Annotated in this window: 119 protein-coding genes, 4 tRNA genes and 1 other RNA gene (2 of these 124 cut by a window edge); 64 read left to right on the top strand and 60 right to left on the bottom strand. The window is 64.7% G+C overall.

Translation table 11 applies throughout. The features are described 5' to 3' along the window. The 3 genes from ahpF to ACX0GZ_RS10270 form a co-directional block, all read left to right on the top strand. Window positions 1-1,171 carry the 3' portion of an alkyl hydroperoxide reductase subunit F gene (gene ahpF, locus ACX0GZ_RS10280; protein WP_458816039.1) on the top strand. It extends 410 nt beyond the left edge of the window, so the window shows 1,171 of its 1,581 coding nt (coding positions 411-1,581); its start codon lies beyond the left edge, outside the window; its stop codon occupies window positions 1,169-1,171. Between the two features lie 172 nt (window positions 1,172-1,343). Next, complete coding sequence (locus tag ACX0GZ_RS10275) at window positions 1,344-2,255, top strand: hydrogen peroxide-inducible genes activator (protein WP_458816037.1); 912 nt, start codon at window positions 1,344-1,346, stop codon at window positions 2,253-2,255. 109 nt (window positions 2,256-2,364) lie between these two features. Then, window positions 2,365-3,078, top strand: coding sequence for a fasciclin domain-containing protein (locus tag ACX0GZ_RS10270; protein WP_458816035.1), 714 nt, complete (start codon window positions 2,365-2,367; stop codon window positions 3,076-3,078). Window positions 3,079-3,087: 9 nt separating this feature from the next. Here the strand turns inward: ACX0GZ_RS10270 and ACX0GZ_RS10265 are convergent, their stop codons facing one another. Genes ACX0GZ_RS10265 through pgsA form a run of 3 tightly spaced genes read right to left on the bottom strand, consistent with a single transcriptional unit; the run spans window position 3,088 to window position 4,368 of the window. Continuing rightward, window positions 3,088-3,543: a molybdenum cofactor biosynthesis protein MoaE gene (locus ACX0GZ_RS10265; protein WP_458816033.1), complete on the bottom strand. Its 456-nt coding sequence runs from the start codon at window positions 3,541-3,543 to the stop codon at window positions 3,088-3,090. Then, entirely contained in the window at window positions 3,540-3,794 is a 255-nt protein-coding gene (moaD, locus tag ACX0GZ_RS10260) for a molybdopterin converting factor subunit 1 (RefSeq protein ID WP_458816031.1), read from the bottom strand. The genes ACX0GZ_RS10265 and moaD overlap by 4 nt, the downstream gene beginning before the upstream one ends. A 7-nt stretch (window positions 3,795-3,801) precedes the next feature. Beyond that, on the bottom strand, window positions 3,802-4,368 hold the full coding sequence (pgsA, locus tag ACX0GZ_RS10255) for a CDP-diacylglycerol--glycerol-3-phosphate 3-phosphatidyltransferase (protein WP_458816029.1): 567 nt from the start codon (window positions 4,366-4,368) through the stop codon (window positions 3,802-3,804). Window positions 4,369-4,673: 305 nt separating this feature from the next. Between pgsA and ACX0GZ_RS10250 the strand changes: the two genes are divergently transcribed. Further along, window positions 4,674-5,963, top strand: coding sequence for an MFS transporter (locus ACX0GZ_RS10250; protein WP_458816027.1), 1,290 nt, complete (start codon window positions 4,674-4,676; stop codon window positions 5,961-5,963). Between the two features lie 103 nt (window positions 5,964-6,066). Here ACX0GZ_RS10250 and ACX0GZ_RS10245 read toward each other — a convergent pair whose 3' ends face one another. The 3 genes from ACX0GZ_RS10245 to ACX0GZ_RS10235 form a co-directional block, all read right to left on the bottom strand. Next, entirely contained in the window at window positions 6,067-6,246 is a 180-nt protein-coding gene (locus ACX0GZ_RS10245) for a hypothetical protein (RefSeq protein WP_458816025.1), read from the bottom strand. Window positions 6,247-6,542: 296 nt separating this feature from the next. Then, window positions 6,543-6,618 (bottom strand) — tRNA-Ala (locus tag ACX0GZ_RS10240). A gap of 86 nt (window positions 6,619-6,704) precedes the next feature. Continuing rightward, complete coding sequence (locus ACX0GZ_RS10235) at window positions 6,705-7,025, bottom strand: TIGR02300 family protein (protein WP_458816023.1); 321 nt, start codon at window positions 7,023-7,025, stop codon at window positions 6,705-6,707. A gap of 124 nt (window positions 7,026-7,149) precedes the next feature. On the opposite strand from ACX0GZ_RS10235, the gene aroA reads away from it, so the two are divergent. The 4 genes from aroA (at window position 7,150) to ACX0GZ_RS10215 (ending at window position 11,471) form a co-directional block, all read left to right on the top strand. Continuing rightward, window positions 7,150-8,475, top strand: coding sequence for a 3-phosphoshikimate 1-carboxyvinyltransferase (gene aroA, locus ACX0GZ_RS10230; RefSeq protein ID WP_458816021.1), 1,326 nt, complete (start codon window positions 7,150-7,152; stop codon window positions 8,473-8,475). 18 nt (window positions 8,476-8,493) lie between these two features. Beyond that, entirely contained in the window at window positions 8,494-9,132 is a 639-nt protein-coding gene (cmk, locus tag ACX0GZ_RS10225) for a (d)CMP kinase (RefSeq protein ID WP_458816019.1), read from the top strand. Window positions 9,133-9,325: 193 nt separating this feature from the next. Then, window positions 9,326-11,029 carry a 30S ribosomal protein S1 gene (gene rpsA / locus ACX0GZ_RS10220; protein ID WP_458816017.1) on the top strand — a complete coding sequence of 568 codons (1,704 nt, stop codon included), beginning with the start codon at window positions 9,326-9,328 and terminating at the stop codon, window positions 11,027-11,029. 163 nt (window positions 11,030-11,192) lie between these two features. After that, the gene (locus ACX0GZ_RS10215) at window positions 11,193-11,471 is read left to right on the top strand and encodes an integration host factor subunit beta (protein ID WP_458816015.1); all 279 of its coding nucleotides are present in this window, start codon (window positions 11,193-11,195) and stop codon (window positions 11,469-11,471) included. 33 nt (window positions 11,472-11,504) lie between these two features. Here ACX0GZ_RS10215 and ACX0GZ_RS10210 read toward each other — a convergent pair whose 3' ends face one another. Beyond that, window positions 11,505-11,831, bottom strand: a complete 327-nt coding sequence (locus ACX0GZ_RS10210) for a hypothetical protein (RefSeq protein WP_458816013.1) — start codon at window positions 11,829-11,831, stop codon at window positions 11,505-11,507. A gap of 339 nt (window positions 11,832-12,170) precedes the next feature. Here ACX0GZ_RS10210 and ACX0GZ_RS10205 point away from each other — a divergent pair. From ACX0GZ_RS10205 to ACX0GZ_RS10180, 6 genes are all read left to right on the top strand, one after another. Then, window positions 12,171-12,256: transfer RNA gene (locus ACX0GZ_RS10205), tRNA-Leu, on the top strand. A 73-nt stretch (window positions 12,257-12,329) separates the two neighbouring features. Beyond that, window positions 12,330-12,860, top strand: a complete 531-nt coding sequence (locus ACX0GZ_RS10200; RefSeq protein WP_458816199.1) for an RNA polymerase sigma factor — start codon at window positions 12,330-12,332, stop codon at window positions 12,858-12,860. A gap of 27 nt (window positions 12,861-12,887) precedes the next feature. Further along, complete coding sequence (locus ACX0GZ_RS10195) at window positions 12,888-13,844, top strand: FecR family protein (RefSeq protein WP_458816011.1); 957 nt, start codon at window positions 12,888-12,890, stop codon at window positions 13,842-13,844. Next, entirely contained in the window at window positions 13,831-16,203 is a 2,373-nt protein-coding gene (locus ACX0GZ_RS10190) for a TonB-dependent receptor domain-containing protein (RefSeq protein WP_458816010.1), read from the top strand. The genes ACX0GZ_RS10195 and ACX0GZ_RS10190 overlap by 14 nt, the downstream gene beginning before the upstream one ends. Window positions 16,204-16,267: 64 nt before the next feature. After that, complete coding sequence (locus tag ACX0GZ_RS10185) at window positions 16,268-19,471, top strand: autotransporter outer membrane beta-barrel domain-containing protein (protein WP_458816008.1); 3,204 nt, start codon at window positions 16,268-16,270, stop codon at window positions 19,469-19,471. A gap of 104 nt (window positions 19,472-19,575) precedes the next feature. Further along, the gene (locus tag ACX0GZ_RS10180; protein ID WP_458816006.1) at window positions 19,576-19,701 is read left to right on the top strand and encodes a hypothetical protein; all 126 of its coding nucleotides are present in this window, start codon (window positions 19,576-19,578) and stop codon (window positions 19,699-19,701) included. 21 nt (window positions 19,702-19,722) lie between these two features. On the opposite strand, the gene ACX0GZ_RS10175 is transcribed toward ACX0GZ_RS10180, so the two are convergent. Continuing rightward, window positions 19,723-20,298, bottom strand: a complete 576-nt coding sequence (locus tag ACX0GZ_RS10175) for a CvpA family protein (protein WP_458816004.1) — start codon at window positions 20,296-20,298, stop codon at window positions 19,723-19,725. Window positions 20,299-20,308: 10 nt separating this feature from the next. After that, window positions 20,309-21,682: a DNA repair protein RadA gene (radA, locus tag ACX0GZ_RS10170; protein ID WP_458816002.1), complete on the bottom strand. Its 1,374-nt coding sequence runs from the start codon at window positions 21,680-21,682 to the stop codon at window positions 20,309-20,311. A gap of 107 nt (window positions 21,683-21,789) precedes the next feature. Here radA and mtgA point away from each other — a divergent pair, with 107 nt between their 5' ends. Then, window positions 21,790-22,509, top strand: a complete 720-nt coding sequence (mtgA, locus tag ACX0GZ_RS10165) for a monofunctional biosynthetic peptidoglycan transglycosylase (protein ID WP_458816000.1) — start codon at window positions 21,790-21,792, stop codon at window positions 22,507-22,509. Between the two features lie 122 nt (window positions 22,510-22,631). Here the strand turns inward: mtgA and ACX0GZ_RS10160 are convergent, their stop codons facing one another. The 9 genes from ACX0GZ_RS10160 to ACX0GZ_RS10120 all read right to left on the bottom strand — a co-directional run bounded on the left by ACX0GZ_RS10160 (window position 22,632) and on the right by ACX0GZ_RS10120 (window position 29,201). Next, on the bottom strand, window positions 22,632-23,225 hold the full coding sequence (locus ACX0GZ_RS10160) for an energy transducer TonB (RefSeq protein WP_458815998.1): 594 nt from the start codon (window positions 23,223-23,225) through the stop codon (window positions 22,632-22,634). Between the two features lie 122 nt (window positions 23,226-23,347). After that, window positions 23,348-23,611, bottom strand: coding sequence for a hypothetical protein (locus ACX0GZ_RS10155; protein ID WP_458815996.1), 264 nt, complete (start codon window positions 23,609-23,611; stop codon window positions 23,348-23,350). Window positions 23,612-23,694: 83 nt separating this feature from the next. Next, the gene (locus ACX0GZ_RS10150; RefSeq protein ID WP_458815994.1) at window positions 23,695-24,018 is read right to left on the bottom strand and encodes a YbaB/EbfC family nucleoid-associated protein; all 324 of its coding nucleotides are present in this window, start codon (window positions 24,016-24,018) and stop codon (window positions 23,695-23,697) included. Continuing rightward, on the bottom strand, window positions 24,015-25,646 hold the full coding sequence (locus ACX0GZ_RS10145) for a DNA polymerase III subunit gamma/tau (RefSeq protein ID WP_458815992.1): 1,632 nt from the start codon (window positions 25,644-25,646) through the stop codon (window positions 24,015-24,017). The genes ACX0GZ_RS10150 and ACX0GZ_RS10145 overlap by 4 nt, the downstream gene beginning before the upstream one ends. Before the next feature lie 61 nt (window positions 25,647-25,707). Continuing rightward, window positions 25,708-25,805: signal recognition particle sRNA small type (ffs, locus tag ACX0GZ_RS10140), an RNA gene on the bottom strand. A 34-nt stretch (window positions 25,806-25,839) separates the two neighbouring features. Then, entirely contained in the window at window positions 25,840-26,703 is an 864-nt protein-coding gene (bla, locus tag ACX0GZ_RS10135; protein WP_458815990.1) for a class A beta-lactamase, read from the bottom strand. Window position 26,704: 1 nt separating this feature from the next. Continuing rightward, window positions 26,705-27,040, bottom strand: coding sequence for a 2Fe-2S iron-sulfur cluster-binding protein (locus tag ACX0GZ_RS10130; RefSeq protein WP_458815988.1), 336 nt, complete (start codon window positions 27,038-27,040; stop codon window positions 26,705-26,707). Beyond that, the gene (locus ACX0GZ_RS10125; RefSeq protein ID WP_458815986.1) at window positions 27,037-28,119 is read right to left on the bottom strand and encodes a cysteine desulfurase family protein; all 1,083 of its coding nucleotides are present in this window, start codon (window positions 28,117-28,119) and stop codon (window positions 27,037-27,039) included. Before ACX0GZ_RS10125 ends, ACX0GZ_RS10130 begins: the two co-directional genes overlap by 4 nt. Then, window positions 28,116-29,201, bottom strand: a complete 1,086-nt coding sequence (locus tag ACX0GZ_RS10120; RefSeq protein WP_458816197.1) for a cysteine desulfurase family protein — start codon at window positions 29,199-29,201, stop codon at window positions 28,116-28,118. The genes ACX0GZ_RS10125 and ACX0GZ_RS10120 overlap by 4 nt, the downstream gene beginning before the upstream one ends. 117 nt (window positions 29,202-29,318) lie before the next feature. Here ACX0GZ_RS10120 and ACX0GZ_RS10115 point away from each other — a divergent pair, with 117 nt between their 5' ends. Then, a complete protein-coding gene (locus ACX0GZ_RS10115) occupies window positions 29,319-29,975 on the top strand; it encodes an alpha/beta hydrolase (RefSeq protein ID WP_458815984.1) in 657 nt (218 codons plus the stop codon). A gap of 112 nt (window positions 29,976-30,087) precedes the next feature. Here ACX0GZ_RS10115 and ACX0GZ_RS10110 read toward each other — a convergent pair whose 3' ends face one another. Next, window positions 30,088-30,267 carry a hypothetical protein gene (locus tag ACX0GZ_RS10110; RefSeq protein WP_458815982.1) on the bottom strand — a complete coding sequence of 60 codons (180 nt, stop codon included), beginning with the start codon at window positions 30,265-30,267 and terminating at the stop codon, window positions 30,088-30,090. A gap of 116 nt (window positions 30,268-30,383) precedes the next feature. After that, window positions 30,384-31,352 carry a threonine ammonia-lyase gene (locus ACX0GZ_RS10105; RefSeq protein WP_458815980.1) on the bottom strand — a complete coding sequence of 323 codons (969 nt, stop codon included), beginning with the start codon at window positions 31,350-31,352 and terminating at the stop codon, window positions 30,384-30,386. A 159-nt stretch (window positions 31,353-31,511) separates the two neighbouring features. Between ACX0GZ_RS10105 and ACX0GZ_RS10100 the strand changes: the two genes are divergently transcribed. From ACX0GZ_RS10100 to purQ, 6 genes are all read left to right on the top strand, one after another. Then, window positions 31,512-32,738, top strand: a complete 1,227-nt coding sequence (locus tag ACX0GZ_RS10100) for a type III PLP-dependent enzyme (protein ID WP_458815978.1) — start codon at window positions 31,512-31,514, stop codon at window positions 32,736-32,738. A gap of 175 nt (window positions 32,739-32,913) precedes the next feature. Next, window positions 32,914-33,963, top strand: coding sequence for a 1,9-bis(guanidino)-5-aza-nonane synthase (locus ACX0GZ_RS10095; RefSeq protein WP_458815976.1), 1,050 nt, complete (start codon window positions 32,914-32,916; stop codon window positions 33,961-33,963). A gap of 177 nt (window positions 33,964-34,140) precedes the next feature. Next, entirely contained in the window at window positions 34,141-34,572 is a 432-nt protein-coding gene (locus tag ACX0GZ_RS10090; RefSeq protein WP_458815974.1) for an MAPEG family protein, read from the top strand. A gap of 129 nt (window positions 34,573-34,701) precedes the next feature. After that, window positions 34,702-35,634, top strand: coding sequence for an alpha/beta hydrolase (locus ACX0GZ_RS10085; RefSeq protein WP_458815973.1), 933 nt, complete (start codon window positions 34,702-34,704; stop codon window positions 35,632-35,634). Window positions 35,635-35,771: 137 nt separating this feature from the next. Further along, on the top strand, window positions 35,772-36,002 hold the full coding sequence (gene purS / locus ACX0GZ_RS10080) for a phosphoribosylformylglycinamidine synthase subunit PurS (protein WP_458815971.1): 231 nt from the start codon (window positions 35,772-35,774) through the stop codon (window positions 36,000-36,002). Beyond that, window positions 35,999-36,664, top strand: a complete 666-nt coding sequence (purQ, locus tag ACX0GZ_RS10075; RefSeq protein WP_458815969.1) for a phosphoribosylformylglycinamidine synthase subunit PurQ — start codon at window positions 35,999-36,001, stop codon at window positions 36,662-36,664. Before purS ends, purQ begins: the two co-directional genes overlap by 4 nt. 101 nt (window positions 36,665-36,765) lie before the next feature. On the opposite strand, the gene ACX0GZ_RS10070 is transcribed toward purQ, so the two are convergent. Then, window positions 36,766-37,500 (bottom strand): queuosine precursor transporter, encoded by a 735-nt coding sequence (locus ACX0GZ_RS10070; RefSeq protein WP_458815967.1) that lies wholly within the window; start codon window positions 37,498-37,500, stop codon window positions 36,766-36,768. Between the two features lie 84 nt (window positions 37,501-37,584). On the opposite strand from ACX0GZ_RS10070, the gene ACX0GZ_RS10065 reads away from it, so the two are divergent. After that, window positions 37,585-37,661 (top strand) — tRNA-Arg (locus ACX0GZ_RS10065). Window positions 37,662-37,751: 90 nt separating this feature from the next. Continuing rightward, entirely contained in the window at window positions 37,752-38,255 is a 504-nt protein-coding gene (locus ACX0GZ_RS10060; protein WP_458815965.1) for a hypothetical protein, read from the top strand. Here the strand turns inward: ACX0GZ_RS10060 and ACX0GZ_RS10055 are convergent. Continuing rightward, complete coding sequence (locus tag ACX0GZ_RS10055) at window positions 38,252-39,274, bottom strand: IS1595 family transposase (RefSeq protein ID WP_458815963.1); 1,023 nt, start codon at window positions 39,272-39,274, stop codon at window positions 38,252-38,254. The two genes, ACX0GZ_RS10060 and ACX0GZ_RS10055, sit on opposite strands and share 4 nt — an antisense overlap. 140 nt (window positions 39,275-39,414) lie before the next feature. Here ACX0GZ_RS10055 and ACX0GZ_RS10050 point away from each other — a divergent pair, with 140 nt between their 5' ends. Together ACX0GZ_RS10050 and ACX0GZ_RS10045 are read left to right on the top strand one after the other, a co-directional pair. Continuing rightward, a complete protein-coding gene (locus tag ACX0GZ_RS10050) occupies window positions 39,415-39,744 on the top strand; it encodes a DUF6471 domain-containing protein (protein WP_458815961.1) in 330 nt (109 codons plus the stop codon). A 60-nt stretch (window positions 39,745-39,804) separates the two neighbouring features. Next, on the top strand, window positions 39,805-40,254 hold the full coding sequence (locus ACX0GZ_RS10045; protein ID WP_458815959.1) for a hypothetical protein: 450 nt from the start codon (window positions 39,805-39,807) through the stop codon (window positions 40,252-40,254). Window positions 40,255-40,287: 33 nt separating this feature from the next. On the opposite strand, the gene ACX0GZ_RS10040 is transcribed toward ACX0GZ_RS10045, so the two are convergent. Then, window positions 40,288-41,115, bottom strand: coding sequence for a response regulator transcription factor (locus tag ACX0GZ_RS10040; protein WP_458815957.1), 828 nt, complete (start codon window positions 41,113-41,115; stop codon window positions 40,288-40,290). A gap of 326 nt (window positions 41,116-41,441) precedes the next feature. Between ACX0GZ_RS10040 and ACX0GZ_RS10035 the strand changes: the two genes are divergently transcribed. Continuing rightward, window positions 41,442-42,068 carry a helix-turn-helix domain-containing protein gene (locus ACX0GZ_RS10035; RefSeq protein ID WP_458815955.1) on the top strand — a complete coding sequence of 209 codons (627 nt, stop codon included), beginning with the start codon at window positions 41,442-41,444 and terminating at the stop codon, window positions 42,066-42,068. A gap of 19 nt (window positions 42,069-42,087) precedes the next feature. Beyond that, on the top strand, window positions 42,088-43,356 hold the full coding sequence (locus ACX0GZ_RS10030; protein ID WP_458815953.1) for a transporter: 1,269 nt from the start codon (window positions 42,088-42,090) through the stop codon (window positions 43,354-43,356). Between the two features lie 73 nt (window positions 43,357-43,429). Here the strand turns inward: ACX0GZ_RS10030 and ACX0GZ_RS10025 are convergent, their stop codons facing one another. The 6 genes from ACX0GZ_RS10025 to ACX0GZ_RS10000 form a co-directional block, all read right to left on the bottom strand. Next, complete coding sequence (locus ACX0GZ_RS10025; protein WP_458815951.1) at window positions 43,430-44,017, bottom strand: hypothetical protein; 588 nt, start codon at window positions 44,015-44,017, stop codon at window positions 43,430-43,432. Between the two features lie 11 nt (window positions 44,018-44,028). Beyond that, a complete protein-coding gene (locus tag ACX0GZ_RS10020) occupies window positions 44,029-44,781 on the bottom strand; it encodes a C39 family peptidase (RefSeq protein WP_458815949.1) in 753 nt (250 codons plus the stop codon). Window positions 44,782-44,796: 15 nt separating this feature from the next. Continuing rightward, the gene (locus ACX0GZ_RS10015; RefSeq protein ID WP_458815947.1) at window positions 44,797-45,153 is read right to left on the bottom strand and encodes a hypothetical protein; all 357 of its coding nucleotides are present in this window, start codon (window positions 45,151-45,153) and stop codon (window positions 44,797-44,799) included. Between the two features lie 73 nt (window positions 45,154-45,226). Beyond that, window positions 45,227-45,775 carry a hypothetical protein gene (locus ACX0GZ_RS10010; protein WP_458815945.1) on the bottom strand — a complete coding sequence of 183 codons (549 nt, stop codon included), beginning with the start codon at window positions 45,773-45,775 and terminating at the stop codon, window positions 45,227-45,229. 173 nt (window positions 45,776-45,948) lie between these two features. Next, entirely contained in the window at window positions 45,949-46,578 is a 630-nt protein-coding gene (locus ACX0GZ_RS10005) for a L,D-transpeptidase family protein (RefSeq protein WP_458815943.1), read from the bottom strand. Continuing rightward, on the bottom strand, window positions 46,578-46,730 hold the full coding sequence (locus ACX0GZ_RS10000; protein ID WP_458815941.1) for a hypothetical protein: 153 nt from the start codon (window positions 46,728-46,730) through the stop codon (window positions 46,578-46,580). Before ACX0GZ_RS10000 ends, ACX0GZ_RS10005 begins: the two co-directional genes overlap by 1 nt. A 141-nt stretch (window positions 46,731-46,871) precedes the next feature. On the opposite strand from ACX0GZ_RS10000, the gene ACX0GZ_RS09995 reads away from it, so the two are divergent. Both ACX0GZ_RS09995 and ACX0GZ_RS09990 read left to right on the top strand, forming a co-directional pair. Continuing rightward, entirely contained in the window at window positions 46,872-47,567 is a 696-nt protein-coding gene (locus ACX0GZ_RS09995; protein WP_458815939.1) for a murein L,D-transpeptidase catalytic domain family protein, read from the top strand. Window positions 47,568-47,766: 199 nt separating this feature from the next. After that, window positions 47,767-49,842: an NAD(+) synthase gene (locus ACX0GZ_RS09990; protein WP_458815937.1), complete on the top strand. Its 2,076-nt coding sequence runs from the start codon at window positions 47,767-47,769 to the stop codon at window positions 49,840-49,842. 107 nt (window positions 49,843-49,949) lie between these two features. On the opposite strand, the gene ACX0GZ_RS09985 is transcribed toward ACX0GZ_RS09990, so the two are convergent. After that, complete coding sequence (locus tag ACX0GZ_RS09985; RefSeq protein WP_458815935.1) at window positions 49,950-50,264, bottom strand: HPF/RaiA family ribosome-associated protein; 315 nt, start codon at window positions 50,262-50,264, stop codon at window positions 49,950-49,952. Window positions 50,265-50,306: 42 nt separating this feature from the next. After that, entirely contained in the window at window positions 50,307-50,726 is a 420-nt protein-coding gene (locus ACX0GZ_RS09980; protein WP_458815933.1) for a DoxX family protein, read from the bottom strand. 293 nt (window positions 50,727-51,019) lie between these two features. On the opposite strand from ACX0GZ_RS09980, the gene ACX0GZ_RS09975 reads away from it, so the two are divergent. After that, window positions 51,020-52,081: a CaiB/BaiF CoA transferase family protein gene (locus ACX0GZ_RS09975; protein WP_458815931.1), complete on the top strand. Its 1,062-nt coding sequence runs from the start codon at window positions 51,020-51,022 to the stop codon at window positions 52,079-52,081. Between the two features lie 3 nt (window positions 52,082-52,084). On the opposite strand, the gene ACX0GZ_RS09970 is transcribed toward ACX0GZ_RS09975, so the two are convergent. The 3 genes from ACX0GZ_RS09970 to ACX0GZ_RS09960 all read right to left on the bottom strand — a co-directional run bounded on the left by ACX0GZ_RS09970 (window position 52,085) and on the right by ACX0GZ_RS09960 (window position 54,164). Further along, window positions 52,085-52,169 (bottom strand) — tRNA-Leu (locus tag ACX0GZ_RS09970). A 66-nt stretch (window positions 52,170-52,235) separates the two neighbouring features. Continuing rightward, window positions 52,236-52,628, bottom strand: a complete 393-nt coding sequence (locus ACX0GZ_RS09965) for a DUF805 domain-containing protein (protein ID WP_458815929.1) — start codon at window positions 52,626-52,628, stop codon at window positions 52,236-52,238. A 30-nt stretch (window positions 52,629-52,658) separates the two neighbouring features. Further along, window positions 52,659-54,164, bottom strand: coding sequence for a YifB family Mg chelatase-like AAA ATPase (locus ACX0GZ_RS09960; protein ID WP_458815927.1), 1,506 nt, complete (start codon window positions 54,162-54,164; stop codon window positions 52,659-52,661). A 115-nt stretch (window positions 54,165-54,279) separates the two neighbouring features. Here ACX0GZ_RS09960 and ACX0GZ_RS09955 point away from each other — a divergent pair, with 115 nt between their 5' ends. The 6 genes from ACX0GZ_RS09955 (at window position 54,280) to yihA (ending at window position 57,875) form a co-directional block, all read left to right on the top strand. Further along, entirely contained in the window at window positions 54,280-54,585 is a 306-nt protein-coding gene (locus ACX0GZ_RS09955; protein WP_458815925.1) for a hypothetical protein, read from the top strand. A 91-nt stretch (window positions 54,586-54,676) separates the two neighbouring features. Further along, complete coding sequence (rpmH, locus tag ACX0GZ_RS09950; protein ID WP_055760664.1) at window positions 54,677-54,811, top strand: 50S ribosomal protein L34; 135 nt, start codon at window positions 54,677-54,679, stop codon at window positions 54,809-54,811. Window positions 54,812-54,816: 5 nt separating this feature from the next. Next, window positions 54,817-55,134, top strand: coding sequence for a ribonuclease P protein component (gene rnpA, locus ACX0GZ_RS09945; protein WP_458815923.1), 318 nt, complete (start codon window positions 54,817-54,819; stop codon window positions 55,132-55,134). A gap of 160 nt (window positions 55,135-55,294) precedes the next feature. After that, window positions 55,295-55,507 carry a membrane protein insertion efficiency factor YidD gene (gene yidD / locus ACX0GZ_RS09940; protein ID WP_458815921.1) on the top strand — a complete coding sequence of 71 codons (213 nt, stop codon included), beginning with the start codon at window positions 55,295-55,297 and terminating at the stop codon, window positions 55,505-55,507. A gap of 29 nt (window positions 55,508-55,536) precedes the next feature. After that, window positions 55,537-57,240: a membrane protein insertase YidC gene (gene yidC / locus ACX0GZ_RS09935; RefSeq protein WP_458815919.1), complete on the top strand. Its 1,704-nt coding sequence runs from the start codon at window positions 55,537-55,539 to the stop codon at window positions 57,238-57,240. After that, complete coding sequence (gene yihA / locus ACX0GZ_RS09930; RefSeq protein WP_458815917.1) at window positions 57,237-57,875, top strand: ribosome biogenesis GTP-binding protein YihA/YsxC; 639 nt, start codon at window positions 57,237-57,239, stop codon at window positions 57,873-57,875. The genes yidC and yihA overlap by 4 nt, the downstream gene beginning before the upstream one ends. A gap of 20 nt (window positions 57,876-57,895) precedes the next feature. Here the strand turns inward: yihA and ACX0GZ_RS09925 are convergent, their stop codons facing one another. Together ACX0GZ_RS09925 and ACX0GZ_RS09920 are read right to left on the bottom strand one after the other, a co-directional pair. After that, on the bottom strand, window positions 57,896-59,497 hold the full coding sequence (locus ACX0GZ_RS09925) for a tetratricopeptide repeat protein (protein WP_458815915.1): 1,602 nt from the start codon (window positions 59,495-59,497) through the stop codon (window positions 57,896-57,898). A 74-nt stretch (window positions 59,498-59,571) separates the two neighbouring features. Beyond that, window positions 59,572-60,168, bottom strand: a complete 597-nt coding sequence (locus ACX0GZ_RS09920) for an exopolysaccharide biosynthesis protein (RefSeq protein ID WP_458815913.1) — start codon at window positions 60,166-60,168, stop codon at window positions 59,572-59,574. A 77-nt stretch (window positions 60,169-60,245) separates the two neighbouring features. On the opposite strand from ACX0GZ_RS09920, the gene ACX0GZ_RS09915 reads away from it, so the two are divergent. Both ACX0GZ_RS09915 and ACX0GZ_RS09910 read left to right on the top strand, forming a co-directional pair. Then, window positions 60,246-60,911 (top strand): glutathione S-transferase family protein, encoded by a 666-nt coding sequence (locus tag ACX0GZ_RS09915; RefSeq protein ID WP_458815911.1) that lies wholly within the window; start codon window positions 60,246-60,248, stop codon window positions 60,909-60,911. 153 nt (window positions 60,912-61,064) lie between these two features. Further along, window positions 61,065-61,289: a hypothetical protein gene (locus ACX0GZ_RS09910; RefSeq protein ID WP_458815909.1), complete on the top strand. Its 225-nt coding sequence runs from the start codon at window positions 61,065-61,067 to the stop codon at window positions 61,287-61,289. A 3-nt stretch (window positions 61,290-61,292) separates the two neighbouring features. Here the strand turns inward: ACX0GZ_RS09910 and ACX0GZ_RS09905 are convergent, their stop codons facing one another. Continuing rightward, a complete protein-coding gene (locus ACX0GZ_RS09905) occupies window positions 61,293-61,739 on the bottom strand; it encodes a cupin domain-containing protein (protein WP_458815907.1) in 447 nt (148 codons plus the stop codon). Between the two features lie 11 nt (window positions 61,740-61,750). Between ACX0GZ_RS09905 and dapE the strand changes: the two genes are divergently transcribed. Continuing rightward, complete coding sequence (gene dapE / locus ACX0GZ_RS09900; RefSeq protein ID WP_458815905.1) at window positions 61,751-62,896, top strand: succinyl-diaminopimelate desuccinylase; 1,146 nt, start codon at window positions 61,751-61,753, stop codon at window positions 62,894-62,896. Between the two features lie 105 nt (window positions 62,897-63,001). On the opposite strand, the gene ACX0GZ_RS09895 is transcribed toward dapE, so the two are convergent. The 4 genes from ACX0GZ_RS09895 to ACX0GZ_RS09880 form a co-directional block, all read right to left on the bottom strand. After that, window positions 63,002-64,675, bottom strand: a complete 1,674-nt coding sequence (locus ACX0GZ_RS09895) for a putative bifunctional diguanylate cyclase/phosphodiesterase (RefSeq protein ID WP_458815903.1) — start codon at window positions 64,673-64,675, stop codon at window positions 63,002-63,004. A gap of 103 nt (window positions 64,676-64,778) precedes the next feature. Beyond that, a complete protein-coding gene (locus ACX0GZ_RS09890; RefSeq protein WP_458815901.1) occupies window positions 64,779-65,375 on the bottom strand; it encodes a Smr/MutS family protein in 597 nt (198 codons plus the stop codon). After that, window positions 65,344-66,621: a murein transglycosylase A gene (mltA, locus tag ACX0GZ_RS09885; protein ID WP_458816195.1), complete on the bottom strand. Its 1,278-nt coding sequence runs from the start codon at window positions 66,619-66,621 to the stop codon at window positions 65,344-65,346. Before mltA ends, ACX0GZ_RS09890 begins: the two co-directional genes overlap by 32 nt. Continuing rightward, window positions 66,618-67,259, bottom strand: a complete 642-nt coding sequence (locus ACX0GZ_RS09880; protein ID WP_458815899.1) for a Tim44/TimA family putative adaptor protein — start codon at window positions 67,257-67,259, stop codon at window positions 66,618-66,620. The genes mltA and ACX0GZ_RS09880 overlap by 4 nt, the downstream gene beginning before the upstream one ends. Before the next feature lie 163 nt (window positions 67,260-67,422). On the opposite strand from ACX0GZ_RS09880, the gene secB reads away from it, so the two are divergent. From secB to trpS, 3 genes are all read left to right on the top strand, one after another. Beyond that, a complete protein-coding gene (secB, locus tag ACX0GZ_RS09875; protein WP_458815897.1) occupies window positions 67,423-67,950 on the top strand; it encodes a protein-export chaperone SecB in 528 nt (175 codons plus the stop codon). Between the two features lie 186 nt (window positions 67,951-68,136). Then, window positions 68,137-69,720 carry a murein biosynthesis integral membrane protein MurJ gene (gene murJ / locus ACX0GZ_RS09870; protein ID WP_458815895.1) on the top strand — a complete coding sequence of 528 codons (1,584 nt, stop codon included), beginning with the start codon at window positions 68,137-68,139 and terminating at the stop codon, window positions 69,718-69,720. Beyond that, window positions 69,720-70,724 carry a tryptophan--tRNA ligase gene (gene trpS, locus ACX0GZ_RS09865; RefSeq protein WP_458815893.1) on the top strand — a complete coding sequence of 335 codons (1,005 nt, stop codon included), beginning with the start codon at window positions 69,720-69,722 and terminating at the stop codon, window positions 70,722-70,724. Before murJ ends, trpS begins: the two co-directional genes overlap by 1 nt. Window positions 70,725-70,863: 139 nt before the next feature. Here the strand turns inward: trpS and dnaA are convergent, their stop codons facing one another. From dnaA to mutM, 3 genes are all read right to left on the bottom strand, one after another. Next, a complete protein-coding gene (dnaA, locus tag ACX0GZ_RS09860) occupies window positions 70,864-72,279 on the bottom strand; it encodes a chromosomal replication initiator protein DnaA (protein WP_458815891.1) in 1,416 nt (471 codons plus the stop codon). A gap of 440 nt (window positions 72,280-72,719) precedes the next feature. Next, window positions 72,720-72,983: a 30S ribosomal protein S20 gene (rpsT, locus tag ACX0GZ_RS09855; protein WP_458815889.1), complete on the bottom strand. Its 264-nt coding sequence runs from the start codon at window positions 72,981-72,983 to the stop codon at window positions 72,720-72,722. Between the two features lie 204 nt (window positions 72,984-73,187). Continuing rightward, a complete protein-coding gene (gene mutM, locus ACX0GZ_RS09850) occupies window positions 73,188-74,000 on the bottom strand; it encodes a bifunctional DNA-formamidopyrimidine glycosylase/DNA-(apurinic or apyrimidinic site) lyase (RefSeq protein WP_458815887.1) in 813 nt (270 codons plus the stop codon). An 80-nt stretch (window positions 74,001-74,080) separates the two neighbouring features. On the opposite strand from mutM, the gene ACX0GZ_RS09845 reads away from it, so the two are divergent. The 10 genes from ACX0GZ_RS09845 to ACX0GZ_RS09800 all read left to right on the top strand — a co-directional run bounded on the left by ACX0GZ_RS09845 (window position 74,081) and on the right by ACX0GZ_RS09800 (window position 82,602). Continuing rightward, a complete protein-coding gene (locus ACX0GZ_RS09845) occupies window positions 74,081-74,812 on the top strand; it encodes a class I SAM-dependent methyltransferase (protein ID WP_458815885.1) in 732 nt (243 codons plus the stop codon). A 13-nt stretch (window positions 74,813-74,825) separates the two neighbouring features. Beyond that, window positions 74,826-76,358 (top strand): 2-polyprenylphenol 6-hydroxylase, encoded by a 1,533-nt coding sequence (gene ubiB, locus ACX0GZ_RS09840; RefSeq protein WP_458815883.1) that lies wholly within the window; start codon window positions 74,826-74,828, stop codon window positions 76,356-76,358. Between the two features lies 1 nt (window position 76,359). Next, window positions 76,360-77,454: a hypothetical protein gene (locus tag ACX0GZ_RS09835; RefSeq protein WP_458815881.1), complete on the top strand. Its 1,095-nt coding sequence runs from the start codon at window positions 76,360-76,362 to the stop codon at window positions 77,452-77,454. Continuing rightward, window positions 77,451-78,701, top strand: a complete 1,251-nt coding sequence (locus ACX0GZ_RS09830) for a bifunctional phosphopantothenoylcysteine decarboxylase/phosphopantothenate synthase (RefSeq protein ID WP_458816193.1) — start codon at window positions 77,451-77,453, stop codon at window positions 78,699-78,701. Before ACX0GZ_RS09835 ends, ACX0GZ_RS09830 begins: the two co-directional genes overlap by 4 nt. Further along, window positions 78,691-79,521, top strand: a complete 831-nt coding sequence (locus tag ACX0GZ_RS09825; RefSeq protein ID WP_458815879.1) for an alpha/beta hydrolase family protein — start codon at window positions 78,691-78,693, stop codon at window positions 79,519-79,521. The genes ACX0GZ_RS09830 and ACX0GZ_RS09825 overlap by 11 nt, the downstream gene beginning before the upstream one ends. Beyond that, on the top strand, window positions 79,518-79,967 hold the full coding sequence (dut, locus tag ACX0GZ_RS09820; RefSeq protein ID WP_458815877.1) for a dUTP diphosphatase: 450 nt from the start codon (window positions 79,518-79,520) through the stop codon (window positions 79,965-79,967). The genes ACX0GZ_RS09825 and dut overlap by 4 nt, the downstream gene beginning before the upstream one ends. A 2-nt stretch (window positions 79,968-79,969) precedes the next feature. Next, window positions 79,970-80,386, top strand: a complete 417-nt coding sequence (locus ACX0GZ_RS09815; RefSeq protein ID WP_458815875.1) for a hypothetical protein — start codon at window positions 79,970-79,972, stop codon at window positions 80,384-80,386. Then, the gene (locus ACX0GZ_RS09810) at window positions 80,383-81,135 is read left to right on the top strand and encodes a HesA/MoeB/ThiF family protein (protein WP_458815873.1); all 753 of its coding nucleotides are present in this window, start codon (window positions 80,383-80,385) and stop codon (window positions 81,133-81,135) included. Before ACX0GZ_RS09815 ends, ACX0GZ_RS09810 begins: the two co-directional genes overlap by 4 nt. Then, window positions 81,123-81,482 (top strand): peroxiredoxin, encoded by a 360-nt coding sequence (locus ACX0GZ_RS09805; RefSeq protein WP_458815871.1) that lies wholly within the window; start codon window positions 81,123-81,125, stop codon window positions 81,480-81,482. Before ACX0GZ_RS09810 ends, ACX0GZ_RS09805 begins: the two co-directional genes overlap by 13 nt. Window positions 81,483-81,588: 106 nt before the next feature. Then, a complete protein-coding gene (locus tag ACX0GZ_RS09800; protein WP_458815869.1) occupies window positions 81,589-82,602 on the top strand; it encodes an NAD-dependent epimerase/dehydratase family protein in 1,014 nt (337 codons plus the stop codon). 41 nt (window positions 82,603-82,643) lie between these two features. On the opposite strand, the gene galU is transcribed toward ACX0GZ_RS09800, so the two are convergent. Together galU and ACX0GZ_RS09790 are read right to left on the bottom strand one after the other, a co-directional pair. After that, window positions 82,644-83,513 carry a UTP--glucose-1-phosphate uridylyltransferase GalU gene (gene galU, locus ACX0GZ_RS09795; RefSeq protein ID WP_458815867.1) on the bottom strand — a complete coding sequence of 290 codons (870 nt, stop codon included), beginning with the start codon at window positions 83,511-83,513 and terminating at the stop codon, window positions 82,644-82,646. Window positions 83,514-83,582: 69 nt separating this feature from the next. Further along, window positions 83,583-84,599, bottom strand: coding sequence for a peptidase M48 family protein (locus ACX0GZ_RS09790; protein WP_458815865.1), 1,017 nt, complete (start codon window positions 84,597-84,599; stop codon window positions 83,583-83,585). A 109-nt stretch (window positions 84,600-84,708) separates the two neighbouring features. On the opposite strand from ACX0GZ_RS09790, the gene ACX0GZ_RS09785 reads away from it, so the two are divergent. Beyond that, window positions 84,709-85,470, top strand: a complete 762-nt coding sequence (locus ACX0GZ_RS09785) for a metallophosphoesterase family protein (protein WP_458815863.1) — start codon at window positions 84,709-84,711, stop codon at window positions 85,468-85,470. 263 nt (window positions 85,471-85,733) lie between these two features. Beyond that, on the top strand, window positions 85,734-85,979 hold the full coding sequence (locus ACX0GZ_RS09780) for a hypothetical protein (RefSeq protein ID WP_458815861.1): 246 nt from the start codon (window positions 85,734-85,736) through the stop codon (window positions 85,977-85,979). A gap of 255 nt (window positions 85,980-86,234) precedes the next feature. Here the strand turns inward: ACX0GZ_RS09780 and ACX0GZ_RS09775 are convergent, their stop codons facing one another. The 8 genes from ACX0GZ_RS09775 to ACX0GZ_RS09740 form a co-directional block, all read right to left on the bottom strand. Beyond that, complete coding sequence (locus ACX0GZ_RS09775) at window positions 86,235-86,360, bottom strand: DUF2474 domain-containing protein (protein ID WP_458815859.1); 126 nt, start codon at window positions 86,358-86,360, stop codon at window positions 86,235-86,237. Continuing rightward, on the bottom strand, window positions 86,360-87,370 hold the full coding sequence (gene cydB / locus ACX0GZ_RS09770; RefSeq protein ID WP_458815857.1) for a cytochrome d ubiquinol oxidase subunit II: 1,011 nt from the start codon (window positions 87,368-87,370) through the stop codon (window positions 86,360-86,362). Before cydB ends, ACX0GZ_RS09775 begins: the two co-directional genes overlap by 1 nt. Then, window positions 87,370-88,776, bottom strand: coding sequence for a cytochrome ubiquinol oxidase subunit I (locus ACX0GZ_RS09765; RefSeq protein WP_458815855.1), 1,407 nt, complete (start codon window positions 88,774-88,776; stop codon window positions 87,370-87,372). Before ACX0GZ_RS09765 ends, cydB begins: the two co-directional genes overlap by 1 nt. Before the next feature lie 211 nt (window positions 88,777-88,987). Continuing rightward, window positions 88,988-89,608, bottom strand: coding sequence for an FKBP-type peptidyl-prolyl cis-trans isomerase (locus ACX0GZ_RS09760; RefSeq protein ID WP_458815853.1), 621 nt, complete (start codon window positions 89,606-89,608; stop codon window positions 88,988-88,990). Window positions 89,609-89,702: 94 nt separating this feature from the next. Beyond that, complete coding sequence (gene rpsU, locus ACX0GZ_RS09755) at window positions 89,703-89,909, bottom strand: 30S ribosomal protein S21 (protein ID WP_458815851.1); 207 nt, start codon at window positions 89,907-89,909, stop codon at window positions 89,703-89,705. A 136-nt stretch (window positions 89,910-90,045) separates the two neighbouring features. Further along, complete coding sequence (locus tag ACX0GZ_RS09750) at window positions 90,046-90,438, bottom strand: response regulator (protein ID WP_458815849.1); 393 nt, start codon at window positions 90,436-90,438, stop codon at window positions 90,046-90,048. A gap of 66 nt (window positions 90,439-90,504) precedes the next feature. Then, complete coding sequence (locus ACX0GZ_RS09745) at window positions 90,505-92,706, bottom strand: ATP-binding protein (RefSeq protein ID WP_458815847.1); 2,202 nt, start codon at window positions 92,704-92,706, stop codon at window positions 90,505-90,507. Between the two features lie 290 nt (window positions 92,707-92,996). Next, window positions 92,997-94,370: an EAL domain-containing protein gene (locus ACX0GZ_RS09740; RefSeq protein ID WP_458815845.1), complete on the bottom strand. Its 1,374-nt coding sequence runs from the start codon at window positions 94,368-94,370 to the stop codon at window positions 92,997-92,999. A 457-nt stretch (window positions 94,371-94,827) separates the two neighbouring features. Between ACX0GZ_RS09740 and ACX0GZ_RS09735 the strand changes: the two genes are divergently transcribed. The 4 genes from ACX0GZ_RS09735 (at window position 94,828) to ACX0GZ_RS09720 (ending at window position 99,961) form a co-directional block, all read left to right on the top strand. Then, the gene (locus ACX0GZ_RS09735) at window positions 94,828-96,165 is read left to right on the top strand and encodes a UDP-glucose dehydrogenase family protein (RefSeq protein WP_458815843.1); all 1,338 of its coding nucleotides are present in this window, start codon (window positions 94,828-94,830) and stop codon (window positions 96,163-96,165) included. A 100-nt stretch (window positions 96,166-96,265) separates the two neighbouring features. Continuing rightward, window positions 96,266-97,171 carry a sulfate adenylyltransferase subunit CysD gene (cysD, locus tag ACX0GZ_RS09730; protein ID WP_458815841.1) on the top strand — a complete coding sequence of 302 codons (906 nt, stop codon included), beginning with the start codon at window positions 96,266-96,268 and terminating at the stop codon, window positions 97,169-97,171. A 148-nt stretch (window positions 97,172-97,319) separates the two neighbouring features. Continuing rightward, entirely contained in the window at window positions 97,320-99,239 is a 1,920-nt protein-coding gene (gene cysN / locus ACX0GZ_RS09725) for a sulfate adenylyltransferase subunit CysN (protein WP_458815839.1), read from the top strand. After that, window positions 99,236-99,961 carry a 3'(2'),5'-bisphosphate nucleotidase CysQ gene (locus ACX0GZ_RS09720; RefSeq protein WP_458815837.1) on the top strand — a complete coding sequence of 242 codons (726 nt, stop codon included), beginning with the start codon at window positions 99,236-99,238 and terminating at the stop codon, window positions 99,959-99,961. Before cysN ends, ACX0GZ_RS09720 begins: the two co-directional genes overlap by 4 nt. An 82-nt stretch (window positions 99,962-100,043) precedes the next feature. Here the strand turns inward: ACX0GZ_RS09720 and ACX0GZ_RS09715 are convergent, their stop codons facing one another. Then, window positions 100,044-101,984 carry a S9 family peptidase gene (locus tag ACX0GZ_RS09715; protein WP_458815835.1) on the bottom strand — a complete coding sequence of 647 codons (1,941 nt, stop codon included), beginning with the start codon at window positions 101,982-101,984 and terminating at the stop codon, window positions 100,044-100,046. Window positions 101,985-102,123: 139 nt separating this feature from the next. On the opposite strand from ACX0GZ_RS09715, the gene ACX0GZ_RS09710 reads away from it, so the two are divergent. Next, entirely contained in the window at window positions 102,124-102,810 is a 687-nt protein-coding gene (locus tag ACX0GZ_RS09710) for a DUF4197 family protein (protein ID WP_458815832.1), read from the top strand. 52 nt (window positions 102,811-102,862) lie between these two features. Here ACX0GZ_RS09710 and ACX0GZ_RS09705 read toward each other — a convergent pair whose 3' ends face one another. From ACX0GZ_RS09705 to ACX0GZ_RS09695, 3 genes are all read right to left on the bottom strand, one after another. Next, window positions 102,863-104,335, bottom strand: a complete 1,473-nt coding sequence (locus ACX0GZ_RS09705; RefSeq protein ID WP_458815830.1) for a M48 family metalloprotease — start codon at window positions 104,333-104,335, stop codon at window positions 102,863-102,865. Window positions 104,336-104,499: 164 nt separating this feature from the next. Continuing rightward, window positions 104,500-106,242, bottom strand: coding sequence for a TnsD family Tn7-like transposition protein (locus tag ACX0GZ_RS09700; protein WP_458815828.1), 1,743 nt, complete (start codon window positions 106,240-106,242; stop codon window positions 104,500-104,502). Window positions 106,243-106,250: 8 nt separating this feature from the next. Beyond that, window positions 106,251-106,523 (bottom strand): ArsR/SmtB family transcription factor, encoded by a 273-nt coding sequence (locus ACX0GZ_RS09695; RefSeq protein WP_458815826.1) that lies wholly within the window; start codon window positions 106,521-106,523, stop codon window positions 106,251-106,253. A 120-nt stretch (window positions 106,524-106,643) separates the two neighbouring features. On the opposite strand from ACX0GZ_RS09695, the gene ACX0GZ_RS09690 reads away from it, so the two are divergent. Beyond that, on the top strand, window positions 106,644-107,324 hold the full coding sequence (locus tag ACX0GZ_RS09690; RefSeq protein WP_458815824.1) for a hypothetical protein: 681 nt from the start codon (window positions 106,644-106,646) through the stop codon (window positions 107,322-107,324). A gap of 322 nt (window positions 107,325-107,646) precedes the next feature. Here the strand turns inward: ACX0GZ_RS09690 and ACX0GZ_RS09685 are convergent, their stop codons facing one another. Both ACX0GZ_RS09685 and ACX0GZ_RS09680 read right to left on the bottom strand, forming a co-directional pair. Then, window positions 107,647-107,985 (bottom strand): hypothetical protein, encoded by a 339-nt coding sequence (locus ACX0GZ_RS09685; protein ID WP_458815822.1) that lies wholly within the window; start codon window positions 107,983-107,985, stop codon window positions 107,647-107,649. 96 nt (window positions 107,986-108,081) lie between these two features. Beyond that, window positions 108,082-108,390 carry a helix-turn-helix domain-containing protein gene (locus ACX0GZ_RS09680; RefSeq protein WP_458815820.1) on the bottom strand — a complete coding sequence of 103 codons (309 nt, stop codon included), beginning with the start codon at window positions 108,388-108,390 and terminating at the stop codon, window positions 108,082-108,084. Window positions 108,391-108,466: 76 nt separating this feature from the next. Here ACX0GZ_RS09680 and ACX0GZ_RS09675 point away from each other — a divergent pair, with 76 nt between their 5' ends. The 3 genes from ACX0GZ_RS09675 to ACX0GZ_RS09665 all read left to right on the top strand — a co-directional run. Beyond that, window positions 108,467-109,267 (top strand): 8-oxoguanine DNA glycosylase, encoded by an 801-nt coding sequence (locus ACX0GZ_RS09675; protein WP_458815818.1) that lies wholly within the window; start codon window positions 108,467-108,469, stop codon window positions 109,265-109,267. A 149-nt stretch (window positions 109,268-109,416) separates the two neighbouring features. Beyond that, a complete protein-coding gene (locus ACX0GZ_RS09670; protein WP_458815816.1) occupies window positions 109,417-109,623 on the top strand; it encodes a hypothetical protein in 207 nt (68 codons plus the stop codon). Further along, window positions 109,620-109,797, top strand: the start of a protein-coding gene (locus ACX0GZ_RS09665; RefSeq protein ID WP_458815815.1) for a PfkB family carbohydrate kinase. Its footprint extends 1,013 nt past the window's final position; only the first 178 of its 1,191 coding nucleotides appear in the window; it begins with the start codon at window positions 109,620-109,622; its stop codon lies off the right edge, out of view. Before ACX0GZ_RS09670 ends, ACX0GZ_RS09665 begins: the two co-directional genes overlap by 4 nt.

Here is a 109,797-nt window from a genome sequence, read left to right as displayed (position 1 = left end):
GCTGAACCTGATGGCGGTGCTCAACCCGCGCGTCACCCACGTCGCGATCGACGGCGGCCTGTTCAAGGACGAGGTTGAGGGCCGCAAGATCATGGCGGTCCCCACCGTGTTCCTGAACGGCGAGAATTTCGGTCAGGGCCGCATGGAACTCGAACAGATCGTCGCCCGGATCGACACCGGCGCGGAGGCCAAGGCCGCAAAGGCGATCGCCGACAAGGACGCGTTCGACGTGCTGGTGATCGGCGGCGGCCCTGCCGGCGCGTCGGCCGCAATCTATGCGGCGCGCAAGGGCATCCGCACCGGAATCGCCGCCGAACGCTTCGGCGGGCAGGTGCTCGACACGTTGGCGATCGAGAATTTCATCTCGGTCAACCATACCGAAGGACCGAAGCTCGTCGCCGCGCTGGAGGGCCATGTCCGCGACTATGACGTGGACATCATGAACCTCCAGACCGCCGAGGCGCTGATCCCCGCGCGCGGCGAAGGCGGGCTGCACGAGGTCCGGCTGAAGAACGGCGCGTCGCTCAGGGCGCGCACCGTCATCCTGTCCACCGGCGCGCGCTGGCGTCAGATGAACGTGCCGGGCGAAGACGAGTATCGCAACAAGGGTGTCGCCTATTGCCCACATTGCGACGGGCCGCTGTTCAGGGGCAAGCGCGTCGCGGTCATCGGCGGCGGCAATTCCGGCGTCGAGGCCGCGATCGATCTGGCGGGCCTCGTCGCGCACGTCACGCTGATCGAATATGCCGCCGATCTGCGCGCCGACGCCGTGCTTCAGCGCAAGCTCGCCAGCCTGCCGAACGTCTCCGTCATCACCTCGGCGATGACGACCGAAGTGCGGGGCAATGGCGAGCGGGTCGTCGGGCTGACGTACAAGGATCGCAATTCGGGCGATGTTCACGAAGTCGCGCTCGAAGGCATCTTCGTCCAGATCGGGCTGGTGCCCAACACCGAATGGTTGAAGGGCGCGGTCGCGCTGACCCCGCATGGCGAGATCGAGATCGACCATCGCGGCGAAACCTCGCAGCCCGGCATCTTTGCAGCAGGCGATGCGACGACGGTGCCGTACAAACAGATCGTGATCGCGATGGGCGCGGGTTCGACCGCGGCCTTGTCGGCGTTCGATTATCTGATCCGCCTGCCCGCCGAGCAACTGAGCGAAGCGGCGTAAGCGCATCGCGGTAATACGCCGTCATTGCGAGCGCAGCGAAGCAATCCAGCAGCGGCGCGCGTACCGCTGGATTGCTTCGCTGCGCTCGCAATGACGAGATTTTGACCGTCCCCCTAGCCTGATCGCCAAAAGTGATTATCTCCCGTTTCTCAATCGACGGAGACGATCACCGGTGACCACCTATCTGCCCACGCTCAAGCAGTTGCAGTATCTGGTGGCGCTGCGCGATGCGGGCCATTTCGGGCGCGCGGCGGAGAGTTGCTATGTCACCCAGTCGACGCTTTCTGCCGGCATCCGCGAACTCGAAACGCTGATCGGCGTCACTTTGGTCGAACGCACCCGCCGCGTCGTGCGCTTCACGCCGCTCGGCGAATCGATCGTCGGCAAGGCGCGCAAGGTGCTGCGCGAAGCCGACGAACTGGGCGACATGGCACGCGCCGCCGGACGTCCGCTGTCGGGCGAAATGCGGATGAGCGTCATCCCGACGATCGCCCCGTTCATGCTTCCGCGCATCCTGCCGCGCCTGCGCAAGGACTATCCCGAACTCAAGCTGTTCCTGCGCGAAGAACCCAGTGCCGCCGCCTGCGAAGCGCTCCATCATGGCCGTGCCGACTGCGTGCTGCTCGCGCTTCCCTATGCGTGCGGCGATGTCGAGATCGAGACGCTGTTCGAGGACCGGCTGTTCGTCGCCTTTCCCGAGGACGAAGCGAAACGCGGCTCCGGTCCGGTCGTCGCCGACGATATCGACGAGGCACGGCTGCTGCTGCTCGAGGATGGCCATTGCCTGAAGGATCATGCGCTGTCGGCGTGCAACCATCCGGAATTGCGCGGCCAGGCGACGATGCTGGGCACCTCGCTTCACACCATCGTTCAGATGGTCGATAACGGGCTGGGCGTGACGATGCTGCCCGAAATGGCGATCGACGCCGGTATTCTCGACAATACGACCATCGATGCGCGCGCTCTCGACGCCGAAAACGCCAAGCGCCGCATCGCGCTGGTGTGGCGAAAGGCGAGCCCCAGGGAGCGCGATTTCCGGCTGCTCGCAAACGTCTTGGCCGGGACTCAGCGCATAAGCGATTGATCCTAATCGTGTCGCCGATGAAACCATCTCGCGATTGAGTCGTAACTAAGGCACGCGCGCCTCCCAGCCGCGCGACTCCGTTTCGACAATCATCGTGGAGAAAGAATCGATGTCTCGTATTTCCAAATTGCCGCTTGCCCTGTCGCTGATGGCGGGCGCCGCCGCGCTCGCAGCCTGCTCCGAAACGATGGCGGATGGCGACATGTCGTCGGCATCGACGGCATCGACCAGCGCCCAGACCATGACGCCCGCTCCGTCGCCTGCCCCTGCTCCCGCCCCCGCTCCCGCCGCTTCGGCAGGTGCATCGGCATCGACCAGCGTGATGGTCGGCGGCGCACCCATGGTGGCGACCCAGACGATCGTCCAGAACGCGGCCAAGGCCAACAACCTGACCACGCTGGTCAAAGCGGTTCAGGCTGCGGGCCTTGCCGATACGCTGTCGGGCGCGGGCCCCTTCACCGTGTTCGCACCCACCGACCAGGCGTTCTCCACGCTGCCGGCCGGCACCATCGACACCCTGCTCCAGCCTGCGGCCAAGCAGCAATTGACTACCCTGCTCACCCACCACGTCGTCTCCGGTCGCCTCGACGCCGCAGCGATCCAGAGCCAGATCGAAGCGGGTGGTGGCACGGCACAGCTGTCGACCGTCAGCGGTCAGCCGCTGACGGCGACGATCGTCAATGGCAATGTCCAGCTCCGCTCGTCGGGCGGCAGCGTCGGTTTCGTGGATCAGGCGGACGTGCCCGCGTCGAACGGCGTGGTGCACATCGTCAACGGCGTGCTGATCCCCAATCTGAATCAGGGCGCCGCCCCGGCGCAATAAGCGTTCGGGTCAATGTTCGGCCGGGTGTTCGCGCCACCGCGCGAGCGCCCGGTCGTCGCTTTGGCGCGGTTCCACCCACGTCCCCGCGTCGCCCCGCCATTCGCGTTTCCAGAACGGCGTTTCGCTTTTCAGAAGGTCGATCAGAAACGCACACGCCTCCAGCGCGGCATGGCGATGCGTCGCGACGGTGACGACCAGCACGACCGTCTCGCCCGGCACCATCCGGCCGACGCGGTGGACGACCCGCACCGACCGCAGCGACCAGCGCGCGGCGGCCTCCTCCGCCAGCGCCTGCATCACGGCTTCGGTCATCGCCGGATAATGTTCGAGTTCGAGTGCGGTCACCCCGTCATCGCCGCGCACGATTCCGCTGAAGGTCGCGACTGCGCCGGCGCCGTCAGCTTGCGCCTCGGCGACGACCGCGCCGGCATCGACCGGTTCGGCCTGCAGGGTCGCGCGGATCATCCGCCGGTGACCGGAGGAAAAACCGCAATTTCGCGGGCCATCGCAACCGGGTGGTCCAGGCCCACGAAGCGCTGGTCGACCGCGAATCGCAGCCGGTCGCGATCGCGAAGTGCGGCTGCGTGACGCGCGCTTTTCTCGCTCAACCAGTCGATCAGTTGGGACAGGGTGGCAATCGTCGCCGGGATGTCGACCCGCTCCTCCCCGGTGCCGGTCGCTTCGCGCACCCATGCGAAATAGAGAATCGTCGTCACGCGCGGATCACGTATCCATGTGCTTCAGACCGACGCGCAGATAATCCCAGCCGGTAATCAGCGTCAGGATGGCCGCACCCCAGAGCGAGGCGAGACCGACCGACTTCACCCACCAGATATCGGGCAACGCCCCCGCCAGGATCAGCGCGCCCAGCGCCACCAGTTGCAGCGTTGTCTTCCACTTGGCGAGCTTGGATACCGGCAGCGACACCCGCAGCCCGGCGAGAAATTCGCGCAACCCCGACACCGCGATCTCGCGCAACAGGATGATGAGCGCCGCGATGATGTGGATGCCGGTGATGATCGCGACATCGTGCCGCGTGCCGACCAGCATCAATATGACTGCCGCGACCATGATCTTGTCGGCGATGGGATCGAGGAACACGCCCAGTTTGGACACCGTCGCCTGCGCCCGCGCCAGATAGCCGTCGAAATAATCGGTAATGCCCATCAGGCAGTAGAGGACGAACGCCACCCCGTATCCGAACCGCCATTCGGGCCACCACAGAAAGCCGACGAGGAGGGGAAGCGCCAGGATGCGCGACATGGACAGAATGTTCGGCAGCGACCGCATGGCCCACGCTCTATCGCGGTGCGGGCGCGGCTGCCAGTGTTTTGGCATCCCATCGTCACGACGCCGACACCTGCGTTTGTTTCGGGCCCTTCGACTGCCTGCCAAGGCAGGCGCTCAGGATAAACTTCGAGCTTCGGGCTCGAAGTCGAGAAACGCTCGCAGGCGGCACTTGACCCATGTTTTTCGATTTCGCTCGAAACGAACGGAAACGATGGCTTGTCTCGCTCCCCGACAAAGCGGCTGGCACCCCTCCCCCCGCTCGGCTATTGCACGCGCAATCGCCACGGACGGGGCAGTCGAGTTTCATGAAGAATGCGTTCGGGCTATTGCGGCAGCGCCGCTTCGCGCCCCTGTTCGTCACCCAGTTTCTGGGGGCCTTCAACGACAATCTGTACAAACAGGCGGTGGTGCTGTTCGCCACCTATCAGATTTTCAACGACGCCCAGGCCGAACAGAATTTCAACGCGATCGCCACGGGCCTGGCGATGCTTCCCTTCTTCGTGCTGTCGGCGCTGTCGGGACAATTGGCGGACACGTTCGACAAGGCGCGGATCATCCGGCTGGTGAAGACCGCCGAACTCTTCATCATGTCGCTCGGCGCCGCCGGCATCTTCATCGCGCGCGCCGGATACATCAATATCGGCCTGGCGATCATGCTCGGCTCGGTGCTGCTGCTCGGCGTCCATTCGACCTTTTTCGGGCCGATCAAATACGCGATCCTTCCCCAGCATCTGGAGGATGACGAGGTGCTGGGCGGCACCGGCATGGTCGAGGCTGCGACCTATCTGTCGATCCTGACCGGCACCGTCGTCGCCGGGTGGATTCCGGTCGAGGCCGCCGCGATCCTGACGCTGGTCGTCGCCGCCATCGGCTGGGTCACTGGACGCATGGTCCCCCCGGCACCGCGGATGGGGCCGAAGCTGAAAGTCAATTTCAATCCCGTCACCTCGTCCTGGCGGCTCGTGTCGGCGACGATGCACATTCCGCGGCTGTTCCTGGCGATCTGCGCAATCAGCTTCTTCTGGACGATCGGATCGGTGCTGATCGTGATCTTCCCGCCGCTGGTAAAGAATGTGCTGACCGCCGACGAACGGGTCGCAAGCCTGACCATCGCCGTCTTCTCGGTCGGGGTGGCGATCGGATCGATGATCATCAACCAGATGCTCAAGGGAAAAGTGTCGGCGAAATATTCGCCCGCGTCGGTGATCGCGATGGGCGCGGTGGTGGTGGCGCTCGCCGCCCAGGCCTGGTTCTGGGTGCCGGCCGCGCCGGGCACGCTTTATGGTTTCGGCGATTTTGTCGCCCAGCCCCAGGCATGGCTGTTGCTTGTGACCCTTCTCGCGATCGCGGTAACCGGGGGGATGTTCGTCGTTCCGCTCTACGCGTTCCTGACGACGACGGTGACCAAGGATCAGACCGCGCGGACGGTCGCGGCCAACAACATCGTCAATGCAGGCGCGATGACGATCGGCGCGGTGACTGTGACGATCATCAGCACGATGGGCGTCGGCCCGACCGCGCTGCTGCTGCTGGTGGCGGGCATGTGCCTGATCTCGGCCTGGATCGCGCAGAAGCTGCATCTGGCCTGCGACTAGATCGAGGCGGCGATTCGTCATTGCGAGCGAAGCAAAGCAATCCAGAGCCTCGCTCTCGGCTTTGATTTGCTTCGCTGCGCTCGCAATGACGGAGGTGGGTTCGTCAGATCAGAAACGTATAGAAGCAAACGAAGAACGCCGTGTAGCTGAGCACGAACAGCTTGATGTCGTTATCCTCGTGGCTGTCACGCGCGCGTTTGCGGATGTCGGCGCGGCGCTCGCGCAGATGGAGCGCGGTGCGAAGCGGATGGCCGCGAGACTCGGAAAAGGTCGTTTTCATCATGACGCAGTAAACGCGCCATTAACGAATTGGGCCACCGTCAATATTGGTTAACCGCCGTTCGATTGCGGGACGCTTCGCGGCGACGCGATGGGCACGAAAAAGGGCGCGTCGGCCATTGCCGATGCGCACTTCCCAATGCCAGTGTGGCAGGATGGATCGGCATTCAGGTCAGGCCGAGGCGAGAAAGGGGATTTTGGAGCACCGGAGCGCAGCGTACTTCCAGTACGTGGCACCGGAGCGCAGGAAATCGCCTTTCGCAGCCCGGCATGGGCTGGATGACGATCCGTCCTGGAGGATGGTGGAGCCGAGGGGGATCGAACCCCTGACCTCTGCAATGCCATTGCAGCGCTCTCCCAGCTGAGCTACGGCCCCATCCGCTGGCAAGGCGTTGCCCACTAAGCGGGCGTCGCCGGTTTGGCAAGCGGGCTTTCGCGCCGCTTGCCATATTTCGGAAAAAATCAGTTGTTGTCGTCGTCGTCGTCGGACGTATCGACGCCCAGATCGTCGTCGCCGCCCAGATCGACATCGTCGTCGGCCGAAGGCTCTTCGTCCTCGTTGATGTCCAGATCGTCGTCACCGAGATCCGAATCCTTCTTGACCGCTTCCTTTTCGGGCTTCGCCGCTTCGAACGGCAGCGGCTGCTTCGATTTCAGTATGGGCTCGGGCGTCCACTGGTTGCCGCATTCGATGCAGACGACGGGATCGTCCTTGCCCAGATCGTAGAATCGCGTTCCGCATTTCGGGCAGCCGCGCTTCGTGCCCCATTCCGGCTTCACCATGTGTCGCCTCTGACCTTTCGAAGAGAATGTAAAATCGGTGGATACGCGCCAAAGCGAGCCTTGGCAGCGCGAAAGTCGGCGCGCCTTGCCATAGCCGGGGGCCGCTGTCAAAGACGCGCCACCCATGCACAGCCCCCTCCCCCAGCCCCGCACCATCGCCCGCGCCACGCGTCTGAGCGGCACCGTGCGCGTGCCCGGCGACAAGTCGATCAGCCACCGCTCGCTGATGCTGGGTAGCCTGGCGGTCGGCACGACGCGGATCGCCGGATTGCTGGAGGGCGAGGACGTGCTCGCCACCGCCGCCGCGATGCGGGCGATGGGCGCGTCGATCGAGCGACTGGACGACGGCAGCTGGGTAGTGGACGGCGTCGGCGTCGGCGGGCTGCTCCAGCCACGGTCCGCGCTCGACATGGGCAACTCGGGCACCTCGACGCGGCTGCTCATGGGACTGATCGCAAGCCACGGGATCACCGCCACCTTAATCGGCGATGCATCGCTCTCGTCGCGTCCGATGGGCCGGGTGATCGAGCCGCTGTCGCGGATGGGCGCCGACATTACCGCGTCGCCCGGCGGACGCTTGCCGCTGATGGTGCGCGGGCTGACTCCTGCGGTGCCGATCGCCTACACGCTGCCCGTCGCCTCCGCTCAGGTGAAGTCCGCGATCCTGCTCGCCGGACTGAACACGCCGGGTATCACCCGCGTCATCGAACCGGTGCCGACCCGCGATCACAGCGAACGGATGCTCGCGGGGTTCGGCGCGGAAATCACCAGCGAAAGCGGTCCCGATGGCCGCATCATATCAGTGCGCGGAGAGGCCGAACTTCGTCCGCAGGACATCACCGTTCCCGGCGACCCTTCGTCGGCGGGGTTCTGGATGGTCGCCGGGTCGATCGTGCCGGGTGCGGATATTCGCATCGAGAATGTCGGCATGAACCCGACGCGCACCGGCCTGATGACGGCGCTCAAGGCAATGGGTGCGGACATCGAGTCGCTCGACGAGCGTGTCGTCGGCGGCGAGCCCGTCGCCGACCTGCGCGTGCGTCATGCAACCCTGACCGCGATCGACGTGCCCCACAACCTCGCGCCGTCGATGATCGACGAATATCCGGTGCTGTTCGTCGCTGCCGCCTTTGCAAAGGGCCGCACGGTCGCGCGCGGCGCGCACGAGCTGCGGGTCAAGGAATCGGACCGGATCGCGACGATGCGCGCCGCGCTGGGGGCGTGCGGGGTGGCGTGCGAGGAATTCGAGGATGGCCTGGCGATCACCGGCACCGGTGGTGATCCGATTCCCGGCGGCGCACAGGTCGCCTCGAAACTGGATCACCGTATCGCAATGTCGATGGTGGTGGCTGGACTCCACGCGAACGCCGCGATTGGCATCGACGACATCTCGCCGGTCGCGACCAGCTACCCCGATTTCTTCTCCACCCTTGACGCCCTCGTCTCCTGAGTAGTTGTATCCAGAGCCATGATTATCGCCGTCGACGGACCCGCCGCATCGGGCAAGGGCACCATCGCCCGCGCGCTCGCCCGCCATTACGGGCTGCCGCATCTGGATACCGGATTGCTCTATCGCGCGGTCGCGGCCAGCGTGCTGCGGAACGAATTGACGCCTGAGCGGGAGGCGGATGCCGTCGCCTGTTGCGATTTCGACGATGCGCTGTTCGACGATCCCTGGCTGCGTTCGGACGAGGTCGGGCGGGTCGCCTCGATCGTCTCTGCCCACCCGCTGGTCCGCTCTTCGCTGTTCCAGCGCCAGCGTCGCTTTGCCCAGCAACCCGGCGGCGCGGTGCTCGACGGGCGCGACATCGGCACGGTCATCGCGCCCGATGCCGACGCGAAACTGTTCGTGAAAGCGACGCCAGCCATCCGCGCCCGCCGCCGCCATGCCGATCTGCGCGCGCAAGGCAGCCTTGCCAGCTACGACAAGGTGCTGGCCGACATTCGCGCCCGCGACGATCGCGATTCGCGGCGCGGCGTCGCACCGCTGAGCCAGGCGCCCGATGCCGCCTTGCTCGACACCAGCTTTCTCTCTATAGACGCCGCCGTCCAGCGGGCGATCGCGCTCGTGGAGGCTCGGACGGCGGCAAAGGCGATTACGGCCTAGCCACTGACAGGCGCGCGGCGGATCGGCGAAGGGCCGGCCCTGCCGACGCGCCCGTTTGCATTGTCACGTTCCTCGCGCGGGGCCTTGGCCCGATGGATGCTGCGTTCGTATTCGGCGGGCGCGGCACATCGGCCAAAAGACCGCCGGAGACAACCGGCTGGCCGGAAATGACGTGACAGGAACCACCACCAACATGGCCACCACGGCAACCCCCTCGCGCGACGATTTCGCCGCGCTTCTCGATCAGACCTTTGGCGATGCAGACGGCTTTGAAGGCCGCGTCGTCATCGGCACCGTCACCGGCATCGAAAACGACCTCGCCATCATCGACGTCGGCCTGAAGAGCGAAGGCCGCGTGCCGCTTCGCGAATTCGCGAGCCCCGGCCAGCCCGCTGACCTCAAGGTCGGCGACGAAGTCGAAGTCTATGTCGACCGCGTCGAAAACGCGAACGGCGAAGCGATGCTCAGCCGCGACCGCGCCCGCCGCGAAGCCGCCTGGGACAAGCTGGAAACCGAATTTGCCAAGACCGCTCGCGTCGAAGGCGTGATCTTCGGCCGCGTGAAGGGCGGCTTCACCGTCGACCTGAACGGCGCCGTGGCCTTCCTGCCCGGTTCGCAGGTCGATATCCGTCCGGTGCGCGACGTGCAGCCGCTGATGGACATCCCGCAGCCGTTCCAGATCCTGAAGATGGACCGCAAGCGCGGCAACATCGTCGTGTCGCGTCGCGCGATCCTGGAAGAAACCCGCGCCGAACAGCGTTCGGGCCTGATCCTCAGCCTGGCGGAAGGCCAGATCATCGACGGCGTCGTCAAGAACATCACCGATTACGGTGCGTTCGTCGACCTGGGCGGCATCGACGGCCTGCTCCACGTCACCGATCTCAGCTACAAGCGGGTCAACCACCCGTCGGAAATGCTGAACATCGGCGACACCGTGAAGGTGCAGATCATCCGCATCAACAAGGACACGCAGCGCATCTCGCTCGGCATGAAGCAGCTTGAGAGCGATCCGTGGGATGGCGCGACCGCCAAATATCCGGTCGGCGCGAAGCTCAACGGTCGCGTGACCAATATCACCGAATATGGTGCATTCGTCGAACTGGAAGCCGGCATCGAAGGCCTGGTCCATGTTTCGGAAATGAGCTGGACCAAGAAGAACGTCCATCCCGGCAAGATCGTGTCGACCAGCCAGGAAGTCGAGGTCGTCGTCCTCGAAGTCGATCAGGAAAAGCGTCGCATCTCGCTGGGCCTCAAGCAGGCGCAGGACAATCCGTGGGATGCGTTCGCCGCCGCTCATCCGGTCGGCACCGAAGTCGAAGGCGAAGTCAAGAACGCGACCGAATTCGGCCTGTTCATCGGTCTGGACGGCGATGTGGACGGCATGGTCCACATGTCGGACATCGCCTGGGGCATTTCGGGCGAAGACGCGCTCAACCTGCACCGCAAGGGCGAGATGGTGAAGGCCGTCGTCCTCGCGATCGAACCCGACAAGGAGCGTATCTCGCTCGGCATGAAGCAGCTTGAGCGTGGTGGCCCGGTGGCACCGGGTGCGGGCGACAAGCTGAACAAGAACCAGGTCGTCACCGTCACCGTCCTCGAAGTCCGCGATGCAGGCCTCGAAGTGCAGGCGGGCGACGATGGCGCGACCGGCTTCATCAAGCGTACCGATCTGGGACGCGACCGCGACGAGCAGCGCCCCGAGCGCTTCCAGGTCGGTCAGAAGTTCGACGCGCTGGTATCGGGCTTCGACCGTTCGAAAAAGCCGACCTTCTCGATCAAGGCGATGCAGATCGCCGAAGAGAAGCAGGCCGTCGCACAATATGGCTCGTCGGATTCGGGCGCGTCGCTCGGCGACATTCTCGGCGAAGCGCTAAAGGCGCGCGAAGAAAAGAAATAACTGCTATAAACGGGGCGCGGCGCGGATTTTTCCGCCCGCGCCCTTTCTTTATCCGGATCAGTCGTTATTGATCCAGATCAAGTGGGTCGGCGTGAGTGACCGTGGGCTTCGAACCGGGTTGTCGCCAAGGGCCGGGCGGCATCCTTTGAATGAGGAGAGCCGTATGATTCGTTCCGAACTCGTGCAGCTCCTGATGCGCGACAATCCCGATCTCTCGGCACGCGATGTCGAACGGATCGTCACCGTCTTTTTCGACGAGATCACCCAGCGATTGTCGGCGAACGGTCGTGTCGAACTTCGCGGTTTCGGCGCGTTTTCGACGCGCGCCCGCGACGCTCGCACCGGCCGCAACCCGCGCACCGGCGAAGCGGTCGAGGTGGAGGCGAAACGCGTCCCCTATTTCAAACCCGGCAAGGAAATGCGCATCCGCCTCAACGTGTGAAGCTGATCCGACCGCGCGGCTACGCGTCGATTTTCACGCGCTGTCGCTACACCTGATCCGCGTTCCGATGATTTCTACGAGAGCCCGGTCTTGGGCATCCGCAATGATCGTGGCTTCGCCTTTCTGGGTTTTGACGCGGAATTCGAGCGGACCCTGAATATTGCAGAGTGCGCCCTTCGCGGTCGAATCGCAGCTTTCGTCGAGCCGGTCGAGTTCGGCTTGCGTGATTCCGCCGACAGGACGCACCGAAAATGCCATTGTGCTAGTGCCGCCGAACAGCGCAGGCCCGATCCCCCCGAGCGTCTGCAACTGCCAGACACCCGCATCCTTGGTCGGTTTCATCTCCATCGCTTCGGCCATGCGCGCGCAAAAGCTGTCGGCAGGAGCCGGTTGCATAGCCGATAGGGCCACACCAAGAAATACGACTAATCCTGCCATTATCAGCCCTTTCACCCATCCACACCTCGATCCAGCATAACTGCGGATCGCGTGGCATCAAGCACCGTCCCACGCTTGACGCCGGGAACACAATCCGCTTCGTGGATCGGAACGGATCGGCCGGATTTCGGCCTGGGGCGAGGCGAAAACGTCGTCTTTCGAGAACCGGAGCGCAGGTTGCTTATGGCACCTGAGCACCGGAAGCGTAGAAAGATGGCGTTTGCAGTCCGTCCCAGACCGAAAGCCGACCGATCCGCGAAAGCGGACGTGGCGGAATGGTAGACGCTGGGGACTTAAAATCCTCTTCCCACAAAGGAGTGCGGGTTCGAGTCCCGCCGTCCGCACCACTGGATTGACGGCGCCGGGTTGCGTCGCGCGGCCCCCCTCCGCTATCGCCCGCAGGCGCCTTCGCCGCCCGTCATGGTCGGCGGTCGTCCAGCAACGAGTGGATCAGGCTTGGAAAGCATCTTCCTCGAACATCGCGATCGGCTGCTGCGTTTTCTGCGCGCGCGCGGTGCGGGCGACGATGCGGAGGACGTGCTGCATGACGTGTGGCAGCGCATCGCGAATGCGCCCGACGGGCCGATCGCCGAACCGCTCTCCTATCTGTTTCGCGCCTGCGAAAATGCGATGCGCGACCGCCACCGCGCGGCGCATGCGCGCGTCAATCGCGAGACCAACTGGGCCGATTCGGGCCATGCGCCCGAGCCGCCCCCCGGCGGTGAGCGCGTGCTGATCGCGCGCGAGCGGCTGGCGCAGGTCAATGCGACCCTGGCGGCATTGCCCCCTGCCCCGCGCGTCGAGACGATCTTTCGCCGGTTCCGGTTGGAAGGGATGGGCCAGGCCGAAATCGCCCGCGATCTGGGCGTCAGCCTGAGCACGGTCGAGAAGGATCTGCAAAAGGCCTATCGCGCGCTCGCCGAACTTCAGGAGCGGTTCGATGCGGAATAGGACCACTGCCTTCGTCTTCGGGTCAGTATGCCCATGACCAGCGCCTTTACCCCCGAAATGATGGACGCAGCGCGCGGTTGGGCAATCCGCGTGCGCGACCCTGCGTTCGCCGACTGGGACGGCTTTACCGGCTGGCTCGAAGCCGACACGCGCCATGCCGCGGCCTATGATGCCGCGTGCGACGCCGACGCGGCAGTGGTCGAATTGTTCGCCAAGTCCGCGCCGATCGCGATGCCGGACGGGCACGCGCGCCCCGCCCCCCGTCGCGTTTCCCGGCGCTGGGTCGCGGGCGGCGGCGCGGTCGCAGCGGCGCTGGCACTGGCGTTCGTCTATACCGATCGCCAGCCCGCCAGCGCGCCCTACAGCATCGCCACGCGCGCCGGGGTCAGCCAGACGATCGACCTGGAACCGGGCACTCAGATCGTGCTGAACGGCGACAGCCGCGTGACGCTCGACCGCGAACGCCCGCGCTATGCCTCGCTCGATCGCGGCGAGGCGCTGTTCGTGGTGCGACACGACGATGCCCGCCCCTTCACCGTCAATGTCGGCGCGGCAAAGCTGGTCGATCTGGGCACCATATTCAACGTCGCGCGCACCGACGATGCGACACGCATCGCCGTGTCCGAAGGCGTGGTGATGTACAATCCCGACAGCGATGCGGTCCGGCTCGACGCCGGCAAGTCGCTGGAGGTTGCCGAGGGTCGCCTGACCATGCGTTCGGTGTCGCTGGACGCGGTGGGCAGTTGGCGCGACGGGACACTGGTCTATGACAACGCGCCGCTGCCGCAGGTGGTTGGCGATCTGTCACGCAGCCTGGGCGTGGCGGTCACGCTGTCGCCCGATCTCCGCGCGCGGCGTTTCACCGGAACGCTGGCCGTCAGGGGATCGCCCGCCGATGTCCTTCCCCGCGTCGCGCCGCTCCTGGGCGGGGTCGCATCTTCCAACGATGGCGGCTGGACAGTAAGCAGCCGTGCCCAACCCTAATCTGTTCCTGGCCCCATTTCTGATCGTCGCGCCGGTCGCTGCGCAAGCGCAGGTGACGGAGTTGAGGATCGACGAACGTCGCCTGGATCGCGCGGTCGAGGCGCTGGCGCGTCAGGTGGGCGTCAGCATCGCGATCAGCGATCCGAAACTGGCCGGGATCGGCGTGCGGCGCGTGCGCGGGCGGATGACCGCGGATGCCGCGCTGGCGCGGATGCTCGGGGGCAAGCCGCTGCGCGCGCGGCGGATCAACGACCGCGCCTATATCATCGAACAGGTCGCCCCGCCTGCCCTCGCTGCCCGACCGTCGCCGCCGCCCCCGACAGTCGATCCCGCCCCCGAACCGGTGCCCGAAGAAGCGATCGTCGTCACCGCATCGAAACGCGATACGCTGCTCACCGACTATCCGGGCGCGGCAACCATCGTTTCGGGCGGCGATGTCGCGCTGTCGCAAGCCGCGCGCGGCACCGACGCCATCGCCGAGCGCGCCGCCGCGCTGACATCGACGCATCTGGGGCCCGGCCGCAACAAGCTGTTCATTCGCGGCATCGCCGATTCCAGCTTTACGGGTCCGACCCAGGCCACGGTCGGCCAATATTGGGGCAACACCCGCGTCACCTATTCCGCGCCCGATCCGGGGCTGAAACTCTATGACGTGGCGTCGGTCGAACTGCTCGAAGGACCGCAGGGCACGCTTTACGGCGCGGGCGCGCTGGGCGGGATCATTCGCATCGTGCCGCAGGCGCCGGTGTTGGGCGCGATCGGATCGGCGGCCTGGGGCGGCGTTCAACTGACCGAACATGGCGACCCCGGCGGTGATGCGGGGGCGGTGCTGAACCTGCCGATCGCGACCGACCGGCTGGCGTTTCGCGGGGTGATCTATGGCGGGATCGACGGCGGTTATATCGACGACCGGCTGCGCGGACTGCGCGACGTCAACCGCGTCGAAAGCTGGGGCGCGCGCGGCGGCCTGCGTTTCGCCCCCGATGCGGTGTGGACCATCGACCTGACGGGCACCTATCAGTCGATCGCGGGGCGCGACGCGCAATATGCCGACGGTGCGAAAGACGGCCTGTCGCGCGAGAGTGCGCTTGCCCAACCCTATGCCAACTCCATCGCGCTCGGCGAATTGTCGATCACCGGCGATTTCGGCGCGACGCGGCTGGTCACCACGCTCGGCATCGTCGACCAGCATGTCGACGAGCGGTTCGACGCGACCACCGGCACCCAGCCGCGCTATTTCGACCAGACCAGCCGCGTGCGGCTCATCACCAGCGAGACCCGGCTTGCGGGACACATGCCCGGCGGCGGCTGGCTGGTCGGGCTGAACCTGCTCCGCAACGATACCCGCATCAATCGCGAAGTCGGCTTTCGCGCGCTTGCCCGCCCCGAAACCGGCGTCACCAACCGGGTCGAGGAAGCGACGCTCTATGGCGAGGCGACGGTGTCGCCGATCGACGCGCTGGCGCTGACCGCAGGCGCGCGGCTGACCCATTCGCGCCTGTCGGGGCGTGCGGAGGACGCGGCGGTGACGATCGCATTCCGCAACGACCCCGGCGCGCGCGCCAGCCGCGAGGAAACCCGGCTGCTGCCTGCAATCGCCGCACGCTATCGATTGAGCGACCGGTTCAGCGTGTTCGCCCGCTATCAGGAGGGGTATCGCCCTGGCGGCCTCGCGGTGCGCAGCGATTTCATCCAGCGCTTCGAACCCGATCGCGTGGCAACCACCGAAGCGGGCCTGCGATACCGCGACCCCGGCGGACAGGTCGCGCTGCAGGTAACGCTGGCGACCACCGACTGGCGCGACATTCAGGCGGACATCATCGACGGAATCGGCTTCCCGACCACCGCCAATATCGGCAACGGCCGCGTGCATTCGGCAGGTGCCAGCGCACGCTGGTCGCCGGTCCCCGAACTGACGTTCGACGCCGCGCTCTACTGGAACGACAGCAAGGTGACGACGCCCGCCCCCGCGCTGCTGTCGGCGCTGGCGGGGGCACGACAGACGCCGAGCGACGCGCTGCCCAATGTCGCCGACCTGTCGGCACGCGCGGGCGTCGATTATCGCGCCGATCTGGCGAGCGGAGAACGGCTGCACATCCGCGGTCACGCCCGCTATATGGGCCAATCGACGCTGGGCATCGGGCCATTGCTGGGCAAGCCGCAGGGCGATTACGTCGATACCGCCATCGATGCGCGGCTGGGCGATGCGCGGCGGGGCATATCGTTGTCGCTCGCCAACCTGTTCGACGCGCAGGGAAACCGCTTCGCCCTCGGCAGCCCGTTCCAGCTCCGCGACGAAAGCCATGTGACCCCGCTGCGTCCGCGCACGATTCGCCTGGGTTTCGACCTTTCCTTCTGACGCGCGGTTACGGGACCGGGCCTGCGGCTTCGTCCCCTCCCCAAAACCTAGTTCGGGGAGCACCATGCGTAGCCTGCTTTGTACCACCAGCCTGTCGTCCATCCTGATCCTGTCGTCACCCGCCGCCGCCCAGACCGTCGTCACCGTCAGCGACGCGCGGACCACCCCGATCGCCACCTCCAGCGCCAGCAACGGTGCCCCCGCCGACATCACCATCGCCGCCTCCGGATCGATCAAGCCCGCCAGCGGACCGGTCGCCGTCACGCTCGACAGCTACAATGATGTGAAGAACGACGGCACGATCCAGATCACCGACCGCAACGACGTGGTCGGGATCGACGTGACCGCAGGCGGCACGGGGACGATCACCAACAACGGCAAGATCATCCTCGACGAGACCTATGAAGCAAAGGACGACGACAATGACGGCGACCTGGACGGGCCGTTCGCGCAAGGGTCGAACAAGGTCGGCATCCGCACCAGCGGACCCTTCACCGGATCGATCGTCAATGCGGGCGAGATTACCGTCGAGGGGAATGATTCGGCAGGCATCCAACTGGGGGGCGCACTCAACGGATCATTGACCAGCAGCGGCGCGATCAGCGTGACCGGCAACAACGGCGTCGGTATTCAGGCGGGCGACGTTACCGGCAATGTCGCGGTTCGCGGCACGGTCAGCGCGGTCGGCGCGAACGCGGTCGGCGTCGCGATCGACGGCGATGTCGGCGGCGCGCTGACGATCCAGGGCACGGTGGGCGCAACCGGATACCGCTATGTTCAGCGCCCCGCCGACCCGAGCAAGCTCGACGCCGACGATCTGCTCCAGGGCGGCCCGGCCGTGCGGGTTTTGGGCAATGTCGCAGGCGGCATCCTGCTCGATCGCCCGCCGGCCAATGCCGATGAAGACGAGGATGATGAAGACGGCGACGGCATTCCTGATGCACAGGAGGGGACCGCGAACCTGATCAGCTATGGGGCGGCGCCCGCGCTCCAGATCGGATCGGCGACGGAAGACCTGACGATCGGCGCGGTCGGCACCACCGGCCACGGGCTGGTGGTGCGTGGCAGCGTGCAGGGTGCAGGCGTCTATGACGGCGTCAATGCGGTCGGCATCGCCATTGGCGGACAAGGCGGCAGCGTCGATATGGCGGGCGGCATCACGCTCGATGGCGCGGTGTCGGCCGCCGGGCGTGCCGATGCGACCGCGCTGCTGCTCGGCAACGGCACGTCCGCCCCGACGATCATCAATTCGGGCAATGTCTCTGCGACCGGCGGCGCGGCAGCGGACCATCTGGCGCGCGCGATCGTCGTCGATGGCGGCGCATCGGTCGATCGCATCACCAATAGCGGCACGATCAGCGCGACGACCAATTCGGACGGCACCGCGATCGCAATCCACGATGTCGCGGGCACCGTCGGCGTGGTCGAGAATACAGGCCTGATCCGCGCGACCGGCGCCTCAGCCGATTCGAACCGCGCCATCGCCATCGACGTGTCGGCGAACAACAGCGGCACCGAAATCCGGCAGCTGGTCGCGGCGGAAGGCAAGGCAGCCCCTTCGATCGAAGGCAATGTCGTCTTCGGCGGCGGCAACGACCTGTTCGACGTGGCCGACGGGCGCGTCGTGGGCAATGTCGCATTCGGCGGCGGCGACAATCGCTACGCGCTGTCGGGCGACGCGATCCAGGCGGGCGATATCGCGTTCGGTGCGGGAAGCGATCGGCTTGAATTGACCGGCACGTCGCGCGTGCAGGGCAATGTCGATTTCGGCGGCGGCGCGGATGTGCTGAGCCTTACGGCCGGAACCGGTTTCGTCGGCAACCTGACCAACAGCGCAGGCGTCGCGGCAAGCGTGGCGGGCACGCTCGACATATCGAGCGCAACGACGGTGTCGCTCGCCTCGCTCGACATCGCATCGACCGGCGTGATCGGCGTGACCATCGACGGCGAAACCAATATGGCGACGCGCTACGACATTGCGGGCGCGGCGAACTTCGCCGACGGCGCAACGGTCAGCGTGCGGTTGAACGGGATCGCATCGTCGCTGGGCGACTATGTCATCGTCGATGCGGGCACGCTGACCGGGGGCGACACGCTCGCCACCGCCGACGTTGCGCTCCCCTACCTGTTCAAGAGCGAGCTGGCGAGTGACGCGACGGCGGGCACCGTCACCCTGTCGGTCGATCGCAAGACCGCAGGCGAACTGGGTCTCAACGGCTCGGAAAGCGCCGCCTATGACGCGATCTTCACCGTGCTGGACCGCGACGAGCAGCTGACGGGCCTGTTCCTGACGATCGACGATCGGGACAGCCTGCGCAACCGGTTCGGTGCATTTCTGCCCGAACATGCGGGCGGCAGTTTCGATTCGCTGACGCTGGCCGCGCGGAACGGTGCCCGGTTCCTGGGCGACTATGCCCCCGAACAGGCGGAGGCCGATGGCTGGACGGTGTTCGGCCAGCAAATTGCCTGGGGCGGATCGAAGGATATCGGCGATACCCAGGCCTATGACATCGGCGGATGGGGTGCGATCGGCGGCGCGGAACGCGCGCTGGGCGGCCTCGGCCATCTCGGCCTGTCGCTGTCCTACGCATCCGGGCGCAATTCGAACGGCGACAATGACAATGAAACGCTGATCAGCCAGTATGAACTTGGCGCACATTGGCGCGGCCGCTTCGGCGGTTTCGCGGCCTATGCGCGCGGCGCCATCGCCAAGGTCGATTTCGATGGCCAGCGACGCCTTTACGCCGACGATTTTAATCGCGTCGCCAAAGCAAGCTGGGGCGGCACGTTGATGTCGGCGCAAGCGGGCCTGTCCTACGACCTGGCGCTGGGATCGCGGTTGCGGGTGCGCCCGCAGGCCGGAATCGAGTATTTCCGGCTGGACGAAGACGGCTGGAGCGATGCGGGTGGCGGCGATGGGTTCGACCTGACCGTCGAAGAACGCGTCAGCGACGAGGTTGCGGCGAACGCCCTGCTCGCGCTGGGCTATGAACTCGGCAGCCTGGAGCCGGACGGCACCTGGCTGCGGCTGGAGCTGGAGGGCGGACGGCGAGAGATTGTCGGCGGCCAGATCGGCGATACCATCGCCTATTTCGAAGGCGGCGATGCGTTCACCCTGTCGCCCGATGCCCGCAACAGCGGATGGCTGGGTCGCCTGCGCCTGTCGGGCGGCGTCGATCAGTTCATGGTCGTGGGCGAAGCGGGTGCCGAGGAACAACAGCACATGACCGCTTTCACCGCCCGTCTGGGCATCCGCGTCGGTTGGTAGGCACAAGCGGCGGACGGGCCGATCGGGCGCGTCCGCCACTGCTTAACCGATTCGCAATGCGCCCGTGCTAAGCCCTTCCAATCGCAACAAAAGGGAGGGGAGCAATGGACCGCGATCCCGAGCCGAAGTTCGAAGACCGTCGTGAACGAAACGACCGCCGCCAGTCGCAGGACCCCCTTTATTCGGGGACCGAACGGCGCAAGGGCGACCGTCGCAGCCAGCGCGACTGAACCGCCAACTCGCGCCGATTTTCATTCGTCGCGTGCGGATTTGCGCTTTGATTTGGGTGCTTCGTCCGCGTCGTCCGCTTCGTCGAACAGGGGAATCCCGCGCTTACGCTTGTCGACGAATTCGCCGATGCTCGCGCTGGTCGCGTTGAGCAGCGGATAGCTGCGCGACTGGGTCATCCATTCGGGGCGCATGCGCGGGCCGCCGTTCATCACGTCGAGCACCAGCACCAGCAGCATGAAGCCCAGGCTGGCGACGATCAGCCCCTTCAAGGTGCCGAACCCCAGCCCCAGCACCCGGTCGATCGGCCCCAGGATCGAATTGCGCGTCCGTTTGCCGATGCCGTTGGCGATCAGCCGGCCGATCGCATAAGTGCCGCCCGCAACCATCACGAACGCCAGCGTCGCCGCGCCCGAACTGGTGCCAACATAATCGCGCAGAAATTCGGTTGCGGGCAGGTGCAACAGACGCACCGCTAGGACAACGAGAACGAAGGCGAACAACGCCAGAACTTCGAACACGAACCCGCGCATCCAGCCGAGCACGGCGGCGCCACCGACCAGAACGAGCATCAGAATATCGAGCGAGGTGAAGCCCATGATCCGAGCGCTACCCGCGCCCCAGCATATGGTCAACGAAGGACGGCAGGCTGGCGAAGGATGACAGCGTCATCGTTGCACCGTCCGAAGGCTGCGCGCCCGGCACCAGCGCTCGCCCGAACCCCAGCTTCGCCGATTCGCGCAGGCGCAGCGCGCCATGCGCGACCGGGCGGATTTCGCCCGAAAGCGCCACTTCGCCGAACGCCACCGAATCGCTGGCGACCGGCCGCTCGCTGAGCGCCGAAATCAGCGCGGCGGCGACCGCCATGTCGGCGGCGGGATCGGAGACGCGGTAGCCGCCCGCGATGTTCAGATAGACTTCACTCGTTGAGAAACTAAGCCCGCAGCGCGCCTCCAGCACCGCCAGGATCATCGCCAGTCGCCCGCTGTCCCAGCCGACCACCGCGCGGCGCGGCGTCGCACCGCTCGCCAGCCGCACCACCAGCGCCTGAATCTCGACCAGCACCGGCCGCGTGCCTTCGAGTGCAGGGAACACCACCGTTCCCGTCACGCTTTCGTCGCGGCTGGTCAGGAACAGGCTCGACGGGTTCGACACCTCGGTCAGCCCTTCGCTCGCCATCGCGAACACGCCGATCTCGTCGGTGCCGCCGAAACGGTTCTTGGTCGCGCGCAGGATGCGATATTGGTGGCTGCGCTCGCCCTCGAACGCCAGCACCGTATCGACCATATGTTCGAGCACGCGCGGCCCCGCGATCGTCCCGTCCTTGGTGACATGCCCGACCAGCACCAGCGCGGTGCCGCGTTCCTTGGCGAAACGGATCAGTTCCTGTGCGGACGCCCGCACCTGACTGACGGTTCCCGGCGCGCCTTCGATCAGGTCGCTGTGCATCGTCTGGATCGAATCGATCACCAGCAGGTCGGGCGCGCCCGCCCCGCCCAGCGTCGTCAGGATATCCCGCACCGAGGTCGCCGCCGCCAACTGCACCGGCGCATTGCCCAGCCCCAGCCGCCGTGCGCGCAACCGCACCTGATCGGCGGCCTCCTCGCCCGAGACATAGGCGACGCCCTTCCCCGCCAACGCCAGCTTCGCCGCGGCCTGCAACAGCAAGGTCGATTTGCCGATCCCCGGATCGCCGCCGATCAGCGTCGCCGATCCTTCGACGAACCCGCCGCCCAGCGCGCGGTCGAGTTCGGCAATCCCGGTCGCCATCCGGTCGGGCAGCGGAATGTCCGAATCGAGCCCGGACATCAGGATCGATCGCCCGCCCGATTGCAGATTATGCTTGGCCTGGAACGGCGTCACCGCCGCGCCCGCATCCTCGACCAGCGTATTCCATTCGCCGCAATCGCCGCATTGCCCCGCCCATTTGGACGCGACCGACCCGCATTGCTGACAGACATAGCGCTTCTGGAGTTTGGCCATGTGCGCTGGCGTAGCGCGTGCGGAACGAAAAGGGAATATACCGCTAAGGTTGCGTTCGCCCGGTGCGTGCGGCATCCGCGCGAATGGCAGTCACGAAGGAAAGAAGGATGGCGACCAGCGCCGCCCCCGCAAGACCGAAAAAGTCGCGCCGCATCCGACGGCGACTGTTCGGCTGGGTGCTGAAACTGATCCTGCTGTTCATGCTCGGCTCGCTGCTGTGGGTCGTCGCCTACCGGTTCATCAATCCGCCCGTGACCTTCACGATGATGGGCGACTGGTTTGAAGGCCGGAGCATCACCAAGCAATGGATGCCGCTGGACGAGATCGACCCGGCGATGGTGCGCGCGGCGATCGCGGCGGAAGATTCGGATTTCTGTTCCCATTCTGGCTTCGATTATGCCGCGATCGCTTCCGCTGCCGCACGCAACGCGCAGGGCGGACGGATTCGTGGCGGATCGACCATTTCGCAACAGACCGCCAAGAACGCGTTTCTCTGGCAGGGCGGCGGCTTTTTCCGCAAAGGGCTGGAGGCGTGGTTCACCGTCCTGATCGAGCTGGTCTGGGGCAAGCAGCGGATCATGGAGGTCTATCTGAACATTGCGGAAACCGGCATCGGCACGTACGGCGTCAACGCCGGATCGCAACGCTATTTCGGACACGGCGCGGCGAGCATGACCAACCGCGAGGCGGCCCAGATCGCCGCCGTTCTGCCACTGCCCAAGAAACGCGCGGGCAAGTCGCCGTCGGGCTTCACCGCACGCTATGCGGGCACGATCCAGCGGCGGATTTCGGTGGTGGCGAACGAAGGGCTGGACGACTGTCTCTAAGGCCGAGCGACGCCAGCCATATCCGTCATTGCGAGCGCAGCGAAGCAATCCAGCAAGCCACGCTGTGGATTGCTTCGCTACGCTCGCAATGACGGGTGGGCACGAGGCGAAGTCGGTGCCGACTAACGGTCGACCGCGACCAGCGGCGGGCAGATGCTGTCCACCATCGGCACCAGACCGGGCTCGTCCGCCCCGCTCAGGAACAGCGTTTTCTGATCCGCCACCGCAATGTCACGGCCAATCCGCCAACCGCCCAGTTCACGTCCTGGCCGTCCGCAGGGATTGCCGAGACGGGCGATGATTCTGCGAAAAAACTGTTCATCGCCGGGCGCCGCAGCGATATCCACCGCCCGACGATCGGGTGACGGTCGGCACGCCGTGCCCAGCGCCACGGCAAGGCATTTGCCGCCATTCGCTTCGATCCGTGCGATCAGTGCATCGAGGTCGATGGGTGTGGCAATCGCCGCCCCCGTTCCGCCGATTTGCCCCCAGTCGACGCGGCGCCGGACATAGCGTTCAAGCGTTTCGCTTTTCCCTTGGCGATAACGCTCGAGATGAAGGTTGCACGCGCGCTCGTCGAGCACGCCGCTCCCGCTCGATTGCGATACCGCACACGATATCGCGCGACCGCTGCGGCCGATGGTCAGTTCGATGCGGGTCACGCCGCCAACGGCTTCCGCCGGATAACCGGGCGGGATGTCGGACGCGTTCGCCAACCTGCCGGACGACGCGCACCCGGAGACGGCCATCGCAACGCCCGTACAAAGCAACGCCCGCACCGCGCCGAACTGCAATCGGCGACGATGCGGGCGTCCTTCATTCATTGGTATCAAACCGCTTATTCGACCGCCTTCTTCGCGGCGTCGCCGACCTTTTCGGCGCCGTCGCCGACGCTTTGCGCGGCCTGGGTGATCGCGCTGGTCTGCGCGTCCTCGTTGTTCGCGCGGTTCATAAGGAAAAAGGCGACGACGATCACGCCGATCAGCAGCGCCAGCCCGATCAGGATGCCGCCGCCCCCGCCGCGCTTTTCGACGACGGTGGTGTGGGTGTGCGCCGGGTGCACGCCGTCGGTGGTGGTCGTGGTGGTGCGTTCGTCGGTCATTGGGTCCCTCCTTTTACTCGACTGAGGGGCCAAACGAGTGCCCGGATGACATTGTTCCCAAAGCGAAATGGTTAGCGCGTGCGTCAGAAGGGCAGCTTGAAGCCCGGCGGCAGCGGAATGCCCGACGACAGCTTCGACATTTCCGCCTGCGAGGCCGCATCCGCCTTTGCCCGCGTATCGTTGATCGCGGCGGTGATCAGGTCCTCGAGCATCTGCTTCTCGCTCGGCTGAAGCAGCGAATCGTCGATCTGGATACCGATGATGCGTCCCTTGGCCGACGCCTTGACCCTGACCAGACCGCCGCCCGACACGCCTTCGACCTCGATCGCGTCGAGATTGGCCTGCGCCTTTTCGAGTTCGCTCTGGACGTTCTGGGCCATCGCCATGATGTCTTCGAGGCTTTTCATGATCGTCTCCGTGCCGGTTTGGCCGGCTGGATCAGCTCGGCCTCAGGAAAATGTTCGATTGCGGCTGCGATCACGGGAGAACGCAGCGCGGCTTCATAGCTATCCATCTTCGCCGCCTCGGCCTGTTCGCGCAGCGACGGCTGGGCATTGCCTTCGCCGACGCGAACCCGCCAGACCGTACCGGTCAGGTCGCGCAGGACGGCGGCAAGTTCCTTAAGCAATTCGGCATCGACCGGCCCGGTTTCAATATCGGGCGGCGTCATCGAGATCACACGCAGGTTGAGCCGAACCTTGTTGGCCAGCAGTTCCCGGTCGTGCTGCGACAGGAAATCGAACAACTCGGCGACATTGGTCGGCAAGACCGCCGCAGGCGACGTGCTTGGAACCGATGCGGGGGCAGGTGCTGCCGCAGTGGGTGCCGCGATCGGCGCGCCTTCGGCAATCTGCCGCGCGAGTTCGCCGGGATCGGGCAATTGCGACGCATGGATCACGCGCAACAGCGCCATTTCCGCCGCCTCGATCGGCAGAGCCGCGCGCACCACCTCGTCATGGCCCTTCAACAGCAACTGCCACAGCCGGTGCAGAATCGCGTTGGACAGCTTGCCCGCCCATTCGCCCAGCATCGCACGCTCGTCCGCCGACCGCGCCAGATCGGGCGCGGCCCCGACGCGCTCCAGCGTGATCGCGTGGACCGTCTCCATCAGTCCGGCGAATACGCCTGCGGGATCGATGCCCAGATCATATTGCGCGCGCAGATCGGCAAGCGTGCCAGCCGCATCCCCCGCCACCATCTTGCCGAACAGCGCCCGCACCGCGCCGCGATCCGACAGGCCCAGCATCGCGCGTACCGCATCTGCCTGAACCCCCGCCCCGTCCAGATCGGCATGGGCGATCGCCTGGTCGAGGATCGACAGGCCGTCGCGCACCGATCCTTCGGCGGCCGTCGCGATCAGCCGCAGCGCCTCGACCTCAGCGGCGACGCCCTCGGCTTCGACCACGCGCGCGAAATGGGCCTCCAGCGTCTCGACCGGCACGCGCCGCAGGTCGAAGCGCTGGCAACGCGACAGCACCGTGATCGGCACTTTGTTGACCTCGGTCGTCGCCAGGATGAATTTCACATGCTCGGGCGGCTCCTCAAGCGTCTTGAGCAACGCGTTGAACGCGTTCTTCGACAGCATGTGCACTTCGTCGATGATGTAGATCTTGTAGCGCGCACCGAACGCCGCCAGCCGCGCGGCATCGATCACCCCGCGCATGTCGTCGACCCCGGTATGCGAGGCGGCGTCCATTTCGATCACGTCAATGTTGCGCCCCTCGGCGATCGACACGCACGGCTCGCACACGCCGCACGGCGAAATCGTCGGCCCGCCCTGTCCGTCCGGCCCGATGCAGTTCAGCGCCTTGGCGATCAGTCGTGCGGTGGAGGTCTTTCCCACGCCGCGCACGCCGGTCATCAGGAAGGCGTGGGCCAATCGCTCGCGTTTGATCGCGTTGCCCAGCGTCGTCACCATCGCGTCCTGGCCGATCAGCTCGGCAAAGGTCTGCGGGCGATATTTGCGCGCGAGCACGCGGTACGCTTCGGGCTTCACCGGCTGAGGCGGCTCGCCAAGGTCGAGGGAATCGGACATCGCCTGACGGATTAGCGCGCGGGCGTCCGCATGTCGAAGGCGAAGCGATCAATCGGGGGGAGAAGGTGGGAGCCGGAACGACCCGCGGCGAAATCGTTGTGGCTGCTTCCTTCCGGACCTGACCAAGTTGGCGACGACCACGTCCGCCCGACTCCCGCCGCGCAGATAGGCGCGCCGGTTGCGGATTGCAATGTCAGGCGAAGCGGCGCGCGATCAACGCTCCGACTTCCGCATGGACAGCATTTGCGATTTTCAGGTCTAGGCCTGGCGCATCGAGGTAGCAGGCCAGCAGGATCGGCGCGCGGTTGGGTGGCCACAGGATGGCGATGTCGTTGAAATAGCCGTCGCCGCTGGTGCCGGTCTTGTCCCCAGCGCGCCAGTCGGCGGGGAGGCGCGCGCGCAGGCGTTCGCGCCCGGTCGGCGACGCGACCATCCAGCCGATCAGCCGGTCGCGCGACGCCGGCGTCAGCGTGTCACCCGTCAGGCAGGCACGCATCAGCCCGACCATCGCGCGCGGTGTGGTCGTGTCGCGAATGTCGCCGCCGCGCACGATGTTGAGTTTGGGCTCGATCCGGTCGAGCCGCGTGATCGCATCGCCCTGTGCGCGCGCGAACCGTGTGAATCCTGCCGGACCGCCGATCAACGGCAGGAGCAGGTTGGCGGCAACATTGTCGCTGACCTCTACCATGCCCTTGCACAGTGCCTCGACGCTCAGCGCGCCGCGATCGAGCGCGGCTTCGACGACCGGCGCATAAGGCACCAGATCGGCGCGGGTGAAGCGCACCGGCTGGTCGAGCCGCAGACGCCCGGCATCCACCTCCGCCAGAATGGCGGCGGCAAGCGGCGCCTTGAAGGTCGAACACATGGCATAACGCGCATCGCCATCCAGCCCGATCGTCGCGCCCGTCGCGGTGTCGAGAGCAAAGACGCCCAGCCGCCCGCCGCGATCGGCACGGATCGTCGCGAGTTCGGTATCGTCCGAGGTCACCCCGCGCGGCATGGCGCAGGCGGTCAGAGCGCTCGCGCCCAGCGCGGCCAGCAATGTACGGCGGTCCATTCTATCTCCCCTGCATGTCGCGATGTTCGGGTGGCATCCGCACGGTCAGTCCGTCGAGCGACGCATCGAGCATGATCTGGCACGCCAGCCGACTGGTCCGCGTCGCCCCCGCCGCCAGGTCGAGCATATCCTCTTCCTCCTCACTCGCGCGCGGCAGCCGGTCGAAATCCTCCGCCGCGACGATGACGTGGCAGGTCGAACAGGCCATCTGCCCTTCGCAGGTGCCCTCGAGCGGCTGTCCGTCATTCTGCGCGACTTCGAGCAGGCGCGCGCCTTCCTCGGCCCGTACGTCGCGCGTGGTCGCGCCGTCGGCGCTGACGAAATGCACGGTAATCACGCGCGCTGCGCCCGTGCAGCGGCGTCGATCCGGTCAAGCGCGTCCAGCAATTCATCCTCCTTCGTATAGCGCCCGAAGCCGAGCCGGATGCTCGACCGCGCTTGCGCATCCGACAGCCCGATTGCGCGCAGCACATGGCTCGGGCGACCCGACCCACTGGCGCAGGCCGAGCCAGCCGAAAACGCAATGTCGCGCAATTCCGACATCAGCCGCGCCACGTCGAGCCCGTCGCGCCTCAGGTTGAGGTTGCCGCGATAGCGGTGCCCGGTCGACCCGTTGATCCGCCAGTCCGCCAGCCGCTGCGTCGCGAGCGCGACCAGGCGCCCGACATGCGCTGAATCCGCCTCGGCGCGCTCGCGCATCAGCCGCGCCGCAACACCGAAGCCGACGCACAGCGCCGGACTGAGCGTTCCCGACCGGCCAGCCGCCTCCTGACCGCCGCCATGCATCAGCGGCGACAGCGACACGCCGTCGCGCAGCCAGAGCGCGCCAATCCCCTTCGGCCCGTGCACCTTGTGCGCCGACAGCGCGACCAGATCGACGCCCTCGGGAGCCGCGACGCGGCCATAGCCCTGCACCGCATCGCACAGCATAAGCGCGCCGACCGACCGCGCCCTCGCCGCGAGTTCATTGACCGGCTGGATCACCCCGATCTCGTTATTGACCAGCATCGCCGCGACCAGCCCGGTGCCGGGCACGATCGCGTCGCGTGCAGCCGCCAGATCGACGCGGCCATCAACACCCACCGGCAACACCGTCACCGCCCTGCCCTTCGCGCGTTCCGCCTCGACCGTGTCGAGCACCGCGGCATGTTCGGTGGCGATCGTCACGATGCCGCCGGTCGTGCCCTTGATCGCCCAGTTCAACGCTTCGGTCGCGCCACTGGTGAAGGCGAGCGTGCCGCCGTTCGGCAACAGCGACGCCACGTCCGCGCGCGCCGCCTCGACCGCCGCCCTCGCCTTGCGCCCCGCCGCGTGCGCCGAATGCGGATTGGCGAAACCGTCGCGTAACCACGGCAGCATCGCGTCGAACGATTCCGGGGCGAGCGGGGTCGTCGCCTGGTAATCGAGATAGGTCATGCGGCGCGTGCCGCGGCATCGGCAGCAATGGCGTGCCATGCCTTGCCGAACGCTGCGATCTCTTCGGGGGTAGTGCTCCAACCGAAACTGACACGGATCGTGCGAGACGCCGCGTCGTCGTCGAGGCCGAACCCCTTGAGCGCGCGGCTCGTCTTGAGCGTGCCGGAAGAGCAAGCGCTACCTGCCGATATCGAGAAACCCGCCGCGTCGAATCGTATCAACTGCGCCGCCGCCGCCAGATGCGGCATGGTGATCGCGATGATATGGTGTGCGCCCACAGGCTTGCCGCCGACCCAATCGCCGCCGGCCCGTTGCATATCATATTCGAGATCGTAAATGTTGTCGGCAATCCCCTGTTCGCGTCCCAACCAGAGCGCATTGCCGTCGGCATCAATCGGAGTGGCTTCGAGGGCAGCAGCGAAACCAAGCGCAGCAGGGAGATTTTCGGTGCCGCCGCGATAACCGAACTCCTGACCTCCCACCGGCTCCAGTATGACAAAGTCGCGCAGCAGCAACGCGCCAATCCCAGGTGGTCCGCCGAACTTGTGAGCCGAGACGACCAGCATATCCGCGTCGGGGAGCGCAAGTTTCCCTGCCGACTGCGAGCAATCGCTGAGCAAGAGGCCGCCCGCATCTCTGACGCGTTTCGCAAGGCTCGACACAGGCTGGATCGCACCGGTTTCGGAATTAATATGCTGGATAGCGACAAGCGGTCGCCCTCCTTGCGCCAGCAACGTGTCAAGAACGTCCTCGTCGATCGCTCCCTTTTCCACACTCAGTACGGTCGCGTCGGGGGCAGCGCGCATGACCGAGTCGTGTTCGATTGCCGAAACCAACTTTCGATCCGCCCGGCCCCTGTTCATCGCGATCGCGATCGATTCGCTCGCCCCGCTGGTGAAGATCAACTCACCATCCCAGCCCAGCGCCGCCTTGATCCGCGCGCGTGCCTCCTCCAGCGCGGCGCGTGCCGCCCGGCCCTCGGCGTGCGGGCTCGACGGATTGGCCCAACGGCGCATGCCCTCCGCCACCGCTTCGATCGCCTCCGGCAGCATGGGCGTGGTCGCGGCATGGTCGAGATAGATGCGTGCGGGCAATTCGTTAAGCCTATCCGATGATTGCGTGATAAGGTGCCGGGCCTATATAGCCGTCACCCGTTTGCGCGCCAGCCGCGCGACCCCGTTCACGTCAAGTCAGGTGCCATGCCCGAAGTCATTTTCCCCGGTCCCGAAGGCCGTCTCGAAGGCCGTTTCTCCCCCGCGCCCAAACCGCGCGCGCCGGTGGCGATGATCCTCCACCCGCATCCCTCGTCGGGCGGCACCATGAACAACCATATCGTGCAGGAACTCTACAAGACGTTCCAGCGGCGCGGCTTCGCGACGCTGCGCTTCAATTTCCGCGGCGTCGGCAAGAGCCAGGGGACGTTCGACAACGGCATCGGCGAATTGTCGGACGCCGCCAGCGCACTCGACTGGGTGCAGAGCTTCCATCCCGAAGCATCGACCACCTGGATTGCCGGCGTCAGCTTCGGCGCGTGGATCGGGATGCAGCTGTTGATGCGCCGACCCGAAATCCGCGGCTTCATCTCGGTCGCGCCGCCGGCGAACATGTACGACTTCACCTTCCTCGCGCCCTGCCCCTCGTCGGGCATCATCATCCAGGGGGAGGCCGACGAAGTGGTGACGCCGGGCGCGGTGCAGAAGCTGGTCGACAAGCTGCGGACGCAGAAGCACATCACCATCCACCACGACACCATTCCGGGCGCGAATCATTTCTTCCAGAACGAAATGAAGCAATTGATGGGCAGCGTGGACAATTATCTCGACATGCGGCTGGACCCAAACTCGCCGATCAAGTGAGTTCGTAGTTCGTCATTCCCGCGAAGGCGGGAATCCATAACCCAAGACGGTGCTTATGGATTCCCGCCTTCGCGGGAATGACGAGATGGACTTTTCGGAAGCGTGCTTGTTTTCAAAGCGTCATGATGAACACGTTGGCGAGGATCACCACCGCCAGCACCAGCATCAGCGCCGCCTTCTTGCGATTCTCGCCGCGTAGCAACATGCGGAACCCGAAGATCAGCAAGGCGAACACCGCGATCATGCCAAGGGCGGGCGCGGCGACGGCAATGATCTGGGCAAAGTCGGACATCAGCGCGGTCTAGCGCGGGTTTTCGGCGAGCGCATCCGAATTTGTGGCGGCCCCTGACCACCAGATCATCCGTCACCCCGGAACAAGTCCGAGGTGACGATGTGGCTGGAGCAAAGTCAGTCGTCCGTCGCCAGCACCCGCGCAAAGGCCTCGGGATCGACATTGCCGCCGGACAGGATCACCAGCATCCCCTCCTCCACCTCGACCTTGCCGCTCAACACGGCAGCCAGCGCCACCGCGCCGCCGGGTTCGACGATCAGGTTCAGCGTCGCCGCCGCCCAGCGCTGGGCCTCGCGGATGTCGCGCTCGCTGACCGCGACCCCGGTCGCGCCGCGCCGCGCCAGCACCTCAAACGTGCGCGGGGACACCTCCTTCGTCTGGAGCGCATCGCACGCCGTCGGTGGCGCGTCCGGCCCGACCGGTTCGATCCATCCGGCCTCCAGGCTGCGGCGCATATCGTCCCAGCCTTCGGGTTCGACGACCGTGATTCGCGAATCGGGCAGCGCCAGCGCAGAGCCCGCCGCCAGCCCGCCTCCGCCGCACGGAACGACGACATGGACGGGCTCGTCCAGCCCCAGATCCTCCATCTGCATCGCGGCTTCCAGCGCCGCGCTGCCCTGCCCCTCGATCACCCAGGGATCGTCGAAGCTCGGGACCAGCACCGCGCCGCGCGCATGCGCCAGATGCGCGGCGATCTTTTCGCGGCTTTCGGTCGCGCGGTCGTAACTGACGACTTCCGCGCCCATCGCCAGCGTCGCGTCGCGCTTCGTGCGCGGCGCGTCGGACGGCATCACGATCGTCGCAGGCATCCCCAGCCGCTGCGCCGCCCAGGCGATCCCCTGCGCATGATTGCCGGATGAAAAGGCGACCACCCCCTTCTGCCGCGTCTCGTCGTCGAGCACCGTCAGCCGGTGCCACGCGCCGCGCAGTTTGAACGCCCCCATCGGCTGCAGCGATTCGGCCTTGAACGCGACATCGACGCCGCGAATGGCGCGGATGAACAACGGCGTTTCGGACAGGATGTCGGCAATTTTCGCCGCGGCGTCGCGCACGCCGGCGCGGGTGGGCTGTCGTACGATGGTCACGGCTCGACCCTCGCGCGGAACTTGGCGTCCGGCAAGACTTTACATGGGGGAACGCCCCCCCTATGTGACCCATCCGCTGCCCCATGGGACTTCCACCGCAAGGCAGTGTTTGTCGAACTGTAAGACCAGGGCCTGCCCTGGCATCGGAGGTCCCTTGAATTGCACAATCATCATAGCACGCTCGGGCTAGCGACGGCCCACCGCAAGGTCGACACCGCCCTTGCCATCGCAACCGACGCACCGGTCCAGCCGGTCACGCTCGTTCGTCCGCATGCCGCGGATCGCGCAGCGCGTTTCTTCGTCGAGAAATTTCCCGGCAAGACGCTCTATGCGGTGAAGGCCAATCCTTCGCCCGATCTGGTGCGGATCCTCTGGGATGCGGGCGTGACGCATTACGACGTCGCCTCGATCGCCGAGGTCCGCATGGTCGCGCGCACGCTGCCGGAGGCGACCCTGTGCTTCATGCACCCGGTCAAGGCCGAGGAAGCGATTTTCGAGGCGTATCATACGCACGGCGTCCGCACCTTCTCGCTCGACACGATGGAAGAGCTTGAAAAGATTCTGCGCGCCACCGGCAATGCCGCCGACCTGACGCTGTGCGTCCGGCTGCGCGTGTCGTCGGACCATTCGAAGCTCAGCCTCGCGTCCAAGTTCGGCGTGACCCCGAACGAAGCGAAGGACCTGCTGTTCGCGGCGCGCCAGGCGGCCGACGCGCTCGGCATCTGCTTCCATGTCGGCAGCCAGGCAATGTCGCCCGACGCCTATGCCGAGGCGATGGAGCGCGTGCGCGCCGCGATCGTCGAGGCGGCGGTCACGGTGGACGTGATCGATGTCGGCGGCGGGTTTCCGTCGAGCTATCCCGGCATGGAGCCGCCCGCGCTCGAAGCCTATTTCGAAACCATCCACCGCGCGTTCGAATCGCTGCCGATCAGCTATTCGGCGGAACTGTGGGCGGAACCCGGCCGTGCCTTGTGCGCGGAATATTCCTCCGTCGTCGTCCGCGTCGAAAAGCGTCGCGGCTCCGAACTCTACATCAACGACGGCGCGTATGGCGCGCTGTTCGATGCCGCGCATATCGGCTGGCGCTTTCCCGTCCGCCTGCTGCGCGAACCCGATTCAGACGCGAAGGACATGCCGTTCAGCTTCTACGGCCCGACCTGCGACGATCTCGACCATATGGCCGGGCCGTTCGACCTGCCGGCAGACATCCGCGCGGGCGATTATATCGAGATCGGGATGCTGGGCGCCTATGGCTCTGCGATGCGAACCGCGTTCAACGGCTTCGGTTCGGACGAGATCGTCGAGGTCGCGGACGAGCCGATGGCCTCGCTCTATCTCGACGACGAAGGCCAGCGCCGAGTCGCGTCGAACGTCTTCACGCTGTAACAGGCTCGGCACAATCGACCGTCATTCCTGCGAAGGCGGGAATCCATATTCTCTAACGTCGCGATCGAATTGCCGCGTTGCGTTTATGGATCCCCGCCAGCGCGGGGATGACGGAGACTTTTGAATAGGGTCCGCGCGTCCCCGAATGACGCGCATTTGGGTCACGGAGGAATCATTGACCGACACCATCAACGACACCCGCAAGGCCGAGCTGCTCTCGAAGCAGGTCAAGCATATCGACATCAAGAGCTTCGACGCTCGCCCCATCGTCGACGCGATGAGCGACATGAGCTTCACCAGCCGCGACCTGGGCCGCGCGACCAAGATCTACAACGACATGCTCGCCGACAAGGACTGCACCGTCTGTCTGGTGATCGCCGGGTCGACCAGCGCGGGCGGCTGCATGGACCTCTATGCCGACCTCGTCCGCAACAACATGGTCGACGTGATCGTCGCCACCGGCGCGACCATCGTCGACATGGATTTCTTCGAAGGGCTGGGCCACAAACATTATCAGGCGCTGGAAGTGCCCGACGACGATACGCTGCGCTCGCTCTACATCGACCGCATCTACGACACTTATATCGACGAGGAGCAGCTTCAGGACTGCGACTTCACGATCAACAAGATCGCGAACGGCCTGGAACCGCGCCCCTATTCGAGCCGCGAATTCATCCGCGAGATGGGCAAATATCTCGTCGAGCACGGCAAGAAGGAGAACAGCCTCGTCAAGCTCGCCTACGAACATGACGTGCCGATCTTCTGCCCGGCCTTCGTCGACAGCTCGGCGGGCTTCGGCCTCGTCAAGCATCAGGTCGATGCCGCGAAGGAAGGCAAGCCGTACATGGTATTGGACGCCATCGCCGACTTCCGCGAACTCACCGAGATCAAGATCCAGGCAGGCGAAACCGGTCTGCTGATGATCGGCGGCGGCGTGCCCAAGAATTTCATCCAGGACACGGTCGTCTGCGCCGAAATCCTGGGTCACGAGGATGTCGCCGTCCACAAATATGCGGTGCAGATCACCGTCGCCGACGTGCGCGACGGCGCTTGCTCGTCCTCGACGCTGCAGGAGGCGGCGAGCTGGGGCAAGGTATCGACCGCGATCGAACAGATGGTGTTCGCGGAAGCCGGGTCGGTGATGCCGCTGCTGGCGTCCGACGCCTATCACCGCGGGCACTGGAAGGACCGCCCGAAGCGGGCCTGGGCGAAAATTTTTTCGTAACGCCTCCCGTCATTGCGAGCGTCAGCGAAGCAATCCAGAGCGACCGCACGCAGCACTGGATTGCTTCGTCTTGCTCGCAATGACGCGCCGGGGATGACACCCCCACGACCGACCCCGTTGCGCGTCGCAACTCATTGAGGCAGCCTCCCCTCAACATTCTCGGGGGAGGCTTTTTACATGACGCACGCACCGATTCTCCAGCCCGTCGTCGTCCTGCTCGGCTGGACGCTGGTCATGATGGTCTGGATGATGGCCACTCGCCTGCCCGCCATGCGCAAAAGCGGGATCGATCTCGGCAAGTTGCGCGGCACCAAGGCCGCCGACGCCGATCTCGCGCTGCCCCCCGCCATTCAGTGGAAGGCGCATAATTACAACCATCTGATGGAACAGCCGACCTTGTTCTACGCGGTCGCGCTGGTGCTGGCGATGATCGGCCAGGGCGACGGGTTCAACCTGATCCTCGCCTGGCTCTATGTGGCTTTTCGCATTCTCCACAGCATCGTTCAGGCGGTCTGGAACAAGGTGTCGGTGCGGTTCCTGTTCTTCGCGCTGTCGTCGGTGGCGCTGGTGGGATTGGTGCTGCACGCGGGGATGGCGCTGTTCCTCTGACCCTTTCTCCGTTCGTGCTGAGCCTGTTGACCCGCAGCGCGGCGTAGCCAACCACTGCCCTTTCTTCTAACCGGTAAAAAAGCACAGCACTTCGACAAGCTCGGTGCGAACGGAAACGGGGAACCCATCATGACCATCGACCGCCGCACGCTGATCGGGACCGGCCTCGCCCTGACCGCCACCGGGATCGCCAGCTCCGCCATCGGCCAGACCAGCCCTGATCCGCTGACCTGGCCCGCGCGCCAGACGCTCAACCTGTGGCCTAAGGCACCCCCCGGCACGCCGCGCACCCGCCCGGCGGAGCGCAAGGGCGTCGATATGCCCACTCTTTCGGTCTATCGCGCGGCTAAGCCCGACGGGCGTGCGGTCCTGTCGATCCCCGGCGGCGGCTATGCCGGCGTCTCGGTCGAGAATGAGGGCTCGAACATCGCCCGCGCGCTGACGCCGCACGGGATCAGCGTATTCGTGCTTAACTACCGCCTCCCGATCGATGGATGGGAACCGCGCGCCAATGCACCCGTGCAGGACGCGCAGCGCGCGATCCGCATGATCCGATCGAACGCAAGCCGCTTCGGCATCGACCCGAACAAGGTCGGCATTGCCGGTTTCTCCGCGGGTGGCCATCTGGGGGGCGTGCTGGCGACCGCCTATAACGACCGCGTCTATGCACCCGTCGACCGCGCCGACGAACTGCCCGCACGGCCCGATTTCGCCGGCCTGATCTATCCGGTATCCACGCTCGCCGCGCGCGCGACGCACAGCGTTTCGGCGGAAAACCTGCTCGGCCCGAAACCGGACCGCGCCGACGTGGCGCGACTGTCCCCCGACGTTCGCGTCAATCCCGACACGCCGCCGCTGTTCCTGGTCCACGCAATGGACGATTCCGTCGTGCCGGTGGACATGAGCCTGATGCTTATCGCCGCCGCCCGCGCGGCCGGAATCCCGGTAGAGGCGCATCTCTATGAAAAGGGCGGCCACGGCTTCGGCGTCGGCAATGGCGACGGCCACCCGGCGCGCGGCTGGACCGACCGCTTCGCCGCATGGAGCGCGACGCACGTCTGACGTCCATTCCCACCTTCCGTTCGTTTCGAGCGAAGTCGAGAAACGAACGAGGCTGTGGGGGTAGCCGGTTGCGATTCGCCGCCCACGGGGCCATAGGGCGAGCCAACCCGATCACCCCCAGCCGGAAGCCGCCGCCCATGAAAGTCCGCGTCCTCGTCTCTCTCAAGAACGGCGTGCTCGATCCGCAGGGCAAGGCGATCGAACATGCGCTGGGATCGCTCGGATTCGACGGCGTCGGCGATGTCCGCGTCGGCAAGACCATCGACCTCGAACTCGCCGACGGCACCAGCGATGAAGACATCGACGCGATGTGCCGCAAGCTGCTCGCCAATACCGTGATCGAGAATTACCGGGTCGAACGCGCATGAAGACCGCGGTCATCGTCTTTCCGGGGTCGAACTGCGACCGCGACATGGCCGTCGCACTGGAGGCGGTCACCGGCAAGAAGCCTGCGATGGTATGGCACGGCGACAGCGACCTGCCCGCGGGCACCGATCTGATCGCGCTGCCCGGCGGGTTCTCCTATGGCGATTATCTACGTTGCGGCGCGATCGCCGCGCGATCCCCGATCGTCCGGGCAGTGGCCGATGCGGCAGAACGGGGCGTGCCGGTGCTGGGCGTGTGCAACGGGTTTCAGGTGCTGACCGAAATCGGCCTGCTGCCCGGCGCATTGATGCGCAATTCGGACCTGAACTTCGTCTGCCGCGACGTGAAATTGTCGGTCGCCAATGCGCGCTCGGCGTTCACCCGCGGCTATGAACATGGCGAGGTCATCACCGTCCCCGTCGCGCATCACGACGGCAATTATTTCGCCGACGAAGACACGCTGGACCAGCTCGAGGACGACGACCGCGTGGCGTTCCGCTACACCGAACACGTCAACGGCGCAGCACGGCACATCGCCGGTGTGCTGAACGCAAAGGGCAATGTGCTGGGCATGATGCCCCACCCCGAACGCGCGATCGAAGCCGCGCACGGCAACGACGACGGGCGGCGTTTGTTCGAAGGCTTGCTCAAGGCAATCGCCTGACCCCTAATTCCGCTTGTTTCGAGCGAAGTCGAGAAACGTGAGCTTGGCGCTACGTTCGCGTTTCTCGACTTCGCTCGAAACAAGCGGGGTTACAGGGGCGACTAAACCCGCGTCCTGAACGGGGTGAAATTGGTCCCCTCATCGAACACATCGACGCCCTCGCGCCGCTTCAGCCACCCGACCACCGCATAGGTCACCGGCGTCAAGACGATTTCCCACAGCACCTTGAGCGCCCAGTTGGTCGCCATCACCGTCAGCACCTGACTGGTCGACCACACGCCAAGAAAGGCGAGCGGATAGAGGATCAGGCTGTCCACCCCCTGCCCGACCACCGTCGATCCGATCGTCCGGGTCCACAGCATTTTGCCCTTGGTCCACAGCTTCATCCGCGCCAGCACATAGCTATTGACGAATTCGCCTGCCCAGAAGGCGACGATCGACGCCGCGACGATCCGCGGCACCGCGCCGAATACGGCCTCATAGGCTTCCTGCCCTTCCCAGCCCTGCGCGGGCGGCATGGCGACGACGATCCAGCTCATCGCCGCCATGAAAAGCATCGCCGCGAACCCGGCCCAGATGATCCGCCGCGCGCGGGCATAGCCGTACACCTCGGTCATCACGTCGCCGATGACATAGGATAGCGGAAAGAACAGGATGCCCGCGCCGAACACGAACGGCCAGCCGCCGACCTCGACCGCCGCAACCTTGCCCGCGCCGATCACGTTCGACAGCAGCAGCACGGCGACGAACGCCGCCATCACGAAATCGACGTAGCGAAAGCCGCGCGCGGCCATGTCGGCGGCCGCCACATCCTGCACGGTTGCGCGATTCGACATGGCAAAGCCCCCCAAGCCTTCGTTGCCGCGCGGTTATGAAGACGGTTTGCGGCCCGTGCAATTGCCGCTATCGAGACGGCGTGCGCGCCCGTAGCTCAGCTGGATAGAGCAAGGAGCTTCTACCTCCTCGGTCGGGGGTTCGACTCCCTCCGGGCGCGCCATCACCCCGACCTTATGGCGCAAAAAAACTGAACTCTCTGCCATAATCTTGGCTTGGCCGAATCACAGCTGCGGCGATAGCGTAGCCAGATATGGCCATTTCAAATCTCGCAATCGCTCTGCAGCGGAAGTATAAGGCATGGCGCGGCGAGAAGGACGAACTCGAGCGGGTGATTAAGAAGATCGAGGCCGCCTACGAGACGATCGGCGAGAAACGTGATCGCATAGACCGCGTTTCGGTGCTGCTAGACAGCGTCGAAACGATCATGTCCGAAATCTCGCCTGATTGGGATCCAGCCGCCCAGAAGGGCTCGAAGGCCCACACCTATAAGTTCAACTTCCCGATGGGCGAGATCACGCGCCTGACGATGGACAAGCTCAGAATGTCGTCCGTGCCGGTTCGGATCGGCGAGATTCGGGAATACGTCTTCACCACGAAGTCGCTCGATAACCAAGACAAGGACCTGATGGATTCCGTCTATAAGGCAATCGACGGGAACCTGCGATCGATGAGAAGGCGCGGACGGGTTGCCTCAACAGACGATTTCGTCGCTCAGTGGTACATTGTAGGTCGGAAAGATCAGGAACCCGCCTAGGTCAGCAGCGCACGCCGCAGGACGTTCCCGTCGTCGGTGCGCAGTCGCCAGTACCCCCTAAATGTGCCTGACGGCTTCGTTCGGCCCCCTGCTGCCAGTATCATCGCGACCTGGGTGCCATTGGGCGTACGACTGTATTGCTCTTTCCAGCCCAGCTCCATTGCGTAGCGCGCGATGTGGGCGCCTGAGATGTGCTTGTGCACATGCTCCCCCGACCTCATCCGGCTGAAGAAGCTCTCCGCCTGGTTCGTGCAGGCGCCGTTCTTCGAAAAGAACTCAGAATGGTTGATCCGCTTGGTCTCGAAGTGGAGATGCAACGGCTCCCACTGGGTGCTGAAGTCCGCGTGGAGGACAGATCCTGGCTGGATCGTGCGCCTGGCGATCTCAACCGCATCGCCTTCCTTGGCGACAAGGAATGTGCGGATCCGGGCGACGCGGTCCGGATCGTCATGCCGGCGCTCGCGCATGACGACGATCAGCTTGCGCTTCTTGCGGGCCGCAATCTTGTTGCGCGCCTTGAACTCGTCCCATAGTTCCTTCGTGTTAGGAAGCCGCGGGAGACTGCCGCCGAAGATCGCGCCGTCGATCTCGACGACCCCACCGAGTGTCGCGGCCTCGGCATCCTTGCCCATCACCTCCCGGACTTTGTGAAGCAGAACAAAAGCCGACTTGTAGGAAATGTTTAGTTCGCGGGACATACGGCAAGCAGCCGCGCCTGAGACGCCGTTCACAAAGAGCAGCAAGACGCCCAACAACTTGCGGAAAGACAGCTTCCTGCTGGCAAATACGGTACGGCTGGTCGCCGTGAACTGAAGGCCGCATCCTTGGCATTTCCACTTGTGCCCGTCGGCGAGCGTCCAGTGGTTCAGGCCACCACACTCGGGACACACCGGCGCCCCGTCGGTGTCCGGCCAGCGCAGTTGCGTGAACTTTGTGCGTGCTGCTTCCTCGTCCATGCCGAGCACGACATCAAGGCTGAGAGTGCGCGCCTTGGGGGAAAGGAGAAAATGCTGTGCCACTGAATATGATGCTCTGCGTCATCATATGTGGTGATGTTGGATCAAGCGCAAGCTGAATTATCATCATTTACGATGATGCGCCTCACCGTCCCCGATGACGGAGCGCTTGGCGCTAGCGTCGTTCCGCCTATAACTACGGAATGGACGAAGCCGATTCTCCCCCAGCCCCAGGGCCGATTGACGACAAAGCCTGGGAAGAGATGGTCAAAAATGTGCTGCGCGGGCAGATGATGCACGCCGGCGTGTCCTACGCTGTGCTGGCCGAACGTCTGGCCAAGTTCGGCATCAAGGAGAACGAGCTCAACCTGCGCAACAAGGTGAGCCGCGGACGCTTCACAGCGGTCTTCTTTATGCAGTGCATGAAGGCGCTCAACGCCACCTGGGTCAATGTGCCGGGATCTGTTGAGGAAGCTGCGAAGAAGGGTGGCGCCCAGGCGCTGGCACGAGGGCCAAGGACGCCGGGCGGCTAGATCGAAAACAGGTTCGTAAAACCACTTCGCATTGAATCGGGCCGATCCTAAAACACAGAGATGGAAGTCGTCGCTGTCATCGTCGTGGTGATCCTGGTCGCATACCACGTAATCTCATCGGCTCGTCGTCAGACGGCTATGCTGGATCACCTCAGCGAACATATCGGTTTGTCCCGACAGACGTTCCCCGGGATGCTCGCGTCTGACCGCCGCCTTCGAGGTATCGAGACAGCGATCAAGCATCTCGAGATCAATCTCATCGGTGGAAATCTCGCCTGGGCCTCTCCGGATGATCAAGAGCAGCGATACGTGGACGGCGAGTTCGATGACCTGAAAACGGCGTTCGAGCGCATGTTCGAGAAAATCGAGATGAAGCTCGTAGGCGGAGCAATCATGTCCACAGGTCCAGATGGAAAACACGAAGCCACCGCTGTCACGGGGGAGCTGGAGCGTATCTCGCACCTGTTGGACGAGATCCATGCCGAGTTGAAGTATAGCCGCCGGCCGTAGGAGACCCTAGTTTTTTTGCGCCATAAGGTCGCATCACCCGAACTTTGCGGCAAAGGCATAACGCAGCACGTCGGACAGGCTGCGGGCTTCGAACTTGTGCATGATGTTGGCGCGGTACACCTCGACCGTGCGGGGGCTGATGCCCAGGTCATAGGCAATCGTCTTGTTCGGCAACCCCGCGACCAGTCCGCGCAGCACTTCGGTTTCGCGGCGAGTCAGCAGCGACAGGCAGCGATAGGCGTGGCGTACTTCTTCGCTGTCGTCGATTTCGGTCAGTCGCCGCGCCGCTTCGCGGATCGCGCGGTTCAGCGACACGCTGTCGACCGGCGCTTCGATCACCGTATGCGCGCCCGATTTCAGCACCTCGACGGTGGTCGGCACATCGCCTTCGCTGACGATGCCGACGACCGGCCAGTTGAGCCCTGCGCGGCGAATCGAATCCTGCATCGACATGCCCATGCGATCGGGCTTTCGCACATCGACCAGCACGCATCCGGGGGACAGTTTCGGCGCGGCGCGCACGAATGCCGCCGCCTGGTGCCAGAACCGCGCAAGGAAGCCCGCATCGATCAGGATCGCCATCACCGAATTGCGCAGATCGCCGCCGACGATCACGTCGACGCTCGGCTGGTCGCCGTCGATCGCAAGTTGCGACTCGATCCCCGGCATCGATCCGCCGGACAGGATTTCGATCGCCGCCTCGGGGGTATCGTTTGCCGCCGGGGGCTGGGCTGGAAGCTCGTCGCCAGCCCGCCGCCCGACATCATCGGTGCGGCGTGAGGGCGGAGAATCGGGTTTCTTCGCCGCGCGGATCAGCAGAGAGTTACCGGCGTCGCCGGACGCGCTGGTGATGCTGGCCATGCTTGCCTTCCCTTGGGGATGCCCACGCCATGACTCAAACTTGGCGTTTCGTTATTGCGCGATCGCAAACGCGCACGCCGAACGACGACAGGCGACCCTGGACAAGCGATCAACCGTGGTCGGGCCGTCCGGATCTTTTCCGGCTCTGTTCCGTCATGGCGCTCCCTCAGATCACCGAAAGCCACTAAGGAGCTTTACGGATATATATCATGGTCGCCGCCCACTATGTAAGGGGGAGGCAGGGGGTCTTCAGGGCCGCGATCCTTCGACCGGCGTTCAAGCCGGATGCCATTCGACCGTCGTCTGGGACGAGCAGGGGCAGAGGCATGGATTTCGATCGGCATGGAGGCGCGCGATTGGGCGCGCGACGTCATTTCGCGCGTGAAGCCACCCTATTTCGCCAGGGCGATGTCGCACATGGCTGGTACGAAGTCGTCGAGGGGATGGCGCGCGTCTGCCAGTTTCGCAGCGACGGTCGGCGCCAGGTGCTTGCATTCGCGGTGCCCGGCGACGTCATCGGCCTGGAACATGGCCGCCGCGGCGCCTGCGCCGAAGCGCTGACGCCGATGACGTTGGTCTATCATCCCTTCGATGCGGACGATGCCCGCAACGGGCTGCCCTGGGGTCGCGTGGTGCGCGACAATCACCATTGCCTGACGTTGATGGGCCTGCCGACCGCGATCGAGCGTATTGCCGCATTCATCCTGTCGATCAGCCGTCGGCTGGGCGGCGCTCGCGCGTTCGATCTGCCGATGCCGCGCGTCGATATCGCGGACCATCTGGGGCTGACGATGCACACCGTCAGCCGCACGCTGTGCGATCTGGCGCGGCGGGGCATGTTGCGCATCGATGCGCATCATCATTTCCAGCTGGTCGATCCGACACGGCTGACGGCGATCGCCGGGATCGATCCGGGCGAGCTTTATTTCGGCGAAGAGCAACTGGTGGCCTGATCCAAAGAGGGAGGTGGACATGCGCGTTCGTTTCCGTAGCACCCGTGCAGCGACGGTCGCTTTGACGACCTTGCTATTGTGCAGCGCGGCCCCGCCCGCACTGGCGCAGGACGCGGACGTCGCCAGCGATATCCGACGGCTGGAGGCCATGATCCGCGCGCAACAGACGCGCATCGACGCGCAACAGGCGGAGATCGAGGCGCTGCGCAAGAGACTGTCGAACGAGGAAATGGCCCTGTATCGCGCGATGGGCCTGCCCAGCGGCAATCGCTTCTCGTCGATCCAGAATACCCCCGCCCCACCGCCATCGGCCGGACAGGACGTACCGATGCCCGACACACCCGTCGGCGAACAACGCGAGGTCGAACCCGATACCCGAATCCAGGCGGCTGCCGTGCCGCAGGAACAGGGCGTTCTGACGCCGCGCGGTCGGCTCGTCTTCGACCCCACGCTCGAATATACCCAGTCCGCGACCGACCGGCTGGTGTTCCGGGGCTTCGAACTGATCCCCGGCATCCAGGTCGGCCTGATCGAGGCGAGCAAGGCGCGACGCGACACCTTCGTCAGCACGCTTTCGGCGCGCTACGGGCTGACATCGCGCCTCGAATTCGAAGTCCGGGTGCCGTTCGTCCATCGTTACGACCGGATCGAGGTGGCGCAGCAGCGCGACGAAGGGATTGTGCGGTCGATCAGCCTGGATGGTGACGATATCGGCGATGTCGAATTCGGCGCCCGGTATCAGCTCAATCGCCAACGGGGCCAGAACCCGATCTTTATCGCCGGCCTGCGGGTAAAGAGCGACACCGGGCTGGGGCCATTCTCGATCGACTATGACGAATTCGGCGTGGCGACCAGTCTGGCGACCGGATCGGGATTCTGGGGAATCCAGCCGTCGATCAACATGCTGCTGCCGTCCGATCCGGTCGTGATCTTCGGCAGTGCGGGCTACCTCGCCCACCTGCCGCGGGACGTGAACCGCCTTGTCGGCGGCGCGCCGATCGGCCGGGTCGACCCTGGCGACGCGGTCAGCGGCAGCCTGGGCTTCGGCTTCGCGCTCAACCCGCGGTTTTCCTATTCGATGGGGTATCGCCACAGCTATATTTTTGCGACGAAGACGGAGATTGCGGGATCGATCGAACGGTCCCGCCCCTTGCAGGTCGGATCGCTGACCCTGGGCATGTCCTATCGGCTGAACCCCAAATCGGCGCTCAACGTCGCGTTCGAAGTCGGCGTTACCCAGGATGCGCCCGACATCGGCATCACCGTCCGCGCGCCTTACGCATTCTGAGCATCGTCCGCGCACATGAATAGCCCGCGGACTCAGGGGGGTGAATCCGCGGGCGCCCGGGCACTCTTCCGATTTAGGGCAGCGTCGATAGCGCCGCCTGGTCGATCGCGTCGTTGATTCCCGCCAGCCGCATCGCATCGCCGATCGCGGTTCCGAATGCCGAATAGCCAGCCACGTCCAGCGTGATATCGGCCTCCTGACGGATATTGGTGTTGCTGGCGGTGTTGATGACCATATTCTGCAATCCGCCATCGGTGCGGTGGACCAATGCGGTGCGATTGTCGTTGGCCAGATACACGCTTTGATCGCCGACGCGCATGGTGATGCCGTTCCCCGACAGCACGCCGTCGCGCAATTGTTCGGCCGTCGCCTGGCTGATCGCCGCCGACGCCCATTCCTCGCGCGTCATGCCTTCCGGGCGCCAACTAACGGTGGTCCTGAGCACCAGTTCGCCTTCGAGAAAGGTTCGAAATTCGGCACCCAGCGACACCGTCATGCCGTTCATCGTGAATCCGCCGCGCTGTTCGGCAAGCAGCGTTTCGTCGAGCGCCTCGAGCGCCGCGAGGTCCAGCTCACCGCCGTCCGAAGGCGCCGGCCCGCCGTTCGCGGTGAGCATCAGCCCCACCGGTACGACCAACAGGGACAGAAATGCGGATCGCATGACACCACTCCTCAATTCACCGTTCCGACACGCACATCGAGCAGCATCGTCGGCGATAGCTGGTAATCGGGCGGCAGATAGGTCGTCAGGTCGCCGATCCCGAACTGGTTCGCCGCCTCGTCGCCCAAGGGCGCCCGCGCCCAGGGATTCCAGTCGGTGGCCAGATTGTAGACGGGGCGTTCCCGGACCGGCCCGGACAGGATCGCCAGCACGATTCCGTTCCAGTACCGCTCGAAATCCTTGGCATCGTATTTGACGATGCCCAGCATCGGATCGCCGGTCATCACCTGACCATCCTGCATGCCCTTGATCACCACGAAATGCTTGAACCCTTCCAGGTCCATCAACACGATCACCGGTCGTCGCAGTTTCGACAGCTGCTCCATCGTCAGCTTGAATCCTTCGGCGCGATATCCTTCCGCATTCAGGAAAGACCGCATATCGGCGAGCGAAAATCCGACCTTCTTGATCGCTTCGCGGTCGCCGACCCGCCACATCGCGGCAAAACTCTGCCGTTCGTCCATCGGGTGATGGTAATGATAGTTCAGCAGGGTCGCGAGCGCCGCCGATCCGCAGCTGAAATCATATTGCTGGCGCACCACCGATCGAAACGGGATTTGCCACCAGCTCATCACATAGGTTTCGGAATTGCCGCCCGCATCCGGCCCCAGCCGGACCTGCGCGAACGCTGGCGTCGCCAATGCGACGCAAACCGCAGCGCAGCCCGACAGCGCGCGCATTCCGCGCCTGGCACAGCTATCCATCCTGCATCCCCCCGATCAGTCGGAGACGTTCACCGTCAGGATCATCGCGGTTTGCAGATTGTTCTGCGCGCCGGTGTTGATGGTGAAATTTCCGACGCCTGCGAAATTGGCAAAGGCATCGTCGTTGAAGCTGATATCGCCCGCGACGTAATCGCCGCCGATGACATTGCCCGACGTAATCGCCTTCAGCGTCTGATTGTTGATGATGATCGTCTGCCCGCCCCGCGTTTCCGCCAATTCGGCTGCGGATAGCAGTATCGGCAGCGCGTCCGTCGTCACCGGCGCTTGCGCACCCGTCTGGACCTCTTGCGCGACCGCTGGCGTCGCAAGGACGAGCAGCGGTCCGGCCAGCCCGGTCAGCAACCGTTTCATGTCATCCCACTCCCGTCATACGCTTGGAAAAATGGGGTCGGACCGCGAACGATCCGACCCGCTGGGGAAAGCGTCAGTCGCCGCCGTCGCCGCCGCCGCCTGCACCGCCGGACACGCCGAAATTGACCGTGCCTTGGGCCGCGATGTTGGTTGCCGCCTGGGTGTTGGCATTCAGCCCGGTATTCCATGCATTGTTCGAAATGCCGGCAAACGCCGCGAAGGCGTTGTCGTTGATGGAATTGTTGCCGCTGTTGTAGCCGACTGGGGTTTCGGACCCGTCTTCACCATCGAAATCTGCGACTTCGTCCAGATATTGGTTGGTGTTGATCGCGGTCAGCACCTGGGTCGCCACGACATTGGTGTCAGCGCTGCTGTAGCTTTTCGACAGGCTCCAGCTGGACGTCGAGCTTGAGCTGTAGCTATCGGGTGCATTGTCGATCAGGAAAAAATCGAGGACATCATTCACCTGAATATTGTCATCGCTGTTCGTGTCGATATTGGTTGCACCACCGGTCGTTTGTGCCAGCGCAGGGCCGGCCATCAGCAGGCCGACCGCAGTCGCGCCAGCCAGGAATACGGATTTCACACGCATCGTCTTCTCCTGTTCGCTGAGCCGTCGCATCGCGTTCGGTGCGAGCCGGCTTAACCCCCCTCAAAACGGAGGCAGGACAAGGGATAGACCTGATCGTCAGGGACGACGTGCGCGCGGGCAACCATCCGATGGGTAAATCACCGGAGAAGCATTTGTCGAAACGCAAATGCGATGCATGCGGTATCGCTTTGCCCGCGACAGCCTCAGGGCAGCGGCTGGGCCACCACTTCGTTCGGCGCATAGACCGGCTGACCGGGACTCGGCGCGAGCCGTTTGTCGGCGGTAACGAATGCGAACCGCTCGCTTTCATACTGATCGGGCGAAACCGTCAGCGTCGGCGGCGGGGGCGGCGGTCCGGCATCCTGCGGCATCCGCTGGTCGGTCACCAGCACCCGCCCGCCCATCGCGGTCAGCGAAAACAGCCGCTTGGCGAACGCGTTGGGCATCCGAATGCACCCATGCGACGCGGGATAGCCGGGCAGGTCGCCCCCGTGCAGCGCGATCCCGTCCCAGGTCAGCCGCTGCATGAACGGCATGGGCGCGTTCGAATAGAGATTCGACCGATGAAACTCGCGCTTTTGCAGGATTTCGAACAGACCGAGCGGCGTCGCCTTGCCCTTCTTGCCGGTCGATACCGTCGTCGCGCCGATCATCCGCCCGTCGCGAAAGATATAGGCCATTTGCGCGGGCACGGAGATCACCATCTCCACCTCGCCGCCCTCGGTCGCGGCAAGCGCGCGATCGTCCCAGCCGAACTGGCCGTTTTTCAGATCGACCGCGCGCGGATCGTCGGCGATCCGCACCATCTGCGCGCTCGCCATCGGCGCCGACATCAGGGCGGCGGAAACCAGAAACGCGGCAGCGAAAGGCCGGATCGAACCCACGGCGACTCCCCTTTGGCAAACAGGCTATCGTCCCGATATTGCACGCCCAACGCCTGAAAAGGCAAATCGGTGCCGTCATTGTCCCGATCCGGGAATGCCACATATCGGCCATGATTGCGCGGCGAACCGCGCCGGGCATGCGGTCGCCTGCGGATCGGAATTGGCTTGCGTTACCGACCGCTAACCCAATTCATGCTATAGATGGACGCATGGTAGAGAGCGTTGGGGAACAAAGAGCCCGGTTGGCGAGCGAATCGCATTCCCGCCGGGCATTCGTCAAAACCGCATTGGTCGCCGGTGGTGCGCTGGCCATTCCGGGATGCGTCAGCGCGCCCGGCGGGCCGCCGCAGACCGCTACGGTCGCACCGCCGCCGCCCGAGCCGACGCCCGTTCCGGCCCAGGCAAAGCGGGTTCACGCGACTCCGCCCGGCGTGCGGCACGAACTGTTCCAGCGCGCCATCGCCTCGCTCGAACGGCATGATCGCCGCTTGCGCTATCATGACCGGATCGCGCTCGCCGACTTCACGCCCTTTTCGGCCAAGCCGCGTTTTCAGCTGATCGACCTGCACGCCGGCACGGTGCGCAACATGCTCGTCACCCACGGCATCGGATCGGACCGCGAGCATTCGGGGTTCCTCAAAAGCTTTTCCAACGTCCCCAATTCGGAAGCGACGTCGGAGGGTGCCTATGCCACCGCCAATTATTATTACGGCCAGCACGACCATTCGCAGCGGCTGCTGGGGCTCGATCACACCAACAACAATGCACTCGACCGCGCGATCGTGATCCACGCCGCCTGGTATGCCAATGCCGACATGATTCAGAAGCACGGCATGATCGGCCGCAGCCAGGGATGTTTCGCGGTCGGTCAAAGCGAGCTGGCGGGCCTGTTCGCATGGCTGGGCGAAGGCCGGTTGCTTTACGCCGGGCGGGTCTAAGGGCGGGTTTCGGCTTACCCCCGTTCTTTTTTCCAATCCGGTCGCCACCCCACCCCGTTCGTTTCGAGCGAAGTCGAGAAACGTGCCGCAAGCATCGGCATCGCGTTTCCCGACTTCGCTCGAAACGAACGGCCAAGGAACCGGAACGCAATCCGCCTTTCAGTAGCGCCCCCGCCAATTCGCGCTTAAGTCTTCGTCCATGACCGCGAAGCCATTTCACTCGATCCATACCCACGGCCTGGTCCGTGTCGGCGCGTGCACGCCGATGGGCAGCGTCGGCGACCCCGCCGCCAACGCCGACGCCGCGATCGCGCTGGCCCGGCAGGGGCATGAAGCGGGGGCGGACCTGCTGGTGTTCCCCGAACTCAATCTCACCAGCTATGCGATCGACGACCTGCACGTGCAGGACACGATCCTGGAGGCGACCGAAGCCGCGCTGGCAACGCTGGTCGAAGCGAGCGCGAAGCTGTCCCCCGTGCTGTGCGTCGGCGCCGCGCTCCGGCGAAACAGCCGTATCTACAATTGCGCGGTCTCGGTGCATCGCGGGCGCATCCTGGGCGTGATCCCCAAGATTTTCCTCCCCAATTACCGCGAATATTATGAAAAGCGCTGGTTCGCATCCGGCATGGGGCTGACCGGACTCGACATAAGCGTCGCGGGCCAGGTCGCGCCATTCGGCACCGACCTGATCTTCGCGGCAGAGGATTTTCCCGACTTCGTCTTCCACATGGAGGTCTGCGAGGATTTCTGGGCACCCACGCCGCCCTCCACCGCGGCGGCGCTGGCGGGTGCGGTGATCCTGACCAATTTGTCGGCGTCGAACATCGTCATCGGCAAGGCGCGCGAACGCGCGATGCTCTGCGCGGCGCAATCGTCCCGGGCGAGCGCCGCCTATGTCTATTCGGCGACGGGTCCCGGAGAGAGCACGACCGACGTGTCGTGGGACGGTCAGGGCATGATCTATGAACTGGGTGACGAACTCGCCCAGTCCGAACGCTTCGACCTCGCGACCGAAATCGTGCTGGCCGATGTCGATGTCGCGCGCATCCGGCTGGAACGCGCGCGCATGGGGACGTTCAACGACGCGGCGCGCGCATCGGGCGATCCCGAGACGCGCTTCCGCCGCATCGGCTTCGCGCACGGCAGCGCGCACCGCGACCTCGGCCTGATCCGGCCGCTGCGCCGCTATCCGTTCGTGCCGAACACCGAACATGCGCTCGACGAGGACTGCTACGAAGCCTTCAACATCCAGGTCGAGGCGCTGCGCAAGCGGCTGAGCGCCACCGGCACCAAAAGGCTGGTGATCGGCGTGTCCGGCGGTCTCGATTCGACCCATGCGCTGCTGGTCGCGGCCAAGGCGTTCGACCGCATGGGCCGCCCGCGCACCGACCTATTGGGGTTCACCATGCCCGGCTTCGCAACCAGCGACGCGACCAAGGCCCAGGCGTGGGATCTGATGAACGCGCTTGGCATCACTGGTGCGGAAATCGACATCACCCCGGCTGCGCGCCAGATGCTGGGCGACATGGACCACCCCTTCGCCAGCGGCGAGCCGGTCCATGACGTGACGTTCGAAAATGTCCAGGCGGGGCTGCGCACCGATTATCTGTTCCGCCTCGCCAACCAGCGCGAAGGGATGGTGCTGGGCACCGGCGACTTGTCCGAACTCGCGCTTGGCTGGTGCACCTACGGCGTCGGCGACCAGATGAGCCATTACGCGGTCAATGCGGGCGTGCCCAAGACTCTGATCCAGCACCTGATCCGCTGGGAAGTCCGCACCGGCCAGTACGATACCGCGACCGCCAAGGTGCTGGAGCGCACTCTGGCGACCGAAATCTCGCCCGAACTGGTGCCGCCGGGCGCAGATGGCGCGATCCAGAACACCGAGTCGATCATCGGCCCCTATGCGCTGCACGACTTCTTCCTCCACCACATCGCGCGCGGCGGACAGAAACCGTCAAAGGTCGCATTTCTGGCGATGCACGCCTGGGGCGACGCGGCGCGCGGAGAATGGCCCGAAGGGATGCCGGAGGACGCACGCGGCGCCTATGACCTGCCGACCATCGCCCATTGGCTGGCAACGTTCCTCGACCGCTTCTTCCGCACCAGCCAGTTCAAACGCTCGGCGATCCCCAACGGCCCGAAAGTATCCGGCGGCGGCGCGCTCAGCCCCCGAGGCGACTGGCGCGCGCCATCGGACGGCACGTCGCGTCCGTGGCTGGAAGAATTGCGCGCGGGACTGCCGCCAGGAACGATGGACAACGGTATATTATAAAACTTCTCCGTTCTCACTGAGCTTGTCGAAGTGCTGTCTTTCTTGAACGAAGAAGGACAGTGCTTCGACAGGCTAAGCACGAACGGGGTGAATAAAAATCCGCAGCCTCAATAAGTCCGCTGCTTGCCGAACTCGGTATCGAGCGCCGATACCAGCTTCGACGCCGCATCGCGCGTCGCCGCGCCGACATCGCGACCGGTGGCCGACACCGTAACCGGCTTCCCGTTGTTGGGCCGCGCTTCGACATTGGCGCGAATGTCGTCATTCCCGCCGCGCGGGCCGTTCTGGTCGGTAACGTGCACCTCGACCCGGCTCAACCGATCGGAAAAGCGCGACAGGCGCTCACCGAAAAGGGTTTCCACTTCGGACGCGACGCCATCATGGCCGTCGATCCGGTTATCGCTGTTGAAGATGATCTGCATTTCCGGTCAACGAGCCGCCCCGCCCGCCGTTCCACTGCCGCATCAAATTCCGGTCGGCAACCGTCCCTTGTTCCGACCCGCATCGACGCTGAACGCGCCGGGACCTGCAAACACGAAATAGAGAAAGACGAAGCAATAGAGGATCGCTGCATCCCCGCCATTGTTGATCGGCCAGAAGCTCTGCGGCGCGTGCGCGATGAAATAGGCCGCCGCCATCGTTCCCGATGCCAGAAACGCCGCCTGGCGCGTGAACAGCCCCAGCGCGATGAGCGCGCCCGTCACCAGTTCGATCAGACCGGCATAGGCCCCCGGATTGTCGAGCGCCAACCCGCTGCCCGCACGCTCGCCGCCGGGAAAGGACAGGAATTTCTGCGTGCCGTGCGCTAGGAACAGCAACCCCGACATGATCCGAAGAAGGCCATGTGCTGCGGGTGCATATCCGCCAAGCCGCGTCAAATTCATGCGATCCCCCCTTCTTGTGATGGGCTGGCCGCGCAACCTAGCGGCTGGGACATTCTGCACAACCCTGCGTCTACGGCGCAAAGACCGGACGCAAACGAGGGGCGCTGCGTCCGATCCCTGGTGCGACTTAATAGCCGCGCTGAGGCGCCGCTGACCAAGTGAATGATCCGGTCGCCGACCCGCCGCAAGCGCCTTGCGGTCGCGAGCAGCGCTGATCGGATCAACCGTCCGTCGCATCTTGCCAGCGCGTCCCCGCCCTCCCAAGATCAGCGCGAATTGGGGAGAGATACGCAATGACAGGACCATTGGCGGGGCTGCGCGTCGTCGAATTCGCAAGCATCGGCCCCGCCCCGTTCGGCGCGATGCTGCTGTCCGATCTGGGCGCCGACGTGCTCAGGATCGACCGCGCGGACGCACCGTGGCCGCAAATGCCGATCGTATCACGCGGACGATCCGGGCTGACCCTCGACCTCAAAAGCGATGATGGCCGCGCGCGAGCGATGGCGGCGATGGATGCCGCGGATGTCGCGATCGAAGGGCTGCGACCCGGCGTGATGGAGCGGCTCGGCCTCGGTCCCGATACCGCCTGCGCGCGAAACGAGCGGCTGATCTATGCTCGGATGACGGGTTGGGGACAGGACGGTCCCCGCGCGCAACAGGCCGGACACGACATCAACTATATCGGCCTGACCGGCCTGCTTTCGATGCTAAATCCGGCGGGCGAAGCGCCCCGCCCGCCGCTCAACTTGCTCGGTGATTATGCCGCGGGGTCGCTCTATCTGGTGATCGGTATTCTCGCCGCGCTCGCCGAACGCAACCGGTCGGGCAAGGGTCAGGTGGTGGACGCCGCCATCGTCGATGGCAGCGTATCGCTGATGGCGCCCATCCTCGGTATGATTGCGGGCGGTTTCATGCCCAGCGACCCGAGCAAGGGCATATTGGCGGGCAATGCGCCCTATTACCGCAGCTATCTGTGCGCCGACGGTCTCGCGATCGCGGTTGGCCCGCTGGAGCCGCAGTTCAGGCGCGCGCTGACGGAGGCCATGGGCCTCGCGCCCGACGCATTGAACGGCGATCCGGTCGCGGCGGCGCACATGCTGGCTGCACAATTCGCGACCCAGCCGCGCGATCACTGGCTGGCGAAACTCGATCCCGTCGATGCGTGCGCGACGCCGGTGCATGGCTGGCAGGAAGCGCGAAGCGAACCGCATCTGGTCGCGCGTGGGGTATTCGGCGGTGACGGGCCTGTCCCCGATCCCGCAGTCGCACCCCGCTTCTCGCGCACACCCGGCGCGGCGCAGCCCAGCGGCGACGGCGCCGCGCTGCTCGATCGCTGGATCGGGTCGTCAGGATAACGGTGGTGCGGGCGGTGGGAATCGAACCCACACTCCTTGCGGAACCGGATTTTGAGTCCGGCGCGTCTACCAATTCCACCACGCCCGCATTCGCGCCCGAAAGCGCGAGGCGATGGCTGCTAACCGATCGGTGCGGCCATCGCAAGTCGCTGCGTCAGCCGAATACCGCTTGATGTTCGTTGCCGCGCGGATCGGCGCCGTAGCGATTTTCGCCGGGCGTGCCGGGCAACAGCGTGAATACCAGCAGGACCAGCCCGCCGATCACCGGGACAAAGGCCAGAAGAATGAACCAACCCGAGCGTTCCTGATCGTGAAGCCGCCTGATCAGCACCGCAAGCGACGGGATGATAAGCGCGAGCCAGATGCCCACGAACAGCAGGCCGACCAGACCGAACACCGCCCCCGGCTCCCCGTCCGGTCCGCTCGACGCAAACGAAACGATCAGAAGCACCGTATAAGTTAGCACCACGCCTAGGTTGAAGAGCCAATATTCCTTGCGGCGCGACCGGCCGGAGAAGTCGGCGTATCGCCTCAGCGGCATCCACATATATTCCATGGCGTCCCCTCCCGATTATTCTCAATTCACCGGCGCGCGCCGCCGATAGCTGAGCGCCTCGGCGACATGCACGCGCGTCACCGTGTCGCTGGCCGCAAGATCGGCGATGGTGCGCGCGACGCGCAGCACACGGGTATAGCCGCGCGCGGTCAGGCGCATCGCGGCGGCGGCCTCCGCCAGCAGTTTCTTGCCCGCATCGTCGGGTTGCGCCGCATCCAGCGCATCGCCGTCCGCCTCGGCATTGGTTCGCGCCGGAACGTCGGCGTAGCGCGCGGTCTGGCGCGCGCGGGCGGCGGCGACGCGCCCGGCAACAGTGGCACTGTCCTCGCCGGTCGAAGGCAGGATCAGGTCGGCGGCGCTGACCGGTTCGACTTCTATGTGCAGGTCGATGCGATCGAGCAGCGGTCCCGACACCTTGGCCTGATAGTCCGCCGCACATCGTGGCGCGCGGCTGCACGCGAGCGCGGGGTCGCCCAGATGGCCGCAACGACACGGATTCATCGCCGCGATCAACTGGACCCGCGCGGGAAAGGTCACATGCGCGTTGGCGCGTGCGACGCTGACCGTGCCGGTCTCCAGCGGTTGTCGAAGCGAATCGAGCACCGGGCGCTGAAATTCGGGCAACTCGTCGAGGAACAGCACCCCCAGATGCGCTAGGCTGACTTCGCCAGGCTTCACCTTCAGCCCGCCGCCCACCAGCGCCGCCATCGACGCGGAGTGGTGCGGGCTACGATAGGGGCGGGTCCGCGTCAGCCGCCCGTCGGCGAGCGTGCCCGCGACCGAGGCGACCATCGACGCCTCCAGCGCTTCTGCTGCATCGAGCGGCGGCAGGATGCCGGGCAGGCACGACGCCAGCAGCGACTTCCCCGCGCCGGGTGGTCCCACCATCAACAGGTTGTGACCGCCCGCAGCCGCGATCTCGAGTGCGCGGCGTGCGGTCTCCTGACCCTTCACCTGGCTGAGACAAGGCCCGTGTGCCGCGGCTTCCGCTTCGCCGGGGCGCGGGGCGGGCAGCAATTGATGCCCTTTGAAATGGTTCATTAGCGCGATCAGGTCGGGCGCGGCCAGCACCTCGACATCGCCTGCCCAGCTTGCCTCCGGCCCTTGTGCGGCGGGACAGACCAGCCCCCTCTCCGTCTCCGATGCCAGCAATGCCGCGAGCAACACGCCCGGCGATGCGGCGATCCGGCCATCGAGGCTGAGTTCGCCCACGACGACATAACCGCTCAGCGTTTCCGCATCGACGATCCCCATCGCGCCGAGCAGCCCGAGCGCGATCGGCAGATCGTAATGCGATCCTTCCTTGGGCAGATCGGCGGGCGACAGGTTCACGGTAATCCGCTTGGGCGGCAGCGCCAGCCCGATCGCGGCGATGGCGGCGCGCACCCGCTCGCGGCTTTCGGCCACCGCCTTGTCGGGCAGCCCGACCACGACGAAGGCGGGAACGCCGGGCGCGACCTGCACCTGGACCTCAACGTTGCGCGCTTCCAGCCCGAGATAGGCGGCCGTCGCCACGGTCGCGACCATCGATGTCCCCCAAAAACCCCAATTGGCGACGCAGCTTAGCGGCTTTTCGCGTCCAGGGAACCGTTCATCGCGTCCAGCACTTGTTCACCTGAGACCTGCCATCAACTGGAATGACATGACGCAGAACGAACGCCCGCCGATCCGCCGCATGGCCGAACTCGTCACCGGGTTCGTACTGATCGCGCTGTCCCCGATCATCGGCGTCATTCCGGGTCCAGGCGGCATTTTCGTGTTCGCCGCGGGTCTGTGGCTGGTGCTGCGCAATTCATGCAAGGCGCGGCGGATGTTCGTGCGGCACAAGCGCCGCTGGCCGCGAGTCGAGGCGTTCGTGGACAAAGCCTTGCAGCGCAAGAGCGCGATGCGGCGGCGTGCGGCTGAAAAGGCGCGCTCGAAAACCCAGGTTGCTCAACCCGCACGTTGACTTGGACGACGGGTTCGCATAAGCGCACCCCTCACATGGCCGCCGCTTATGGCGGCCTTTTGGTTTTACGAATACCTTTAGGGAATGACCGATGAAGCGGACCTTTCAGCCGAGCAACCTGGTGCGCGCACGCCGTCACGGCTTCCGCTCGCGCATGGCGACTCCGGGCGGCCGCAACGTGATCCGGGCGCGCCGCGCCCGCGGTCGCAAGAAGCTGTCGGCCTGATCCAGTTGACGCGGCGGGGGGATTTCCTCGCCGCCAACAGCGGACGGCGGGCACCGATGCCCGGCTTCGTCCTGCTGGTCCGCGAGCGCGCGGACGATTCGCCGACGATGCGAATCGGTTACACGGTTTCCAAGAAAGTGGGCAACGCGGTGACGCGCAACCGGATGAAGCGCCGGTTGCGCGAACTCGCGCGCGAGTTGTTGCCGGTCGAAGGCGTGCCGGGCGCGGATCATGTGCTGATCGGACGCGCCAGTGGTGTCGAGCGGGACTTCGCGGAACTGCGAAACGAGTTGTCCAAAGCGCTGAAAAAGGTGCGGCGGTGATTTGGGCGTTCAGTCACGCTACTTTCTCCTCCGTCACCCCGGCCGTAGTGCCGGGGTCCACCGGGCAGCATGGTTTTCGGCTAGCAGCACAGACGCGGCGCAAGCGGCGTAGTGGACCCCGGCACTACGGCCGGGGTGACGGTTATTGTGTGGCAACCCCATGATCGCAAAGCTCCTCATCCTTATCGCACGCGGGTGGCAGCTCGGCCCCTCAGTCATCCTGCCGCCGTCGTGCCGCTATTCGCCGTCCTGTTCGGCCTATGCAATCGAGGCACTTCGCCGCTATGGGGCTGTCAAAGGCGGCTGGCTCGCGCTTCGGCGGATCGGGCGCTGTCATCCCTGGGGCGGATCGGGCCACGATCCGGTGCCGTAAAGGCACGCACGAATTTTCGAGGTTAGTCGGTGAAAGAAGACCAGAAGAATTTCCTGATCTTCGCGGTGATTGCCGCGATCATCCTGTTCGCCTGGGAGCCGATCGTCGGTCGCTTCTTCCCGACGCCGCCACCGCCGGTGACGATCGAGGCGGGGGAAAAGACTGCGCAGGCCGATCCGCGCGCGGTCACCAGCCCGGACACGCCTGCGACAATGCGAGACCGCGCGATGATATTGGCGGAGACTCCGCGCGTCGCAATCGAAACTCCACGCGTGCGTGGTTCGCTTAATCTACGTGGCGCGCGGATCGACGATCTGGTGCTGTTGCGCCATGCGGAAACGATCGCCGAAGACAGCAATCCTATCCGCTTGCTGTCTCCCTCGGGGGCGGAGAACGCATATTTTGCCAGCTTTGGGTGGTCGGGTGATGGATTGTCCGCCCCCGGCCCCGACACTGTTTGGACCGCAAATGGCGACCGGCTGACGCCAGAAACGCCCATCACGTTAAGCACGACAAGCAACGGTCGCGCATTCCGGATGCAGATTTCTGTCGACGATGGTTATATGTTCACCGTTCGTCAAATCGCGGCGAATACCGGTAGTCAGGCCGTAAGCGCCGCGCCGTTTGCATACCTGAATCGCCATAAGGATTCAGCCGATCCCAGTACCTTCACAATCCACTCCGGTCCGGTGGCGTCTTACGGCGGCACTGTAGACTATGGATATGATTACGATGACATCGACAAGTCGCAAGCCAATTTCGCAAGTCGTGGTGGCTGGGTTGGGTTCACCGATATCTACTGGCTGGCTGCATTGGTGCCAGACCAAGGATCGAACGTTGACCTGCGGTTTCGTCCAACAGGCAACGGAAATTACCAAGCCCTTTATCAGTCTGATAATCCCCGTGTGCTGCAACCAGGACAGGCACTGATTTCGACTTCACGCTTTTTTGCCGGTGCGAAGGAAGTCGATCTGCTTGATCGATACGAGGCAGAAGGCATCCCTCTATTTGGAAATGCCATCGATTGGGGTTGGTTCGGACCCGTCGAAAAGCCGATTTTCCACTATCTCGACTGGCTGTTCCGTCTGGTCGGCAATTTCGGTCTCGCGATCATCCTGCTGACCTTCACCATCCGCCTGATCATGTTCCCGATCGCGCAGAAGCAGTTCGCGTCCTTTGCCTCGATGCGGGCGATCCAGCCGAAGATGAAGGCGCTTCAGGAACGCTACAAGGAAGACAAGCCACGTCTCCAGCAGGAGATGATGAAGCTGTACAAGGACGAGAAGGTCAATCCGCTCGCGGGCTGCCTGCCGACCTTGCTTCAGATTCCGATCTTCTATGCGCTGTACAAGGTGCTGATGCTGACCATCGAAATGCGGCATCAGCCGTTCGTTCTGTGGATTCAGGATCTGTCCGCGCCCGATCCGCTGACCCCGCTCAACCTGTTCGGCCTGCTCCCGTTTACCCCGCCCAGCTTCCTGCACATCGGCGTATTCCCGATCATGCTGGGCATTTCGATGTGGGCGCAGTTCAAGCTGAACCCCGCGCCGATGGACGAAATCCAGAAACAGGTGTTCGCGCTGATGCCGTGGGTGCTGATGTTCGTGATGGCGCCGTTCGCGGTTGGCTTGCAGGTCTACTGGATCACCAGCAACCTGCTCACCATCGCGCAGCAAAAGTGGCTCTATTCGCGGCATCCCGCGCTCAAGGCCGCCGAAGCGAAGCCGAAATGAGCGGTTTCGACGAAGAAGCGATCGAGTCCGCGCGAAAGACCTTCGCCGGGCCGATCGCCTTTCTGAAATCGGCGCCCAGCCTGCAATTCATCCCCGATGCGGATGTGCCCGAAGTGGCATTCGCTGGCCGGTCGAACGTCGGCAAATCGTCGCTGCTCAACGCGCTCACGGGTCGCAACGGCCTAGCACGCACGTCGAACACGCCCGGTCGCACACAGGAGCTGAACTTTTTCGACGTGGGCGAGCCGATCAACTTCCGGCTGGTCGACATGCCCGGCTATGGCTTTGCGAAGGCGCCCAAGGACATCGTCAAGAAATGGCGTTTCCTGGTGAACGACTATCTGCGCGGGCGTCAGGCGCTGAAGCGCACGCTGGTGCTGATCGACAGCCGCCACGGCATCAAGGACGTCGATCGCGAGATCATGGACATGCTCGACAAGGCCGCCGTCAGCTACCGCCTGGTCCTGACCAAGGCCGACAAGATCAAGGCGAGCGAGCTGGAAGCGGTCGCGCAGTCCACGGCCGACGAAGCCCGCAAACGCCCCGCCGCGCACCCCGACATCCTTCAGACGTCGAGCGAAAAGGGCATGGGCATCGCCGAACTGCGCGCTGCGGTGATCGAGGCGATCGGTTAGCCTCCCACCGCCGCGCGTCCTTACGTCGTTGGGGACGCAACCGGGCTCGGCATCGTCGAAGGTGCCAGCGGATCGAACCCGTCAGGCAAGTTTTCGCCGACCGGAGAAGGCAGGATTCGCCCGACCGCCTCTGCGCTTGCGACCAGCGCAGGATCGGCAACCATCGCCGCGCGGAACCCGGCCATGATCTTGGCTTCCCTGGTGTGCTGCACCTGATGGTTCGGCTGCAACTGCCGCAGCGCCCAGGGACGGGTCGTCTCGTTCGCCAGCGCGCGCGTCACCAATGCGCGTCCCGACGCCACATCGCCCTGACAGGCATAAAGCTGATAGGCGGGCGCCGGCATCGCATCGCGCGTGGCGACGATCCGCCGGGCAAGAGCCGCCACGTCCGCCTGCGGATCGGCAGCGAGCATTGCACAGGCAAGGTTGGCGCTGACCCCGGCAATCGCCGACAGGTTGATCTGCGACCCCATCGGCTCGACCGTTCTGAACCAGCGATCCGCCACCTGCACTGCTTCTGCCGCGTTTCCGGCTTCGCTGTGGATCGAGACCAGATTGGCGTCGATATTCAGCTTCTGGATATTGGCGGTCGGCCCGGTGGCGCGCGCCAGGCTGTTCTCCATCAGCGTTACCGCCTCCGCGGGCCGCCCGGTCGACAGCAAGGCCCGCGCCACGGGCGCCACCAGCAGTTCCGCACTCTCCGGCAGCGGCCCGTCCCCGTTCAACCGGTCATGGAACAGATCAATCACGTCCTGATACGCCTGAGCCTCGTTCAGCACGCGGGCATAGCTGTTGGCGGCCACCATCGACTGCGTCGCCTGCCAATCGCTCCGCAACGATTCGAGATAAAGCCTGTGCTGGCGCGACAGGTCGGGCTCCGCCCATTTCGACATGGCAGGCCAGATCGTTTCATAGCGCCGGTCGATGTAAAGCAGGCGAAACTCGCTGCCGCCGATCTCGCCGAAATGACGGGAGGCGATTTCGGGTTGCCCCTTGGCGATGCTTGCGCGGACGAGTGCCATTGCCGCACTGCTCCGCAAATCGGCGGTGCTCCAGACATAGCCGATCTCGGCAAACCGCGCGTACAGCCGGTCCCGCCGGTCCGTATCGCCGATATCGGTCAGATTGCCCATCAGCGCGTTGAGTTCATATTCGGGATACGCAACCACGTCCGTCGGCGCCTGTTCGATCGCGGACGACAAAAGATCGGCGGCACGTGTCGGTGCACCGGAAAATGTATAGAAATGCGCCGCCATCAACTTTGGGCGGGGGTCGTCGGGGAGAAGCCGTATCGCCTCTTCATAGGCGCGACCCGCGGCGGCATCGTCATGACCCTCACGAAACCCCGCACGCAGCATCTGAACCATCCCGCGCAAACGCGTGGGTCGGGGCAGGTCGAGCAGCACCGAATCGAGTTGCGATCGAACTTCAGCCAGTTCGGCCTCCGACGTCGATTCCCCGAACGTGCTTGCTCGGCTTATCGTGGCGATGATCTCGTCCAGCGTCGAGCGCTCGTCCGGTTCGGCCACATCATGAAACGGGGTTTGCGCCACGGCCGTCGGTGCGGCGGTGATCGCAGTGACGGCTACGGCAAGCGCAATTCCGTTCGTTATCAATCGCATGAAAATCCCCCTTGGCCGAAAGCTGCCAGTGCGGGGGCGCGCTGTCCACCCCGACATGGCTCGGACAGCCACCGTTACGGCGTAAGCAGCGCCACTCCCGCGAACCCCAGCGCCGCGACCGACGCGACCATCGCCACCGCCATCAGCGCCCCGTCCCTGACCAACAGCGCCAGTCCGAACGCCGCGATCGCCGCCATTGGCGCGGTGCTGGCAAACGGGATCAGTTCCAGCGGCGGGACGGTTGCGCACAGCAATATGCACATGCCCGCCGCGATGCGGTCGAACGGCGGGCCGGTCAGCCATTTCAGCCGACCGTGGAACCATCGATCCATCCACCTGCCGATACCGGCCAGCGTGTCGGCGGCCTTGACCACCTTGTCGCCCTTCACGTGGCGGCGTTCCAGAAACCCCGGCAGCCAGATATGATTGCGTCCGAACAGGATTTGCGCCGCCGACAGCGCGATGATGATCGCGAGCAAGGTGGGCACCGCGGGGATGCCGCCGATCGGCGACACCTCGATCAGCGCGGGCACCAACAGGAACGGCCCGACGCTGCGCTTGCCGAACGCTTCGACCGCTTCGCCCAGTTCGACGGGATCGCGGTGCGCGTTCTCACCCATGTCGCGGAGACGGTTCAGGATTTCGCTTACGCTGTGAGGATCGCCCGCCATCATTCCGCAAACGAAATGGAGCGACGACGGTTCCTCGCGCTCGACAGCCGCACGCCTGCGCGGCTATCCCCTCCCCCATGCTAAAGCTCATCATCGGCAACAAGGCCTATTCCTCCTGGTCGCTGCGCGGCTGGCTCGCGGCGAAGCGATCGGGACTGAAGTTCGAAGAGGTCGTCGTCCCCTTGTACGACGCCGAATGGGACAAGCGCCGCGAAGGCGACGAATTCGCGCCCGGCGGCGGCAAGGTGCCGATCCTGTGGGACGGCGATGTCGTCGTGTGGGACAGCCTGGCGATTATCGAATATCTGAACGAAAAGTCCGGCGGCGACAAATTCTGGCCCGCCGACGAAGGCGCGCGCGCAATGGCGCGGTCGATGGCCGCCGAAATGCATTCGGGATTCGCCGCGCTGCGCCGCAAATGCCCGATGAATATCCGCCAAGTGTATGAGCCCAGACGCCCCGACGAGGACGTCATGGCCGACATCCAGCGGATCATGGAAATCTGGGCGCAAGCGCGCGCGCGCTATGGCGGCGGTGGCGACTTCCTGTTCGGCGAATTCGGCGCGGCGGACATCATGTATGCGCCGGTCGTCACCCGGTTGGTCACCTATTCGCTGCCGGTCGCGCGTTTTGCGCCCGGCTACATGCAGGCAGTGCTCGCGCATCCGTTCATGCAGGACTGGATCGCCTCGGCGCAGGAAGAGGAATGGGTGCTCGAACAATATGAACAGACGGCGGATTAGGATCCGCCTCCATCCGTCCGATCAGGGAACCGTATTGCCTTCAAACGGTTAACCTCGGGTCGATCTGTGATAAGGGGCATCGACTCTTGCGTTCGCCCCGGATAATCGTTCGTCGGGTCGCGTTGTGATGTCGCGTAAAGGGGGGGCAATTCCATGCCTGCTGTTCGTTTGATTCTGGGCGGCGACCATGCCCGTTTTCTGGATACCGTCGAATTGAACCGCCTGCCTGAGATCGGCGGCCGTCTGGCGCTCAAGCGCGAAGGACGCACCCTCGACTTGGAAGTCGTCGCGGTCGAGACGATGCAGTCCGGTGGCGGACTGTTCGGCGCGAGCGAGCCTTTCGCCATCTGTCGCGACGTTCTGGAACCCCAGCACTAGGGTTCAGAAATCGCTGCCGTCCTTGCGGTGGAATCCCCGCCCCGGCGTCAGGTGCATGTCGATATCGGGATAGTGGCAATCGCTGCTCGACGGACGTCCGACTGCGATGAACACGCAATCCTCGGTCGATCGGTTTTGCAGGACATGGGCATTGCCGTCGCCCTTGGCGAAGGCGGCGCAATCGCCCGCCCGCATCGGCGTTTCGCCCGAATCGTCGACTAGCACCGCCTCTCCCGACAGCATCACCAGGAATTCGTCCTCGTCCGCATGCCAGTGCCGCTGCGACGACCAGGCGCCGGGCTTCAGTGTCACATGGCTGACCCCGAAGTCGCTGAGCCCCGACGGCGGCGCCAGGCGGCGATACCAGCGCCCTGATACGGCTTGTGCATATTCCGGCGGATAGCCGGTGGCGTTGGTCTGCGGGATTGTGTCGAGCGACAGCTTGGGCAATGCATCCTCCGATGACCGATCCAGCCTTTATGCCCGACCTGCTCGAACTCACCAAGGCGTTGATCGACGCCGAAAGCGTGACGCCCGCGCGCGGTGCGGTGTTCGACGTGATGGAAGCGGCCTTGGTCGCGCAAGGCTTCGAGGTCGATCGCTTCGTCGCCGGAGAAGCGCCGGACGGGCCGGTCGAAAATCTGCTCGCGCTACGCGGGGTCGGCGGACCGCATTTCGCCTTTGCCGGGCATCTCGACGTCGTGCCGCCCGGCAGCGGCTGGGCAAGCGATCCCTTTGCCGCAGAAGTGCGCGGCGACCTGCTCTACGGGCGCGGCGCGGTGGACATGAAGGGGGCGATCGCCGCCTTCACCCACGCCGCGGCCCGCCACCGCGACCATGGGGGCACGGTCAGCCTCATCATCACCGGCGACGAGGAAGGCCCCGCGATCTACGGCACCCGTGCGCTCATCGACCGGATGGCGGCGCGCGGCCTTTCCCCCGACCTGTGCCTGGTGGGGGAGCCAACCTCCACCAACCGGCTGGGCGACACGATCAAGATCGGGCGGCGCGGATCGGTCAACATCTGGATCACGGTCGAGGGGCGTCAGGGCCACGTCGCCTATCCGCACCTTGCCGACAATCCGATCCCCCGGCTGGTCGCGGCACTCGCCGAAATCGACGGCCTCGTGCTGGACGAGGGCACCGACTGGTTTCAGCCGTCGAACATCGAGGTGACCGACCTGAATGTCGGCAACCCCGCGACCAATGTTATCCCCGCACGCGCGGCCGCCCGGCTGTCGGTCCGCTTCAACGACCTGCACCGCGGCGACGATCTGGGCGCGCGGATCACCGAGATCGTCCGGCGCCATGCCCCTGGGGCGGCGGTCGAGGTCAAGGTCAGCGGAGAGGCGTTCCTGACCGAACCCGGCGCGCTGTCGGCATGGGTGTCGGACGCGGTCGAGGCGCGCACCGGCATCCGCCCCGAACTGTCGACCAGCGGCGGCACGTCCGACGCGCGGTTCCTGTCGAAGCTCTGCCCGGTGGTGGAATTCGGCTTGCTCAATGCGACGATGCACAAGCTGGACGAGGCGGTCGCGGTCGCCGATCTCCACGCATTGTCCGACATTTACGGGGATATTCTGACGCGGGTTTTTCGAAATCCATAACCTCGGTCGTTTCGAGCGTAGCCTAGAAAAGTGTCGCAGGCGCCAAGTAGCGTTTCTCGACTTCGCTCGAAACGAACGGGAGCGCGATGGACGACGGTGGCGTCTTTACGCCCGGATCGCGCGATCGCGTTCCTCGCGGATCCAGTCGAGGAACGCGACCTCCGCCATCGGCTGGGCGATAGCATAGCCCTGAAGCACGTCGCAGCCGATCACGCGCAGCACGTCGGCCTGTTCGGTCGATTCAATCCCCTCCGCCACCGCTTCGCAATTGAGGCCGTGGATCAGGCCGATCACCGCTTGCGCGATGGTGCGCGCTTCGTGGCGGACGACGACATTCTCGACCAGGCTGCGGTCGAGCTTCACCCGGTCCACCGGCAGGTCGCGCAGCCGCGCGAGATTCGAATAGCCGGTGCCGAAATCGTCGATCGCGACCGATGCCCCTTCGGCGCGCAATTCGGTGATCGCGTCGATCACATCGTCCGAACAATGCATCGCCAGCGATTCGGTAATCTCCAGTTCCAGCAGGCGCGCAGGCGCGTTCGCCCGGCGCAGCGCATCGTGAAGTCGCCGGAAAAAGGTCGCATGGTCGATCTGACGCGGACTGATATTGACCGCCAGGCGCTGTTCGACGCCCAGAGCGGCCCAGCGCGAAATGGTCGCCGCGACCGATCCCACCACCCATTCGCCGATCTCGACGATCAGGCCAGTTTCCTCGGCGCGCTGAATGAAATTGGCGGGGAAGCGCACGCCGTCGCTGTGATGCCAGCGCAGCAACGCCTCCGCCCCGACGATCCGACCGCTGCGCGATGCGACCTGGGGCTGGAAAGCGAGCTCGAACTCGCCGTGCTCGATCGCGCTGCGCAGTTCGCCCTCCAGCCGGACCCGCGCGACCAGGCGCGACGCCAGATGATCGGAAAAATGCTCGGCACGCCCGCGCCCATTGGCCTTTGCATGATACATGGCGGCGTCGGCGGCGCGCATCAATTCGGTCAGGCTGGGGCCATGATGCTGCCGGAACGCTACGCCGATCGAGGCGCCGATCGACACCTGCTGATCGGCAAGGTCGAACGGACGGTTGAGCGCCGCCAAAATGCCGTCGGCGACCCGGTCGGCCTGCGACGGATCGGCAAGGTGCGGGATCAGGATCGTGAATTCATCGCCCGAAAGGCGACCGATCAGGGGTCGATGTTCACCCAAGGGATCGACCGCGCGTTCGGCGACCGCGCGCAGCCGTTCGGCGACCATCGCCAGCAGCGCGTCGCCGACGGCATGGCCCAGATTGTCGTTCACCGCCTTGAACTGGTCGAGATCGATGAAAAACAACGCCGCATCGGCGGACGGCGGCAACATTTCGATCACGGTTTCAGCCGAGCAACGGAAATTGGTGCGGTTGGCAAGCCCGGTGACCGGATCGAACAGCGCAAGGCGCTGGACGCTTGCCAGATTGTTGTGAAGCTGGCCGAACAGATCCTCCATCGCGGTCGCCAGCGGGGGCACGCAGCGCGCGACATCGTCGGGGATCGGGCTTTCGAGGTCGCCCTTGGCGGCCTGGGCCATGCGGTCGATCGCGGCATCGACGGCGCCTGCGGTCGAGGCGATGCTGCGCTCGGCAGAGGCCCAGCAGAACACGCCGCAGATGATCGCGGCGACCACGGCATAGGCGGCGCTGTCGGCATCGACTCGCCCGTTGGAGGTCGCGAACAGCGCCAGGATGAACGACACCGCACCTGCGCACAGGGCAAAGACGATCGCGCGCGATTTGAGCGAGAAATCGTCCATCGTCGCTGTTGTCGCCCCTTCCCCGGCCCTGTCGGGCAGTCCACGTCCAGCCCTGAACGCTAGGGGAGAAGGGTTAAGAATCCTTGATCCTTGCGAACAAATCTCAACGCGAACGCCGCAGAATGACGTAAAGCGCGCCCGCTCCGCCGTGTCGGGGGTGGGCCGCGCGGACGGCGGCGATGCGGCTGGCATGGCGCGATCCCGCCAGCCAGTCGGCGATGCTCGCGCGGATCGCGCCGCGAGCGTGCGGCCGTTCGGATTCGGGTCGGGGCGGCTTGCCGGTGACGAGCAGGATCACGCGGTCGCCGCAGGATAGGGCGTCGCCGATTTCGGCTTCGAGCACGGCATGCGCCATCGCCAGCGAATATCCGTGCAGGTCGATCGTCCGGTCGGGGACGATGCTGCCCCGCGACAGCCTTTTGTCCCAGCCGCCGTCGAGCGTGTTGGCGGAACGCCGCGCGCGCGCCGAAACGGGGGTCGGCGCGGCAGCGGGCGTCGCCAGCGGCACGGGCACCCTGCCTTTGACCCGCTTTACCGGATTCAGATCGACGGCGAGCAGATCGGCCATGCTGGCGTCCGCGACGATGCGGCTTTCGATCGGGCGGACGCTGGCGCGGACGCGCTGCCACAGCGCGGCCTCGTCGGGTGTCAGTCGCCGCCCGGCCACCTCACCGGACGCCGAGCCGTGCGAGCGTGCCACGCGGCACGAACACCCAGGAAGTACCGCGCGCCGACATGCCCCCCGCGATCGCGCGCGCCTCGTCGCCCGCGCCCCAGAAGGTGTCGAAGCGGTTGGTGCCCTTGATCGCGCCGCCGGTATCCTGCGCCACCCACAAACCCGTCGCGTCCTGCCGGTCCATCGACAGGAACACCGGCGCGCCCAGCGGCACGAAGCGCGGATCGGTGGCGACGGTGGCATAGCCGGTCACCGGCAGCCCCATCGCGCCCAGCGGACCCGCACCGGTCAGTTCCTGGAAAAACACCCAGCTCTTGTTCTCGCGCATGATCGCGCGGCCTTCCGCCGGGTTGGCACGCAGATACGCCATGATTCCCTGCATCGACGTCTGGCCGGGGCCGAGCAGCCCGCGTTCCTTCATCAGTGCGCCGATGCCGGTATAATCGCGCCCGTTCTGGCTGGCATAACCGATCCGCATCACCGAGCCGTCGGGCAGCCGCAACCGCCCCGAACCCTGGATTTGCAGGAAGAACAACTCGACCGGATCGGCAGCCCAGGCGAGTTCCAGGCCGCGCCCGGCCAGCGCGCCTTCTTCGATCTGGGTGCGGTCGTAATAGGGGACGAACTTGTCGCCATCGACGCGACCGCGAATCCGCTTGCCCTTCAGGTCGTTCGCAAACAGCCCCAGATCGACCTCGACCAGATCGGCGGGCCTGGCATAGACCGGGACTTCATAGCCGCGCCTGCGATCGCGCGATCCGCGGATTTCGGGCTCGTAATAGCCGGTCGCAAAGGCACGCCCATCGGCGACCTGCACGGTTTCGAACTGGGTTTCGAAGAAACGCCGCGCGTCGCCGCCCCGCGCCGAGGACGCCGCCGAACAGGCCGCCGCCCAATCGCTGCCGCGCGTAAGCCCGGTGGCGTCGGTGCGACGCTGGAGCGACGGGCAGCTGATCCGGAACGCATCGAGCGCGCGCGCCGCCATGTCGTTGTTGAAGGGAAGCGAGGCGATGGGCGGCCCGGCGCGCAGGCCTGCCTGAACCGCGCTGACCGCCGCCGCATCCGCAGCGGGTGCCGCCACCGCCGCCATCGGCGTCGCCGCGGTCGGCTGGCGTACCGGCACCGGACGATCCGCCGGGACGGCAGCGCCTTCGTCGCGCGGTCGTTCGGCCGGCGCGCCGGAGCCCGCCATGGGCGGAACGATGCCGCCCGAACATGCCGCCAGCGCCGTCGCCAGCGCCACCACCCCCCAGCGTCGCATCGGGCTCAGGCCTCGTCGGTTTCGGAAAGTTTCCAGTTGGGATCGTCGCTTTTCAGCGTGCGGGCGAACGTCCAGACGTCGTGCGTATCGACCGCGTCGGTCAGCGATCCGGCAATGACGTTGCCGTCGGCATCGCGCGTCACCGCCGCGATATCGGCATCGAAGCGCACGGTAATACGCGCCACGCCGCCTGACACTTCGGCATCCGAAATGACGGCGCGTTCGATGGTGACCAGCCGGTTGTCGAGGACATGGCCCGCTTCGTCGCGTTCGGTGATCGCGTCGCCGAACGCATCGCGCACTTCGCCCTCGACCAGCCATTCCAGCGTTTCGCGGTCGCCTTTCCAGAATGCCTCCAGGATCATCTTGTACGCCGATTTGGCGCCGTCCAGGAACTGCGCCGAATCGAATGCGCCGTCGGCGGCGACGATCTGGCGCAGGCCAGCCTCGGCGCCCGATTCGATCGACGGGTTGCGCGCGTCCTTGACCTCGGCGGGCATGTCGAGCGTGCGCGGCAGCGGCGTGACGGTGCGATCCTCGGCCGGTTTGGGCAAAGGTTGCTCATGCCCGGTGCGCTTGCCGAGCACCGAATAGAGTCGCAGCGCCAGAAATGCCGCGATCATGGCGAGAAGAACAACGTAGAACACCGAGCCTCCGGGGATTTGCTAGTCTGCTACATAGGCTCAATGCGCGGCCGATTCAAATGTTGCGCCCGTTGAATCGCCTGCCCGCCCCTGCTAGGCGCGGCGCTCAACGGCTCGACCCGGCTTTGCGGGCGCGCGCCACGACTTTTCACGGGGTAACGAACACATGGCTGAACAGGATGGCGCGATGGACGCCGCGACCGCGACCGGCAATGGCGAAGACACCGCGCCGATGGCCAATGTCATCACGCAATATGTGAAGGATTATTCGTTCGAAAATCCCAATTCGCCCGGCGTTTACCAGACGCAGAGCGCGCCAGCGGTCGATGTCCAGTTCAACATCGCGGCAAACCAGGTCGGCGACGACGTGCACGAAGTCGTGCTGCGGATCGAGGTAAAGGCCGAAATGGACGGCAAGACCGCGTTCCTGGTCGATCTGTCCTATGCCGGGCTGTTCGGGCTGCGCAACATTCCGGCCGAACATCTCCAGCCCTTCCTGCTTGGCGAAGCACCGCGTCTGCTCTTCCCGTTCGCGCGCCGCATTCTGGCCGATGCCGTTCGCGACGGCGGTTTCCCGCCGCTGATGCTGGAGCCGATCGATTTCTCGGGCCTCTATTACCAGCAGCAGATGCAGGCCGCGCAAGCCGGCGGCAACGTCTCGGGCGAGATCGACGGCACCGTCGGCAACGCCTGAGCCGCGATACGAAATGCTCGACAGCCCTTTCGCGCTCAGGCCGAGCCTGTCGATGCTTCGACGTTGCCATCTGCATCCACGTCGCCTCCGCAAAGGCGGGGGCCCATCTCCCGCCCGCTGCATCGAGCACGGAGGGCACGAGATGGATTCCCGCCTTCTCGGGAATGACGTGACAATGGTGCGGGCATGAAACTCGCCCGCGCGCTGGGATCGGTCGGCGGACTGACGCTCGCCAGCCGTATCCTCGCGCTGGGCCGCGATTCGCTTCAGGCGACCTTCGTCGGCGCGAGTTTCGCCTCGGACGCCTTCCTCGTCGCGTTCCGCCTGCCCAACATGTTCCGCGCGCTGTTCGCGGAAGGAGCGTTCAACGCGGCGTTCATCCCGATGTTCAACCGCAAGGTCGGCGAAGCGGGTGGCGAGGTGAATGCCGGGCTGGTGTTCGCCGAACGCGCACTGGCGGTGCTGCTGCCGGTGCTGATCGTCTTCACCGGCATCATGCTGGTCGCCGCATGGCCGGTGACGTGGCTCCTGTCGGGCGGGTTCAACGACCCGACTCCCAGCCAGTTCGCCTATGCGGTCACGCTGTCGCGGATCACCATTCCCTATCTGCTGCTGATCAGCCTCGTGTCGCTGTTGGGCGGCATCCTCAATTCGCTCGGACGCTATTGGGTGAACGCCGCCGCGCCCATCCTGCTCAACCTGTCGATGATCGCGGCCTTGTGGTTCTTTCGCGGCGGCAATGCCTATGACACGGCGATGGCGCAGGCGGTGGCGGTGACCGTCGGCGGTGTGCTCCAGTTGCTGTGGCTGATGATCGGGTGCCGAGCGGCCGGCGTGAAGCTGCGCCTCAAACTGCCGAAGATCGACGCCGATGTGAAGCGGCTGATGAAACTGATCGTGCCCGCCGCGGCAGGCGCAGGCGCGACGCAGATCAACCTGCTCGTTTCCACCGCGATGGCCGGGAGCCTGCTGCCCGCGGGCTCGATCTCATACATCTATTACGCCGACCGGTTGAACCAGTTGCCGCTGGGGCTGATCGGCATCGGCCTTGCCACCATCCTGCTTCCCACCATCTCGCGTCAATTGGGCGGGGGGGACGAAAAGGGCGCGATGGACACGCAGAATCGCGGCATCGAACTCGCGCTGTTCCTGACGCTGCCCGCGACCATCGCCTTCCTGGTCTGCGCCGAGCCGATCATTCGCGGCATTTTCCAGCACGGCGCCTTCACCCCGGCCGACACCCAGGCGACCGGCATGGCGCTCAGCATGTTCGCGATCGGGCTGCCCGCCTATATCCTCATCAAGGTGCTGACCCCCGGCTTTTACGCGCGGGAGGACACCCGGACGCCGGTGCGCTTCGCGATGATTTCGGTCGCCGTCAATCTGATACTCAACATCGCGCTGATCCCGACCATCGGCCATATCGGCCCGCCGCTGGCGACGGCGATCGCCGCGATCGTCAACGTCGCCCTGCTTTATTGGACGCTCAGAAAGCGCGGCCATTTCGAGGCGGATGCGCGGTTGAAGCGCCGCCTCCCCCGGCTCGCCATCGCCGCGCTGCTGATGGGCGCGGCATTGTTCTTCGCCGACCGGCTCCTAATCGACTATACCACCGGCACCTTGTGGATGCGCGCACTAGGCCTGTCGCTGCTGGTCGGCAGCGGCGGCGCGCTCTATGGCATCGCCTGTCTCGCGACGCGGGCATTCACGCCTGCCGATCTCAAGGCGCTGATGCGCCGCAAACCCGCCACCCCCACGGAGAGCAATTGATGCGTGTCGTCTCGGGCATTCAGCCCACCGGAAACCTGCACCTCGGCAATTATCTGGGCGCGATCAAGCAATGGGTGGCGATGCAGGACGCACTCGGCGCAGGCGATGACGCGCTGTTCTTCCTCGCCGATCTCCACGCGCTGACCCAGCCGGTGGTGCCCGCCGAACTCGCGCGCAACACGGTCGAGATGGCCGCCGCGCTGATCGCATCGGGCATCGACCCCGACCGCTCGATCCTGTTCAACCAGGCGCGCGTGCCTGCGCACAGCGAGCTGGCGTGGATCCTCAACGGCACCGCGCGCATCGGCTGGCTGAACAAGATGACCCAGTTCAAGGACAAGGCGGGCAAGAATCGCGAGGGCGCGAGCGTTGGCTTGTATGCCTATCCGGTGCTGATGGCCGCCGATGTGCTCGCCTACCGGACGACGCATGTGCCCGTCGGCGAGGACCAGAAACAGCATCTGGAACTGGCACGCGACGTCGCGATCAAGTTCAACAATGATTTCGATTGCGATGTCTTCCTGCCCCCCGAGCCCTTGGTCAGCAAGGCCGCGCCGCGGATCATGAGCCTTCGTGATGGCACCAAGAAGATGTCGAAGTCCGAGGAATCGGACATGTCGCGGATCAACCTGTCCGACAGCGACGACGCCATCGCGCAGAAATTCCGCAAAGCCAAGACCGATCCCGGCACGCTGCCCGACACTATCGGCGACCTCGCCGAACGACCCGAAGCGCGCAATCTGGTGACAATCTACGCCGCGCTGTCGGACGTCAGCATGGATACGGTGCTGGGCGAATTTTCGGGACAGGGATTCGGGGCGTTCAAGCCTGCGCTCGCGGACCTGGCGGTGGCGAAGCTCGGCCCGATCCGCGACCGGATGAACACGTTGCTGGAAGACGGCGGCGAACTCTCGAAGCTGCTGGCGGCGGGCGCGTCGAAGGCCAGCGCGCTGGCGGCACCGACCTTGCGCGCCGCACAGGACGCAGTGGGGTTGCAGGTTTAGACACCAAATTCCTCCCCCACCGGGGGAGGTGGACCATTCGCAGGATGGTGGAAGGGGGTTTGCCGCGAGCAATGCCCTGCTTGGCGCCCCCTCCGTCAGTCGCGTGCGCGACTGCCACCTCCCCCGATGGGGGAGGATCTCAGACTTCCAACTGCCGCGTCAGCGTCCGCACCGCCGCGTCGATATCGCCGTCCTTGGTCCGCAGATCCTCGATCCGGCGAACCGCGTGGATCACCGTCGAATGGTCTCGATTGCCGAACTTGCGGCCGATCTCCGGCAGCGAGCGCGTCGTCAGCCGCTTGGCCAGATACATGGCGATCTGGCGCGGGCGCGCGATGGCAACCGCGCGGCGTTCGGAGATCAGGTCGATCTGCTTGACGTCGAAATGCGCCGATACCGCACGCTGGATTTCGTCGATCGTCACGCGGCGCTGGCTGCCGCGCAGCAACTCGCCCAGCGTCTGCTCGGCGAATTCGACCGTCACCGTCTCGCCGATCAGCTGGGCATAGGCGACGAGCCGGTTGAGCGCGCCTTCCAACTCGCGAACGCTCGACGTGATCCGGCTCGCCAGCATGTCGAGCACGTCGGCGGGCACCTTCGCCTCCATCTCGGCGAGTTTGGCGTTCAGGATCGCGCGGCGCAGTTCGGGTTCGGGCGCACGGATGTCGGCGACGAGGCCCGCGCTCAGCCGACCCACCAGCCGCGGCTCGACCCCGTCCAGCGCCTGGGGGCAGCGATCGGCGGCGATGACCAGCCGCTTGCCCGCATTCATGAACTCGTTAACGGTGTGGAAGAATTCTTCCTGCGTCGAATCCTTGCCTGCGATGAATTGCAGATCGTCGATCATCAGCAGGTCGACGCCGCGCAGCCGCGCCTTGAACGCAAAGGTGTCGCGCGCGCGCATGGCAGCCACGAATTCGAACATGAAGCGTTCGGCGGGCATGTAGATCGCCGAGGCGTTCGGATCGGCCTCAAGAAACGCTCGCCCGATCGCGTGCATCAAATGGGTCTTGCCCTGCCCCGTCGCCGAATGGATGAACAGCGGTGAAAAGCGCGGGGTGCCCGGCTCGGCCAATGCCTTGGCCGCATTGCACGCCACCTGATTCGACGCGGCGGTGACGAAGCGGTCGAAGCTGAAGCGTTCGTCGAAAACCGGGCGCTCGCCCCTGGGCTTGGACGGCAGCGGCACGACCGAGGCGAGACGAGGCGCGGTGGGCGCGACAGTGGCGGCATCGGGCACCGCATCGGCGGACAACTTGCGCGGCGCGCTAGCCTTTTGCGTTTCGACCGTGACCGAACGAACCTCGGGCAGAAACGCGCGGAATTCGAGCAGCAGCCGATCGGAATAGTGATTCTTGACCCAGTTGGTCATGAACGCCGACGGCAGCGCGAGGCGGATGCGCTCCGGGCCTTCTTCCGCATCCTCGATCAGCGTCATCGGCTTCAGCCACTGGTCGAACAGGCGTTGGCCGGCGGAGGCGCGCAGATTGGCGCGCACGCGTCCCCAGGCATTGCCGATCCGATCCGATTTCACCTGGCCCGCCGATACCGTCACTCGTTCACGCCCCCATTCCCAAACCCGTGACTGCCGAGCGAGCCCCCGCCCCCGGCCTTACGCCAGACACAATCATCCCCGCAGCCGGAAGCGGTATCCGCCTGTCGATGCGATGATCTCGAAGTCCCGGACTCGAAATCGCGTCCGGAGGGACTGTGTAGGAAGGTCTGGGAGATTCGATCAAGGGCGGGGGGTGCAAAGAATCTGAAATAATCGGGATTGACACCCATCCACCCGCAGAAACGCGTCAAATAATTGCGTTTATCTTTGCCTTTCAAGTACTTACACGGGCTCAAAGCCAGCCAACCGTACCGACTCGTCGGGAATCCTTACACCTGTTTAGCGCCGTGATTCGGCATCGGATTTGCGAACACGCAAAAACGCCCGCCGGGACGTGCCGGGCGGGCGTTCGAGCTTCGACCTTGGTCGAATGCGTGGCGTCAGGCGAGTGCGGTGACCGCCTTGTTAAGGCGCGAGAACTTCCGCGACGCGGTGTTCTTGTGCAGCACGCCCTTGGCAACGCCGCGCGCCAGTTCGGGCTGAACCGCGATCAGCGCCTGTGCCGCTGCGTCCTTGTCGCCCGATGCGAGTGCCGCTTCGACCTTCTTCACCTGGGTGCGGATGCGGCTGACGCGCGCACCGTTGATTTCCGCGCGGCGATCGTTGCGACGGATGCGCTTCTTGGCTTGCGGCGTGTTCGCCATGTGTCTTCGAATCCCGTTCGTTGCTGATGGGGGCGTAGCGGCCATGCCGACGCCCGGAAAGGGGGTGCGCTTAGCGAAGGATGCGATTCGGGTCAACTCACTTGCCCACCCTCCCGCGCTCAGGCTGAGCTTGTCGAAGCCTGTTCTGGGTGGGCGTCTGACTTAAGGGCTTCGACAGGCTCAGCCGAGCGCGAATGAGGACCGCTATCGCTGGCAACGCCGGCACCAGAAGGTCGATCGCCCGCCATCGACTCGCCGCTCGACCACCCCGCCGCACGGGCACGCCTCGCCCTCGCGCCCATAGACCCGCCATTGCTTCGAGAAATAACCGAGTTCGCCGTCGGGCCGCGCATAGTCGCGCAAACTCGATCCGCCCGCTTCGATCGCGGACGCGAGCACCGCGCGAATCGCATCGACCAGCGGTCCCAGCCGCCTCAAAGCCACACGCCCGGCGGCACGTTGCGGCGCGATCCCCGCCATGTTGAGCGCCTCGCACACATAGATGTTGCCCAGCCCCGCCACGACCCGCTGGTCGAGCAGCATCGCCTTGATCGACGCGACCCGGCCCTTGAACGCGCGCGCCAGATGATCGGCGGTGAACTCCGGTCCCAGCGGCTCCGGCCCCAGCGCGGCGAAGGGCGGCCACATGGCAATCGCCTCGGTCGGCCACAGATCGACCGAGCCGAAGCGCCGCGGATCGTTGAGCGCCAAGCTGCGCCCCGCGCCCGTCTCCAGCAACAGGTGATCGTGCGCCAGCGGCTCGGACGGATCGACTCGCCAGCGGCCCGACATGCCCAGGTGAAAGATCATCGTGTCGCCGCGGTCGGTATCGATCAGCCCGTATTTGGCCCGTCGCCCCAGCCCGGTGACGGTCGCGCCCGTCAACCGCTGGCCCAGATCGATCGGCATGGCGCGGCGCAAATCGGCGCGGTTCAGGATCACGCGATCGATCCGCTGATCTTCGAGGACCGGGCGCAGGCCACGGACCGTGGTTTCGACTTCGGGAAGTTCGGGCATATCGCTGTCCAAGATCGGACGCGCGCCAGCGATACGCAATCCTTTGCGTAGGACGGGCGCGCCCGCTAGAGCGCTCCGATATGACCGACACCGTTTCCTTTGGCTATAAAGACATCCCCACCGGCGAAAAGACGGCGCGCGTCGGCGCCGTCTTTTCCAACGTCGCCACCAGCTACGACCGGATGAACGACGCCATGTCGGCAGGAATGCACCGGCTGTGGAAGGACCGGTTCGTCCGGCACGTAAAGCCGAAGAAGGGCGAGGCGATCCTCGACATGGCCGGCGGCACCGGCGACATCGCGTTTCGGATGGTGGACAGCGGCGCGCAGATCACCGTCGCCGACATCAATCCCGACATGCTCGCCTGCGGCATGGAACGCGCGGCGGAACGCGGCATCGACGGGCTGGTCTGGACCGAAGCGAATGCCGAACGGCTGCAATTCCCCGACCGCTTCTTCGACGCCTATACGATCGCCTTCGGCATCCGCAACGTCACCGACATTCCGGCGGCGCTGCGCGAGGCGCACCGGGTATTGCGGCGCGGCGGGCGCTTCTATTGCCTGGAATTCTCGACCACCGTGTGGCCGGGCTTTTCCGACGTGTACGACGCCTATTCGCATCATGTCGTGCCCAAGCTGGGCAAGCTGATCGCGAATGACGAGGACAGTTATCGCTATTTGATCGAATCGATCCGCCGCTTTCCCGACATGCCGACCTTCGAGGCGATGATCGCCGATGCCGGGTTCGTGCAGACGCGAGTCGAGCCGATGCTCGGCGGACTGGTCGCGATCCACAGCGGCTGGAAGATTTGACCGTTCCCGCTCGATGACCACCTCCGTCACTCATCTCTGGCGGCTCGCAAAGTGGGGCCGGACTCTCGCACGTCATGGCGCGCTGCGTGGGATTGAACGCGATCCGAACACGCCCGCGCCAGTGCGACGTTTCGCGCGGGTTCTGCGCTTAGGCGCACGGGTGCCGAAACAACCCGCTTATGCCGACGCCTTCCAGGCGATCGGCCCCGCCGCGATCAAGCTCGGCCAGACGCTCGCCACCCGTCCCGACATCGTCGGCGAGATCGCAGCGCACGACCTGTTGCGGCTCCAGGACGCACTGCCGCCCCTGCCCTTCTCGGTCATTCGCGAGGCGATGGAGCGCAGCTTCCAACGCCCGCTGAGCGACCTGTTCGCCTCGATCGACGAAGTGCCGATCGGCGCGGCCTCGATCGCACAGGTCCATGCCGCGATTACCACCGACGGGCGCAAAGTCGCGGTCAAGGTGCTGCGCCCCGGCGTCGAGGCCGAATTCACCCGCGCCATCGAAACCTATGAATGGGCGGCCGCGCAGGTTGAGGGGATGGGCGGCGAAGCGCAGCGATTGCGCCCGCGCCTCGTCATCGAGACGTTCAAGCGCTGGACCGCGCGCGAACTCGACCTGCGGCGCGAGGGTGCATCGGCGTCAGAGCTTGCCGAGGGGATGAAGGCCGAGCCCGATTTCCTCGTCCCCCAGATCGACTGGGCACGCACCACCGGCAAGATCCTGACGCTCGAATGGATCGACGGGATCAAATTGAGCGACCGTCAGGCGCTGATCGCCGCGGGCCACGACCTGCCCGCGCTCGCCCAGAAACTGGTGCGCGCGTTCCTGCGTCAGGCGATCGCCGAAGGCTTCTTCCACGCCGACATGCATCAGGGAAACCTGTTCGCGCTGGCCGACGGGCGCATCGTCGCGATCGATTTCGGCATCATGGGCCGCATCGACCGGCGCGCGCGAGTGTGGCTGGCCGAAATTCTCTACGGCCTGATCACCGGCAACTATAAACGCGTCGCCGAGATTCATTTCGAGGCGGGCTATGTCCCCCCGCACCACAATGTCGCGGAGTTCGCGACGGCGTTGCGCGCGGTGGGTGAGCCGATGCGCGGGCTGGCGGTCAAGGACATGTCGATCGGCATGATGCTGGACAGCCTGTTCAACATCACCCGCGATTTCGACATGCAAACCCAGCCGCACCTGCTGCTCCTTCAAAAGACGATGGTGATGGTCGAAGGGGTCGCAACCGCGCTCGATCCCGATGTGAACCTGTGGGAAACCGCCTCGCCCTTCGTCAGCGAATGGATCCGCACCGAACTCGGCCCCGAAGCCTTTGTCGCCGACCGGCTGATCGAGGATTTCCGCACCCTCGCCCGCTTGCCCCAACTGATTCGCAACATCGAATTGCGCTATCCGACGCCGGGCGGCGCGCCCCCCGCCCCGCCGCTTCGCGAGATCGAGGTGATCCGCGTCGGCGGCGGCCGGCGCTATATCGCGGTGGCCTTGCTTGCCGCAGGCGCGGGCGTCGCGGCGACGTTGCTGCTGATCTGACATGACGCGCCTGCGGCCGCCCGTCTGGACCGCCCTGCCCAGCCGCTTTTCGGGCGCGCCCAAACCGCGCGCGATCGCCGCGATCTCGGTCGGATCCCTGCTGATCCTCGGCGGGCTTGTCGCCTTGTGGCGCGGCGCCTTGCTCGCCCCCGACGCGCTGTTCGGCGAAGCGGCGCTGCGACGCGGCCTGATCGAAGGGGTGCGCGCAGGCGGCGATTATTATTCGGTCGCCGAAAGCGTATTCCGCGTCGATCCCGCCGCGATTCAGGGCTGGGGCGACGTGCCGCTGCCCGCGCTCGCCATCCTGACCGGCGCGCTGTCGCCGTTCATGGCGTTCGCACTTCAAGCGCTGCTGGTGCTGGCGGTGTTCGTCGCCTGGTTCCTGCGGCTGCGTCATGTCTTTGCGCGGATCGCCGGGATTATGGCGGTCGGCTTCCTGCTCGCAGGCGGGCTGGTGGTCGCAGTCGATCCGCTACTGGGCAGCCTGAACACCCTGTGGGCCGGGCTGTTCGTCGCATTGTCGCTCGGACTGTGGCGGCCGGGCCGCTGGATTGAGGCCACGGCCGTCGCCCTCATCGCCTGCGCGTTCGACGAGTCCGCCTTGCTCTACGTCGTGCTGATGGCCGGGTTCGCGCTGGTCGAGCGGCAACGGCGCGAGGCAATGGGCTGGGCATCGGTCGCCGCGCTCCTCATCACCCTGTTCGTCGCGCATGGTGCAGCGGTCAGCGATCTGGTCGCGACCGCCAGCCCGATCGGGGTCGAGGCGCATGGCGGCGGCTACGCCCGGTTCACCCAGAGCCTCGCGCTTTCGACCGTGCTGCAACTGCTGCCGCTGCCGCTGGCGGTGGTGCTGATCGGCCTTGCGCTGGTCGGCTGGGCGTCCTGGGCGAATCCTGCGGGCATGCGCGTGCTGGCGACGATCGCGACCTATGCGCTGACGATCGCGCTGTTCGCGCCGCCGAACGCCGCGCACTGGGCGTTGCTGGTGTCGCCGGTGCTGCTGGTCGGCCTCGCCTTCGCGCCTGATGGATGTCGCGATCTGGCGGCGGCTTTACTCGACAGGCGGCGCGTGCGGGTGCAGAGGATTTCGCGATGAAGCGCGTGCTACTCATCGTCGGCGGAGGGATCGCGGCCTACAAGGCCTGCGAGCTGATCCGCCTGCTCCGCAAGGGCGGCTATGGCGTGCGCTGCGTGCTGACCGATGGCGGCGCGCAGTTCGTCACGCCCATGACCTTGGCCGCGCTCAGCGAGAATCCCGTCCACACGAGTCTCTGGGACCTGAAGGATGAGGCCGAGATGGGCCATATCCAGCTGAGTCGTGAAGCCGATCTGGTCGTCGTCGCCCCCGCGACCGCCGATCTGATGGCGAAGATGGCGGCGGGCATCGCCGACGATCTGGCGACCACGCTGCTCCTCGCGACCGACAAGCCGGTGCTGGCCGCGCCTGCGATGAACGTGCGGATGTGGGGCCATGCCGCGACCCAGCGCAACGTCGCGCGGTTGCGCGGCGACGGCGTGACCGTGCTGGAGCCGGACGAAGGCCCGATGGCGTGCGGAGAATACGGGCCGGGCCGCCTGCCCGAGCCCGAGGCGATTTACGCGGCCATCAAAGATTCTCTGAACCCGAACACCCCGTTCGTTTCGAGCGAAGTCGAGAAACGCGATCCTGACGTAACCGAGCGTTTCTCGACTTCGCTCGAAACGAACGGAAAGCTGACGGGCAAACACATCATCGTCACCGCCGGCCCCACCCACGAACCGATCGACCCGGTACGCTACATCGCCAACCGCTCCTCGGGCCGTCAGGGCTTCGCCATCGCGGGCGCGCTCGCGAAACTCGGCGCGCGAGTAACGCTCGTAACCGGTCCGGTCGCCGTCCCCACTCCCGCGGGGGTCGATCGCATCGACATCGAAACCGCGCAGCAGATGGCCGACTCCGTCGATGCCGCGCTCCCCGCCGACGCCGCCGTCATGGTCGCCGCCGTCGCCGACTGGCGCGTCGATCCGGCGTCGCACAAAATCAAGAAATCGGGCGACGGCGCACCGGGTCTGGCGCTGATCGAGAATCCCGACATCCTCGCGAATCTCGCCGCGCGCGCCGATCGTCCCCGCCTGATCGTCGGTTTCGCCGCCGAAACCGAGCGCGTCGTCGATCACGCGACGGCCAAGCGGCTGAAAAAGGGCGCCGACTGGATCGTCGCCAACGACGTATCGGGCGACGTGATGGGCGGCGATGCCAACACCGTCCATATTGTCACCGCAAACGGGGTCGATCATTGGGACCGGATGCCAAAGGAACTGGTGGCGAGCCGCCTCGCCGAAAGGATTGCCGATGCGCTGTAACGCGCTGTTGCTCGCACCCGTGCTGCTGATCGCAGCCGGTTGCTCGAACCGCGCGGTAGAGGCCCCGCGCGCGCCGCTGCCGGTCAGTCCGCTGGTCAGCAATTTCTATGGCGACCACCGGCCGCGCGATGTCCGCACCCTGGTCGTGGTGCTCCACGCCGATCAGGATTCGGCACGGCTGGGCGCGCAGGATGCGTTCGCCCGCTCGGCTGTCGCCGCGATTCCCAATTCGGCCGCCGTCGCGATACTGCGTCCCGGCTATGCCGACGCCAGCGGGCGCCAGTCGCCCGGCGATCGCGGCACCAGCACCGGCGACACCTATACCCCCGAACATATCGGCGAGATCGCGACCGCGATCGACGCCGCCCGCGCCCGCTATCCGGGCGCGCGCACCGTGCTGGTCGGCGACAATGGCGGGGCCGCGATCGCCGCCAATCTCGCCGGACTGCGCCCCGATCTGCTCGACGCGATGGTGCTGGTATCGTGCCCCTGCACGCTTCCGGAATGGCGCAAGCATATGGCGAGCCAGGACCGCACCGCACCGTGGAAAGTGCCGGTTCGCAGCCTCGATCCGCTGCAAACCGCAGGCGGGGTGCGCCCCGCACTCAAGGCGGCGATTCTGGTGGGCGGCGACAACAAGCGCACCTTGCCCAGATTTTCGCGCGAATATGCCGAGGCCCTGGCGCTGCGCGGCATCGCCACCGACTATCGCGTGCTGCCGGGCAAGGCAGACGACATACTGCTCGACCCCCAGGTGCTTGAAGCGACGACCCGAATCGCCTCCAGCCTGCCGATCGAACAGCGGGCCGACCGCCGATGAGCGTCGCTCCCATCCGCATCGCGCTCAAACGCCTGCCGCACGGCCAGGGCCTGTCGCTGCCCGCCTATGCCACCGACGGGGCCGCAGGTATGGACGTGGTCGCCGCCGAGGATGTGACGCTGACCCCCGGCGTGCGCCATGCGGTCGCGACCGGTTTTTCGATGGCGATTCCCGCCGGATACGAGGTTCAGGTACGCCCGCGTTCGGGCCTCGCGCTCAAGCACGGCATCACCTGCCTCAATACGCCCGGCACCATCGATTCGGACTATCGCGGCGAGGTGAAGGTGATCCTCGCCAATCTCGGCAGCGAGCCGTTCGAGGTGAAGCGCGGCGATCGCATCGCCCAGCTCGTCCCCGCGCCGGTCCAGCACGCAACCCTCGATCTGGTCGACGATCTCGACGACACGGTGCGGGGTGCGGGCGGTTTCGGATCGACCGGGCAATGAGTATGCTGATCGCCCTCGCGCTGTTCGGTGCTCAGGCCGCACCCGCCCAGATCGCCCCGGTCGCGCCGCCGCGCCTGAGCTTTCCGATCGCCTGGGACGCGATGCCGATGCTGCCCTATCGCACGCCACCGCCCATTTCCCCGGCAATGAGCCGCTGGGTCGCGGGCGAACTGGTGCGCGGGAAATGCCCGATGCCGCGCGCGGTGAACGGTCGCCACAACCTGCGCGTCGATGTCGCCGTGCTGATCTCGTCGGAAAGCACGGTGCGCGCGTCCATCCCGCGCGCGATCGACTGCCCCACGGTCGAACAATATGCCGCGGGCATGGTGTCGAGCTTCGCGCGCAACAACCTGCTCGCGCGCGCGGGCGACGGCAGCGGCTGGTTCCGTGCCAGCGTGACCTTCGACTGGCCGGCATGAGCGATCTGACCGACGCCGAGCTGGAGCGCTATGCGCGCCATATCGTGCTCAGGGAAATCGGCGGCAGCGGTCAGGTGCGGCTGAAATCGGCGCATGTCGCCGTCATCGGCGCGGGCGGAATCGGATCGCCCGCGCTCCAGTATCTGGCAGCAGCGGGCCTCGGCCGACTGACCGTGATCGACGACGACAAGATCGATCTGTCGAACCTTCAGCGCCAGACCTTGTTCGGCGACGCCGATATCGGCGCGCCCAAGGTCGATGCCGCCGCGCGCGCGCTGCACCGGCTGAACCGCCATGTCGCGGTCATGCCGGTCGAGGCCAGGGTCGATGCGGCCAACGCCCCGAAGCTGCTGGCGGGCGCGGACGTGATCCTCGACGGCTGCGACAATTTCGCGACCCGCCTGGCGGTGTCTGACGCCGCACAGGCCCTGCGCATTCCGCTCGTCTCCGCCGCGGTCGGGCAATTCGAGGGACAATTGGCGGTGTTCCGCGGGTGGGAAGCGGACAAGCCCTGCTATCGCTGCCTCGTCGGCGGCGACCCCGACCGCGCCGAAGCGAGCTGCGCCGAGGCGGGCGTGATGGGCGCGCTGACCGGCGCGATCGGCAGCCTCGCCGCGCTCGAAGTCATCCGCGCGCTCGTCCCCTTCGGCAGCGATCCCACGGGCAGATTGCTGATCGCCGACACGCTCGACTGGCGGTTCCGCACCATTGCCCTGCCCAAGGATCCGGCCTGTCCATGCGCGGGCTGACCCTCCTGATCCCCACCCCCGACCGCGTCCGCTTCCGCGCCGCACTGTCGCTCGCCTGCGCGCAAGGGGCGTTGGGGGGACGCGTGCGGGTCTTCTGTCAGGAAGAGGCGGTGTCGCTGCTGATCGACCGGCCCGATCCCGATCATGCGGACTTGGCCGGACGCGGCCTGTCCGCCGTCCCCGACCTGATCGTCGCGGCGCGTGACATCGGCGTGACGCTGATGGTGTGCCAGACAGGCCTGTCGGCGGCGGCGCTGGGCCCCGGAGACCTTTATCCGGGCGTCGAGACCGGCGGCGTGGTCGGGATCCTCGCGACGCTCGACGACGATCGGTTGCTCGTCGCATGACCGCGACGCCGACAGCGTCCGTCGCACTTTACCTTATTTGCGGATTTCCCACGCTATAGCGCCCGCGCAACCGGGCGACGCACCCCGATTTTCTTAAGGACAATCGATGACCGATCTGGCCAATCGCCGCATTCTCGTCACCGGATCGGCCGGGTTTATCGGCTTTCACGTCGCCCGCGCGCTCCTCGAACGCGGCGCAAAGGTGCTGGGGATCGACGATTTCACCCCCTATTACGACCCGCGGCTGAAGGAAGCGCGCAACGCGCAGCTCGAAAACCATCCGGGCTTCGCGCTGGCCCGGCTATCGATCGCCGATGCGCAGCGTTTCGGCGCGGCGTGGCGCGACTTTCGGCCCCAGGTCGTCATCCATCTCGCGGCGCAGGCCGGGGTGCGCTATTCGATCGACCATCCGCAAAGCTATATCGACGCGAACATCACCGGCACGTTCAACCTGCTCGAACTGGCGCGCCACAACCCGCTCGACCATCTGCTCGCTGCCTCGACCAGTTCGGTTTACGGCGCGAACACCGACATGCCCTTTGCCGAGACGCAGCGGACGCAAACCCCGGTCAGCCTCTATGCCGCGACCAAGGGCGCAACCGAATTGATCGGGCACAGCTATGCCCATCTGTTCGGCATTCCCAGCACCTTTTTCCGCTTCTTCACCGTTTATGGCCCTTGGGGGCGGCCCGACATGGCGCCCATCAAATTCGCGCGCGCGATCCTGAGCGGCGAGCCGATCGACGTGTATAATCACGGCGACATGGTGCGGGATTTCACCTTCGTCGACGACCTGGCGGCATCCATCCTCGACCTGATCGACGCGGTGCCGGGCACGCAAGCGGTGCCGGGCGACAGCCTGTCGCCGGTCGCACCGTTCCGCACCGTCAATATCGGTGGCGGCAACCCGGTGAAACTGGGCGATTTCATCGATGCGCTGGAACGCGCGATCGGGCGGCCCGCGGTGCGCAACCTGTTGCCGATGCAACCCGGCGACATGCACAAAACCGATGCCGATATCGGCCTGCTCGAAACGCTCACCGGAAAGCGCACACCCACTCCGCTCGACGAAGGGATCGCGGCGTTCGTCGATTGGTATCGCGGCTACAACGCGGCCTGAGACATATTACCCGGCTCGCGCGCAGGCGGGAGCACGGGGGTTTAGCCGCTGATCGCCCGCGCAAAATCGCGTACCGCCGCCCCGATGTCCGCGCGTTCGACGGCCACCGCGATATTCGCCTGAAGAAACCCGACCTTGTCGCCGCAATCGTAACGCACGCCGTCGAACGTCACCCCGTGAAACGGCTGGTCGCCGATCATTCGCGCCATCGCGTCGGTCAGCTGGATTTCGCCGCCCGCGCCCGCTTCCTGCGTTTCCAGCACCCGCATCACTTCGGGTTGCAGCACATAACGCCCGATCACCGCGAGGTTCGACGGCGCTGTCCCCGCCTTTGGCTTTTCGACCAGGCCGCACACCTCGGTCAGCGCGCCGTCGCGGCTACCCGGCGTGATGACGCCATATTTGTCGGTCTGGTCGTCGGCGACTTCCTGCGCACAGATCAGGTTGCCGCCGACCTTGTTATACGCCTCGACCATCTGTTTCAGGCATCCGGGTTGGCCCAACATGAAATCGTCGGCAAGCAGCACCGCGAACGGCTCGTCCCCGACGATGTGACGCGCGCACCAGACGGCATGGCCCAGCCCCATCGGCTCCTGCTGGCGGACATAGGCGATGGCACCCGGGTTCAGCCGGGTGGCATCGAGCACTTCCAGCGACTTGCCGCGTTCGGACATGGTCGATTCGAGTTCATAAGCGATGTCGAAATGGTCCTCGATCGCCGATTTGCCGCGCCCGGTGACGAAGATCATCTGCTCGATCCCTGCCTCCATCGCTTCCTCGACCGCATATTGGATCAGCGGGCGATCGACGACCGGCAGCATTTCCTTGGGCATCGCCTTGGTCGCGGGCAGGAACCGCGTGCCGAGTCCGCCCACGGGAAACACGGCCTTGCGAAGCGGCTTGAACGACATGATTATCTCCCTGTTGATCCCGCATCTAGGGTCGAGGCCAACCCACGGCAATGTCTGGGTGCAATGCGCTCAGGATCGCCCGTCCGGTTTCAGCAGGCGCTGCCAATCGCCATCGAGCCGCTGGTTGCGGCGCTGCACAAAGGCTTGCGCGATGACCGCCCCTTGCCCCGTCGCGATCCGTGCGGCCTCCGCGTCGCTGCGCGCGGCCCGGTCTCGCCAGCCGGGATGGGTGCGGCTGGCCAGGAAACCCGCCGACGCACTCGGCCCGTAATCGCGCCAGAATCGCCCAGCAAGCAGCGGGTCGTAACCGGCATTGGCCAGCAGATGCACCGCCAGGATATCCGCCTCGATCTCGGTCTGGCGGAAATAGCGGACGTTGCGGCCGAACCCGGCAAGAATGCCGCGGCTGACGCCCTGCTCGTTCAGCCGGGCGCGGTGGCGCAGGATGTTGTGCGACAATTCATGCGCAACGACCACGGCGACCAGTTCGTCGGGATAGCGATCGAAGAACCCCGCATGGAGCTTGACCAGCCTGCCATCGGCCTCTGCATCGAGCCCGCGCGCGAAATCGACTTCGAAGCGCGATCGACAGGCCGGGACGGGCGTGACCGAAATCGCCCGTCGCTCGTCCCCCCGAACGATGTCGAAGGTCATCGGCGCCCGCGCATCGCTAACCGCCAGATCGTCATAGAGCCGGTTGATCAGCGCGGTCGGATCGCGCGGACGGTCCTCCGCGTCGAGAAAGGCCGGTATGGCCTGATCGCCGATACGGGCGAGCGAATCGTTCTGGACGATACCCGCCACGGCGGCGGGGCTGTTCGCGACCACGCCGCCCACCGCCACGCGCGTTGCGAAACCGAAGCTCGCTTGCAACCGTGCGCGATCGACGCCGGGATATTGATCGACGCTGTGTAATTGCACGCCCGTCGCCGGCTCGAGATCGGCGCACAGATGCGCGTTGGTGGTCGCGATCCGATAGCCGATGCTCGCCAGACGCATGTCGAGCGCGCGCACCCGCTCCAGCGTCGCATCGGCTTCGACGACGGCGCTTCGCGTCGCTGCCAGCGGCGCGCTCGCGATCGTCATGACCGTGACGAGGATCAGGGCGATTGGGCCGGAACGGCGGCGGGGTGTGGATGGTTGTTTCGGCAAGGCCTTAACCTTATAGGCCGCTCGCGATAGGGCACTCAACACCATGTTAAAGCGTTTCTTCAACCGCGGCACGCCTCGCCGCGCCACCCCGCCGCACTTGCCCGATGGCCTGCGCGTTTATGCGATCGGGGACATTCACGGCTGCGACGCACAGCTGGCGCGCCTGCTCGAACGGATCGACGCCGACGATCGCGCGCGTGGAGGCGATCCCGCCATTCTGATCTTTCTGGGCGATCTGGTCGATCGCGGCCCCGATTCGGCGGGTGTCGTCGCGCGCCTGCTCGATCTGGCGCAGCACCGCGGCGATTGCCGGTTCCTGATGGGCAATCACGAGGAAGTGTTTCTGAAAGCGCTGTCGGGCGACGTGAAGGCGCTCCGCTTTTTCGTGCGGATCGGCGGCGTCGAGACGCTGGCGAGCTACGGCATTTCGGGCGAGACCTATCGAAATGCCGATTTCGACGAGCTGATGGCGTTGGCGCAGGCAAAGGTCCCCGAAGCGCACCTCCGCTTCATCCAGGGATTTGAGGACTTGATCGAGCTGGGCGATTACGTCTTCGTTCATGCCGGCATACGCCCCGATGTCGCCTTGGCCGATCAGCGCCCATCCGATCTCCGCTGGATTCGCGAAGAGTTTCTCGGCGCGGACCTGCGCGATTCCGACAAGGTCGTGGTTCACGGTCACACGATCAGCGACCGCGTCCCGCTGGGCGGAAACCGGCTCGGTGTCGATACCGGCGCCTATACCGGCGGCCCGCTGACCGCGGTCGGGCTGGAAGCCAGCGATCAGTGGGTGTTGCAAACTTAGGTCAGCCAACGAGAAAAACCAAGGGAACCCACCCGGAACCCGTTGTGTCCAACAGGGGTTTGGTCTAGTCCAGCGGGTGCGCCAACGAAACTTTCTTTGGTGGCCCGCGCCGTTTCGGTCGCATGGTGACGTTTTTTTGTCGCAGTGCAGCATTGAATCGGACGGAAGCTGGATTTCGGAACCCGGAATGGGTTGCGGGCCGGCACAACTTGTGTAATAGCGCCCGCGGGTGCGACGACACGAGATTAATAAGGGAGTGTAAAATGCGCTTGTCCAAGTTGCTTTCCGCTGCCGCAGCAGCATCGCTCGTCGCGATGCCGGTTGCTGCATCGGCATCGACGGCTTCGAAGCTGTCGGTCGCGAACAGCTCGACTGTTCGTGCAGCCACCTCGGCTGAAGAATCGAACGAACTCGCCGGTGGTGCGATCGTTGGTGTCCTCGCTGCAGCAGCAGTGATCGCCGGCATCATCATCATCGCTGACGGCGACGACGAACCGACCAGCCCGTAAATCGGTCTGGCTCAGTTTTGAGTTAGAGAAAGTGGCGGCCCTCGGGTCGCCACTTTTTTTGTGCGCGCGACGGCCGACTGACTGCCAGGTGCGGCGGGGCCGCCCGGTTGCCTGATCCAGACGTCGTCATCGCGAGCACAGCGAAGCAATCCAGCCTGTTCGCGCCTGATGACTGGGTTGCTTCGCTGCGCTCGCAATGATGGTGGGCTGACTTGCCGATGCCTTGACGCCTCAACCGGCCGCATCGGCCAGCCGTCACCCCTTCAACCAGAACCGGATAATCATCGCAACCGTGCCCAGCACCGCCAGACTCATCGCCCAGATGGCGACCAGCCACGCGATCCGGTTCCACCACGGGCCGACATCCTCGCCCTCGCCCATCAGTGATAGCCGTCCTCGGCGACTTTCCCGCGGAACACCCAATAGGAAAAGGCGGTGTAGGCCAGGATGATCGGGATCATGATGCCTGCACCCACCAGCATGAACCACTGGCTCGACGCCGGTGCGGCGGCATCCCAGATCGTCAGGCTGTCGGGCACGATATAGGGAAACATGCTGATCCCCAGCCCGATGAAACTCATCAGAAACAGCGCCAGCGCGAGGAAGAAGGGCCGCGCGTCACGCCGCTTCTTGATCGAGCGATAAAAGGCGAAGGCGATAATCGCGGTGAGCAGCGGCACCTGCGCGGTCAGCAAAATCGCCGGATAGCTCAGCCATTTCTCGCGATACTGATAATCCAGCCCCAGCGTCGCGAGACTGACCGCGCCGATCGCGACCAGCGTCGCGATGCCGAACCGTCCCGCCAGCCGGAACGCATGGGCCTGCGTGCCGCCATCGGTTTTCCAGATCAGCCAGGTCGCGCCCAGCAGCGCATAGCCGCACACGACGCTGACCCCCGTCAATACGCTGAACGGGCTGAGCCAGTCGAGCCATCCGCCCGCATACGCGCGACCCTCAATCGTCACGCCCTGGAGCAGCGCGCCCAGGATCACGCCTTGCGAAAAGGCCGCGACGATCGACCCGCCGGTAAACGCCACGTCCCACCAGCGCCGATGGCCAGGATCGCGCCAGCGCGCCTCGAACGCGACGCCGCGAAACACCAGCCCCAGCAGCATCGCGATGATCGGCGGATAGAGCGCCGTCATCACCACGCCATAGGCCAGCGGAAACGCCGCGAAGAGCCCGCCGCCGCCCAGCACCAGCCAGGTTTCGTTCCCGTCCCACACCGGCGCGATCGAATTCATCGCCTTGTCGCGCTCCGGTCCCACTTCGAACACGGGAAACAGCACCCCGATCCCGAGATCGAACCCGTCCATGACGATATAGGCGAACACGGCAAAGGCGATGATGAACGCCCAGACGGTGGCGAGGTCGAAATCGACGCCGGTCATCACTGGCCCTCCACATTCTGCGCGGGGCCGGGGGTAATCCCGGCGGTGCGGATCGGCGCGTTTTCGGCAATGTCGTGCTCGCCCGAATGTGCGCCCTTGCCCATCAGTTTCAGGATGTACCAGGTGCCGAAGCCGAACACCGCGAAATAGACGACCACGAACGCGATCAGTGACGCGCCCACCGCAGGCGCGGCCAGCGGCGACGCGCTGTCGGCGGTGCGGAGCAGGCCGTATACGGTGAAGGGCTGGCGGCCGACCTCGGTAGTGATCCACCCGGCCAGCACCGCGATCAGGCCCGACGGCCCCATGATTAGCGCGGCGCGGTGGAACAGCGGCCAGTCGTAGAATGTGCCGCGGAACCGCGCATAGAGGCTCCACAGTCCCAACCCCAGCATCAAAAACCCGATCCCGACCATCACCCGGAACGACCAGAAGACGATGCCGACCGGCGGCTGATCCTCGACCGGGATCGTATCCAGCCCGGCCAGCGGTGCATTGAGGTCGTGTTTCAGGATCAGCGACGACGCCTTGGGAATCTCCACCGCATAATCGACGCGCTTTTCGGCCGAATTGGGGATGCCGAACAGGATCAGCGGCGCGCCGTCGGGGTGGCTGTCATAATGCCCCTCCATCGCCATCACCTTGGCGGGCTGATGCTCCAGCGTATTGAGGCCATGCAGGTCGCCCGCGACGATTTGAACCGGCGCGACGATCGCCGCCATCCACATCGCCATCGAAAACATCTTGCGTGCATGGGGGTCGGTCTTGTCCTTCAGCAAATGCCACGCCCCTACCGCACCGACGATGAACGCGGTCGTGAGGTACGTCGCGATCAGCGTGTGGGCGAGGCGATAGGGAAAGCTGGGATTGAAGACGATCGGCCACCAGCTGTCGCCGGGGACGAACTGGCCGACTTCGTTGATCTCGAACCCCTGCGGCGTTTGCATCCAGCTGTTCACCGACAGGATCCAGAAGGCCGAGATGAAGGTGCCGACCGCAACCGCCAGCGTCGAGGCGAAGTGAAGCCCCTTGCCCACCTTGTTCATCCCGAACAGCATCACGCCCAGGAACCCGGCTTCGAGGAAAAAGGCGGTGAGCACCTCATACGCCATCAACGGGCCGATCACCGGCCCCGCCTTGTCCGAAAACACCGCCCAGTTGGTTCCGAATTGATAGGACATGACGATGCCCGACACGACGCCCATCGCGAACGTCACGGCAAAGATCTTCACCCAATATTTGAACAGGTCGAGGTAAAGCGGCTTGCCGGTTTTCAGCCACAGCGCCTCCAGCACCGCCAGATAGCTGGCGAGGCCGATCGAAAAGGCCGGAAAGATGAAATGGAAACTGACGGTGAACGCGAACTGGATTCGCGCGAGCAGGATCGGATCGAATCCGTCGAACATGGTTGGACTCCGCTAACGGTCGCGCCCCGAAGGACATCCCCGCGCAAGTCCGGCCTTTCTATTCCGCGCTATCGATCGCGCCCCGCTGCCGGCTGCACGCCGCGCATATGGGCCGAAAAGGGGGGCGGCTCAAGGGGAAACGGCTATTTCAAAACAAAGCCGCCGCACGGCAGTCCGAGCGGCGGCTTTCGGAGTTCAATTTTCTCTCGGCTTACTCGCCCTGCGGCGCTCCCTGAGGAGGAGCATCCGGTCCGCCCGGTGTCCCGCCTTGCATCATTTGTTGCATCTGCTGCATTTGCATCTGTTGCTGGAGCACGGCGGCGGGGATGAAATCGACCAGTTCGACGTCGAAAATCAGCGTCGATCCATTGGGGATGCGCGTCGGGTCGGGCGAAGCGTCGCCATAGCCCTGTTCAGCGGGAATCCAGATGCGGTATTTGCCTCCCTTGGACATCGCCTGAAGCCCTTCGGAGAAGCCCGGCACCACGCCCGATACCGGCATCGGCGTCGGCTGTTGCGAGGCATCGAACACCGTGCCGTCGCGCAGGCTGCCGGTATAATTGATCAGCACCACGTCTTCGGTGGTCGGCTTCTCGTCGCTCTCGGGCGCTTCGAGTTGCAGCACCTGCACGCCCGATGCGGTCGTCGTCACGCCCGACTGGCGCGCATTATAGGCGAGGAACTGTTCCTCGGTCCCCGACGTCGCGACAGCGCCGCGCGTCCCGAAATAGGCAAACGCCAGCGCTGCCAGCAACGCCGCGGCCACCCCCACCCAGATCCAGGCGAGCACCGAACGTTTGGTCGGCGGAATCGGAACGGCGGTGACGGACATGGCTACCCCTTCGGGACCGATTCGGTGATGACGGAGGCAATATGGGCCAGCGGGCGGGCGCATGGGTGCGCCCTGCCCATCCGGTCAGGCGTTCTTAACGGACGCCGTCGCGCTCCATGCGCTTGCGCTCCATCTTGCGGGCGCGGCGCACGGCAGCGGCGCGCTCGCGAGCGCGCTTTTCGCTGGGCTTTTCGTAATGACGGCGCAGCTTCATTTCGCGATAGACGCCCTCGCGCTGCAACTTCTTCTTGAGTGCGCGCAGCGCCTGGTCGACATTGTTGTCGCGAACCATGATTTGCATAAAGCCGTACTGCTCCAGTCTTTTTCGTCAATCGAACGGGTCAATAGAAATAGGGTCGGCGCGAACGCAGGTCCGCGACGTTGGCCGCGCCCTATCAGCGAACATTGATGATTTCAAGCGCGCAAAGGTCCGATCCTCAGCCGATGATGCCGTCGTCGCCCGCGCGACGCGCAAGGATGCGCCCGATCGCGTCGAACAGCTGGTCCATCGCGACAGGTTTGAACAACACCTCGTCCGCGCCCAGTTTCAGGCAGCGTTCCTTCAGATCGACCGCGGCATCGGCCGTCACCACGACGACCGGAATGTCCGCCTTCGAATCGGTGCGGGCGCGAATGCGGCCGATCGCTTCGAACCCGTCCATCCCTGGCATCCGCAGATCGACAAGCACGAAATCGAAATCCTGCGCGTCGATCTGCGCCAGCCCCTCTTCCGCGCTCGCCGCCTCGGCCATCGAAGCACCGGCCACATCCAGCATGTCGCGAACGACACGACGGTTCATCGGGTCGTCTTCGATGAACAGGATATTCAACGCCTGAGCCTTCCGTAGGTGCTTCGCCGATGCGTCGCGAAGCATAGCACCGTTTCGCCTATCGCTCTATGCCGCTTGCGAAACAAGAGGCGGTTTTCCGTTTGCGCCGAACAGTGCATCGGCCATCGCGGCACCCGCGACAGGCTTTGCGATGACGATGTCGAGTGCGGTTTCCCGCAATCGCGAACGATCCTCGTCGCTGGGCGCTTTCCAAAGCACGGCGCTGCGTGCCCCGGCGTTGGCGGCCGCCGCCGTCACCTTTCCGATCAGCGCGATCGGGTCGGCCTGTCCGCCGCGCACGGTGCCGTCGTCGATCAGCACATGGCTGACCCCGCCGCCCATCAGCGCACGAACCGCCTCGTCCACGTCGCCGGCAAACCGCACATGACCTGTCCTCGGCTCCAGCAAGGTCCGCAACATCGACCGGTTGATCGGGTTCCGGTCGAGGATCAGCAGCACGCCACCCTCGATATCGGGCTCGATCCCGTCGGGCGCGGTCGTGAGGCGAAGCGGAATGTCGAGCGTGAACGTCGCGCCTTCGCCCTCGACGCTTTCGACGCCGATGTCGCCCCCCAGCGCCTGCGCCAGGTTGCGACAGATGGCGAGGCCAAGACCGGTGCCGCCATATTTGCGCGTCGTGCCCGAATCGACCTGTTTGAACGATTCGAAAATGTCCCCCTGCTTCTCGGGCGCGATGCCGATACCGGTGTCACGGACCGCAATCGTCAGGCGTGCATCGTCGCCCTCGCCGCGCTGCTTGACGCGCATGGTGATGCCGCCGCTTTCGGTGAATTTGAGCGCGTTGGCGAGCAGGTTGAACGCGATCTGGCGCAACCGGCCCGGATCGGTTTCAATCCAACGCGGCGCGCCGCTCGAATCGAGCAGGAACGCCAGCCCCTTGGCGTGCGCCTGCTCTTCCCACATCCGCGTGACCTCTCCCAGGGTCGCATGCAGATCGGTCGGCTCCAGCGATACGGACAGATGCCCGGTCTCCATCTTGGCGACGTCGAGAATATCGTCGACCAGCGCCTTCATCGTCAGCCCGGCGCCGTGGACGATATCGATCCGGTCCTTCAGGCGTCCCGACACCGACCCGTCGGCCAGCATCACCTGAGTCATGCCGAGAATGCCGTTCAGCGGCGTGCGGATTTCGTGGCTGGTGGTCGCCAGGAATTCGGTCTTGGCGGCAAGCGCCTTTTCGAGGCGGACATTGGTTTGTTCCAGTTCGGCATTTGCGGCGCGGATGTCGTTCCGGCTGCGGCGGGTCGTGTAGAGGTTGTAGGCAAGCAACGCGAACACCAGCAGCGTGCCCAATGCCGCAACCGCAAAGACCGTCTGCTGAAGCCGGGTCCGCGACCGTTCGAACGCGACGTTGCGCCGCAACTCCTCGGCCTTCAGATTGGCGATCCGCAGTTCCTGATTGGCAAAATCGAAGCGCGCGCTCATGAGCGCAGCGCTGGTCGATGTGGCGATCCGGTTGGTCTGATCGTCGAGACGGCGAAGCGCTTCGAGATGCCCCAGGGCTCGTGCCGAATTTCCACTACGCGCATAGACAGTATAGGCGATGCGGTGGGCCGGGCGCGCGCCGAGCGTGGTCATCGCCAGATCGACGCCTGCGAAACGCCGTTCGATATGGGTTCGCGCAACCGCGACATTGCCTGCTTGCAACGCCACCAGCGCCTCGACCACGCGCAGGTCGTCGAGCGCTCGTTCGCCACCAGGCCGTGCCGCCTGTTGCCTGCCTTGCGAGATCGACGCCCTGGCCCCGTCCAGATCACCGGCAAACGCCTGTGAACGCGCCAGATTGGCGAGGATGTGTGCACGCCAGTAATTATTCTCGACCTGCTGCGCCTGCCGAAGCGCGACGCGATATTCGGCAACGGCCTCATTGAACCGTTGCATGTCGTTCAACAGGTTCGCGCGGTTGTTGATCAGCGATACCGTGAAGACCGGATCGCCCTGATAGGCTTCATAGGCCCGTTGGTAATAACGGAGCGCCGATTCGAAATCGCTACCTTGTCTGAAAAGCTCGGCAATCACGATCAGCGTGATCGCCTGCTTGCGAGCATTTTCCGAGGATTGAAACAGGCGGTACGCCTGTTGATAGTGCCTGAGAGCATCGGCAATGCGGCCCGTTTCAACGTCAATTCCGCCTCGTGTAAGCAGAATGTTCGCTCGTAATTCTACCTGGCCTCCGACCCGTTCGAGCAACTGGCTTGCCTTTACGATCCGCGTCATCCCTTCATCGGCCCGCTTGAGGCGTAACAATGCCTCTGATTGCAACCACAATGCCGTCGCCCGTTGAATGCGGTCCGATGCGCGACGTTCGGCAGCCGTTCCAGACTCGAGTGCGAGATCTGGATCGATGACCATATTTTCGTTAGAGATCGTAACGAGTGCGTCGAACGACGAAGATGCTGTCGGCTGTTGCCCCAACGCCGGATGCGCGAAAAGCGCCAGCCAGAGGCTAACGACGACAAGTTTCACAAGGGCGGCAGGGTGCTGCATGCAGTCCCATGTTACCCGGCAAGCGTTAAGCCCGCCCTAAGGCCGACAGGTCAGGCACGCTTCCAGAACGCTTCGGGGCGATGGAAGGAGGGGCGCCCGCTCGCCACCGCGCTCAGATGCCGTTCGTCGGCCAGATATTGCCGGAACGCCTCCAGCCCCACCGGGCGACCGAGAAGGTAGCCCTGAACCATGTCGCACCCCATGACGCTGAGCAGCGCCAGCGCGGCGGGCGTCTCAACGCCTTCGGCAGTCACTTCCATATCCAGCGCATGCGCCAGATCGATCGTCGATCGCACGATCAGGGGATCGCGATTGCTGCTTGTCAATTGCAGCACGAACCCCTTGTCGATCTTGAGTTCGCTGGCAGGCAGCTTTTTCAGATAGGCGAGGCTCGACAGCCCCGCGCCATAATCGTCGATCGCGATCTGGACCCCCATCTGCGCCAGCATCTCGAGATGCTCGATCGCCTTTTCGGGTTCCTTGATGACCGCGGTCTCGGTGATTTCGAACCCCAGTCGCGCCCCGCTGTCGCGGATCATCCGGCATGCGGCATCGACGAACCCGCGATCGGCCAGCAACACGCCCGATATGTTCAGGAAGATGGTCAGGATGTGCCCGTCGGCCGCCAGGACCCGCTGGTCGGCGATCGCCTGGGCAAGCGTCCATCGGGTCAGGTCGTCGATCAGCCCGGCCTGTTCGGCGACCTGGATGAAATCGCCGGGCAGGATCAGTCCGCGATCGGGATGCTGCCAGCGCACCAGCGCCTCGACGCTTGCCACTTCCTGACGGCGGACATGCACCTTGGGCTGATATTGCAGGAACATCTGGCCCGACTGGATCGCCCCCGACAATTCGCGCATCAGCGTCAGCGAATCGAACGTGCCCGATTCGCGCGTCAGATCGCGAATCACGTCGGCCCCGTCATAGTGCGCCTGGCGCAGCGCGGCTTCCGCTCCCTCTGCCAGTCGCACCTCGTCGCGGTCGTGTCCGGTGACGGCCGCGCCGCCGAACCGCAGATCGAGCGGATAGGCTTCGCCATCGATGTCGAACGGTTCCGCAAAGTGATAGCGCAGTTCCGCAACCAATGTTTCGCATCGGTCGAAACTGTCGGCTTCGAATGCGATTTCGAGCAAGGCGCGCCCCGCGGCCGCCAGCCGAACGCCGGGGGCAACCGCCATGACCTGCTTTGCGATATCGCCGAGCAGGGCATCCGCACGCGGCAATCCGACATGGCGACGAAGCGTCTGGAAGTTATTGAGTTCGCACAGGATCAATACGCGCCAGGTACGCCGAGGGACGGTCAGTCGCGATGCGTCGCACAGCTTGTCGCGTACCGCATCGAGCCGTTCGGCGCAGGTCGTATTTGCGGACGCCGCCGCGCGCACCGTGTCCTCGCCCCGAACGCCGCCGCCGTGCGATTTCACATGCCGTTTGCCGACTGCACCGGTTGCATCTCTGGCGACCATGAAGGGCAATCTAGAGACCCGCGCTGAAGGAAGGGTTAAGTTTCACCATGTCGCGTGCCCCTGCGGGACACGAACCGCCGACGTAACGATTGTCCGATGGTAAAAATTTCATTAAACAATGCCCTGCGCGACAAGCGCGCTTGGGAGAAAAAACATGTTGTCGATCTTCTTCCGGGAATACAGCGACGGTCTGCGTCCCTGGTAACCCGACTGCGTCCGGCCTGACGGCCCTGCGATCGTGACGATCGTCGGCCGGTGGGTCGGGCGCTCTTACCTTTCTGAAAAATGATGCGAAGCCGGCCCTTGGGTCGGCTTTTCCTTTACGCGACGCGGCCTCTCGCTTGCCTAGCCGCAAGCGCCGCGGATAAGGCGTGGCACGCCATTCCGGCGCGAACGCCATAATGAAGGAATCCCCATGCGTATCGTGATGATTGGTTCGGGCTATGTCGGCCTGGTATCGGGCGCATGCTTTGCCGATTTCGGGCATGAGGTGGTGTGCGTCGACAAGGATGCGACCAAAGTCGACAAGCTGAACGCGGGCGGGATTCCGATCTACGAGCCGGGGCTGGACGAACTGGTCGCGCGTAACGTCGCGGCGCGGCGGCTGTCGTTCACGACCGAACTGGCGGGGCCGGTGGGCGACGCGGACGTGGTGTTCATCGGCGTCGGCACGCCCGCGCGGCGCGGCGATGGCCATGCCGACCTGTCCTATGTCTATGCCGCCGCGCGCGAGATCGGTGCGGCGCTGAAGGGCTTTACCGTGGTCGTCACCAAATCGACCGTGCCGGTCGGCACTGGCGACGAGGTCGAGCGGATCATCGCCGAGGAAAACCCGCAAGCCGATTTCGCGGTCGCCTCCAACCCCGAATTCCTGCGCGAAGGCGCGGCGATCGAGGATTTCAAGCGCCCCGACCGCATCGTGGTGGGGATCGAGGACGAACGCGCACGCGGGCCAATGACCGAAGTGTACCGTCCGTTGTTCCTCAACCAGTCGCCGCTGCTATTCACCCGTCGTCGCACCAGCGAGCTGATCAAATATGCCGCCAACGCGTTCCTCGCGATGAAGATTACCTTCATCAACGAGATCGCGGATTTGTGCGAAAAGGTCGGCGCCGACGTCCAGGACGTGTCGCGCGGGATCGGGCTCGACAACCGCATCGGGTCGAAGTTCCTCCACGCGGGTCCGGGCTATGGCGGATCGTGCTTCCCGAAGGATACGCTGGCGCTGGTCAAGACCGCCGAGGACAATGGCGCGCCCATCCGCCTGATCGAGACGACGGTTGCGGTCAACGACACCCGCAAGCGGGCAATGGCGCGGAAAGTCATTGCCGCGGTCGGCGGCGATGTGCGCGGCAAGACCATCGGCGTGCTCGGGCTGACCTTCAAACCCAATACCGACGACATGCGCGACAGCCCCGCCATCGCCATCGTTCAGGCGTTGCAGGATGCGGGGGCGGTCGTGCGCGGCTACGATCCCGAAGGCATGGAAGCCGCCAAGGCGGTGATGCCTGACATCACCTATTGCGATAGCGCCTATGACGTGGCCGAGGGTGCATCGGCGGTGGTGATCGTCACCGAATGGAATGCCTTCCGCGCGCTCGACCTGTCGCGGCTGAAGGCGAAGATGGAACGGCCGGTGCTGGTCGATCTGCGCAACATCTATCGCGAAGACGAAGTGACGCGCGCGGGTTTCGCCTATTCGAGCGTCGGGCGCGGCACCGCGGGCGATCCGGTGGCGCCGACCGCGGACTAACCGATCTTTGACGCGCCAAAGTTTTTGCGGCTTTGGTGCGGGGCGTCGATATGCTCTTGGACGCGGGCGGCAATCCTGCCCACGCGAACCGGAGCATCCCTTGGCCGCCCAGCCGACGCATCTTGACGATCTCGAAGCCGAAAGCATCCACATCCTGCGCGAGGTGGCAGCGGAAACGACACGTCCCGTGATGCTCTATTCGGTCGGCAAGGATTCAGCCGTGATGCTGCATCTGGCCAAGAAGGCGTTCTTTCCCGCCCCCCCGCCCTTCCCGCTGATGCATGTCGATACGACCTGGAAATTTCGCGATATGTATCGCTTGCGCGACAAGGCGGCGGCGGATGCGGGGATGGAGTTGATCGTCCACCAGAACCCGGAGGCGCTGGAACGCGGCATCAACCCGTTCGATCACGGCAGCCTGCACACCGACCTGTGGAAGACCGAGGGGCTGAAGCAGGCGCTCGACAAATACGGCTTCGACGCGGCGTTCGGCGGCGCGCGGCGCGACGAAGAAAAGAGTCGCGCCAAGGAGCGCATCTTTTCGTTCCGCTCGGCCAGCCACCGCTGGGACCCGAAGGCGCAGCGGCCCGAACTCTGGCACCTCTACAATGCGCGCAAAGCCAAGGGTGAGAGCATCCGCGTCTTCCCGCTGTCCAACTGGACCGAACTCGACATCTGGCAATATATCCTGCGCGAGGGGATCGAGATCGTGCCGCTCTACTTCGCCGCGCCGCGCCCGACCGTTGAGCGCGACGGGATGCTGCTGATGGTCGACGACGAGCGGTTCCGGTTTGCACCCGGCGAGGTGCCCGTGGAGCGTTCGATCCGGTTCCGCACTCTGGGCTGCTATCCGCTGACCGGCGCCGTCGAGAGCCAAGCCGCGACGCTGAGCGAGGTTATTCAGGAAATGCTGCTGACCACCACCTCCGAACGCCAGGGCCGTGCGATCGATCGCGATGCCGGCGACGGATCGATGGAGAAGAAGAAACAGGAAGGGTACTTCTGATGGGCGTGCCCTATTCATTCCTCCCCCATAGGGGGAGGGGGACCATGCGCAGCATGGTGGAGGGGGTTCGCCGCAAGCGCCATTCTTCACTGCAAGCCCCCTACGTCAGCACTTCGTGCTGCCACCTCTCCCAGCGGGGGAGGAATTGATGACCAGCCCCGCCTACCGCCCCGACGCGCTCATCGCGTCCGACATCGATGCCTATCTCGCCCAGCATTCGCGCAAATCGCTGCTGCGGTTCATCACCTGCGGGTCGGTGGACGACGGCAAGTCGACGCTGATTGGACGGCTACTCTACGATTCGAAGCAGATTTTCGAGGATCAACTGTCCGCGCTGGAAGCCGACAGCAAGCGCGTCGGCACACAAGGCCAGCAAATCGATTTCGCGCTGCTGGTCGATGGCCTCACCGCCGAGCGCGAACAGGGCATCACCATCGATGTCGCCTACCGTTTCTTCGCGACGGAAAAACGCAAGTTCATCGTCGCCGATACGCCGGGGCATGAACAATATACCCGCAACATGGTCACCGGCGCATCGACCGCCGACCTGGCTGTCATCCTGATCGATTCGCGCAAGGGCGTGCTGACCCAGACGCGACGGCACAGTTATCTCGCGCACCTGATCGGCATTCGGAACATCGTGCTGGCAGTGAACAAGATGGATCTGGTTGGTTACGATTCAGCGCGGTTCGAAGAGATCGTCGCCGATTACCGCGCGTTCGCCACCTCGATCGGTATCGAAGCCTTCACCGCGATCCCCATTTCCGGGCTGGGCGGCGACAACATTGCGGCGAAGTCGGATGCGACGCCCTGGTACGCCGGTCCCTCGCTGCTCGACCATCTCGAGAGCGTCGAGGTCGCGCGCGATGCGGCACGGACGGCTCCGTTCCGGATGCCGGTGCAATGGGTCAACCGCCCCAATCTCGATTTTCGCGGGTTCGCCGGGCTCATCGCCAGCGGCACCGTCAGGCCCGGCGATCCGATCCGCGTGCTGCCGTCTGGGCGCACTTCGACCATCGGCCGCATCGTCACTTTCGACGGCGACCTGACCGAAGCCAGCGCAGGCCAATCAGTCACGCTCACCCTCGCCGACGAAATCGACTGTTCGCGCGGCGACGTGATCGCCACCGCCGACGATCCCCCGCAAGTCGCCGACCAGTTCGAAGCGACGATCCTGTGGATGGCCGACGATGCGTTGCTGCCGGGCCGCGCCTATTGGCTGAAGTCGGGGACGCGCACAGTCAGCGCGACCATCCAGCCGCCCAAGCATGTCGTGTGCGTGAACACGATGGCGACGCTGTCGGCGAAAACCCTCGCATTGAACGATATCGGCGTGGCGGAAGTCTATACCGACCGCCCGATCCCTTTCGCGCCCTATGCCGAAAACCGCGATCTGGGCGGGTTCATCCTGATCGACAAACTGACCAATTCGACGGTCGCCGCGGGGCTCATCAATTTCGCGCTGCGTCGCGCGCAGAACGTCCATTGGCAGGCCGTCGAAATCGACCGGGTCGCCCACGCGTCGCAAAAGGGCCAGACGCCTGCCCTGCTCTGGTTCACCGGCCTGTCGGGCTCAGGCAAGTCGACCATCGCCAATCTGGTCGAGAAAAAGCTGCACGCTCTCGGCAAGCACACCTTCCTGCTCGACGGCGACAATGTCCGCCACGGCCTCAACCGCGATCTCGGGTTTACCGATGCCGACCGGGTTGAGAATATCCGACGCGTCGGCGAGGTGGCCAAGCTGATGACGGATGCCGGGCTGATCGTGCTGACTGCGTTCATCAGTCCATTCAAGGCAGAGCGCGACATGGTCCGCGCCATGCTTCCCGAAGGCGAGTTTCTGGAGATTTTCGTCGACACACCACTGGAAGAGGCGGAACGCCGCGACGTGAAGGGGCTTTACCGGAAAGCGCGTGCAGGCGACCTGAAGAACTTCACCGGCATCGACAGCCCGTATGAAACGCCCGAGCGCCCCGATATCCGCATCGACACGACGCGCATCACGCCCGAAGACGCAGCCGAGATGATCGTCGAACGGCTGGTCGGCGCCTGGGTGCCGAGCCTGTGACCGACGCGCGGCTGGCGGCGGCGATCGCCGAGGAAGCGGGGAAGCGGCTCGTCACGATCCAGCGTGACGGCGACCCGGACGCGGGTGCGCGCGGCGATGCCGAGGCGAATCGCCTGATCCTCGACCGACTGCGCGAGGCACGACCCGACGATGCCGTTCTGTCGGAGGAATCCGCCGACGATCTGACCCGGTTGGACGCGCGGCGGGTGTGGATCATCGACCCGCTCGACGGCACCCGCGAGTTCGGCGAAGGCCGCGATGACTGGGCGGTGCATGTCGCCCTCGCCATCGATGGCGCACCATTGGTCGGCGCGGTGGCACTGCCCGCGCGCGGGATCGTGCTGGCGAGCGATGCGCCCCCCGCCCTGCCCGCGCCCGCTACGCCACCGCGCATGCTGGTCAGCCGCAGCCGCCCCAGCCAGTTGTGCGCCAACGTGCGCGACGCGATCGGCGCGGAGACGATCGGCATGGGATCGGCGGGTGCGAAGGCGATGGCGGTCGTATTGGGAGAGGCCGAAATCTACCTCCATTCGGGCGGCCAGCACCAATGGGACAATTGCGCCCCCGCCGCGGTGGCTCTTGCCGCCGGGCTGCATGCCTCGCGGATCGACGGATCGCCGCTCGTGTACAACGCGCGCTCGACCGGCGTGCCGGATCTGCTCATCTGTCGAACGGAATGGGCCGATCGGGTGCTGGCGGCGGTAGGGAATTGCGGGGGATAGCCCGAATTATCCGTCACCCCGGACTTGTTCCGGGGTGACGAAGGATGGGGGTTGAGACGCCCCCACGAAACGCCGCCTCTCCTCACTTCCCCGCAAACAGCTTGCGCAGGAACACCGTCTCCACTTCGCGGCGAAGGTCGTTGTTTTCCTTCTTCTGGAACCCGTGCCCTTCGTCCGAGAACAGCACATACCAGGTCTCGATCCCGTTCGCGCGCAGCTTGGCGACCACCTGATCGCTTTCGAATTGCGGCACACGCGGATCGGTCGCGCCCTGCATCACCAGCATCGGTTTGGTGATCTTGGCGATGTTCGCCATCGGCGCGATGCGGGCGAAGACTTTCCGCATCTCGGGATCGCGCTCGTCGCCATATTCGGCCCGGCGATTGTCGCGGCGATAGGCTTCGGTGCGTTCCAGAAACGTCACGAAATCGCTGATGCCATAGCGGTTGACCCCGCCGACCAGCCGGTCCGAATAATGGGTCATGACTGCCAGGCTCATATAGCCGCCATAGGATTGGCCATAGACCGCGACCTTCGACGCATCGAGGCCCGGCTGTGTTTCGATCCAGTCGAGCAAGGCACCGATGTCCCTCACCGAATCCTCGCGCTTTTCGGCATTGTCGAGGTTGAGATAGCGTTTGCCGTACCCGTCCGACCCGCGAACATTGGGCAGGATCACGGTCGCGCCCAGCGTGTCGGCGAAATACTGCGCGCCGTAATTCCAGCTGGGCAGCGACTGCGCCTCCGGTCCGCCGTGAATGTCCATGATGACCGGGGTCCGCTGTCCCGCGGGAACGTTCTTCGGACGATAGACGAAGGCGGGGACCGACAGGCCGTCGAAGGATTTGAAGCGGATCAGTTCGGGCTCAGCAAGGTCAGCGGGGTCGAGATCGCCGAGTTCGGAGGTCGTCCAGCGCGTCAGTCCGCCGCCCGCGACATCCCATGCCCAGACATCGCCCGCCGACGTCGCCGACGACAGGCCGATCGCGAGCGTCTGACCGTCGGGCGAGAATTTGAGCGCGGAGACGACGCCGCGCGGCAATTCGGGCTGGGGCAGTGCGCGGCGGGTGATGCGGTCCTGCACGACGACGCGCGAAAAGCCGTCCTCGTTGACGACATAGGCAAGCACACGCCCGCCCTTGGACAGATCATACCCCTCGACATTCCATTTGAGGTCGGGAGTCAGCACGCGCTCGCGCCCCGACGCGATGTCGATCTCGACCAGGCGGCGCACATCGCTGTCGCGGTCGGAAATGGCGAGGATCGTCTTGCCGTCGGCCAGGAAGCGCGGGCTGTCGTAGCGCGCGGGCGGTGCGTCGGGCGCGATTCGCGACGCCCGTCCGGTCGCGGTGTCGAGCACGAACATCTGGCTTTCGCGGTTCGACAGGCTGCGGGTGAACAGCACGCGACTTTTGTCGGCGGACAAGTCGCTCGAGCCGATCGCGCCGTCGGAGTTGTAGAGCGCACGCGGCGTCGGCTGGGCCGCGGTCAGATCGGCGGCGTTGAGCGTATAGGCCGCGCTGCCCTTGGTCGCGGTGGTCCACACCAGCAGCCGTCCGTCTTCGCTGACCACCGGCGACCCATTGCGCGTGCCCGGCTCGGTCAATTGCACCGACGCGCCGGTCAGCCCGCGAACGTGAAGCTGGAACCACTCGTCGCCATCGGTGTCGCGAGTCATCACGAAGCGCTGGGTGCCGGGGATCGCCGTCGCACCCGCAACCGGGCTGGCGAAGAAGGTCAGTTGCTGGCGGCTCGCGCCCGGTGCGGCGACATGATGAAGCTGGTTCGACGTGCCGAACCGCGTGCGGATCAGCATCGTGCCATCGGCCAGCCAGTCCTCGAACTCGGCCGAGCGGCTGTTCTGAAAGCGTTGCACCGCCTCGCGCACCTCGGCGGGGATTTCGGGAACATTCTCCAGCCGCGCGGTGCCGACCTGGCGAATCTCCGGCGCGGGGGCCTGTTGCGCCATCACCGGGCTCACCAGCATCGCGCCCGCCAGCACCGCGAGTTTCAACCGCTTCATCCTCACATCCCCTTGCTTCGATTTGCGCTTGTTTTAGGGGGGCCGGGCGATGGCACAACCCCCGTCCGACGATCGTTCACGCCGGGTCAAGCGAGGCCTTGGCATGGCTTCGCGCAACGACGGATGAGGGACCAGGACGATGGGACAGATGGATGGAGTGCGGCTCGATCGACGCCGATTGATGGGATTTGCAGCGATCGCGCCGATCGTGGGGCTCAGCGCGTGCGCTACGCCGATGGGCGGCTATACGCTCGACGAAGGCGTGCGGCGGCTGATGATCCTGTCCAGCCAGCGCGCGTTCCAGCGGCTGATCCAGCCGGGCGGCTTTTATGACGACCAGTTGACCCGGATCGAAATCCCGACGTTCGAGGGTGATCGTTCGGGCGCGGTGCTCGCCGCCGTGCTTCGCACCAACGCGGTGCGCCGCCAGATCGCCATCGCGCTCAACGATGTCGCGGTCGATGCCGCCGATCGCGCCGCGCCGATCGTGCTCGATTCGGTCCGCCGGATGACGATTGCGGATGCCGTGTCGGTGCTGCGCGGCGGGCCGACTGCGGCGACCACTCTGCTCGAACGCCAGACCGGTGGCGCGCTGGTTCGGGCGATGTTCCCGGAGTTTTCGGGCGGCCTCAGATCCGACGCGTTTGAGATCATGAGCGCGGCGCTCGGCGCGCAAACCGGCTTCGATTATCGCTGGCTCGCCGACAGCGCCGCGCGTTCGGCGAGCAGCGCGATCTTTCGCGCGATCGGACGCGAGGAAGCCGCCATCCGCGCCAATCCCCGCGCCACTCGCGACCCGGTGCTGATCGCCCTTCTCGGCGCTTAGGGTTCAAACTCCGTCAGGAGATCGACGTGATCGCCCGGACTGAGTTTGGCCCCTAATAGGCGACGATCTTCACCCGCTCGCCTGCCCGCAGGTTAGCATTGGCCGAGAGCCGGTTGAGCACCAGAAAGCGCTCCAACTGATTGTCGGGATAAGCCATGCGCTGCGCCAGGCTGCGAACGGTGTCGCCGCTGCCCACCGTTACTACGCGGACGTAGCGCGGGCGGATCGCCGAGGCTTCGCTGGCGGTCATCCGCCGGAACGACTGCGCCATCGGCGCAAGCGCGCCCGCCCCCTGCCCGGCGGCGGTAACGATCACGAAATGATAGGCCTGAGTGCCGCTGACCGCATAGGCGACCACGGTCGCGTCGATCGGCGTCTGTCCGCTTGATGCGCGGACGGTGGCGGTGGCCGCCGGGATGCCGTTGATCGTCGTGCGCTGCACCTCGATCTGGGGTGCCGCGCCGCCGCTCGTCAGCCCGGAAAAGACGCTGCGAACATAGGTATCGATATTGCCCGAATAGCTGGCGGTCGCGAACTGCGCCTGCGCGCCCTGCCCGCTGATCGTCACCGCGCGCGCGCTGTTCTGCATCGTGTAACCCTGAGGCACGGTGAAGGCGACGCGGCCGGTCGGGTACAGGAAATCGCGCCCGTCGATCACGCCCTGCGCCGGATCGTCGCCATACATCATGCCGTCGATCGCGGTCAGGAACGCATCGCGGTTGCGCGTGCCGGTCGCGCCGGTGGCGGCGGCCTGATTGGCAGCGCGCTGGATGCGCGAGGCGGGATCGGGATGGGTGCTCGCCCATCCGGGCAAGGTCCGCGCATTGCCCGCCAGCCGCTGGTCGAGATTGTTCTGCGCGGCCAGACTTTCGAGCATGGTGGACAGCGCCGCCGGGTCATAGCCTGCGCGGACCAGATACTGGATGCCCAGATCGTCCGACTGCGTTTCCTGCCCGCGCGAATAGCCGAGCGTCGCCAGTTGCGCGCCGGTGCCGATACCGCGCCCGAGCAGACCCGCCAGCCCCGAATCGCCGCCGACCGCGCCGACGATCGCCTGGCCCAACGCGCCGAGCAGCGTGTTGCGCTGGGTCACCGACTGGCGTTGCTGGCTGTGGCGGGCCGCGACATGCGCGACCTCGTGGCCCAGCACCGCGGCCAGTTCGGCTTCGTCGTTCATCAGCGCGACGAGCTGGCGCGTGGCATAGATATAACCGCCGGGCACCGCGAAGGCGTTGTTCACCGGGCTGTTGAGCAGGGTCACGTCGAACGCGTTGGCATCCGACGACAGCCCCGATTGCACCGCCGCGCGCCGTCCGATCCGCTCGACATAAGTCGCCTGTGGTCCGCTATAGGCGCCGCCAAATTCGGCGATCAGCCCGGCATTCGCCTGCGCGCCCTGCTGGCGTTCGGCTGCCGTGATCGGTGCCGCCTGTCCCGCCGCGAGCGGGGCGGTATCGGCCATTCCCATTGCACAGCCTGCGAGCGCAAGCGGTGCCGCCGCAAGCAGCAAGATCTTCTTGGTCATCCCGATTCCTCCCTTATCGACTGGCGAACGAGAGGCGGTCGGATCGGTTGTGCACCAAAAATAGTTAGCTTTCATAAAGGCGCCCTCTCGTGCGATGCTTGCATCAATTATGATTTGAAGTTACCTTTCACTTGCCTTCGGCGCCACAGGCAGCAATTTAAAAGTTAGCCTTCATTCATAGGCAGAGAATATCCCTCGGCGTCGTAGGCGACCAGCAGATCGATGATCCACTGATGTCCTTCTTGATACGGAAAACTGATCATTTTTGCCAATCGGCTCACCGTAGGCCGGGGGCCGTCGCCCAGTTCGTCTAAAATCTTGACGATGCGCCGACGGCGAAAGTCGGGGGTCGCTTCAGCGCATTGATCTAGGGCTTGTGTTATGCGGGGAATTCGCTTCGCCTCCAGACGCGGCATTGGTCCGATCTCCCGGCATATTCTGTATCGACTAGCTCGCTCGGGCGGTGCCCGATGCCGGATTTCAGCCGCCTTTTCATCGATTCGTCTGCTAATGTCGGCGTCGATCTCTTTCAACTCTTCGGCACTGTAAGCGACGGTTCTTCCGGTCGCGCGATTTCTGATGCGTGGCTTGCGAACGGGTGCCGGAGAATGCGCAATTTCGACCGCTGAAAAGCGCCGAGCGCTCCAAGGATGCGCTATTTCGTTGATTACTAAGTACCGAAACAGTGTCTTGTCGTTCAGTTTTGCTGCTCTCGCCGTCCTATTTAGCGTCCACCCTTCATGGCGGGCGCGCTCGATGAGCTCGTCGAGCAGCTTTCCGTATGCGATCCGGGTAGGCGGAGTGATCTCGCCGTTTGGCTTCTTCTTTCGGCGATAGATGTAACCGCACGAGCAGGTGAAAATTGCCCCTTCCTCACGGTGACTCCCATTGTACCGTTCGATAGATCTTACAACCTTTCGACCGAAGTGTCCGGCAAGCGGATTCACGCAGGACCACGGCCCGTTGCCGAACACACCGTCTCTTTTACTTCTTACCGGCTCGCCGACACCATCGGGAAGTTGTTCAAGAGCATCGCGTAGCAGGATATGAAAAAGCGGATGGCGAGAAGGATAGCTGTGTCCGTGGACGTTGAATATCCAGCTACTAGCTTTGTCGGTGGAATAGCGTAGCTGCGGCCAGATATCGTAGAGCTTCTGGAAATACGGCAGAAGATCGATAGCCATATTTTTCAGGTCTAACTTTTGGTTCCGAAGCACATATCCTTTGCTGCGGATCAGCTGGTCTAATTTAGGTTGTCCAACCTCAAAAGTGAATTGTTCATTATCCCATTGAAGCAGATCACAGCTGATCCGCGTCAGCCGCAACAGCTGCGGCAGCAGCTCCAAATCTGCGCATACCGGCCTCACCTCCGGCGTTTTGTGCGCGGGACGGTAGAAGCTTAGGATACGGCCATTTCGAATAATCCCGCTATCCCGTAGAAATTTCCGGTGCGTGGGGCAAGTTAGAACAGTTGGAATTTGATGATCCCGACGCCAGAATGCTTCGCCGTGGCTATCACGCATTTCTAATTCGCACTCTATACAGTAATGCAGGGTCGCCTTTTGTCGGTCTTTTGCGCCTACGCTTCCTAACAACATCGCCGCTGCGCCTCGATCGTAAATACCTTCCAAGGCGCGCAGCCTGTCGCGCCTTCGTCGGAATGCGGCATAGTATGGAAGCGAGGTATGGTTGATCGCGATATCAGCGGCGCTGCGCCGGCCATCAATCCGCTCAGAAAGCGTGTTAAGTCTGTAAGGCAGCTCAACGTGCACTTTGAGGTGCGGATCCCCCATCAGAGCTTCAATTGTGAAATCCTGAAACCTGCTGCCTGTATGGTGATGATATCTTGCGATTACGCTATAGGCTGATTCTTCTGGATAAATTTCAGGAAAGTAGCCGAGACGCATTACCACCCTCAGATGTTCGTCAAGAACAAGGCAAGGTTCTCCAGCGAGGTCCGGTCATAACGATATATGATCGATGTCTTGCGGCGTTCGGATGTTACGATTCCGGCGCGGGAGAGCTTCGCAAGATGCCCAGAAAGGGTATTTTGCTGTAGGCCCAGTTGCCGCGCAATTTCGCCAGCCGAAAGTCCCTCATCACCCACGCCTGACAAAAGAGCAATAACTCGCAGACGCGCATCGAGCGCCAGCGCCCCCAGCATCCCTATAGCCAAATTATGTTGCACGCCCACGGCTCTATCGGGGCCCGTCGAACAGCGCAACAACCTCCGTTTTTCGCTATTTCATGATATACGGAAATTAAACAATTTACGCGTATATTAGTCGTGATGGATTGCGAGGGTCATATGAAACGGAAGCGAAGAATTCAGCTCGATAGAGATCAGATGCCACTATCGCCGCGTCGCCGGCCGCGGTTGATGCGGCCGCTGAAAGTCAATCCAACAATGGCGTGGAGTGACGAGCATACAGACGGATTGCTCCAGATGGGCGCTGCAACGGCCGAGCGGTTTGTTCGCGACAGAATCTTGGGGTCTCCGGTTGCGTGGCTGAAAACCAAGCGGCGGCTGTTTGACGGAAGGTCTGCAGTCGAGGTCTGCGGAAGTGCTGAGGGTGTGAGACGTGCGCTTGTTGTTCACACGCTCTCCCTAGACATGGATCCCAGCCCAGAAGACACCGCCGGCCTCACCTTCTGCGTGTCAGCTTTGACCACACCAGCGAGACCTCAATCCGATATATGCCTTTTCACGGCGACAATCGTTGGAGAAAGTCAGGGTCAACATGTACAGATCTTTTCGGCGAGATTGATTGATAGCGCGCAGTCGTTCCGACACCTTCTGGAAGTACAATTCGGAAGCTGGTTCGCGAGCGAAGCGATCATCCAGCAAGGATTTGATCCAAGCGAACCGATAGCCAATTCCCTGCTTTCCGAGGCGACTGCCGACTATTTGACGGCACTGAAAAATCGAGGGTTTGCTCGCCAAGCTGCACCATTTGAGTTCCACGTAGAACAGCGCTTTCCAGCATGAGCGAATTGCCAACATTCTGGGAAATGCCGTGAACGGCGGCTCACCGCTAAGGGCATCAACCAATTACGATGCCCGTCTTGACGACTGGTTTGTGATCATCGTCGCCTCCGAGGGCGTGGAATACATAACATTGCTCGGTACAGTTTGGTTCGACCGGAAGAACCGTTTCCGTGACGGGAGAATGATCCAGACGTCGCCACTTAAGGACGGTCGGTCGAAGCTTGGAATGGGAAAAGTCGTGTCGACGGCGAACAGCCTATACCTACTAGGAAAACCGCTTAGCGGAGCGCGGCCGCAACAAGTTCACTGAACCTTTGTCAGGTCAGCTAGAGCGGCATAGCGCCTGGATCAGTGCGATGCCGTCGTCGCCGTCTTCCAGCATGACCTGGAGCGGAGTGCGTCCGCTAATCGGTGAGTCTTTTCGCCATGCCCGCCTGAGCCACTCTGAGTAGCCAGCAGGTCGCACGACCAACCGCAAAGCCTCATGGAGACCCAGAAGCTTTTGAAGACCTGCATATTCAACGGGGCCGATCGCCACATCGTGATTTCGGTGTGATGCCAGCCACTGTTTGGACAGCCCTAGTAGCTGTTCCAGTTCGACATCATCGACGCCCCAAGCTGCTTGCAGAAGATCCAGCAGCAATTCTTGATCAGTGGCCATTCTGCGTCCTCGCGCTCATCGATGACACATCCATGCCAGACATTTTCGAGGGATGGAAACCGTTGGATCTTCTTGTCGACGCTTGCCAACGCCAGGTCAGCGGCCAGCCGATCCCCTCTCGAAAAGCGCGCGATCGGCTAATTGCATAAGCTCTATGCATTGTGTGCGTATGGACGCCGCAAGCTCACGCATGCGTAATTCCGAGCCCCCTTCAACGTTGTTTGCCACGCCGTTGGCATCCAGCCAGACATGCATGCTGTCCTCCAGCTTACTGGAAAGGGGTACTTTTCGGCGTACGACCTTGCTGTAATGCCCCTGAGTCATGCCAAGGATTTTGGCGAGATCGGCCTGCCCGAGACCCAGCTGCCGCCGCGCGTGCTCAAGAGAATTAATCCTGTCCGTCATTGTTACACCAAAGAATGCATGGTATTATGCATATATGCATTCATTATGCCATCAGTCAAACCAGCGGGTAGTGGCCATGGTCGGCGACGAACTGCGATTTCTGAACCTCCCCCCCGCTGATGCGTCGCTTGGATTGGGATTGCTTGAGTGGGGCGGTGCCGATGAAATTGGCACACCTGCTTACTGGGCGTCGCAAGCTTGGATGTGGGGTGAGGAGCATCCCACTCACTATAAACTTGGCCGGAGCCTTCGTGAGGAGCTGCTGGCGTGTCTCCTAGGTGGCTACGGTATACCAGCGGAGGTCGGACTCGCCGCGTACAGAAGATTGAACGCCGCAGATCAATCGGACCCAAGTCATCTGACGAGTGAAGATCGCGTCGTTGCACTTTTGCGGGAACCGCTCGACGTCAACGGCAAGCAGGTTCGATACCGGTTTGCTCAGCAGAAAGGGCGATATGTTGCGGCAGCACTCAACGGGCTCGCCGGAATAGACGCCGAAATCGACGACCGCTCTTTGCGCAACGCTCTAACCCAGCTTCCCGGCGTCGGACCAAAAACCGCTTCGTGGATAGTCCGAAATTGGCGAGGCAGCGACAACGTCTCGATACTGGATGTGCATATTATTCGGGCAGCGAAGATGCTTCATCTATTCGAGCCGGGTTGGCGGGTAGAGCGTCATTACGATCTGATGGAAGCAGCATATCTGGGCTTCGCAAAAGCTATCCGCGCTCGCGCTTCGCTGCTGGATTCGGTGATGTGGATGACGATGCGGCAATTGCCAACGTCGCTGATAAAGTCGTTTGTCGCTCCTGGACACGTAGCGAAACGGATCAATTCATTTGGAAGCGAACCCCTTCTTGAGTTGACTATGGCGTAGCACTGATCTCTTTTGCGCAGGGGCAAAAGAGGGGAATTAAAATTTCTGGATCAGATCCTGGGCCGTCGCCGACGCCCACGCCATCCTGCTTGACGGTCCGCACTGCGCCACTGAATAGTCCTCAGCCGGGAATTGTTTCAGGGCTGAAGGTGAATGACCGCCTGTATGTCCATCTCGACAAAAGCACGGGTCGCGCCATTCTACAGGTTCGCGATATCTCAGGCGCGATCGCTGGCTCCCTGACGTTTCTGGGCCACCTCTATTTGATCGACTGCATCGATCAGGGCCACAGCTACGAGGCAGTAGTCCTGAATATTTCGGGTGGCGCGGTTCAATTGCGGATCGAACCGGTATGACGACGGTGGTCGGCGGGGTGTACGCCGAACGTTGCATCGAACCGGCTTGGCGCGAAGTCTATGGATCAGCAGGCCGAGCCGCCGCGGCAATGAGCGCGGCGGTACCTAATATTCGCCTGGTAACCTATCGCAGCAGTCTTCTGGTCGAAGGTTTGACCAACATTGCATCGATCT

This window comes from Sphingomonas aestuarii (assembly GCF_054457155.1).
This window is presented reverse-complemented; position numbering and strand designations above follow the sequence as displayed.

Bases quoted from the DNA above. Each gene is read 5' to 3' on its own strand.
- ACX0GZ_RS10025 (WP_458815951.1), bottom strand. From the start codon at position 44,017: ATGCGATCCGCATTTCTGTCCCTGTTGGTCGTACCGGTGGGGCTGATG.
- ACX0GZ_RS09960 (WP_458815927.1), bottom strand. From the start codon at position 54,164: ATGGTCGCGACCGTGGCGACGGCCGCCTATCTCGGGCTGGAAGCGCGC.
- ACX0GZ_RS09735 (WP_458815843.1), top strand. From the start codon at position 94,828: ATGCGTATCGTGATGATTGGTTCGGGCTATGTCGGCCTGGTATCGGGC.
- ACX0GZ_RS09790 (WP_458815865.1), bottom strand. From the start codon at position 84,599: ATGACGATCGCGAGCGCGCCGCTGGCAGCGACGCGAAGCGCCGTCGTC.
- ACX0GZ_RS10195 (WP_458816011.1), top strand. From the start codon at position 12,888: ATGCCCATGACCAGCGCCTTTACCCCCGAAATGATGGACGCAGCGCGC.
- ACX0GZ_RS10020 (WP_458815949.1), bottom strand. From the start codon at position 44,781: ATGGATAGCTGTGCCAGGCGCGGAATGCGCGCGCTGTCGGGCTGCGCT.
- ACX0GZ_RS10150 (WP_458815994.1), bottom strand. From the start codon at position 24,018: ATGAAAAGCCTCGAAGACATCATGGCGATGGCCCAGAACGTCCAGAGC.
- ACX0GZ_RS10090 (WP_458815974.1), top strand. From the start codon at position 34,141: ATGACGCACGCACCGATTCTCCAGCCCGTCGTCGTCCTGCTCGGCTGG.
- ACX0GZ_RS10040 (WP_458815957.1), bottom strand. From the start codon at position 41,115: ATGGCCAGCATCACCAGCGCGTCCGGCGACGCCGGTAACTCTCTGCTG.
- ACX0GZ_RS09805 (WP_458815871.1), top strand. From the start codon at position 81,123: ATGCGCGGGCTGACCCTCCTGATCCCCACCCCCGACCGCGTCCGCTTC.
- rpsA (WP_458816017.1), top strand. From the start codon at position 9,326: ATGGCCACCACGGCAACCCCCTCGCGCGACGATTTCGCCGCGCTTCTC.
- purQ (WP_458815969.1), top strand. From the start codon at position 35,999: ATGAAGACCGCGGTCATCGTCTTTCCGGGGTCGAACTGCGACCGCGAC.
- ACX0GZ_RS10180 (WP_458816006.1), top strand. From the start codon at position 19,576: ATGGACCGCGATCCCGAGCCGAAGTTCGAAGACCGTCGTGAACGAAAC.
- cmk (WP_458816019.1), top strand. From the start codon at position 8,494: ATGATTATCGCCGTCGACGGACCCGCCGCATCGGGCAAGGGCACCATC.
- ACX0GZ_RS09700 (WP_458815828.1), bottom strand. From the start codon at position 106,242: ATGCGTCTCGGCTACTTTCCTGAAATTTATCCAGAAGAATCAGCCTAT.
- ACX0GZ_RS10125 (WP_458815986.1), bottom strand. From the start codon at position 28,119: ATGACCTATCTCGATTACCAGGCGACGACCCCGCTCGCCCCGGAATCG.
- ACX0GZ_RS10270 (WP_458816035.1), top strand. From the start codon at position 2,365: ATGTCTCGTATTTCCAAATTGCCGCTTGCCCTGTCGCTGATGGCGGGC.
- pgsA (WP_458816029.1), bottom strand. From the start codon at position 4,368: ATGCGGTCGCTGCCGAACATTCTGTCCATGTCGCGCATCCTGGCGCTT.
- mtgA (WP_458816000.1), top strand. From the start codon at position 21,790: ATGGCGACCAGCGCCGCCCCCGCAAGACCGAAAAAGTCGCGCCGCATC.
- secB (WP_458815897.1), top strand. From the start codon at position 67,423: ATGGCTGAACAGGATGGCGCGATGGACGCCGCGACCGCGACCGGCAAT.
- rpsU (WP_458815851.1), bottom strand. From the start codon at position 89,909: ATGCAAATCATGGTTCGCGACAACAATGTCGACCAGGCGCTGCGCGCA.
- ACX0GZ_RS10035 (WP_458815955.1), top strand. From the start codon at position 41,442: ATGGATTTCGATCGGCATGGAGGCGCGCGATTGGGCGCGCGACGTCAT.
- ACX0GZ_RS09915 (WP_458815911.1), top strand. From the start codon at position 60,246: ATGCTAAAGCTCATCATCGGCAACAAGGCCTATTCCTCCTGGTCGCTG.
- ACX0GZ_RS09815 (WP_458815875.1), top strand. From the start codon at position 79,970: ATGCTGATCGCCCTCGCGCTGTTCGGTGCTCAGGCCGCACCCGCCCAG.
- ACX0GZ_RS10085 (WP_458815973.1), top strand. From the start codon at position 34,702: ATGACCATCGACCGCCGCACGCTGATCGGGACCGGCCTCGCCCTGACC.
- ACX0GZ_RS09830 (WP_458816193.1), top strand. From the start codon at position 77,451: ATGAAGCGCGTGCTACTCATCGTCGGCGGAGGGATCGCGGCCTACAAG.
- yidD (WP_458815921.1), top strand. From the start codon at position 55,295: ATGATCGCAAAGCTCCTCATCCTTATCGCACGCGGGTGGCAGCTCGGC.
- ACX0GZ_RS10155 (WP_458815996.1), bottom strand. From the start codon at position 23,611: ATGACCGACGAACGCACCACCACGACCACCACCGACGGCGTGCACCCG.
- ACX0GZ_RS10015 (WP_458815947.1), bottom strand. From the start codon at position 45,153: ATGAAACGGTTGCTGACCGGGCTGGCCGGACCGCTGCTCGTCCTTGCG.
- ACX0GZ_RS09775 (WP_458815859.1), bottom strand. From the start codon at position 86,360: ATGGGCGAGGGCGAGGATGTCGGCCCGTGGTGGAACCGGATCGCGTGG.
- yihA (WP_458815917.1), top strand. From the start codon at position 57,237: ATGAGCGGTTTCGACGAAGAAGCGATCGAGTCCGCGCGAAAGACCTTC.
- ACX0GZ_RS09825 (WP_458815879.1), top strand. From the start codon at position 78,691: ATGCGCTGTAACGCGCTGTTGCTCGCACCCGTGCTGCTGATCGCAGCC.
- galU (WP_458815867.1), bottom strand. From the start codon at position 83,513: ATGTCGTTCAAGCCGCTTCGCAAGGCCGTGTTTCCCGTGGGCGGACTC.
- ACX0GZ_RS10235 (WP_458816023.1), bottom strand. From the start codon at position 7,025: ATGGTGAAGCCGGAATGGGGCACGAAGCGCGGCTGCCCGAAATGCGGA.
- ACX0GZ_RS09955 (WP_458815925.1), top strand. From the start codon at position 54,280: ATGACGCAGAACGAACGCCCGCCGATCCGCCGCATGGCCGAACTCGTC.
- ACX0GZ_RS10050 (WP_458815961.1), top strand. From the start codon at position 39,415: ATGGACGAAGCCGATTCTCCCCCAGCCCCAGGGCCGATTGACGACAAA.
- ACX0GZ_RS10060 (WP_458815965.1), top strand. From the start codon at position 37,752: ATGGCCATTTCAAATCTCGCAATCGCTCTGCAGCGGAAGTATAAGGCA.
- ubiB (WP_458815883.1), top strand. From the start codon at position 74,826: ATGACCACCTCCGTCACTCATCTCTGGCGGCTCGCAAAGTGGGGCCGG.
- ACX0GZ_RS09760 (WP_458815853.1), bottom strand. From the start codon at position 89,608: ATGTCCGTCACCGCCGTTCCGATTCCGCCGACCAAACGTTCGGTGCTC.
- ACX0GZ_RS09690 (WP_458815824.1), top strand. From the start codon at position 106,644: ATGAAACGGAAGCGAAGAATTCAGCTCGATAGAGATCAGATGCCACTA.
- dapE (WP_458815905.1), top strand. From the start codon at position 61,751: ATGACCGATCCAGCCTTTATGCCCGACCTGCTCGAACTCACCAAGGCG.
- trpS (WP_458815893.1), top strand. From the start codon at position 69,720: ATGCGTGTCGTCTCGGGCATTCAGCCCACCGGAAACCTGCACCTCGGC.
- ACX0GZ_RS09965 (WP_458815929.1), bottom strand. From the start codon at position 52,628: ATGTGGATGCCGCTGAGGCGATACGCCGACTTCTCCGGCCGGTCGCGC.
- ACX0GZ_RS10265 (WP_458816033.1), bottom strand. From the start codon at position 3,543: ATGATCCGCGCGACCCTGCAGGCCGAACCGGTCGATGCCGGCGCGGTC.
- ACX0GZ_RS10185 (WP_458816008.1), top strand. From the start codon at position 16,268: ATGCGTAGCCTGCTTTGTACCACCAGCCTGTCGTCCATCCTGATCCTG.
- ACX0GZ_RS09800 (WP_458815869.1), top strand. From the start codon at position 81,589: ATGACCGATCTGGCCAATCGCCGCATTCTCGTCACCGGATCGGCCGGG.
- cysN (WP_458815839.1), top strand. From the start codon at position 97,320: ATGACCAGCCCCGCCTACCGCCCCGACGCGCTCATCGCGTCCGACATC.
- murJ (WP_458815895.1), top strand. From the start codon at position 68,137: ATGAAACTCGCCCGCGCGCTGGGATCGGTCGGCGGACTGACGCTCGCC.
- ACX0GZ_RS09680 (WP_458815820.1), bottom strand. From the start codon at position 108,390: ATGACGGACAGGATTAATTCTCTTGAGCACGCGCGGCGGCAGCTGGGT.
- ACX0GZ_RS10010 (WP_458815945.1), bottom strand. From the start codon at position 45,775: ATGCGACGGCTCAGCGAACAGGAGAAGACGATGCGTGTGAAATCCGTA.
- ACX0GZ_RS10250 (WP_458816027.1), top strand. From the start codon at position 4,674: ATGAAGAATGCGTTCGGGCTATTGCGGCAGCGCCGCTTCGCGCCCCTG.
- ACX0GZ_RS09715 (WP_458815835.1), bottom strand. From the start codon at position 101,984: ATGAAGCGGTTGAAACTCGCGGTGCTGGCGGGCGCGATGCTGGTGAGC.
- ACX0GZ_RS10210 (WP_458816013.1), bottom strand. From the start codon at position 11,831: ATGGCCGAAGCGATGGAGATGAAACCGACCAAGGATGCGGGTGTCTGG.
- ACX0GZ_RS10175 (WP_458816004.1), bottom strand. From the start codon at position 20,298: ATGGGCTTCACCTCGCTCGATATTCTGATGCTCGTTCTGGTCGGTGGC.
- ACX0GZ_RS10115 (WP_458815984.1), top strand. From the start codon at position 29,319: ATGCCCGAAGTCATTTTCCCCGGTCCCGAAGGCCGTCTCGAAGGCCGT.
- cydB (WP_458815857.1), bottom strand. From the start codon at position 87,370: ATGACCGGCGTCGATTTCGACCTCGCCACCGTCTGGGCGTTCATCATC.
- ACX0GZ_RS10145 (WP_458815992.1), bottom strand. From the start codon at position 25,646: ATGTCCGATTCCCTCGACCTTGGCGAGCCGCCTCAGCCGGTGAAGCCC.
- ACX0GZ_RS10005 (WP_458815943.1), bottom strand. From the start codon at position 46,578: ATGTCGGCGCCGATGGCGAGCGCGCAGATGGTGCGGATCGCCGACGAT.
- ACX0GZ_RS09780 (WP_458815861.1), top strand. From the start codon at position 85,734: ATGCGCTTGTCCAAGTTGCTTTCCGCTGCCGCAGCAGCATCGCTCGTC.
- ACX0GZ_RS09925 (WP_458815915.1), bottom strand. From the start codon at position 59,497: ATGCGATTGATAACGAACGGAATTGCGCTTGCCGTAGCCGTCACTGCG.
- aroA (WP_458816021.1), top strand. From the start codon at position 7,150: ATGCACAGCCCCCTCCCCCAGCCCCGCACCATCGCCCGCGCCACGCGT.
- ACX0GZ_RS09810 (WP_458815873.1), top strand. From the start codon at position 80,383: ATGAGCGATCTGACCGACGCCGAGCTGGAGCGCTATGCGCGCCATATC.
- ACX0GZ_RS09685 (WP_458815822.1), bottom strand. From the start codon at position 107,985: ATGGCCACTGATCAAGAATTGCTGCTGGATCTTCTGCAAGCAGCTTGG.
- ACX0GZ_RS09910 (WP_458815909.1), top strand. From the start codon at position 61,065: ATGCCTGCTGTTCGTTTGATTCTGGGCGGCGACCATGCCCGTTTTCTG.
- ACX0GZ_RS09920 (WP_458815913.1), bottom strand. From the start codon at position 60,168: ATGGCGGGCGATCCTCACAGCGTAAGCGAAATCCTGAACCGTCTCCGC.
- ACX0GZ_RS10245 (WP_458816025.1), bottom strand. From the start codon at position 6,246: ATGATGAAAACGACCTTTTCCGAGTCTCGCGGCCATCCGCTTCGCACC.
- bla (WP_458815990.1), bottom strand. From the start codon at position 26,703: ATGGACCGCCGTACATTGCTGGCCGCGCTGGGCGCGAGCGCTCTGACC.
- ACX0GZ_RS09980 (WP_458815933.1), bottom strand. From the start codon at position 50,726: ATGAATTTGACGCGGCTTGGCGGATATGCACCCGCAGCACATGGCCTT.
- purS (WP_458815971.1), top strand. From the start codon at position 35,772: ATGAAAGTCCGCGTCCTCGTCTCTCTCAAGAACGGCGTGCTCGATCCG.
- ACX0GZ_RS10045 (WP_458815959.1), top strand. From the start codon at position 39,805: ATGGAAGTCGTCGCTGTCATCGTCGTGGTGATCCTGGTCGCATACCAC.
- ACX0GZ_RS09990 (WP_458815937.1), top strand. From the start codon at position 47,767: ATGACCGCGAAGCCATTTCACTCGATCCATACCCACGGCCTGGTCCGT.
- ACX0GZ_RS09765 (WP_458815855.1), bottom strand. From the start codon at position 88,776: ATGTTCGACGGATTCGATCCGATCCTGCTCGCGCGAATCCAGTTCGCG.
- ACX0GZ_RS10070 (WP_458815967.1), bottom strand. From the start codon at position 37,500: ATGTCGAATCGCGCAACCGTGCAGGATGTGGCGGCCGCCGACATGGCC.
- ACX0GZ_RS09705 (WP_458815830.1), bottom strand. From the start codon at position 104,335: ATGACCAAGAAGATCTTGCTGCTTGCGGCGGCACCGCTTGCGCTCGCA.
- mutM (WP_458815887.1), bottom strand. From the start codon at position 74,000: ATGCCCGAACTTCCCGAAGTCGAAACCACGGTCCGTGGCCTGCGCCCG.
- ACX0GZ_RS09895 (WP_458815903.1), bottom strand. From the start codon at position 64,675: ATGGACGATTTCTCGCTCAAATCGCGCGCGATCGTCTTTGCCCTGTGC.
- rpsT (WP_458815889.1), bottom strand. From the start codon at position 72,983: ATGGCGAACACGCCGCAAGCCAAGAAGCGCATCCGTCGCAACGATCGC.
- ACX0GZ_RS09785 (WP_458815863.1), top strand. From the start codon at position 84,709: ATGTTAAAGCGTTTCTTCAACCGCGGCACGCCTCGCCGCGCCACCCCG.
- rpmH (WP_055760664.1), top strand. From the start codon at position 54,677: ATGAAGCGGACCTTTCAGCCGAGCAACCTGGTGCGCGCACGCCGTCAC.
- ACX0GZ_RS09975 (WP_458815931.1), top strand. From the start codon at position 51,020: ATGACAGGACCATTGGCGGGGCTGCGCGTCGTCGAATTCGCAAGCATC.
- radA (WP_458816002.1), bottom strand. From the start codon at position 21,682: ATGGCCAAACTCCAGAAGCGCTATGTCTGTCAGCAATGCGGGTCGGTC.
- ACX0GZ_RS09985 (WP_458815935.1), bottom strand. From the start codon at position 50,264: ATGCAGATCATCTTCAACAGCGATAACCGGATCGACGGCCATGATGGC.
- ACX0GZ_RS10215 (WP_458816015.1), top strand. From the start codon at position 11,193: ATGATTCGTTCCGAACTCGTGCAGCTCCTGATGCGCGACAATCCCGAT.
- ACX0GZ_RS09675 (WP_458815818.1), top strand. From the start codon at position 108,467: ATGGTCGGCGACGAACTGCGATTTCTGAACCTCCCCCCCGCTGATGCG.
- ACX0GZ_RS09845 (WP_458815885.1), top strand. From the start codon at position 74,081: ATGACCGACACCGTTTCCTTTGGCTATAAAGACATCCCCACCGGCGAA.
- ACX0GZ_RS10110 (WP_458815982.1), bottom strand. From the start codon at position 30,267: ATGTCCGACTTTGCCCAGATCATTGCCGTCGCCGCGCCCGCCCTTGGC.
- dut (WP_458815877.1), top strand. From the start codon at position 79,518: ATGAGCGTCGCTCCCATCCGCATCGCGCTCAAACGCCTGCCGCACGGC.
- ACX0GZ_RS10030 (WP_458815953.1), top strand. From the start codon at position 42,088: ATGCGCGTTCGTTTCCGTAGCACCCGTGCAGCGACGGTCGCTTTGACG.
- ACX0GZ_RS09710 (WP_458815832.1), top strand. From the start codon at position 102,124: ATGGGACAGATGGATGGAGTGCGGCTCGATCGACGCCGATTGATGGGA.
- ACX0GZ_RS10200 (WP_458816199.1), top strand. From the start codon at position 12,330: ATGGTCGGCGGTCGTCCAGCAACGAGTGGATCAGGCTTGGAAAGCATC.
- ACX0GZ_RS09835 (WP_458815881.1), top strand. From the start codon at position 76,360: ATGACGCGCCTGCGGCCGCCCGTCTGGACCGCCCTGCCCAGCCGCTTT.